We start from the raw sequence: 111,918 nt of genomic DNA, 5'->3' as shown, positions 1-111,918 counted from the left end.
TCCAAACGAAACAATATTGTTTCCGGTTGGAAGAAAGCTATTGAATTAGGAATTCGGCACCTTGATGCTAGTCGAGGAAATTTCAGGCCTAATGCACGAAAAAAACTTGAAGAATTGGTCGACTCCCATGTCTTCGATCCAAGCGTCCTTCGAAACAAACTTGCTCATGGACAGTGGGTTATCGCACTTAACCGTAACAATGATGCAGTGAATTCAGAGTTGACTGCTATGATTGGGGCAATTGACATCGTAAGAATTATGGGATGGCTGGAAGTACATCGACTATTAGCTGAATTGGTAGAGACTTTACTTGAGTCTCCAAAGAAAGCTTTTATACGTGATTGGTATCAGTATGTCGTCAAACTCGGTGATAAGATGGAGAGTGCCGAGTTACGAACACTCGCAAATCATATTGCCATTTTAAGAGCGAAGGACGCGAGGACAGGAGCAGTGACGAAACGACGAAACCCCATTTTATCAGCATAAAGTTGATTGAAGGTTTCTTTTCTAGAATGGTTCGATCATCAGAGTTAGTTCGGTAGACCAAGAAAATAGGATAACGATCCTTCGTATTGTATTTCGCAAAGACAGAAAGACTTCAGTATGGACCGTTCAAGAAAATCGTCGCTAACGAGAAGTTTCATCCGTAATATGTCAAATTATGGGAGTTACTAGTTTATACTCGCGCGATGATGGTCGAGATCACAAATTCATTTTCTGGTATCGACGGCCATTTTATGGAGCAATACCCACCCAAGAGCTTCGAGGTACGTGTATTCGAAATGTTCTTTTCGACGACGTTTGTCGAGCATGGGCATGAACTTCTCCAGAAATACGCTAGGCCGCACTTTCTGTTCGGGAAAAATGGCATCCAAGTTTGAGCTGAAGCCATCATTACTAACTTGTTTAACTCTGTGGTCGATGCGCCTTAGAGCCTAAGGTTCGCTCCACGACCCAGCGCCGGGGGAGAACCTCAAAGCCTTTCGCTCCGTCCCTGCGACGGGTCACCTCGATGACGAAGTCCAGGTAAGCAGCCTTGTCCATCAACTGCAGCCGGTCATAGGCACCGTCCACGAATAGATGCTTGACTCACGGCCAGCGCTTGCGGATCGCATCCAGGATCATCTGCGCTCCGGCGCTGTTGGAGATGTCCGCCGGCGTCAGGTTGACCATCAGCAGGCGTCCGTCCGTATCCACGGCGATATGCCGCTTGCGCCCGACAATCTTCTTTCCAGCGTCGTAACCTCTTGTTTTCGCGTGCGGCGCCTTGATGCTCTGGCTGTCGATCTCCCCGGGCGATGGGCTGGCTTCGCGGTCCGACCGCTCCCAGTCAAGCATCAGTTCCACATCATGAATGGTCTGGAACAGGAACCGCCAGGCCAATTCCCTGAACCAACCATAGACGGTACGCCAATCAATGCCCGAAATGGATCGGCAGCATCCGCCAGCCGCAGCCGGATCGAACCAGATAACGCACCGCGTTGATCACCTCGCGAAATTCGATCTCGCGCGGACGCCCCGGTTCGGGCATCAACGGCGCGATGCGCTCCCATTCCTCCTCCGTCATGTCAGACGGATAACGCTTCGTCTTGCGGGTAATCCTGGCCATGCGGCCTCTCTGCTCTGGCGTCCACATCCAGAGCTTGAATCACACTTCAGCCACTTTCCAAACAGGCTTTTATGAAGCATTTTCCAATTCAAGATCAACGGATGTAGCAATCGGCTACCGTCAATAAGTGTGATAGATAGCATTCAGGAGGATATGTTGAAAAGCTATACGCGAGATATTCAAGTGTCATTGAAGCAAGGGGAGATTGATTTAATTGGAGAATATTTGAAAAGTATATCTTGCGATGGGCTTCTATCCACAGAAAATGATAATAAAAAACACTTATTGTGTGTAAACATTGATGATTATATATATACAATTAATAAATGCAGATTTAGATTGCTAATTTATTTCAACAACAATACAATAGAAAAAGTAAAAATAGACTCCCTAATTGATGATGTAAATGAAATCAATCTAGATAAATATATTGATGACTTATTAAATAACTCTCTGGTATATGAAGCAAAACTTAAATTAAAAACTTATTTTGTAAGGAATTATATAAAATACTATAATTCAAAATCTATTAATGCTTCATTATTTTTTAATTATTTTGACAATGTTATTATGACAGCGGTTGTTTCTCCACCTTCTCCTGTCCCTTTATCTGAAAATATCTTACAATTTGATATAAAAGTAAATGCTATAAATATAGATCAAGCAAGATCTATATCGTATAATTTATCTAAAAATATTTGCGCGTTACTTTCTGTGTTTTTGGATATAAACTTTGAAATGATTAATGAAGAATCACGATTTTCCCTCATAAATTTATCGAATTTGGTTGACCGAGGTGAACTTGGTGGCATTGTTAATATTAGATCTGACTTGGGTTATTATGATGAAGAATTGGATATTTGTGTATTAGATAATTTAAATGGTATGCAGAGCGGAGAGGCTTTTGTGTCTGGAGAACGAAATCAAGGGAATGTTTCCTTGACAATTGATCGAAGTTTTTTGCCTGATCCAGAATTGCCAGATGATATTCCAGATGAACTAAGAGAATATTTTTCTACGAATCCAGATACCCTGCATTTTACTATTGGTGAACGAGACTTTTTAGAGAAATTATTTTTTGATAGATGCGTTCCAATGCCGGATGAACGCAATATAAATTATAGTGATAAGCTTAGTAGAGATGTTCATATTAAAAATACAGAAATAAATATACCAAAAGATATCAAGGAATATTTTTCTATGTTGTCGGTAAAAAACGATTTAAATGAATGTTTTCTATCTTGCGCTCGTATATATAATTTAGCTCTTACTAATTTCCGATATGAAGCCACGGCATTTGCCTCATATCTTGTTTGTTGTGTTGAAATAATTTCTCAATACAATTGCTCTATAGGTAAAAAAATGTCTTTTTCAAAAGCCATGGAAGAATATTCTGGAAAAACAAAAGATTATGATAAAAAGATTTGTGATTTTTTTTACGGAAGTGTAAGGTCTGCACATTTTCATTCAGGTAAATTTCGCTTTAGTGAATACAATGTTAGCCTTATGACTGCTACTGATTTCGCTACTCAGAGAAATTTAAAACTTATATTCCAGTTCTATCGTATGGTCCGCCATGTCATCATCGAATTTTTCGAGCAAGAATTCATTTCTAGGAAAACTTGAAATTTAAAACGGGTATTTTGGAAGAATTTTAGATGTTAATATTTATCATTAATGTCTCTTTTTTATAAAACCAATCCGGTCAGCCGACACTCTGCTTACGCCCAATTGCAGTCGTGATTTCCGGTAGGTGACGGGGACGCCGTGTTCCGAGATGAGGGGCTGGGTATTTCTGGGGCTGGATGGGATCCCGCGTGGGAAGTGGTGATCAGAGGAAGAGGGCGGCTTCGCCTTTGGTGCCAAATAATCGGCATTAGAGGAGAGTTTTCCATGACCACGACCACCATCCTGCCCCCTGCGTCCCGTGGTGCTGCGTCCGGCGGCTTTAAGATCGATCCTTCGCGTGGCGGCAGCAGCGCCCGCGTCTCGTCCGAATGGTTCTCGCGTCCTGATGACGAACGCTATCTGTCGCTGTCCGACTTGCATGTGGCGACCTTGGCGCGTGCAGACCGGGCCACGGCTCGCACCGTGGAAAGCCGCGCCATCCGCGTCGAGGCCAGCCGCGACAATGCCGAACGCCTGACCCTGACCGTGCCGGGCCAGAATGAGCCGATCGCACCCACACACTGGTCGTTCGGCCAGATGTGCAGCCTTATCGGCGCGCCATCATCCTATCTGCGCAACCTTCCAGCGCCACTGGCAGCGATCAACCTTCAGCATGGCCTGCTGTCGCATCGGGCTGAACTGGTGAAAACACTGGAAACCGAAGACGGGCGCGTCGAACTGCGCGCCGTAACCGGTCCCGATTACGGTCGCATCTGGGACCATGAACTGGTGGGCGCTGTGCGCAAAATTGCCGGCGATGGCGCAGGCGATACCAACTGGAAGGTGCCCGGCGTGATCGACTGGGCGACCATGACCCATAATCCGTACGTGGACATCACCAAGGAAACCACCACCTTGTATGCGTCCGACCGCGATGTGTTTCTGTTTCTTGTCGACGACACCCATCCGATCGAAGCCGGACGCCTGCCCAATGGCGACCCCGATCTCTATTTCCGGGGCTTCTATGCCTGGAATTCCGAAGTCGGCAGTAAAAGTCTCGGTATTGCGTCATTCTACCTGCGCGGAGTGTGCCAGAACCGCATGTTGTGGGGCGTGGAGAATTTCGAACAGATCACGATCCGGCATAGCAAGTTCGCGGCCTCGCGTTTCGTGCATCAGGCCACGCCAGCCCTGCGGAATTTCGCCACGGCCAGCCCAGCCTCGTTCGTCTCGGGCATTCAGGCTTCACGCAAGGCGTTGGTGGCAAAAAACGATGAGGACCGGGAAAGTTTCCTGCGTCGTCGTGGGTTCTCCAAACCGGAAACCAGCAGGATCATCGAAACGGTCTTGCACGAGGAAGGGCGCAAACCCGAGAGCGTGTTCGATTTCGTGCAGGGTATTACCGCACTGGCACGCACCAAGGCCAATCAGGATACGCGGCTGGATCTGGAAGAGAAGGCCCGCAGGCTGATGGAGCGTGCGTCCTGAAAGTAGCTTCCCCGTTATTCCGTCAATACGTTTTGACGAGCCCGGCCACAGCGCCGGGCTTTTTCGTTGCGGGAGTTCTTCCGATGGCTGATTTCTTCACGCATTTTTCCTGTGTTCTCGACGTGGGTACGCTGGACAATGCCGCAGAGGCGCTCAATCTCTACAACGTGTTCATGGATGAGCTGGCGGCGGAAGAACCGCCCTCTGACGGGTTCCGGCTTTCCGTAGAACCGGAATATGGTGGCACCAAGCTCTGGATGCGCGATGACGTGACCGGTGACCCGCATCAGGTCGTGGAATTCGTGCTACGCTGCGCACGGGCATTCCGATTGCGGGGGCGATGGGGATTTCAATGGTCCAATACGGCCTCACGCCCCCGGATCGGCGCGTTCAGCGGCGGCGCGCATCTGCTTGACCTTGGCAGGCGCAGGACGATTTCATGGATAACCACCGATCGTTGGCTGGCGATTGCCCTGGATGGAGGCAATCCCGATACAGGAGGGCAGGGCGATGACCGGACATGATGCGGGCGATCTCGCCCGTCGTCTGGCGGAGAACGCAGAGGCGGTGTGCCGTCGATATCTGTCCGCCGGTCGCCGTCACGGCAATTACTGGCTGGTCGGCGACGTGCGCAACACGCCGGGGCGGTCGCTCTATGTCCGCCTGCATGGGGGACCGGATGGACGTGGCCGTGCGGGAAAATGGACGGATGGCGCGACAGGACAGCACGGCGATCTGCTCGACATCATCCGTAAAAGCCTCGGGCTGCTGGATTTTCGCGATGTCGCCGATGAGGCCCGGCGTTATCTCTGCCTGCCGCAATCCGAGCCACGATCGGCCCCTGATCACGACCATTCCCATGCGTTCAGCCACGATACTGCGGGGCAGGCATCTGGCACCGCTGACGCTGCCAGACGGCTCTGGGCCATATCCCGTCCGATTGCCGGGACACTGGCGGAAATCTGGCTGCGCCATCGTGACCTCACCCGCCTGACAGACCTGTCCTCGCTGCGTTTCCATCCTGACTGCTATTATCGCGCCGATGCTGATAGCCCGACCGAGACCTGGCCTGCCATGATCGCCGCCGTGACCGAGCTTGAAGGCCGCGTGACCGGGGTGCATCGCACCTGGCTGGCGCGCGATGGATGCGGCAGGGCGCCTGTCGAAATGCCGCGCCGGGCGATGGGCGACCTTCTCGGCCATGCAGTGCGCTTTGGCACGGTGTCCGACGTTCTGGCAGCAGGCGAGGGGATCGAGACGGTGCTCTCGCTCCGCGAAGTCATGCCCGATCTGCCACTGGCCGCCTGCCTGTCTGGCCGCGATCCGCGCCACCAGCATGGAAGACGGTCGCACCGGGCGAGCGCGATATCCTCCTGTTGTTGCACGTTCCCCACCTGTGTCGGACCGGTCATGCCGGCATCGTCTCTCCATGGGGCTGGCGGGTCCGCATACCATGGCCTCGGTCGGATGGCTGATCTAGCCGAAGACCGGCTGCGCCTCGATCGGCTGGCCGCAACGGCGTTCCAGAACTTTCTTCCCCTGACGGCTGCGCCGTCATTCCTCGCGAGACAAGAAAGTTCCGGCCCTGCCGTCCTCCGCTGCGCTGCGGCCCTGAAGGGTGCTCTGCCGCTCGCCTCCGGCTGGTCGATCGCCATCGAGGCCACGGTGGTCGCGGCCCGAGAAAAGCATGGAGATACGACAATGGCTAACATCGGTTCCTTCAAGAAGGTGGGCGAAGGCTTCGAAGGCGAAATCGTCACCCTGGCCCTGCAGGCCCGCAACGTTCGTCTGGTGGCGGAAACCAGCCGGGCCAACGACAACGCCCCCAATTACCGCGTCTACCTCGGACGGGTTGAGCTCGGCGCCGCATGGACCCGCCGCTCCAGCGAAGGCCGCACCTATCTGAGCCTGAAGCTGGACGATCCCTCCTTCGCCGCCCCGATCTTCGCCAACCTGTTCACCGACGAGGAAGGGGAAGGCTACTCCCTCATCTGGACCCGGCCCCGCAGCCGGAACGGGGAGTAAGCGCCCCGCCACCAACCCCGCCCGGTCTCCCCGGGCGGGGCCTTCCGGGCTTCTTTTCCCACGGGCTCTTTCCGGGCACGGGCGGCAGCGCTGGTCGCCCGACGTGGAAATACGAGGCTTTCCCTCAGCCTTCCCATTGTACCATGCGCGAGGGCGAACCGCGTCAAGGACGCGTGGTCCCCCCAATTTTGACCGACGCACCCTTCGGGCACGCCGAACAAAATCGGCTCCCCCAACTGTTATAGGCAATGCGCCAGTGTCCGCAGTCCCCGCAGGCCGCAACATGACCACCAAGGGCTGGGGTGCGACAGTGTTCGATCGCCGACATGACCTTGAGCTGCTGCAAGGGGAGACGGCCGATATGGGCTGCCCGCCAGGCAGGACCGGCAACCCGGAAGATGTCCCCCAGTGCGAGGGAGGCGGACATGACCGTACCCACCAAAGCTCGGGGGATCAGCCGTCGGGCCTTGCCTGCGCCGTCGTCAGCATGCCCAGCCTGTCGAGCGGACTGATGACGGCCCGCACGGTCCGTGTCGCAACCTTTGTATAAAGGGCCGTGGTCTCCAGACAGGAATGACCCAGCAGGACCTGAATCACGCGGATATCGACGCCATCCTCCAGCAGGTGCGTCGCAAAACTGTGCCGCAATGTATGGGGACCGACCCGTTTGCTGATCGACGCGGCATGGGCCGCGGTGACGACCACACGATGTAGTTGCCGGGTGCAGATGGGCCTCATCGCGTTCTGGCCGGGAAACAGCCAGCCCTGCGGATGCATCACGCCCTGCTGGCGGCCGAGTTTCCACCATTCCCGCAGCAGGGGCAGGAGGTCTGCCGGAAGCATGGCGTTGCGGTAACGACCCCCTTTGCCCCCCTCGACCCGCAGCAGCATGCGCGCGCTGTCGATATCGCTCACCTTGAGAGCGGCGACCTCGGCGACGCGCAGGCCCGCCCCATAGGCGACCGAGAGCGCCACCTGGTGCTTGAGGCAGGTGGTCGCATTGAGCAGGCGGGCAACCTCATCGCGGCTCAGCACGACGGGCAGGTTGCGGGGATGTCTGGTACGAACCAGCTTGCGCGCAAGATCAGGTCGGTCGAGCGTGTAGGTGAAGAAAAATCGCAGCGCCGACACGATACTGTTCATCGTCGGTATCGGCAGGCCGGCCTCGTGCTGCTCGATCTGGAACTGGCGGACCTCCTCGGCTGTTGCCGTATGGGGTGACCGGCCCAGATGGGTCGCAAAACGACCGACGTCACGGATATAATTGCGCTGCGTCTCGCGTGAGAACCCTCGCATTGTCATGTCGTCGATCAGGCGCTGGCGAAGAGGGCTGATCGCACCTACAGAAATAAGCTCCGTCATCATCTGGCTCCTTGTGTTGGACACAAGCCAGAGTGCGGCGGACCATCAGGCCAGCTTCAAATAAAACACCTCTCTCACGCCGTGGTGACAGGCCTCCACATCACACCAACCCCGCGCAGCGGGTTCGTTCATCCCCCCATTGCTGTCATTTTCCGTCGATGATCTGGTATTGCTGCCGGAATAAAAAGGCAGCAGGAGTTCCTCTGCCAAGCGCTCGGCCTGTGTGTGCGTTGAATAATGGACGTATTCGCCGCATATCATGCGGATATAGCCTTGCGGTCTGCGACGATTAAGCGCCATATTCTCCGCAAGGAGTGCCGGGAATATGACGCGATACATTCATCAGCATGGAGACTGGCCGGATTTCCGGTGGGACAAGGATCCCATCTCCCATGAACTGGCTGCGCTGCGTCATCGGCAGGGGCGGCTCCTGGGGCGCATGGAGAGTCTTGGTTTTGATTTCAGGTCGGAAGCAGTACTCCAGACCCTGACCGAGGACGTCATCAAGTCGAGCGAGATTGAGGGTGAAAACCTCGATCGCGAGCAGGTGCGCTCTTCCATTGCCCGGCGATTGGGGATGGATATTGGCGCGCTGGCGCCAGTGGATCGGGATGTCGAAGGCGTCGTGGAGATGATGTTGGACGCAACCCGGCATTACGCTGAGCCTTTGACCGAAGAAAGGCTGTTCGCCTGGCATGCGGCTTTGTTTCCGACTGGCAGGAACGGCATGGCACGCATTCTGGTGGGAGAGTGGCGTGATGATAGAACCGGCCCGATGCAGGTTGTGTCTGGCCCTGTCGGACGGGAGAAGGTCCATTATGAGGCGCCGACAGCCAGCAGGGTGCCCGCGGAGATGCAGGCCTTTCTCGACTGGTGCAATGCCGGGCAGGCACTGGACCCGGTGCTGAAGGCTGCCATTGCACATCTGTGGTTTGTCACCATTCATCCGTTTGAGGACGGAAACGGGCGCATGGCCCGGGCCATCGGCGACCTCATGCTGGCGCGTTCGGAACAGACAGACCAGCGCTTCTACAGCCTGTCAGCCCAGATCCGCCACGACCGGAAGGATTACTACGCAATCCTTGAGGCCACCCAGAAGGGCGATATGGACATCACGCTCTGGCTGCACTGGTTTCTGGGGGCTCTGGATCGCGCCTTTGACCGTGCTGAACTGGTCCTGGGAAAAGTCATCGAGAAGGCCCGCTTCTGGGATAGTCTGGCCAGTCAATCGATCAATGATCGGCAACGCCTCATGCTGAACCGTCTACTCGACGGGTTCGAGGGCAAGCTGACCTCATCTAAATGGGCGAAGCTGGCGAAGACGTCGCCGGACACAGCCCTGCGAGATATCAATGATCTCGTATCACGTGATATTCTGGTTCGGGAGGCTGCGGGAGGAAGAAGCACCAGCTATGCGCTGGTTTTTCCCGAGACGTAAAATGCGGATCGATGCTGAAGGACAGGCCGTTGATTGGGTATCATCGGCATTCAGGCCTGTGTCCTTGCATCGGTGAGCGCGGATGAAATGCGCTGGGCGACCTGATCCGTCGAGCGTTTGACATTTTCCCGCTTCAGATGGGCGTAGCGGGAGGTGGTCTTGATGTCGCTATGACCCAGCATCCGGCCGATCATTGTCAGGTCTGCTCCCATCTCCAGGGCATCGGATGCAAAGGAATGACGGAGATCGTGAAGCCTGACACCATCCAGTCCTGCTGCTTTACGGATACGACGCCACGGCTTTTGCAGGTCCGTGAGATATTCGCCCGCCTTGCGTCCGGTGATGACATAGGGATTGTCGGGCAGGCGAGGGGTGGCCTTCAGGACATCAACAGCCGCCGTGCCCAACTGGACAGTCTTCGCTCCGGTTTTGCTTTCCGGGAGCCGCAATTCCGCTTCATCCAGCCAGACATGCGCCCACTGGAGCGTCTGGATTTCCCGTAACCGGCAGCCCGTGAGCGCAAGCAGACGAATGGCCCGGGCCGCTTCGGGCATATCTTCGGCGGCCTCGTCGAGGCTGCTTCCCAAGCGCGCATACTCCTCTCTGGTGAGGAAACGCTCACGTCTTTCCTCCCGGTAGCGTTTGACGCCCTGGCATGGATTCACGCCGTCCTGGCGGATGCCCCACAGGTCGGCAAGGCTGAACATCTTTGACAGAACGCCCAGCGTCCGGTTGGCCTGATAGGGAATATGGCGGAAACTGCCATGGAATTCGACAACTTCCGCCCGCGAAAGGTCGGCCACCCGCCAGCTTCCGAATTTCGGGACGATGAACAGTTCCACCGAGCGCCTGTATTCCCCCCGTGTTCTGGGTTTCAGGTGGACATCGACATATTCGTCGAGGAAGCGCCTGGAAAAGCTTATGACGGTCATGGCCTTGCGGTCATCGGACCGTTTGTCCGCCGGGTTTTCCCCGGTATGGACCCGCGCGAGGATCCTGATGGCTTCGTCACGGGCGAGATCCGCTGTCCAGGGGCTGCCATGCTGGCCGATCGTATAGCGCCGCAGTCTCCCACCAGACCGGTAATGAATGACGTAGACCTTGCGGCCCGATGGCCAGACCCGGACGGCAAAGGCCGGGATGCTGTCATCCCACAGGAAGTAATCTTTTGCTTCGGGCGTCGCCGCCGTGACGGTTTTCTTGTTGAGCCGGGCCATTCTCGCCTCCGCCGCAGGAAACACATAGGAAACAGATGAGAGCGCAACCGAGCGTAGTCGGTGAACGAATGACGTATCCGGACGGGACTATTTTTCAAGGAAAAACAAAGGGTTTTCGTGGTCCGGCGCTATTCTGTCGGCGTGGGCGTTGGTCAGCGTAGGCTAAAAAATCTTTCTCATAACCTGAAGGCCGCAGGTTCAAATCCTGCCCCCGCAACCAACGACGCTTGCGAATGACCATTCGCCACATTTCGCCGTGATCGTAGTGTGCGGTTCCCCGCAACCAACGATACTTGCGATACGAACGCATCGAGAACGCCACTGTCCGGATGGACCGTGGCGTTTTTCTTGTGCGCCGCGAACTGCAGGATCGCCGCTAGGTCGCCGCGCAGGATGATCGTCAGTTCGCCGTCGGTCGGCTGGAGCGTGATCTGCGAGACCAGTGTGCGCAGGCGCTCGGCAGCCTCGGTCTTCGTCTCTTCGGCCTGAAGGCTCTCATAAAGAGACGTGATCCGCTGCTGGTAGATCTCCGCCATGTTCGGATGGAGAAGGGGAGGCGGCTCCTCGGTATTGGCGACTTTCTGTTCCAGTTCCTCCTTGCGGGCTTCGAGCGTCGTCATTTTTTTCATGACCCGCTTGGATGCCTCAATGTCATCTGAGGCAAGGATAAGATTCAGAAGCTTATCCAGTTCTCTGTCGATGCGGGGAATTTCATTCCGCATTGCTGCGAGATCGGCACCCAGTTCCATGCGCAGTCGGTTCACCTCGCGGGTGAACTCGTTGCAGAACTCCTTGAACAGGTCCGGTTCCATCAGATGCGTGCGCAGCCCGCTCAGCACTGATGCTTCGAGGGCGTCGCGACGGATGTTGAGCCGATTGTCGCAGGTGCCCTTGTTGCGTGCTGTCGAGCAGCCGAGCAGATCTTTTGAGATCATGCTGTAACCACCACCACACCAGCCGCAGCGGATCAGCCCGGCAAAGAGATGGCGGGGACGCCGTTGCGCGCTGAGGGCCTCGTTTCCCCGTGCCGGCTGGCTGAACGTCGTTTCGGCCTGGCGGGCCTTTACGGCATCCCACAGATCCTGTTCGACGATCCGTAATTCCGGCACCTCCTGGATCACCCATTCGGATTCAGGATTGAGGCGTGAGACGCGCTTGCCGCTATCCGGATCCTTCAGATAACGCAGCCGGTTCCAGACCAGGCGCCCGACATACATCTCGTTGTTGAGGATACCGGTGCCGCGTTCCCGATTGCCGTGAATGGTGGACGGTCCCCAATCACGTCCCTGCGGACCCGGAACGCCGTCCCGGTTCAATTCCATGGCGATCGTGCGGGACGACTTTCCCCGTGTGTAATCGGTGAAGATCCGTCTGACTGTGCGGGCCTCCTCCTCGTTGATGGTCCGGTCGCCCCGGATGCGCTCGCCTTTCGCATCGAACTGGCGCACGACATCATAGCCATAGGAATTGCCGCCGCCGGACTTGCCGTCCTCAATACGCCCGCGCAGCCCCCGCCGAACCTTCTCGGCCAGATCCTTGAGGAACAGGGCATTCATGGTGCCCTTGAGGCCGATATGCAGGTGGGTAACGTCGCCCTCGGAGAGGGTGATGATCCGCACGCCAGCGAACGTCATCCGTTTGAACAGGCCGGCGATATCTTCCTGGTCGCGCGACAGCCGGTCCATGGCTTCGGCCACGATGATCGTGAAGCGGCCGCGCGTAGCGTCCTGGATCAGTTCCTGAATACCTGGGCGGAGCAGGGAAGCACCGGAGATGGCACGGTCGGTGTAGCTGTCGATGATCGTCCAGCCCTGTTTCTCCGCATGAAGCCGGCAGAGGCGCAACTGATCCTCGATCGACGCATCGCGCTGGTTGTCGGATGAGTAGCGGGCGTAGAGCGCGACTTTCACAATCCCATCTCCTTAATCCTGGAGATCGCGTCGCCTCGCGGCCTCCACTTCAGCGTTGACGAAATCCCGTGCGGTCTGACGGGCCAGAAGCCGGACCAGACTGACCAGCCGAGGATCGGCTCCATTGCGTAATGGTGTCACGTTGGCCTCCGGGGCGTCGAGAACGAGCCGCACCTTGCCCGCTATCGTATCGCGTTGGCGTGCCATCTTCCCGTCCTTTCTGCATGGACCTGTGAGTGGTTCTGACAGCACTGTGGAGGTCGGACGGGATAGGCGTGAACAGAAAAATACGTGGAAACAGGGAGATGCGCCGTGCAGAGAGGGCTTGGGGATACGCGCGAACATTCGCGGCTATCATGGTCGGCACTATCACAAATCAGTGATTGAACGACTATAATGGTCGTATTTTATCGTGACGCGTGTCGACTCGCAGATCGACTGGAGCAGATGTAGCTTCCGTAAAGTCGTGTCCGTGCCATTCCGTGGATGCGGTTTGACCTCTCGTGGGGCCGGGAGAGAGGAAGAGGGACGTGGGGTTTTTCGTGACGGATTCAGGGGTGGGAGAGAGGCTTCCGCCCGTCCGTTACGGAGTGTCCTGCCATGGCGAGCGCCATCCAGAAAATCGCCCTCAATGCGTCCCGTGATATTCCTTTCAACAAGCTGGTGCTGTCGCAGTCCAATGTGCGGCGTGTGAAGTCCGGTCTGTCGATCGAGGAACTGGCCCGCGACATCGAACGCCGCGGCCTGCTGCAGAGCCTGAACGTCCGTCCCGTCCTGAATGGTGAGGGGGCGGAAACCGGTGCCTACGAGGTGCCTGCTGGAGGGCGCCGGTTCCGCGCCCTCGAACTGTTGGTGAAGCAGAAGAAACTGGCGAAAACCGCCCCGGTGCCTTGTGTCGTGCGTGAGGCAGGATCGGCCATTCTCGCCGAGGATGATTCCCTGGCCGAAAACGTCCAGCGCGTGGCCCTGCATCCGCTGGACCAGTTTCGGGCTTTCCGTGACATGCTGGAGAAGGGCATGTCCGAGGAAGAAATCGCGGCCGCGTTCTTCGTCGTGCCCACCGTGGTCAAACAGCGTCTGCGCCTGATGACCGTGTCCGACAAACTGCGCGAGATCTACGAGCAGGATGGCATGAAGCTCGACCAGCTCATGGCCTTTTCGATCAGCGATGACCACACCCGTCAGGAACAGGTCTGGGAGATTATTGCCCAGAGCCACAATCGCGAACCCTATCTGATCCGCCGCATGCTGACGGAGAAAACCGTGCGGGCGTCAGATCGCCGGGTGCGCTTTGTCGGGCTGGACGTCTATCTTGCCGCCGGCGGTCCCGTCATGCGTGACCTGTTCGAGGCAGACGACGGCGGCTGGCTGCAGGATCCGACCCTGCTCGATCAGTTGGTGATGGAAAAGCTGCAGGAGGCGGCCGAACAGGTCCGTGCCGAAGGCTGGAAATGGGTCGAGACGGCGCTATCCTTCCCCTGGGGGCACACACGGCACTTAGCGGAGATCGACGGTGTGCCAGTGGTGCTCTTGGAAGAAGAAGCCGCCCGCCTGACCGCGCTGCACAGCGAGCAGGAAACGATCGAGGCGGAATACGCGCAGGCCGATGAATTCCCCGAAGACGTTGATATCCGCCTGGGCGAGATCGAGCAGGCCATTGAGGCGCTGGAAGAACGCCCTGTGTCCTTCGATCCGGTGGACATGCAGCGAGCCGGCGTCTTTGTCAGTCTCGATACCGACGGCACGTTGCTGGTCGAACGGGGCTTCGTTCTGCCCGAGGATATGCCGGTGGAGCCCGAGGATGGTCACGATGAGTCCGAGGGATATGATGACACGGTCGTTCATCACGGCACGGGTGACGATGTCGAAGGAATTGGGATGGAAGATACCTTCGATACCGAGCCCGAAGAAGAAGACGGACTCAAGCCGCTTTCCGACCGCCTGCTGACCGAACTGACGGCCTGGCGCACGCTGGCCCTGCGCGATGCGTTTGCCGGCAATCCGCATATCGCGCTGACGGAACTGCTCCACACGCTGATGCGCGACCTGTACTGGCAGGTCTCGGGCGCGGACTGCCTGGAAGCCTATGTTCGGGAAATCTCCCTGCCGGTGCATTCCCCCGACATGCCGGGCAGCCTGCCGGCTCATGCGCTGCGCCAGCGCAACGAAGGTTGGAAGCACGATCTGCCGGAGGATGAGGACGCGTTGTGGCGCTGGATCGACGGACTGGATGACACCAGACGATCTTCCAGGCGATTTTTGGCGCGATCTTTACTGTTATCATCGCTCTTGAGTTCAAACACTCCCTGCTGGTCGTTCTTGCCCAGCATGAGAACGTCATCCGGGTGCGGACCATCGTCCTGATCGCCCTCCTGGCGATTGCCCGCAAATTCATCCTGCTGGATCTGCATGATGTGACTGCCATGGAACTGTTCGCTCTCTCGGCGGCTGTTCTGGCGCTGGGCATCGTCTACTGGCTGGTCCGCGAGCAGGATGCGCGTGTCGCGCGCGATGCCAGGGAACAGGCGCATCTCGAAGATAATCCTGCGGCCCGCTGTGAGCCTGAAGGGTCTTCATCCTGAAGAATCGAGGTAAAGGCGGTCTATAACGCCGCCTTTACTCAATCCCCACTACGTCCCGTGCGATGAGGACGTCTTCTCCGGCGTCTCTGGCCCTGACGGTGCCAGATGATCTGTGTCGATGGGCCGGAACGGCGGAATGGGTTGTCCGGGATAATAGACCGGCCCCTTGTAGTTCTGATCCAACTGGCTTGCGTTCAAGCTGTCGACCAGCATATCACCCGTGCCGTCTTCGTAATGAGTGCGAGCCCCAGTTTTGGGGATTGTGGACGTTCCCTCAGTCGCCCTCGCATCGAACGATGTTGCAGTCGTCCGGACAATATCACCAGCATGTGCGCCCGACTGGCTCAGTAGAGACAAGCCCAGAGCAGCGCACGACAGAGATATTTTCATCCTCTTCATGCTCATGACCTTTCGAGATTCTCCCCCGGCCGGATGAATGGCCGGGGGAGAGTTTTCGTCACGCCATCAGGCTGCCTCTTTCCGCGCCTCAATCTGGGGCACGGCTTCCTCCGCACGTGCTGTAGAGGACGTAATCGCGATACGACGCGGCTTCATCGCTTCGGGTATCTCACGTTTCAGAGTAATGGACAGAAGTCCGTTCTCGAAGTGCGCATCGGTGACTTTCATATGCTCGGCCAGATCGAAGCGGCGTTCGAATTCTCTGCCCGCAATACCCCGATGGAGATATTCGGCGGCGCTTTGCGGCTCCGGCGCCTTTCGTCCTGTCACGACAAGAGTATTGCGCTCCTGTGTGATCGTAAGGTCGGCCTCGGCAAGTCCGGCAACCGCCATGTCGATCCGGTAATCATCCTCACCGGTCTTGACGATATCGTAAGGCGGCCAGTTATCGACCGCTGGAATCCGGCTGGCGAGATCAAGGGCGTTGAGCATTCTGTCAAAGCCCACGCTCGAACGGAACAGGGGAGCAAAATCAACGGTGGCTCTCATAGCCATATCCTCCTTTGAGCAACATGGACACAAGATCAAAACTGATAGTTCTGTCTGCCGACCCCTTTGGCGGCCGGCAGATTCAATCTGGGCACTCCGTGCATGGTGTCAAGAGGTATCAAAAATGCAGAAAGGCAGGTTTGGGCGTCCTCAATCGTTCGCGTGTTCAGAGTGGACCAGAACAATGCCTGATAGCATCGGATGGAAGTTGCTAGCCGCGGCATTCGCCGCGACCATGCTGAGTGCCGCTCCGGCGGAGGTCTGGCCGTGGATTTATGCTGGACCACCAATTGTCGTTCCACCACCAGTCGTGGTCGCGCCGCTAGCTGTCAGTTGGGGTGGGCGGTCTCCTTCAGAAGGTTTATCAACCGCCGGTATGGCACATCAATGCCGCAAGGAGGCCTTCCACCCCATCTGACATGTCTTGTTCTATGATACGTTCTCAGAAGGGGCTGCTTTTATGCAGCCGAGCGGAGAATGCACTCGGGTGGGAGGAAACTCCATCAGCTCATGGTGATTGCGGACTGTCCGCTTAGGAGCTTGGCGAATGGGGGCTTGTATGTCCGGGATGAGGCGTAAGCCGACATTACGACGACGGAGACTGAGCTGAGATGAGCTCCACGTCACAAATCCAGATTGGCAACTCGCACCAGTCTGGTTCATTGTTTACCCGATGCGGCCATTCCATTCACCCAACGACGGCGACCTCCCCCTGTCGCATGCCCTCATACTGAAGGCCGCGCTGCTGACGATCGGCTATATCGAGGAACACGGCCCGATCGGCCTCACGCCCAGCAAGGCGCTGAAACGCTATTTTGTCGCATGAGCCGCCGAGGCATTTGACTGGCCCGGCTATACGGTTGAAGAGCTCTATGCCGTCAATAAAGTCCTCAATGAACATGATTTCCCGCCGCTGGTGATCCTGCATGAGGTTCTGCTCAGTGCGAAGCTCGCAAGGCATTTCAAGGGAACCCTGCGGCTGACCGACCTGGCGAGAAAGCTCAAATCGGAGCCAGCCCGGCTCTGGATGCTGTTGACGACTCATCTTCTCTTTGTCATCGACCACAGTCCATACACCCGAAGCGAAGAGCCACTGCTCGGCAACTGGGACATCTTTCTCAACGTCATTAATATCGAAGCTCAGGTTGCCGTCACCGAAGAGCGGCTGTGTTCGGTTCTCTACGGGGGCGAGGAAGATGATATCCGTCGCCGGGATTTCAAGCTGACCGCCAGTCTTTACGTCCATGTCCTGCGACCGCTGTGCTGGGCAGGACTGCTCAACGAGCACCGAACAGGCTCCGGCTTCAGCAGACCGGATTTCTATACCAAAACGCCTTTATGGCCAGTAGCCCTCAGCCTTGAAACGGACCGTCACCTGCAACCGGTGACCCATCACTAACGACTGCCGGCTTCCACTCCGGCGCGATATCGCTCCAATACAAAAGGCGGCTCCCGGAGACCGGAAGCCGCCCATGATATTCATCGACAGATCTCACTCGGCTGCGACCGCATCATGACTATCGGTCATACGCGCCGCCCCTTCTTCCCTTTCAGTTCGCTCCGGCACGTTCGCCGTCCGCAGAGCCTCGGGCAGCCAGCCGGCGCCCTCAAGCAGCCTTTCGGCCGCCTGCGCCATGTCGTTCTTTTTCAGATGTGCAATACGCTCGGCTGCCTCACTTCCCCGCGCCTCGCGCACGGCTTCGAGAATACGGGCCTTGGTGACGCGGCCCAGATAGTTCTCCACCGTCGGCTGCCAGCCCGCTTCGACCAGATCAAGCGTAAGCGCAGTGGCGAGGCGGTCGGCTCGCGCCAGCCGTTCCCTGACGCTGCGTGCCAGAGACGGGCCATGGGACGATTCATGCAACGCGTTGATCCCGAAAGACAGGCAATGCGCCAGCAGGGCCAGACGGCTGGTTGATCGGATCGATTCCGACATCGACGACCAGATGCCATACCGCGCCGATCAGATGAATCGTCGCGATGGCGGTGACCAGCATGATGAGCGCAATCAGGGTCAGAATGATCGCCTGTTCAAAACGCTCGTAGAATGTCAGGCCCCTGAACAGCTTGATGAAGCGGGACCAGTCCCTGCTCTGCCAGGAACGTTTCATGGAGAGGTCTTCCATAGCCGTTTTCCCATCTATGAATTGAGTTATAGTTCCTACGTCGTGGCCCTTCCGGCGCACATCCGGTTCAAAGCCGCTGCCAGCGTGGCAGGCGACAGGACAATGTTCTGGCATGGTCTCGCACGGCCTTTGGCAAGATCGATGTCAGCTGGTTTTCGAGGTCTCCCAACGACCAGCCCAAGGCCTTGGCCATGTGCGTGCGGTCGGCGACAGGCAGGAGTTTTCGGACCACGGCGACGGTCGTCGCTTCCGGGTCTGACGCGGTTCTCCAGCGAGAAACCCGATCGTTAATCCGGTGGTCGGCCGCCCGACGCATGAGGCCGTCATATCCCTGGTTTTTTTCCTGGTCGCCGAGATAGTCGGCCAGCAGGACCGCCAGCTCTGTACCGATCCGAACGGTCGGAAGCGACATAATTCTGTTCGGCCTGTCCGTGTGAAGAGTCATGATGCAGTCCTCAGGCTGGCGCGCGTGTCGCCCGAGGTCAGAGCCGTCGCATCCAGAGGGCTGACGCTCAAGCCCGAAACAGTGGCGGTGACGTCGACATGCACGGACCCGAACAGATGCAGGAGAGCGGCCTGAGGCGTATAGGCGCCCTTGACGGCTGCGGAGGTCCGACCGTCTATAAGGATCGGGTCGACAAGGACCGGGCACCCTGACTGGCGGCCTAATATCTCGATGGCGCGGGCCAGTGGCATGGATGGAATATTCACCGGCTGCTTTTCTGTCTCGCACGACAGCACATCATGCGGCGCATGAGCCGATGCCTGCGAGGCCATTCCGACCAGCAGCATGAGGACGAGACCGACAGCGAGGTGTGGTCTCTCCCTCTGCCGAAGGCGCCGAGGTTGCTTGGCCGTCTGTTCCGCTCGCTCGGTCTCTCCGGCGGAATGCGACCAAACTGGCCTCCTCGTCCCAAGTGAACGGGGCACCGGGGGATGGTTATTCCAATAGTGCTGAAGTGCCTTCAGGTTGAGAAAATGGATAAAACTCGACATCTCCCTGTTCTCTCTGCTTTCGACCTCACCTTCAGAGACGCGGGGCCTCCGATGGAAGGCCCCGCTCCACCCTCTCATTCGTGCGGTCGTTCCAGAAAAGATGGCGCTTCCGCTCGGAGAAGGCGTTTCTGATCTACCCGGCGCGGTCAGTGCCTTACGCCGCGACCGGAACTGGCGGTACGGCTCTTGCCCGCATGGGGAGACGGAACGCGAGATCAGAAGCCAGGGGATCACACCCGGCAGGGGCGACCGCGCCCGCCTGGACCTGGCGTTCCAGCGTGGAGCGAAGTCTGATCCCCGGTATACCGGTATGGGCCACCAGAGACGTCAGCGTCACGCCACGTCCGTCATGACCGAGGCGGCGGAGCACGGAGAGGACACGCGGAGCGAGCGGATCGTCTCCGAAAAGGGGGCGCGTTACCATGATACGCCTCCCTCCAGTCGGTTGCGCCATCTCCGGGCGGCTGTACGCAAGGAGCGGCGATAGCGGGAATAAAGTCCTTTCAGTGTCGACATCCACATCCTCCGATTAAAGCAACATGGACTTCAGTTGTCTGGCTCACAGAGCCTATGCCGGACCCGATGGCTTCCAGCGAAAGCAAGATTGGAAGAGATGCTTGCCTCGTCAAGGGGACACGAAATGCAGATCCTTTTTCATGGATAATTTTATTATTTATATTTGTATTTATTTTTTGTGGCGGTGTTGCGGACGGAAATTACAGGGGTTTTGTTGATATTCGTTAAACATCATGGCGATGATCACAGAAAATCAATATATTTTCCTTCTATGATGGTGGCCCGGGGTTTTCCGGCCACCACCTGTTTTAGAGAGCGCTTCCAGCGCGTCCGTTTGTCGGGACTTCCATCCGCGTCTCGACGGCGGGCGTCAGAGCCGTGGAAACAGTCTTTTGACCTCCGGGATTGTCAACTGCCGTCGGCGCGGGGAGCGTCGCACAGGACTTGCTTCCGGTGCGTGACACATGAACGATTGGCGCCGCCTGACCGTTTGATGTGATCGTGATCGTCTGCGTACAGGCGGTGGGTCCACCGGTGCTGACCGCCTCGAAACGCTGCCAGGACATGCTCTGTTTCGGGAGGTCATGACCAACAGCTGGAACGGCGCGCAGGACGCCGTCCAGCCGCGAGCCCAATGTCCGATCGACCGCCTCCATGAGAGCCATATTGCGTGCCATCATGCGATCAACGGCCTCGAACATGATGTCGATATCAGGCATTGCCGCTGTCGTTGCGATGCCCTGGACCGGGACCAGGATACCGACCTGGTGTCCCCGTGCATCAACGACGCGCAACGTATCCTGAGCCTGCGCAGGCAGGGCAGCCGCGCCGCAGGCCAGTGTAGCAACAAAGACGCCAGCCTGAAACATACGAGAAAAATGCATTTTGGAATCCTCCGTGTCTGTTAAGCAGTGTCGGACGACGGCAGGAATATGGGCTGGGTAAATAGCGCCAGCAAGAGGTGGAGGAAGACTACATTGATCGTCTGATCCGGATATGAGCGTGTATAGGCGTCCACACCAGAGGGATCCGGATCGGTCCACACCGTCTCGTCGCATTCGCAGTCCGGGCTACCGACCCTTCGGCTTACGGCCGCCACAGACGATGTCATCACCGCGCGCTCCACACCACTCCGGATCGCCGCACGCAGCACCCGTCGCCCTCTTCTCGATGGCCAGCCTATAAGGACGGGCAACGTCGAGCACATGCGCTGCAGGCCAGAAATTGCTCCCATCTCCCACATAGGCGCAGGTCCCATTTGCACGAAAAATCTCGATCAGCGGTGTGATGAGCCCCTGCTTTGCCCTCTCGTGAACCTGGGGAAGCCGCACCACCGAAGCGCGGATAGAGACGATATGCGCGATCGTGCAGTGGCAATGTCAGTAACGTTTTGGTCTGCCACGTCCTTGGCTGATTGAGTTTTCGCATGTGCAGCATGGACGGATCTCAGGTATTACGGCGACCAATTCTCCAATGTGGATGGTCGTTGTCAGGGAGTCCAGCCAGATCAGGATCGATCATCTCACGATCCGCAACCCGGCCTCGTGCAGCAGACTGTCTCGATGACCGATCCCGTTGCTCCAGTAACATCAACGACCCCGCATATTCATGATGTGACCATAACAGATCTGACTGCGATAAATGCCAAGACAGCCGGCGTTGGGTTAGGTTTGCCCGAGGCAGCGATTGAGGGGATGTACTTGAGACATGTTCGGTTATCGGCCCAGAAAGGCCTTCAGCTTAGTCATGTTAGCGGACGTTCCTTTGGAGGCACGCTCACAGTCCAGACGCCTCCACTTCTTCAGTGTGGATCTGCTGTGCACATGGAGGGATCAGGCCTGTGCTGTCCGGATGAGAGACGCGTTCATGAATGGGTTTTTACTCGACATAATTGACCGTCTGTCGACTCAGAAAAAACAAAGCAGACAGGCGGCAGTCGCCTCATGTCGGACATAAAAGTGGGTTGGCTCGCCTTTCGCATAACGGACATAGTCCGCGCAGTCCCCCGCTATCACTTGGAGCCGAGAGTGGGGTGATCGTTATGGGAAATAACCAGCAAGAATACAGGCGCTTAGGTTGGCCGTAGCAAGACACGCCCGAAGCCACTGGGCAGGGAGTATAAATCATTTGGATCGGGCAACGATGCTTTCGGTTTTCGGCCTTGACACGATGATGTTCGGTGCGGGCGGCAATCCAGATTTTCTGGACAGCGTCAAGATTCATGAAGGCAATTCCGAACCCAACCAGAAGGTCGAGCCAGACCGAATGGTGGCCGAGCGTGATACGGAAGCAGTTTTCATTCTGGGTTCTATTGGCATATCGGACATAATCTTCAAGTAGTTCTGTGCAGCAGTGGCCCATACCTGTCACTTGAACAAGGTTTCCGGAACTCCCGTTTCGTTTTCAGAAAAACTACCAAATTTGACAGCAAGAATAGGCAAAACAAACAGGTTAAGTATCATTGATGTCATGAGCCCTCCAAGAATGACAGCTGCCATAGGTCCTTCGATTTCCCGCCCAGGCGCATTCATATCAACAGCCAGAGGCGCCAGTCCAAGCGCCGTAACGAGCGATGTCATGAGTACGGGGACGACGCGGTCTCTGGCCCCCCGGAGCGCTGTTGTTACTCCCCATGTGAGATGTTCCCGCTCGACCAAAGTCTCAAAATGCGAAATCATCATCACCGAATTCCGAAGCGTAATCCCGAATAGAGTAACGAAGCCGACTGTTGCCCCAAGAGTTAGCGTTGTGCCGGAAACAATGATTGCCAGAATGCCGCCGACAAATGCGAAGGGAAGATTGACGAGTATCAGAGCGAGATTGCGCCATCCTTGTGTGATTATTGAGAGCAGAATCATGACCGCTATGGCAGCGAGCCCGGAATTTATAAACAGTTCCTTGCGTGATTGTGATTCAGCTTCCGCTGCGGATGTAAATTGAACGTAGGTTCCAAGAGGCAGTTTGATATTTTTTGCTATAGCCGTGCGTGCGTCCTGAACGAAAGATTGAGCTGATCGTCCTGTAACATTTGCGGTGACAGTCTGTGTTCTCTGTGCTCCCAGATGTGACACCTGATAGCGACCGTTCGTCTCATATATGTCTGCGACAGCGCGGAGTGGTACGTAGTTTCCGTGAACAGTATGCAGTGGCAGGAAGCCGACAGACGCAACATCATTACGACTTGCGTCATCAAGACGAACCATAACATTAAAAGCCGCAGAACGCTCGTATATCTGCCCCACGGTTTCACCCTGCCAGGCTGTATGGATGGATCGGAGTACATCCGCCGACCGAAGCCCCCAGCGCTCCAGATCAGCAGGGCGTAGCCGAATAGCAAGTTCCGGAACACCAGGGGGTGCTTCTATCCGGACATCTGTTGCGCCATGTATCTGATGCAACATGCGGACAATATTATTTGCCTGGATATCCAATACATCCAGATCATCGCCAATAATATTGATTGCCACAGCCGAAGACGAACCAGAAAGGGTTTCGTTTACGCGCATCGTCAAAAAACTACTGACAGAAAAACTGGCCCCAACGAACCCGTCAAGCGCTTTGCGAACGCGGGCATCAATCTGTCGGGAAGCCTTCCCATCCACCTGATTCAAATCAACCTCAAACTCGCTGGTATGTGGTCCAGACGTGTCCTCATCCAGCGAGGCGCGTCCGACTCTCTGAGCAACCGAACGGATTTCGGGAAGCTGACGAAGTTTTTCTGTAACCTGTCTACCTAATTTCAGAGACTGTTCCAGGGAAGTCCCCGGAGCAGCCGTCATATGAATGATAAGGTGACCTTCCTTGAAATCAGGAATGAAATCGCTTTCAAGGAATGGAAGGGCCGCAAACCCTATCAAGGTGGTCAGGATCATCCCGCCTATAACAAATCGGGGATGGCGCATTAATCTGGCCAGAAGACGTTCATAAGCTCTGGCGGTCCATCCTGCCAGGGGGGGCTCTCTCCGGGTTTCTCCAGGCGTCGCCAAGAGCCATGCGCAGAGTGCAGGTACAACGGTTACAGCAGCGGCAAGAGAAGCCATGACCGCAAGAACATAAGCTGTTGCCAGTGGAGCAAACAGTCGTCCCGAAAGTCCGGGAAGGGCGATGACAGGCAAGAAAACGATAATGACAGCAAAGGTCGCGTAAACCACTGCACTGCGGACTTCAACGCATGCATCGAGTACGACGCGCGCTGTAGATGCGGGCTGGACCAGAAGCCGGTTTTCACGCAATCGGCGTGTAACATTTTCGACCCCGATCACGGCGTCATCCACGACCTCGCCGATGGCGATAGCAAGCCCCCCCAGGGTCATGGCATTCAAAGTAACCCCGAGTGTCTCCAGCAACGACAGGGCTATCAGAATAGCCAAAGGTATGGTGGCGCAACAGATTGCAGCGGTTCGCAGGTCAAAAAGGAAAAGAAAGATTACGACAACCACCAGAAAACCGCCCAGAAGCAATGCTTGTGTGGCATTCCCCAATGCGGTCGTAATGAAATTGGCGGGTCGGAACAGGTCAGCATGCAATGTAATCCCCTGTCCCTGCAATTGCGGGCGGAAATCGGTAAGTGCCGCCTCGATTTCCCGGGTCACAGCCATCGTATTGGCACCGTACTGTTCCCATATATTAACCACAATGCCTGTCTTTCCCTCGATACTGGCCGCGCCGAAGGCGGGAATAGGGGCTTCAGTTACAGTGGCAATACTGCCCAGTGTGACAGCACCATTATCAGAGCGGACAATCACAGTGCGGGCCAGACTTTCTGGCGTCAGGGCCTGACCGTCAGACTGAAGAACGACTCTTTGGTTCGGGGTATCAATAAAGCCGGCCCCCTGTATGCCAGTTGCTTCCTGGGCAGCCGCAAGGACGTCATCAAGTCCGATATGATGCAAGATGAGTTGGTCTGGATGTACCTGTATCTGGAGTGACCGACGCTCCCCGCCAAACACACTGACTCCAGCCACACCAGGCAACGCCAGCAGACGCGGCCTTAATGACCAGTCAGTAAGCGTGCGCAACTGCATGAGGGACTGTTGTTCCGACGTCAGACCAATCACCAGTACCAGACCGGCGGATGAGGTCAGTGGCGTCATAGTCGGAGCATGAACACCGGCTGGCAATTGCTGTGCAACAACATTCATTTGTTCCCCGACCAGTTGCCGGGCGCGATAAATATCGGTCGATGTCGCAAACAGGACGTTGACGACTGACAGTCCCTGAATCGAAGTCGATTGCACGCGCTGAATACCCGGGAGGCCGCTCAGGGCAATTTCCATTGGGCGACTAACCAATGTTTCGACCTGTTCCGGCGTAAAACCAGCGGCTTCGGTCTGGATCGTGACCCGTGGCGGAATGAATTCCGGAAACACATCATAGCTGGCATGTCTCAAGCCATACAGGCCATAGAAGAACAACAGACATGCGGTTGCGATAACCACGCCCCGGAAGCGGATCGAAAACCCGATAATAGCTGCCTGAAGGCTGAAAGAACGTCCCGTCATCAGTCGTCATCGCCTCCTGATTCAAGCTGAGCTCGGAATTCTTCAGACAGAAGTAATTGCGTACCCCCTACGACGATTTGCGTTTCGTGTGTGATTTGTCCTGGAGTATCTTGGATCAGGTAGCCACCTTCTCGGTCCGGCACGTCGGTCGTAAGGGGTAGGCGTGTAAATTTTCCGTGTCCGTTATCACGGTATATCCACGACTTACCTTGCAGCCAGATAATAGCTGATGCAGGTATCCGGATACCGGGACGTTCCTCTTCGGTAGGCAGGAGAACGGAAACATTCATGCCCGCGACAAGCTGACTTTCAGCCGACGCAAAATAGAAAAAGCTACGCCCCTGAATAGCAGGATCGGTCATGGTTACAGGAGACAAATAGTGGAGCATTGTCCCGTGTCCACCCGTGTTTCCATAATCGGTCACATCCGCCTGACTTGGTGGGGTTGGTAGATCCGTATCTGGTGGAAGGGTCACCTTGACCAAGACCACTTGTTGTTGAAGTAACTGTGTAATGAAAATTGTATTTTTTTCGGTAGCGTCAGATATGACCGAACCAAATTGCTGTCTGATAATATTAAGTGCGTTATTCACCCGGACCTGTTCTGCTTTTACCATAGCTGAGTTGGACTGAAATCTGGCTGTTGTCTCCTGGAATTGTTCCTGAGAGATATTCTGCCGGTCGCGATACAGTCCTTTGTCACGATCGAGTTTCGCACGGGCAAGCGTCTGCTGTGCCTGCATGCTCTCCAGCCGCGCTTTCATGTCAGCATAATCACTAACAAGAGTGATAAGTTGTGTTGCGTTCAGAACGTAACCATAGGCGGGAACCAACTTTCTCCAAGGCACGATGCTGGGTCGTGCAGAAGCGATGCCACTCTTCGTAACTGCTTCCGGGGAGACCGTCACGGTCGCCTCTGCGCCAAGAACCGAAACTGGTGGATCATCATCATCTGCAATAGCAATGTCCGCCACGTTTAGAACTAGGAAGACAGAAAGACCTACAAGAGGCAGCCAGAAGGCCCTCGCTTTCATGGTGAGTTCCTTTGGTTATTTTCAAGCAGGCCGGAAACCTGCGCGGCACTGGTGTGATCAAAAATGGGCTGCTGCATGCCATCTTCGATCTGACCTATGGCTTGCCGTTGCTGAATTTCTGCTTCAAGAAGAGCGGTCTCTGCTTGAATCTGCTCTATATGAGTCATAACCATCGTTGGTCGGTCGATTGCGCCTGACTGAAGGCGGTGCTGCATCTGGTTCAGCCTTACCCGTACGGTTTTGGCAAGTTCATCCGCCTGTAGCAGAATTGATGTCGTGCCGCGGTAATTGGCCGTAGCCTGCGAGATGGACTTAAACACCGTGTTCTCTGCACGCCGGAGACGAGCCGCCGCCTCATGCTCCTGCCCAACAGCTTCAGCTATGGGGCCTTCGTTCTGATTGAAAATCGGAATTTGCAGAGAGGGATTTACCTCAAAGCGATTTGAAAAATCCCAGTTATAGGAGGGACTGATGGTGACATCGGGATAGCGTCGGGAAACTTCGACCCGTAGAGCCTGTCGGGCGGCGTCATAAGACGCAAGAAGTTCCCGCAGATCCGCGCGTTGCATTACGGCTTGGTATCTCATGTCCTGTGAATCGCGGTATTCCATGAGGTCGGGACAGACATCAAATGCTTTTGTATCAAGAGCAATGGAATCAAGTGCTTCGGCAGGAACCCCGATTGCTCCTGCCAGAGCTGCCTTACGGACGGCATACTCGCGCCGCAGATCACTGACAGACAACTCGGCATGGATCATTTCCGTCCGTACCTGCGATATTTCGAGAGCGGATGCTCGCCCCTGATCAAAACGTGCCTGTTCCAGGGTAAAGAGTTCGCGTTTAGCTGCCGCAGTCTCTTCCACAAGCTTGAGGCGCCCGGATACAGCCCAGACGCCGAGAAGAGCAGACCGCGTGTCGCTGCGTAGTTTCCATGCAGTATTGATGACTTCCCATTGCGCGACGGCAGCCCGATATCTGGCTTCTTTGATACGGTGATAACGCCTGCCGAAAAATTCGATCAGTATTGACGCGCCGTAGCCGACGTAATGAGCCGATGGGCCACCCAGCACCGTGAAACTGGGATTGGGCAGTTGACCGGCTGTCTTGATTCCAGCGCGAGCCGTTTCCAGTTCAGCTTTAGCTACAAGGATATCGGGATGAAAATACAAGGTAGCAAGCGTCAGGCGAGTGATGCCCCATGCGTTTTCCTGACTCGATACGTTTGGTCCGAGAACTTTTGTAATGAATTCTTGCAATCCGGCATCCGTAAATTGACGGCTGGAAAATTTCTGGACATCTGATTCCGGCGAAATATTTGAGTGATCACTATTTGTACAGCCACAGAGCAGGGGAAAAATCAGGAGAATGAATGCCGCATTATAGCGTGTGCGTCTCCTTACCTGCTTAATATATTCTAGAGTATTATATGATTTATACATTGATATGTCGTGATATATCTGATTTGTTATCTGTTAGTTCTACTCTCGATTGTCGCATAATCTGCACACCTCCACTAATACCAAGCATCGCAAGGATGGCAGCTACCGCAATATCCGGCCACGCAGAACGAGTGCCAAACACGCCCAGAGCTGCCAGCACAACGGCAACATTTCCGATCGCATCATTACGAGAGCAGATCCATACAGAACGGCGGTTGGCATCACCTTTCCGGTGTGTCCATAATATGAGGGCACAGGCCAGATTGACCGCGAGGGCAAGCAGACCAATGCCGCCCATTGCGTCTGGGTGAGGCGGATGGTTGCTGTTCATTACTATCCACCCAGCATTGGCCATTACCCATAGCCCAGCCATGAACAGGGTCAGGCCTTTCAGAAAGGCCGCGCCAGCTCGCCATCGCAATGCCATTCCGGCAACACTGAGGCTTATTGCGTAGTTGGCGCTGTCGCCAAGGAAATCAATCGCGTCCGCCTGTACGGATGCAGATCCAACCGACACGCCAGCCCCAGCTTCAACGGCAAACATGCTGGCATTGAGAAAAAGCGCGATCAGGAGCGCTCTCCGCCATGATTTATTGATTGGTAGCGGCGTATCTGTGCATCCACCACAGCATCCTCCTGCCATCCAGTGCCTCCCTGACGAATCATCTGTTTTAATGTATGCTCCCTGTAGCAACTACAGGGTCAAGAGGCAGGGAATGCGATCGATTGGTGCCTTGGGGAAGGCGACGAATACCAAAGTCGAGACGATCCGCTATTACGAACGGATCGGTCTTCTGGCTCCGCCACAGCGGACCGATGGCAATTATCGCACTTATGATGATGAGGCACTCGCGAGACTGTCTTTTATTCGTCGATCTCGGGATCTGGGTTTTTCATTAGACCAGGTAAGAGCTCTATTATCCCTAACGGATCAGGGAACCCAGGATTGTAAGACAGTTGATAGAATTGCTCGTGACCATATGGCAGAAATTGAGCGCAAAATTGCGGATCTCATCGCATTGCGCCATGAACTTTCTACGATGATAGAATCATGCGGGGGAGGTAATATTTCAGAATGCCGAATTATTGAAGCACTTTCTCCGTTTGATAATTAGTTCTCCTGACTTTTTTCGCAGCCAGTCGATTCTGCATTTGACGGAAGATTACCCGAAATAGTTATACGGCCTCATCCTCACGTGTCAGAATCTGAAAAATCCTCATGGAAAATTCAAGGACTATACGTGCTCCCATGGTGGCAGTTTATGATCAGGCCAGTTCTGAAGCAGACATTCGGCTTCCCCCCCTAGTCCGCCTGTCTGCTCAGTGATGTAGGAGCAGACAGGCGGCAGTCGCCTACATGTCGGTCGTAAAGAGAGTCGCTCAAGGTTTTGGTAAGCGGACATCCTGTGTCGGCGACGCAAGCCAGCCCGCCAGTTGCCGGACCATGGATCTCGCGACACGGCCCGCCCCCAGGAGGGTTGCGGATGCGGGGCCGCACCAGGAACCATACCCCAGCAGCCACAGGCGTGGCTCCCTGATGGCCTGCTGCCCGTTCACGTGAATCAGCCCGTCCGGCTCGATCACGTCGAGTGGTGCAAATGCAGAGAGCGCGGGACGGAAGCCTGTACACCAGATGATCGCGTCAATGGCTTCTTCCCGCCCGTCGGGCCAGACGACGCCCGTTGCCGTCATGCGCACGAACGGCCGTACCGCGTGGAGTACGCCGCGCGCCTTGGCGGCCCGCACGGGTGGCACCATGACGATATCGCCAAAGCCTCCTGTCGGCATGGCGCCGGCGTTGCCCAAAACACGTGCGGTCGCCCGTTCGAACAGAACCCGTCCGTCCACATCGTCGGGCAGGAATACCGGATCCTCCAGCGTCACCCACGTTGCGTTCGCGAGCAGTGACACTTCCGGCAGGATCTGCGCCCCGGAATTGCCGCCACCGACCACGAGCACGCGCCGACCGGCAAAAGGTGCGGCGCTCTGATAGTGCGCGGAATGGATCTGCGTCCCGCCAAAGAATTCATGCCCCGCGACATCAGGAACGAACGGGACCGACCATGTGCCGGTCGCACCGATGACGGCACGGCTCAGAAAATCGCCCGCGTTTGTGCGGATATTCAGGAATTTCCCACCGGCCCGTTCCACGCGCCCGACCGTTACAGGACGGCGGATCGGCGGCGCATAGCGCGCCTCGTAGCGGTGCAGATAGTCCAACACCTCGTCACGGGTCGGATAGCCGCCATCCGGCGTGTCTGGCATCGGCCAGCCGAGCAGCGAACTGTAGGACGCGGGTGAAAACAGATGCAGGGAGTCCCAGCCATGCACCCATGCACCACCCGCCTGCGTCCCGTTATCAAGAATGACGTAACGCAGTCCGGTCCGTCGTAGAAAATACGACGCGGCGAGGGCCGCCTGACCGCCTCCCACGATCACAACATCGAACTGTTCCGCCATTGCCCGGCTCACAGACTTTCCGGGAGACGGAATTCCGCCTTGCGTTCGCTGTAGCGATCAACGAGGTAGTCGGCCCGGTCGCGCAGCAGCCATGTGAACTTCATCAGCTCCTCCATGACATCTACCATCCGGTCATAGAGGGGAGACGGTTTCATCCGGTCGTCGTCACCGAACTGGGTATAGGCCATAGGCACACTGGACTGGTTGGGGATGGTGAACATCCGCATCCACCGGCCCAGCACCCGAAGGGCATTGACGGAATTGAAGCTCTGCGATCCACCCGAAACCTGCATGACGGCCAGCGTGCGGCCCTGCGTCGGGCGGATCGAGCCTTCGAACAACGGCAGCCAGTCGATCTGGTTCTTGAACACGGCAGTGATGTTGCCGTGCCGTTCGGGGCTGCACCAGACCTGACCTTCCGACCAGATCGAGAGTTTCCGCAGTTCCTGCACTTTCGGATGGGTCGCGGGCACGGAATCCGCTACCGGCAGGTCGGTCGGGTCGAACACCCGTGTCTCGGCGCCGAGGACTTTCAGAATGCGCTCTGCCTCCAGCACCAGCAGGCGGCTGAACGAGCGGGGACGCAAAGAGCCATAGAGCAGAAGGATACGCGGCGGATGGTCCACACGCGGTTGCGGTTCCAGCCGCGCGAGATCGACCGGTTCAAGATACTCCGGATGCAAGGCTGGCAGCTCAGGTTCGGTCATATATATCGGTCCTGTCGTGTATTACGGGTGACTGATCCGGGGCAGCCATAGGGCCAGCGCCGCGAGTGTTGCCAGCAGGACGGGCGGGGTGATCACCAGTCCGACCTTCATATACTGCCTCCATGTGACCCGATGATTTTTGGATGCCAGCACATGCAGCCAGAGCAGTGTCGCGAGACTGCCGATCGGCGTGAATTTCGGCCCGAGGTCGCAGCCGATGATGTTGGCATAGACCATCAGGTCGCGTGTCAGCGGCGTGATGTCGTGAGCCTGCTGGATCGCCAGTGCCCCGACCAGCACACTCGGCATATTGTTCATGATGGACGACAGAACAGCCGCCAGAAAGCCGGCGCCGATGGTGGCGATGAACGGCCCCTGATGGCCAAGCCAGACCAGTGCGGCCGCAAGGTGGTCGGTCAGCCCGGCATTGCGCAGGCCATACACCACCAGATACATGCCCAGCGAGAAGATCACGATCTGCCATGGTGCGCCTATCAGCACCTTGCGAACAGGGATCACCCGGCCATATCCGGCGACGAGCAACAGGGTTCCGGCGGCCAGACAGGCTACAACACAGACCGGGATATGAAACGGCGCTGTCAGGAAATAGGCCGCCAGAACGAGGACCAGCAGCGGAAATGCCGCCCGAAATACATGGTGGTCACGAATTGCCGCAGCGGGTGCTGGCAGTTCGGCGACGGGATAGGTCGCAGGCACCTGCCGCCGGTACCACAGCCAAAGCACAGCCAGCGTCGCGCCCAGCGCCACCAGATCGACAGGGACCATGATCGCGGCATAGCGATCAAACGCAATGCCAAAGAAATTGGCGCTGACGATGTTCACCAGGTTGGAAATGACAAGCGGCAGGCTGGTGGTATCCGCGACGAACCCAGTGGCGATAATAAAGGCCAGCGCCGCGCCATGGCTCAGGCGCAGTTGCGTCAGGATAGCGATGACAATGGGCGTCAGCAGCAGCGCCGCGCCGTCATTGGCGAAAACCGCTGCAATGGCCGCTCCCAGCACCACGATCAGCGGGAATAGCGTCCGGCCTCGCCCTTTGCCCCAGCGTACGACGTGCAGGGCGGCCCAATGGAAGAACCCTGCCTCATCCAGCAACAGCGAGATGACGATCAGCGCGATAAAGGTGAAGGTCGCGTCCCAGACGATGTGCCAGACGACAGGAATATCGTGCCAGTGGATGACATCGGTCGCCAGTGCCACGGCGGCACCGGCCATCGCACTCCAGCCGATGCCGAGACCCCGTGGCTGCCAGATGACGAAGACCAGCGTTGCAATGAAAATGGCGAGGGCCAGCATCAGACGATCCGCTTTCCGGCCTCATCCACGATCTTCTCGCCGTCCTCCCTGGCGAATGCGCCGCGCTGTGGGGAGGGAAGAATATCCAGCACCGTTTCGGACGGACGGCAGAGCGCAACACCGAGTGGCGTTGCGACGATGGGCCGGTTGATCAGGATCGGGTGTGCGATCATGGCGTCGATCAGCGTATCATCGCTCAGGGCCGGATTATCGAGGCCGAGCTCGTGAAAGGGCGTGCCCTTTTCCCGCAGGACCGCGCGCACCGGAACCCCCATACGGGCGATCAGATCGAACAGTTCCGCGCGGCTCGGTGGGGTTTTCAGATATTCGATGATCCTGGGCTCCTCGCCGCTATTGCGGATCAGTGCCAGCACGTTGCGCGACGTGCCGCAGGCCGGATTGTGGTAGATGGTGACGGTCATGGGCAGGAGGCCGGGCTCGGGCTGCAGGAAGACAGGTTCGCGATCAGGGGCGCGCAGAGTTCGGGGCTGCCCGCACAGCAGTCCCTGACGAGGAAAAGCATCAGGTCGCGCAGGCGCGGAAGACACGCACGATAGACGATCAGCCGGCTGTGGCGCTGCGAGGTCAGCAGGCCGGCACGGGTCAGGGTGGCAAGATGGGCCGAGATCGTGTTCTGCGGGACATCGAGATGCCGCGCGACGTCTCCGGCGGGTAGTCCGTCCGGTTCGTGGCGCACCAGCAGGCGGAAGATCTCCAGCCGCGTGGACTGGGACAGCGCGTTGAGGGCCGAGAGTGCGGATTCTGTATCCATAAATCGACGATCACAGATATATGGGATGAAGTCAAGACTACCCAGGACATGCCTCGTTCAGAGCTTGGAACGCGGCTTCACACGCCGAACAGGCGGCCGATCCCGCCCGTGACGATCATTGCCACAATACCCCAGAACGTCACACGCAGTGCTGGGCGCAGAGGCGCTGCGCCGCCGGCAATCGCGCCAACGACCCCCAGAACAGCGAGAACCACGACGGACGTCAGGGACACGCCCCAGGACACCCACGCCACGGGCGTCAGAACCGCCGCCAGCACAGGCAGTAGTGCTCCGGATGAAAAGGCGGTTGCTGAGGCGAATGCCGCCTGTATGGGTCGTGCCGCCGTGGCTTCGGACAGACCCAGTTCATCCCTTGCATGGGCACCGAGCGCATCATGCTTCATGAGGGCAACGGCGACCTTGCGCGAGAGGTCTTTATCCAGCCCTCTCTTCTGATAAATCCCGGCCAGTTCGGTGACTTCGCCCTCCCAGTCCGTGACCAGTTCCTGTTTCTCGCGGGCGATGTCGGCGTGTTCGGAATCGGCCTGGGAACTGACCGAGACATACTCGCCCGCCGCCATGGACAGGGCGCCCGCGACAAGCGCGGACAGTCCCGCGACGAGAATGCTGCCGCGTGTCGCATGAGAACTGGCAACGCCGACGATGAGGCTGCCGGTCGACAGCGTTCCGTCATTGGCGCCGAGAACAGCCGCACGCAGCCATCCCAGTTTCTCGACGGCATGACGTTCGGCCAAAGGATGGAGACGCGACATAAGATGACCTGCTGCTTCTGGTGAATACAAATAAAGGTTAAGATGCATCATTTGCCGCGACAACAGATATTTCATTCTGATATTGCGAGTTATTTTCAATATTGTTTATGTTTTAGGAAAATCTGTTCTGTTCAGAATCCTGTCAGGTAAGCATGATACGGAAGTGGATTCAGGGTTCTTTTTTGCCGAGACGTATATGCCTTATTCAACGCCGGACATCACAGATAGCCTGCTGCGTTACGACAGGCCGACGATCATCCTTCACTGGATGACGGCCTTTCTGGTGCTGCTTCAGTTTGCTCTTGGCGAAACCTGGAACTGGCCAACAAAACCCGTCCATCATCTGATGGTGGTCGCGCATCTGACAGCCGGCATCCTGCTGACCGCAATTATGGTGTTCCGCATTGTCTGGCGTCTGACGAAAGGCCGGCATCTGTCGGACCTTCTCGTGCCTGTGGACCGGGTATTCGCCCTTGGAGCAGAGTACACGCTCTATGTGCTGCTTCTGGCGGAAATCTTGCTGGGCTATCTCTGGCGATGGGGTGCCGGGCAGACGATGAGTTTTTTCGGCCTCCTGATTCCATCCCCGTTCGCGCGGTTCCCGGCGGAAACCGTGACGTGGTTTCAGACGCTACATTACTGGAACGCCTGGTTGATTATGGGTCTTGCGACAGGCCATGGCGCGGCGGCGCTTTTTCATCAGTTCGTCCTGAAGGACAAAGTTCTCGGGCGCATGTTGCCGCAGTGTTTCTTGCTCCGTCAGTGAGGCGGTCAGTATCCTGTCTGATTGTATGACTGGGCACACCGTGATGCTGGGTCGCCAACAAGCCAGAAGTGATGATTTTTTTGTTGTCATCAGCAGCTCCACATGAATGCCGGTTCATGGGAATTGTCTCCTGTCGAACGGGAAAATAAGAAAGTATCGACCCAATGACGATCGTGCCGCGTGGCGTGGGACCAGAAAGACCGGGGTCGGCTCTTGAGGTGCTCCTCATCTTTCTCAGGCTGGGCGTCACCTGCTTCGGCGGGCCGATCGCGCATATCGGGTATTTCCGGGACGAATTCGTCGTCCGACGCCGGTGGCTCAATGAGCGCGCCTATGCCGATCTCGTCGGGCTGTGTCAGTTCCTGCCCGGTCCCGCGAGCAGCCAGGTGGGATTTTCCATTGGCCTGATGCGGGCCGGTTATGCAGGCGGTTTTGCGGCGTGGGCGGGGTTCACCCTGCCTTCGGCACTTATACTGGTCCTCTTCGCCTATGGCGCGAACGCGCTTGCCGGCCCGACTGGTGCAGGCCTTCTGCATGGACTGAAACTCGTCGCCGTCGCCATCGTCGCACAGGCCGTATGGGGCATGGCGCGCACGCTGTGTCCGGACCGGACGCGAGCTTCGATCGCGGTCACGGCCGCGCTCATCGTTCTGTTCGCCATCTCACCGCTTGCCCAGATCGCGGCCATCGTTCTCGGGGGCCTCGCCGGCTTGTGGCTTTGCCGCTCTGTGCAGACGTCAGATGGCGAGCATATTACAGTGCCCGTATCGCATCGTGCAGGGATCGTCGCACTGGCTCTCTTTCTGGCGTTGCTCTTCGGTCTGCCCGTTCTCGCCCGCCATGGCGCACCAGAGGGCGTTTCCCTGTTCGACGCCTTCTACCGGTCAGGCGCGCTCGTGTTCGGTGGCGGTCATGTCGTGCTGCCCTTGCTGCACGAGGCTTTCGTGACATCGGGCTGGGTCAGCGACGACACCTTTCTCGCCGGTTATGGCGCGGCACAGGCGGTTCCGGGGCCGCTTTTCACGTTCGCGGCCTATCTCGGCGCGGTCGTCGGGCAATCTCCCCACGGTGTTGCCGGTGCCGCTTTCGGTCTTTTCGGCATCTTTCTGCCGGGCATCCTGGTCCTGATCGGAGCTTTGCCCTTCTGGGACACCTTCCGCAGCCAGCGGGCCGTTCAGGCGACGATGCGCGGCGTCAACGCAGCGGTCGTGGGCCTGCTGGGGGCGGCGCTCTATACACCGGTCTGGACGAGCGCGGTCAGGTCGGCGGCGGATTTCGGGATCGTGCTGGTCGGTTTCGTCCTGCTGACCGTCTGGCGGGCGCCACCCCTGGTGGTAGTCGGTATCAGCGCGCTGGGAGGGGTCGTCATTGGGCAGGCAGCATAATGAAATGTTCAGTCAGCGACGTGCATCGACGCGTGATCGCCATACCGTTTTTCAACGCACACTTCAATAATGGCGCGTCGTTATAAGGGCCATGTTTCGGCCGTTTCCTGTGTAAGTCAGCCAGAAAACGGACAGGCAGTTTACCCCCCGTTGCCGTCGTGATTTCGGCGAGGCTGCGGCCTCGCCGTGTTGCGGAACGAGGGGCAGGGTGTCTCCGTGGTCGGATGGGGTCCCGCGCGGGAAGTAGTCATAGGAGGAAGAGGGTGGTTTCGCCTCTGGTGCCGAATAACCGGTATCAGAGGAGAGTTTTCCATGACCACAACCACCATCCTGCCCCCTGCGTTCCGTGGTGCGGCGTCCGGCGGCTTCCGGATCGATCCTTCGCGCGGGGAGCGTAGTGCCCGCGTCTCGTCCGAATGGTTCTCGCGCCCCGATGACGAGCGGTATCTGTCCCTATCTGATTTGCACGCGGCCACTCTTGGCCGTGCCGAGCGCGCCACGGCCCGCACGGTAGAAAGCCGCGCCATCCGAGTGGAGGCGAGCCGCGACAATGCCGAGCGCCTGACCCTGACCGTGCCGGGGCAGAATGACCCGATTGCTCCCACACACTGGTCCTTTGGCCAGATGTGCAGCCTGGTTGGTGCCCCCTCGTCGTACCTGCGCAATCTTCCGGCTCCGCTGGCGGCAATCAACCTGCAGCACGGGTTGCTGTCGCACCGGGCCGAACTGGTCAAGACGCTGGAAACCGAGGACGGGCGTGTGGAACTGCGCGCCGTCACGGGGCCGGATTACGGCCGCATCTGGGACCATGAGCTGGTTGGGGCGGTGCGCAAGATCGCCGGCGATGGCACAGGTGATACCAACTGGAAGGTGCCGGGTGTGATCGACTGGGCGACCATGACCCATAATCCGTACGTGGACATCACGAAGGAAACCACGACACTCTACGCGTCAGACAGGGACGTTTTTTTATTCCTCGTGGATGATACGCATCCGATCGAGGCGGGACGTCTGCCCAACGGTGATCCCGATCTCTATTTCCGGGGTTTCTACGCCTGGAATTCCGAAGTCGGCAGCAAGAGCCTCGGCATCGCCTCCTTTTACCTGCGCGGAGTGTGTCAAAACCGCATGCTCTGGGGCGTGGAAAATTTCGAACAGATCACGATCCGGCATAGCAAGTTTGCAGCATCCCGTTTCGTGCATCAGGCGACACCAGCGCTACGGAATTTCGCCACGGCCAGCCCGGCCTCGTTCGTCTCCGGCATTCAGGCTTCGCGCAAGGCGCTGGTGGCCAGAACCGATGAGGACCGCGAAAGTTTCCTGCGTCGTCGCGGGTTCTCGAAGCCAGAGACGGCGAAGATCATCGAAACCGTGCTGCATGAGGAAGGGCGCAAGCCCGAGAGCGTGTTCGATTTCGTGCAGGGGATTACCGCACTGGCCCGCACCAGGGCCAATCAGGATACGCGGCTGGATCTGGAAGAGAAGGCCCGCAGGCTGATGGAACGGGCTTCCTGAAAGCCGACTGCACGCTTTTCCGCCAATACGTTTTTACGAGCCCGGCCACCGCGCCGGGCTTTTTCGTTTCGGGAGTTTTCCGATGGCTGATTTCTTCACGCATTTTTCCTGCGTTCTCGATGTGGGCACAGTGGACAATGCCGCAAAGGCGCTCGACCTCTACAATGAATTCATCGACGAACTGGCGGCGGAAGACCCGCCCTCTGACGGTTTTGTCCTGTCGATCGTGCCTGAATATGGTGGCACGAAACTCTGGATGCACGATGAGACAACCGGCGATCCGCATCAGGTGGTGGATTTCGTGCTACGCTGTGCGCGGGCATTCCGGCTGCGGGGGCGATGGGGGTTCCAGTGGGCCAATAGCTGTTCACGTCCCCGGATCGGCGCCTTCAGCGGAGGCGCGCATCTGCTTGACCTTGGCAGGCGCAAGACGATTTCATGGATGACCACCGATCGCTGGCTGGCGATCGCCCTGGACGGAGGCAATCCCGACACAGGAGGGCAGGGCGATGACCTTGCATGACGCGGGCGATCTGGCCCGCCGTCTGGCGGAGAACGCAGAGGCGGTGTGCCGTCGGTATCTGTCCGCTGGTCGTCGTCACGGCAATTACTGGCTGGTCGGTGACGTACGCAACACGCCCGGCCGGTCGCTGTTTGTCCGGCTGCACAACACCGCCAACGGCAGGGCGGGAAAATGGACGGACGCGCAGTCCGCTGAACATGGCGACCTGCTGGACGTGATCCGCGAAAGCCTCGGCCTGGTGGATTTCCGCGACGTGGCCGACGAGGCGCGCGCCTTTCTCAGCCTGCCGCGTCCCGATCCGGTACCGTCGTCACAGGACCGTCCGGCCCGTGAGCGTGGCTCTGCCAGTTCTTCTGAAGCCGCACATCGGCTCTGGGCCATGTCCGGGCCGATCGTGGGTACATCCGTAGAAGCGTATCTCCGTAGACGCGATATTACGCTTTTGCACGGAGCCGGCGCCCTGCGCTTCCATCCGCGCTGCTTTTACCGCCCGGACGAGGACAGTCCGACCGAGACCTGGCCCGCCATGATCGCCGCCGTCACCGATCTCGACGGCACTCTGACCGGTGTGCATCGCACCTGGCTGGCGGCGGAAGGGCGCGGCAAGGCGCCGGTCGATCATCCGCGTCGCGCCCTGGGCGGGCTGCTCGGCCATGCCGTGCGCTTTGGGGTGGCATCCGATGTGCTCGCCGCCGGGGAAGGCATCGAGACGGTGCTGTCGCTGCGGCAGGTTCTGCCCGATCTGCCATTGGCCGCATGCCTGTCCTCGGCGCATCTCGCCGCCCTGATCTTTCCGCCGCTGCTGCGCCGGCTCTACGTGCTGCGCGACGATGATCCGGCCGGGGATCAGGCGCTGGCGACGCTGCACGCCCGCGCGGATGACGCCGGGATCGAGGTGATCGGGCTGTCGCCACGGCTGGGCGATTTCAACGATGATCTCCGGGCGCTCGGACGCGGCGCACTGCGGGCGATCCTGCATCCGCAACTTGCGCCACCGGACGTGGCACGGTTTCTGGAGACTGCCGGCACATGAGCGGGCCGGAAAGAGGGGCGGGCGGTTTCCGTCTTCTATCGGCGGTCCTGTCGTGCCTCCCGTTCGGCAGGTTCGCGCCCCGGCCTTTCAAGTGGGGAGCGGGCGTCAGCCGGGCCGGGCCTTCAATGGCGTGAGCCAGCTATTTTCCGTCGCGCCCCTTTGGGGGCGCTTTACATCGCGAAGCAAAATAGCCGGCCCCCTGCCATCCTTCGCTGTGCTGCGGCCGCGCGCGAGCGCGCGGTTCCGGCCCGTCCCTGGTCTGCCGCTATCCGCCCCCGGAAAGGCCGCGAAGGGCGCGGCCGGAGACCTGGGAGGACCGCATCATGACCCGCACCGATGATTTTGAACCGCCGCACGCCGCTTCATCCACCGCCCATGTGCTGGCTGAACTTCAGATGTATGGCTACCGTCCCTTCGAGGACGAGCCTGATCCAAGGCCGCTGCCCGAAGCTCCGCGCATCGGGGGTGCTGTGGCCGACATCTTCGACGCCGTCGCCGCGACGCTGACTGACACACGGCTGGAACCGGACCTCGAAGCGCTGCTCTGGTCCACCGTGAACATCTTCCACCGCATGGTCGGCCAGGTCGAGCGTGAGCTTGACCGCAACGAGCAGGCGCAGAAACGCAGCCAGCAGGATCAGGATGGCAGCGAGATCCGCTCGGTGGAACTGGAGCGACTGATCGCCGAAGGGCTGACACTGATCGAACGCCGCAACGCCTACGAGATCTTCCGCGACGAGGCGCAGGAGCAGTTCGAGCGGCTGACCCTGAGCGCGTGGCGGCCGAAGACCGGCTCGCTGGTATCGCGGCGGACCATGACGGCCTCTATGATCGACAGCCGTGACTTTCTCAACGCCCGACGCCGCGCCGAGAGCGAATTGCTGGTCCCGCCCGGCCCCAAGGTCGTCGTGACCGGGGGGCTGGACTTCGACGACCATATCCTGATCTGGGACCGGCTGGACAAGGTCCGTGCCAAGCATCCCGACATGGTGCTGCTGCATGGTGGTTCGCCCAGGGGCGCGGAGTTCGTCGCGTCTCGCTGGGCTGATCACCGCGAGATCGTGCAGATCGCTTTCAAGCCGGACTGGACGAAGCATGCCAAGGCCGCGCCCTTCCGCCGCAACGACGCCATGCTCGATACCTTGCCGATTGGCGTCATCGTCTTTCCCGGAACCGGTATCCAGGAGAATTTGGCCGACAAGGCGAAGCGCCTCGGTATCCCGGTCCTGCGGTTCGGAGGCGGCGCGTGAGCGCCGTCTTCAGTCCGGATTACCCGTGACGGCGATCCGCGCGGAACGGGCATAGAAGGCCAGCTCGGTATCGCCGGGCGCCAGAAGGTCGAGCAGGCCCTTCATGTCCTGCATGTCCGAATAGGACTGAAACGGCCCTGGTTGCTGTTCAATGGCCAGCACTGCAATGGCGAGCGCCTTTTTGACCAGATGCAGTTCGCGTCCCGTGATGTCCGCCATGACGTTGTCTCCCTGAGCAGCCCCACGATGCACGTCCGCTTGGCGGACGTCAGTACGATTCTCGTTCCGTCGATACATCGTTTTCTCTATGATGCGGATTGCGCCGTGGTGGTGGTGGCAGGCGTGACCGTCAGATCATGTCATCTTTACGGGAGCCGCCACCATGGTGATCTTCGCACCGTTCCTGATCGTCGCCGGCATCGGATTTTTCTGCTGGCTCATGTTCACGCTCGCGGTCTTCGCCTTGCCGTTTGCTGGCGGGTTGTATGCCGGGCTCTGGGCGTTTCATACCGGTGCCGGAGTGATTGGCGCCCTGATCGTCGGCGTCGTGGCGGGGATAGCGACTTTCGTCGCCGGTCAGATCGCACTCGCCTGCGCGCCGTGGATCTGGCTGAGAGGGCTGATCGTCCTGCTCTATACCGTGCCCGCCATCATTGCCGGTTATAGCGCCACGCACGGTCTCGCCGAGATGATGATGCCGTCCGTCGTCTGGCAGCTCTTCTTTTCGGTCATCGGCGCCATTGCGGTCGGCATCACCGCGTTCGTCCGCTTTACCGGCATGGCCCCGCCCGAACCGGCCAACGGGAGCGTCGCGCGGGTCTGACCGCCTGCGCGGCAGCCGGCGGGCAGGCATGGATCAGGTACCTGCCTGTCTTTCCACGTCATCGAGAGGCGGGGAGCGATGGGCAGCGAAGCGCGGATGCGACGCGCTGTTCCAGATACGGTCCGCCTGTTGAAGCAAACGAACTGGCGCTCTGATTTCCCGCAGGCCGATCGCAACGGGGAAGCCGGGCATGTCCGGTGAGGCGCAGTCCCGGAACGGGCCGGTTCGGTGGGCTGGTATGGAGGGAGGATGACGCCGTCATTCTGGTTGCCGCCGGATCTCGTGCGCTGTGCCGGTCGCCATAGTCTCCGTGATGTGTGCTCTGTCGGGCCGCGCACGCATGCTGCCTCTCAAGATGGCTGATCTAGCCGAAGGCCGGCTACGCCTCGATCGGCTATGGCGCAACAACGGGCCATAATTTTCTTCCCCTGCCGGCTGCGCCGTCATTCCTCGCGCACCAAGAAAATTCTGTCCCGCCGTCCTCCGCTGCGCTTCGGCCCCAAGGGATGCGCCGCCGCTCGCCTCCGTCTGTCCGATCGCCATCGAGGCCGCAATGGTGCGGGCTCGATAACAGAGATCACGGAGAGTATCATGGCCACCATCGGCACCTTCAAGAAAGTCGGCAACGGGTATAACGGCGAGATCGTCACCCTCTCGCTCCAGACCCCCAACGTCCGTATCGCTCCCGAGACCACGCGCGCGAACGACAACGCCCCCAGCCACCGCGTCTTCGTAGGCAGGGTGGAGATCGGGGCGGCCTGGTCCCGGCGCTCCAACGAGGGGCGCGACTATCTGAGCCTCAAGCTCGACGATCCGAGCTTCAACGCCCCGATCTTCGCCAATCTCTTCGATGACGAGGACGGCGAGGGTTACAGCCTGATCTGGTCCCGCCCCAATGGTCGCCGCAACGGCGACTGAAGTGCCCGCGATCCCCGCCCGGCCGGTCCGGGCGGGGCCTTCGCATGACCGGTTGGAAACCAGCGGGCGTGCGCAGCAGTCGCGCTCCTCTCGATCTGCCGGGGTGCGGGCAAGAAAGGGGAACAGGGCTTCCCTCAGTCTTCCCATTATACCATGCCCGGCGTGAACCGCCTCAAGGACGCGCGGTCCCCCCAATTTTGCCCGGCGCACCCTACGGGCACACCGGACAAAATCGGCTCCCCCGGGCGCCGCTGGCGCGGTCGCCTGCGGCGATCCCTGACCCGGCTCCCGCGTGCATGAGGCGGAGTCCTGTCTTCGAGAAACGAAAGGAGCAGGACGATGACCACGCTACACGACCATATCCAGATGCTGCGCGCCGAACTGACCAGCTTTTACCTGAGCCACGGGGAGCGCCGACGGATCGAACGAGAACTGAAGCTGGCATGCGCGCAATTCGCGGCGGACCGATACGACGAGACCCCCCCCGCATAGAGCGGGGGGCTTTTCGTATGGTCGCCCGTGCCATCGGATATCCAGGCGCCGATTCCACTTTGCCATCCTCCTGAAAGAACGTTGTTGAATCTCTCTAACACGACTATTATAGTCGTATTACTGGTGTGCATGCCCCGCGTGTCGGATGTGATCATGGATGATCACTGGCCGACAGGTAAGGGCGGCACGGGCACTCCTGAACTGGACACAGGAGATGCTCGCTGAAAAAGCCCTCGTAGCACTGACCGCGCTCAAGCGCCTTGAATCCGAACGCGGTCTCGGCGTTCATGAGGGCACGACCGACCAGGTTCGCCGCGCGCTGGAAGCGGCGGGCATCCTGTTCATCGAGTCCGGACAAGGGCGTGGCGTCATGTTTCTTAACGAGACTTCCGGCATCGAAACGCGGCAGGCTAGGGTGCGTCGCGTTCGTTCTCCGACCTGATCGACTCCATCATGCAGAAGCCCCCGCTCGACCCGTCTGTCGCCGACAGCGCTCCGGAAGCGTCCTGTCTCACCGGCTACGACGAACAGCATCTGATTACCTATCTCCGCCTGCTGGATGCCGAGGCCGACGGCGCCGACTGGCGCGAGGTCGCCCGCATCGTGCTCCACCGCGACCCGGTGGTTGACCCCGAGGGCGTCCACCGCTGCTGGCACAGTCATCTGGCGCGGGCGCACTGGATGACCGAGCATGGCTACCAGCATCTGCTGCGCGGCGGCGCGCCCCACTGACACCCTGAATCGTTGCGTGACCTGCAAGACCTGTTGCAGGTGCGGGGCGTAGCGGGCAACGGGACGGTCTGGCATACTCTCGCGAGCAAGTACTTGCCCTGTTCCCACCCGTTACGCATCGGAGACGACGCCATGAGCCGCGCCAACTGGCGGTCGGCGGGCGCGTACGAGGGCCTGCGGTCGCTCGACGCTCCTGCCTTTGCCTTGCAGTTTGTCAGTCGCAATCGGGACTTTATCCGTGATCGTGCCGCCCTTCAGCGCGCCGCGCTCCGGGCCGCGCTGTCCACGTCAGACGCCGAAGCCTTCGCCCGGCGCTGGGGGTTGCGATTTCGAGAGTGTCCGCACGGCCCTCAATCCGCGTACCGCCCGCTGGACTGTTGCGGTATCGCCGGCCGTGATTGCGGTTGTCCGCCTGCCGACAGCACTGGCTGACGCGGCGTATCATCCGGTCTCCCTCGCTCGGGCAGAACTGCCGCCTGATATGGCGGGAGAAGTGCTGGTCGAGCAGGGGGAGATGATCCTGCGGCTGTACGTCTTGCCGCCTGACGGGGCTCGGTGGACTGGAATTTCGGGCGGAAGCGCGGGCTCGGGATTTGAAACCTTGCCGGTCAGCTCGTCAGTCCCACGCCATAGATCTCCATCAGTTCATAGAACCAGTCCGCATCGAGATTGTCGCTCTGGGAGGCGATCGCAATCGCGCTCTCCGTCCGGTTGAAAAGAGCGAAACAGATCTGATCGTTGTCATGACGGGCGCGGTAGCTGATGCCGTCCGCATCGGACCATGCGTCGTGAACGGCTTTCGACCACGCGTGCGGCAGATCGTACGGCAGGCCGGATGATGTGACCTCCGCCGTGGCGCCGAGTACAGCCAGTCCGGGACCGTGCAGCTCCACCAGCCGCAGTTCTCGATTGGCGCTCAGGATGGCGCAGGCCTTGGCGGCGATGAGATCCATCGGCAGCAGCGTGCGTCCTGGCGCGCGCAGGAACGTCTCCGCGAACGCGCCGGCCTGCTGTTCCGCCGTGTAGAGAACGCCATGAGAGCCGTTCGGCGCGTTGAGACGCCCGGAGCGCGAACGGTCGAAATAGACGGGGTCATGAGCGCGGGAGTGAAAACGATGCAGGGGATGGCCCGCGGGCAGAATGCGCCAGCGGGGTTGCCGGGAAGCGAGGTCTCCCGGCGGCCAGGGCTGGTCCGGCACGCGGTCAGCCGCCCTGGACGCCGATGGACTGCGCGGCTTTCACCACCGCCTCTGTCTTGCCGGCGCCCAGCGCTTCGATCGGTGTCTGCCCGTCGAGTTGTGCGAGCGGCGTGACCAGGAAATTCAGACGGAACCATGCGCTTTCGCTTGGCAGGGCGGCGAGCACCGGCTTCAAACCCGACATGACCCCATCGCCGGTGAACTGCGCGACCGGATAGCGCCGCTCGCCGCTCGGTCCCGGAACCGCCAGGATCGCCTGTTCACGGACCTTCTTCTCGATGGCCTGGCGCGTGACTCTGAGCAGTTCCCTGACCTGATCGAGCGTGTAGGCACCGCCCGCGCGCCGAAGATCGTCGTCCCTGATCTGTTTCCCGCGTAACAGGGCAAGTCCCCGCGGGCCGACCGCATAGGCATCTGTAGCGGTCTCGCGGGAGGGGGAGCGACCGGCTTGCGGACGAACCTCGTATTCCAGCACCTGTGGCTTCGCGCTGACACGTCCGGGGGCTGTCTTGCGTGCCGCCAGTTCCAGCCCGGCAGGCACCATCACGATGCTGCCCACGCCGAGAAGTCGGGTTCTCGTATGGCTTCCCGCAACGCGGGCGCGCGTTTCCGAAACGGGTGTCGTGGGCATCCTGTCGCCTCCTGGCAGAGTCTTCTTCGTGATGGCAATATAGGAAACCATGACAACCAAAGCAACCAATAGAACGCTGCCACGCTCCTGGCTTCGGGCTGGCGTCAGATCGGCGCCGTGCCCGCCGGTTCAGTATTCGGAGCCCCTGCGTCGTCCGCCTTCAGCGAGTCTTCCGGTAGCTGCTCTGGCAGCAAGGCGCGACGCTGCCCGAGCCAGAGTCCGTCGCTGATGTGATCCCGGCGCGGAGAACGCGTATTCGGGTGGATCAGGATGCTCAGGCCCCGGTGATTGAGTATCAGCCAGGGAACGAGCGTCGCGAACAGCCCGGTCTCGAAGGCGATCTGATACATCGGCAACGTGTGTGGGCCGACCGGAACCTCGTGCCAGCGACCCAGCCGGACCACGAAGCGCTCGGCGACCTCGGCGCGAAGCCTTTCCGCCGCCGCGCGTTCCATTGCGCCGTCGAAATAGACATGGGCATGATAGCTGGCGATGGAGTCGATCAGGCGGATGGTGTCGGTCATCGTTCAATCCCTGCGGACTGGCCGTCCGTCCGTTTATTATCCGCTGCTGTCCTGCGGCCCCAGGCGTTGTCATTAGACCTTGAATATCGGAGAATCGAGCTGTCTGGTCGGTTCCTGTCATGAACCAGACCAGGATCCTCTGGGGCTCGGTGTTTGCTGTCGGCACCGTGATCCTCGCCTTCACGTGGGCGGCGACGCAATGGACCGCCTGGCGGCTCGGCTTCCAGACGCAGCTTGGCGCTCCGTGGTTCATGCTGCTCAGTTGGCCAGTCTATTATCCGCCGGAATTCTTCTGGTGGTGGTTCGCCTACGACGCCTATGCTCCGGACATCTTTACCATCGGCGGGTATATCGCGGCGGCGGGCGGCGTGGCCGCCGTCATCGTCGCGATCACGATGTCCGTCTGGCGCGCCCGCGAGAAGAAGCGCGCCACCACTTATGGCTCAGCGCATTGGGCCGACCCGCGCGAGATCCGTCGCGCCGGATTACTCGCCCCCGATGGCGTGGTGCTGGGCCGCTCGGCCGATGCCTATCTTCGCCATGATGGGCCGGAACATGTCCTGTGCTTCGCGCCCACCCGCTCGGGCAAGGGGGTGGGACTGGTGGTGCCGACGCTGCTGACCTGGCCAGGTGCGGCGATCGTCCATGACATCAAGGGCGAGAACTGGACACTGACCGCCGGCTGGCGCGCCCGCTTTGGTCGGGTGCTGCTGTTCGATCCGACCAACCTCGCCAGCGCCGCCTACAATCCACTGCTGGAGGTCCGGCGCGGTGAACGGGAAGTCCGCGACGTGCAGAACATCGCCGATGTGCTGGTCGATCCCGAGGGCGCCCTTGAGAAGCGCAACCATTGGGAAAAGACCAGCCACGCCTTGCTGGTCGGCACCATCCTGCATGTCCTCTACGCCGAGGAAGACAAGACCCTGGCCGGGGTCGCCAATTTCCTCTCCGACCCCAAGCGGGCGATCGAGACCACGCTGCGCGCCATGATGACCACGCCACATCTTGGCGCGAAGGGTGTGCATCCGGTGGTCGCCAGTTCCGCGCGGGAACTGCTGAACAAGAGCGACAATGAACGCTCGGGCGTGCTGTCCACCGCCATGTCGTTTCTCGGTCTATATCGTGATCCGGTGGTGTCGCATGTGACCCGGCGCTGCGACTGGCGGATCCGGGACCTTGTCGCCGGCAGCCATCCGGCGACGCTGTATCTGGTGGTACCCCCATCGGATATCAGCCGCACCAAGCCGCTGGTCCGGCTGGTGCTCAATCAGATCGGCCGTCGTCTGACCGAGGAACTGGAGGCGAAGCGCCGCCATCGCCTGCTGCTGATGCTCGATGAGTTCCCGGCGCTGGGGCGGCTGGACTTCTTCGAGAGCGCGCTGGCCTTTATGGCGGGCTATGGGATCAAGAGCTTCCTGATCGGACAGAGCCTGAACCAGATCGAAAAAGCCTATGGGCAGAACAACTCGATCCTCGACAACTGCCATGTCCGGGTCAGTTTCGCGACCAACGATGAACGGACCGCCAAACGGGTCTCCGACGCGCTCGGCACCGCGACCGAGATTCGTGACGCGAAGAACTATGCCGGCCACCGGCTTTCGCCGTGGCTCGGGCATCTGATGGTGACGCGCCACGAAACCGCGCGGCCGCTGCTGACGTCCGGCGAGATCATGCAGCTTCCCCCTGACGAAGAACTGGTAATGGTCTCGGGCTGCCCGCCGATCCGGGCGCGCAAGGCGCGGTATTTCGAAGACGCCGAACTGGCCGCGCGCGTCCTCCCGCCACCCCGGTTCGAGCCGCCTCTGGCTCCGGATGGAACGCCACCCATCGCCGATTACGCCGCCCGTAAGAAGGTGCCGCAGGCGCTGATTGTGGAGACGGCGCTGGCATCGTTTCTGTCGCCGGATGGGCCGGAGCGGCTGGAGGCGGCGCTCGCTCGGCGGCTGGACCGGATGACGCGGCAGCTGGAGCGGATGGAACGACGGGTGACGATCTCCAATGAATCGCTCGCCGTGTTCGTGCGGTTCTGGCTCACCAGCACTCCCCCACTGCCCGATGCGGCTTTGGCTGCGGCGCAGAGCAAGGGGCGGGAGCGGTATGACGGCTTTGTCGAGGCTGTCGGACGCAGGTTGGCGCGTGGGACGACGCTGGATGATGAGGTCAGGCTGGACGTGGGATCTGAGGCGGAACGGCACGATACCTGAGTCGGTTAAGGGGGGAATGCAGAAGGTCCGGTTTGCATACCTGGCTCATTGGAAGCGGACATTGGCTACTTTTAGCTTGAAACAGAAGTGGCCGAAGGTGTATCTACAATGTAGACACACAAAGGAGAGATCCAATGCATGGGACCGTTCGCAAATGGGGGAACAGCGCTGCCATCCGTCTACCAGCCAATATCCTTGAAGCGGTTCACCTACAGATCAATCAGGCTGTTGATGTCCGGGAAGAAGATGGGCGTATCATCATTCAACCGGTTCACCCTGCTGTCCTTTCGCTGGACACCCTGACTGCCGCCATCACGGATGATAACCGTCACGGTGAAGTGAGTTTTGGGCCTGAAATTGGCGGAGAGATCTGGTAAATGTCAGCATGGGTGCCAGATTGCGGAGACATCGTCTGGCTGGAGTTTGATCCTCAGGCAGGGCGTGAACAATCTGGGCATCGCCCGGCTGTGGTGCTTTCGCCAGTTAGTTACAACAAAAAATCTGGTATGATTGTTTGTTGCCCGACAACGACAAAAATCAAAGGGTATCCCTTTGAAGTGCCTTTGACAGGAGAGCCGACAAGCGTGGTTCTCTCTGATCAGGTTCGCAGTCTTGATTGGCGCGCCAGACGAGCAAAGCATAAAGGTCGGGTCTCCGAAAGAGAACTGGAAGCGGTGCGCGAACGAACAAGACTACTCGTCGGGTGACTGGGGGAAACAGACAGTCGGCTATCGGGATAGAGTTACCGAAAACAGCCTTTCGCAGTGTTCACATTCATGGCAGGGAGTAGAACTATTCAGGTGATTTCGCCTACTTCACGACAAGTATCACGTCGGCGGCTAAATATTTTCTATAGTTCAAATGCAAGTTCCTTCCATTGGAAGGAACTTGCGGGAAAAATAGGGTATCAGCGAGCAAGCGGATAATCCGTATAGCCTTCTGCACCCTGCGAGTACCAGGTGCGGATATCGTCCTTGTTCTGGGGCAGATTGTCTTCCAGACGACGCACGAGGTCCGGATTGGCGAGGAAAGGCCGACCAAACGAAATGGCGTCCGCAACACCGGTAGCGACTGTCTCGATCGCTTCTTCCCGTGTGTAGTCCTGATTCAGAACCAGCGGCTTCCTGAAGACTTCGCGGATCGGACCATGCAGCTTGGGCTGGTCGGTCTTGCCGAACGTGCCGTTCGGTCCGGGCTCGCGCAGTTCAAGGAAAGCGATATCGAGGTCATTCAGCAGCTTTGCGGCCGGCACAAAAACCTGCCCTGGATGACTGTCGATGCAGCCCTGCGTATCGCCATTGGGGGACAGCCTTACTGACGTTTTGTGCGCGCCAATCGTTGCGATCACGCGTTCGGTGACTTCACGCAGGAAGCGGATGCGGTTTTCCGGCGAACCGCCATATTCGTCGGAACGATGATTGGTGCCGTCCCGCAGAAATTCGTCGATCAGATAACCGTTGGCGGCATGAATCTGCACACCGTCAAAGCCTGCCTGAAGGGCATTGCGAGCAGCATTTTCGTAGTCGTTCAGGATGCGGGCAATGTCCTCCTTGGTGAGAGGGCGGGCGACTTCGGGAGCCTGCTTGCCATCGTACGTATGGAGGGCTTCAGGCGCTTTTGTCGCCGAGCAGGACACAGGTTGCTGGCCCGTCACGCTGGAATGAACCATCCGACCCATATGCCAGAGCTGGGCCACAATCTTTCCGCCCTTGGCGTGAACTGCGGCGGTGATGGGCTTCCAGGCTTCCACCTGTTCCTGCGACCACAGGCCCGGCGCATACGGCCAGCCAAGACCTTCGCGGCTGATCCCGGTCGCTTCTGAGATGATCAGACCGGCTCCGGCCCGTTGCGCGTAATATTCGGCCATGATGGGGGTGGGCACATGATCACGGGTGCTCCGACCGCGTGTCAGCGGCGCCATGAGAATTCTGTTTTTGGCGTAAATGCTTCCCAGTTCAATCGGCTCAAACAGGCTGGTCATGACAGATCCTTCTTAAAAGATGCAGTTCCTATGAATTTGGGAAGCCTCACGAGGAATACAACAGAAGGCTTACAACCTCGTCTGACTTGAGGTGAGCACTGCCTGTCTGCTGAATTGGTGAAGCCGACAGGCAGATTTGGGGGGGAAGCTGAATGTCGGCTGTCAGGCATGAAAATCTGACCTGACCGAGAGGCAGATTCGCATCATAAACGCGTTACGTCCTGCGTCTGATCCTGACCTGTCAGACAGGGTGTTCAATTATCGTCCTGCCCGGAACGCTCCGTTTTCCAGATATCCCGGTATAGAAAGACAAGGAAAGGGACGGGCCAGAGGAACGGAAAACTACCGTGCAGGGCCAGCCCCGTAGCGGCGGCCATCACGCCTGCCAGAAAAGCCCCCCACGAAAGTAGCGGCAGAAAAATGCTTCCTGCGATAGGGCGAATGTTCCTGTCCGGCGCAATCCATGACGCCATCCATTCCGCAATTCCCGATGCGGCTTTTAACAGGTTTGTCGTCACGACGATCGTGGGCATGGGCGTGCCGGAGAATTTCGCGATCGTTTCGCCCTGCACGGCCAGAAGTGCCGGAAGCACGAGAAATTCTCCCCAGTAACGCAGGGACGATCCCTGAACCGCCTGCGCCAGAACCATGAAGATCGTCATGACCATGACCCCGCAAGCTGGCGACCATAACAGCCGCATCAGGCTGGCCAGAATAGCGGCAAGAAAAAATACGCCCAGCACACCCATCAGAAGCAGGCCGTGCTGCCAGTTCCCACTGATAAACGAGGCGCCCATATGCGTGGTATTGCCGGTCATCGCGCCGGCAAAGACACCGCTCAGATCGACGAAACTCAGGGCATCCACATAGCCTGCGACAAGCCCGAGAATGAGAACCCGCCGGGCGGAAATCGAGACGGGAAGAAGGGAAGACGGCATTACTGCGGCCGGGAGACGATTGACGGATAGAGCCTGCGGGCGACCCGCTCCATGGTCAGCCCCTGCACGATGATGGTGAACACCACGACACCGTAACAGACAGGCAGCAGCAGATCACGCAGGTCTCCGTGCGGCAGGCCAAGCGCCAGAGAAACCGAGATGCCGCCACGCAGGCCGCCCCATGTCAGGATGCCGAGGACACGGCCCCGCTCCCACTGCCGGAGATGAACCGGCAGGGTGGAGAACAGCACACTCAATGCCCGCACGGCAATGGACAGCGGGATCACGGCAAGCGTCGCCAGAACCGTGAACAGATGCGGCGTGATCTCCAGTATTTCAAAGCCGATGAGCATGAACAGCAGGACGTTCAGCACTTCGTCAATCAGCGTCCATGCAATGTCGAGTTCCTTGCGCGATACTTCATCGAAAATGGAATGGCTGTAGCTGGTTCCGAAGCAGAGACCGGCCACGACGACGGCAATCGCACCGGACATCCCCAACTGATTGGCGATGCTGAAGGTTCCGGTCGCCAGAGCCAGCGAGGTCAGCAGATCAATATGCGGGTCACGCTGTCCCTTGAGCACACGAAGAGCAATCCACCCGGTTATCGCTCCAAGAAGACCACCACCGAGCGCTTCGCGGCAGAAGCTCATGGCAATCTCAGAAGCGCCCACCCCTTGACTGTCTCCAGTCGCCAGCCCGATCGTCACACCGAAAATGACGACGCCCACGCCGTCATTGAACAGGCTCTCGCCCGCAAAGACGGCCTGTAGCGGTCCTGGCAGTCCCAGACGTTTCAGCATTCCCACGACCGAAACCGGGTCTGTCGGAGCGAGGATAGCGCCGAGCACGATGCACCATGTAAAGGGAACGGCATGGCCCAGCAGCGGGAAAACACACCACGCCGCGACCGCCAGAAACGCCACGGCCAGAACGGTTCCCAGAATGGAGAGAGCGGTCACAGACATCAGCTTTGCTCGCAGATGCCCGACATCCACCTGCATGGCTCCCGCAAAAAGCAGCAGCGACAGGGCACCGTTCAGAAGTGCCGCAGGCAGATTGATCGCGCCGAGTACAGACCGTGGGAGAGCCTGAAGGTCATAGGCCGGGATCAGAGGGTTCAGGATCATGACCAGAAGCGAGGTCAGCAATGAGAAGACCAGAACGCCGATCGTGACAGGAACACGCAACGTATGGTGGTTGAGAATGCTGAAGCCTGCCGAGAGCGTCAGGAGTAGAGCAAGAAGGCTGATGGTATCCATGACCTCACCGCTGACTGCTCAGGCTCCTTACGTCAAGAAAAACCGAAAATAGTCCGCTATTCGAGAAGCTTAACCGGGCATTGAATGACAAAAATGAGGCGGGAGCTGACTTTCTACCAAGAAAGTAAATTCACTCTGTTCGCTTCGAAGCCAGTTCATAAATCTCATTATCGGCTCTCCGGCCAACGGCAATTACATAGATGACGATCCGTTCGTCGATGACCTGATAAACAAGGCGGTAACCATCTTTCAGAAGCTTGATCTTATAAAACCCTGATAGGTCGCGATGCAGTTCGTTTCCTGGAGAGTGAGGGTTCCAGATCAGCTTTTCCAGCTTCTTTTCAAATTTCTTACGCACGCTGCCGTCAAGAGCATCCCACTCTCTGAGCGCTCTGTCGTCGAATTCAAGACAATACTCTTTCATTCGCGATGACGGTTCTTAAGCTCTGCAAAAGTCATACGATGCTTTTGGGCAGGGTTTTTTAGGCGTTCGCGCACAATCTCGATAAGCTCCGCATCCTCGTCTGTGACAAGCCTCCGCTTGACGGGAGAGCGACCCGTTTCAGCAATATACGCGAGCGTATCGCGCAGTGCGTCAGAAAGTGAAATGCCTTGAGCCGACAACTTCTTAACTGCGGCTGCCTTCAGCGTTTCATCTACCCGGAATGTAACAGCAGACATACAAAGCCTCCTTGCGTGTATGCACATATGTATCACAGTTGTTGGTACAAATGAAGCGAAAGATGGTCGATGCTGATGTCTGCATTCGAGAAACCTGATCGGTTGCGGAAACGGCAGAAAAGAGGCGTAAGCAGCAGGTCCGCTTCTATATCACTGAGCGGACTGACCGTTCAGGGGGAATACGGAAGGTCCGGTATCGAAAGGAAAACAGAGAAACCGGACATTGTAAAAAAACAAGTAGGTTCTATATGTGGATTTCGAAGGCAATACTTAAGTGTCTGAATCAGGTGAAGCGGCGAATTCGATAAAATCTTGCAGGTATCGAATCTCTTCATCAGTTTCGCGGCAACCAAGAAATATCTGTTTTGCAATGCCTTTCTTGCCAAGCTTCACAGGATAAAGATCAAAGCGGGAAGCGTACTCTTCCACAAGCCAGCGAGGAAGTGCTGCAACGCCCCGTCCATGTGCCACCATCACCAGCATGATATCAGTGGTTTCAATTTGTTTCTGATGCCGCGGACCAATACCAGCAGGCTGCAGAAACTGTGTATAGATATCCAACCGCTCGGATGGAACGGGATAGGTGATCAATGTTTCGCCCGCAAGTTGCTCCGGCAAGACAAACTTCTCATTCCGCAGAGGATGTCCAGGGCCAACGGCCAGAACAAGTTCATAATCGAATACCGGCGTGAATTTCAGGCCAGGTTTGTAAAGCGGATCAGGCGTGACCACGATATCGATTTCATTGCTGAACAACGCACCAATACCGCCAAACTGGAACTTCTGCCGCACATCCACATCAACTTTGGGCCACCTCTCCAAATAAGGGGAGACCACCTTCAGAAGCCACTGATAGCAGGGATGACACTCCATGCCGATGCGGAGTGTGCCACGCCCGCCATTTGCGAACTGCTCAAGGCGGCTTTCCGCGAGCTCAAATTGAGGAAGCAGACGGTTCGCCAGAGAAAGCAGCCATTCGCCTGCCTGGTTGAGCACAAGGGAACGTCCCTCACGGCGCCATATCTTGACGCCAAGCTGCTGTTCAATCTTGCGGATGGCATGGCTGAGCGCCGGCTGGGTCAGGTTCAGACGCATTCCTGCGGCCGTCAATGAGCCTTCTCGCGCGACTTCCCGAATAATTGTCAGATGACTGCGCTCCAGAACACTCATGACTTACCTCTCGAATGCACGAAATTCATATAATTATAAAAACATATCATTTCAGTTCACTTACATAAACTTTTATCGTGATGGTTTACAGGATTCTTTCGGATAGCTTTCTATGATCCCGACCGATAATCGTGGCCTCTTGTGCTCTGAATCTGAATACAAATTCGATCGCCAGCATGAGACATGCAGGGAACGAGCCGGAGATTGTGTTTCCCTGCAACTGACATGACAGACAGATTGAACGGATTGGTCTCGGAGGAACGGATCGGCAACCTGCTGTCGTGCAGCTGCGACATGCCGCCACCTGCGCTTTCCTTTGAATTCGTCCCGCCAAGAACAGAACCTATGGAGCAGCGGTTATGGCAATGCATCCGGCGCCTTGCACCGCTCTCGCCGTGCTTCGCGTCCGTGACCTATGGTGCGGGCGGAAGCACTCAGGCCAGCACTTATGCGACGGTGTTGCGCCTCAGACGTGAGACTGACCTCGTACCGGCTGCCCATCTGACATGTGTCGGTGCGACACGGGAAGAAGTCGACGCTATCGCCCGCAGCTATTGGGAAGCAGGGATCAGGCACATCGTGGCACTGCGCGGCGATCCACCAGCGGGAACAGCGGACTACACTCCGCATCCGGGTGGTTATGCCTATGCCCGCGATCTCGTCGCGGGGTTACGTCGTATCGCCGATTTTGACATCTCCGTCGCTGCCTACCCGGAAACGCATCCGGCAGCCCTTAGCCCTGAAGCCGATCTCGACAATCTCAAAAGTAAGCTTGATGCGGGGGCCACACGCGCCATCACGCAATATTTCTTTGACGCTTCGACCTGCCTGCGCTTCCTTGACCGGTGTCAGTCCGCTGGTATCAACGCGCCCATCATTCCGGGCATCATGCCGGTCTCGAATTACGAGCAGGTGGCACGCTTCTCGGCGCTTTGTGGGGTCGCGGTGCCAGCCTGGCTCAGGCGTCTGTTTGAAGACACCGACGAAAACCCGGAACTCCGGCGCATCGTCGCCAGTATTGTGGCGGTGGAGCAGATCCGAACCTTGCAGGCCAACGGTATCAACGAATTTCATATCTCCACGTTGAATCGTGCGGACCCGACTTATGCAATCGCCCATATCCTCGGACTGCAGGAGATCGGCCGTTCCATATTGGATCATGTGGCAGACTATCCGGAACAGGAAGAGACAAGTGATGAACGAGAAGCCGAGACAAATTCTGACACCGCCGGGCGGACAGAGGAAGGTGCTTCTCCATTCATGCTGCGCACCATGTTCGGGTGAGGTGATGGAGGCGATGACGGCATCGGGCATCGACTACACGATCTTCTTCTACAACCCGAACATCCACCCCGAGCGGGAGTATCTCCTCCGCAAGGACGAAAACATCCGGTTTGCCGAAAAACATGATGTTCCTTTTATCGACGCTGATTACGACAAGGATAACTGGTTCGCCCGGGCGAAAGGCATGGAATGGGAGCCGGAACGTGGCGTACGATGCACCATGTGCTTCGACATGCGCTTCGAGCGGACCGCACTCTACGCCCATGAGCATGATTTCCCGGTCATGACGAGTTCGCTCGGTATTTCACGATGGAAGAACATGGCGCAGATCAACGAGTGCGGGCAACGCGCCGTATCTCCCTATGACGGGCTGTCCTACTGGGATTTCAACTGGCGCAAAGGGGGAGGCTCCGCCCGGATGATCGAGATCAGCAAGCAGGAGCGCTTCTACCAGCAGGAATATTGCGGTTGCGCCTATTCGCTGCGGGATACCAACGCCCATCGTCGCAGCCAGGGCCGCCCGGCGATCGAACTTGGCAAGCTGTATTATGGAACGAACGATGACGCCTCATAACACGCCGCAGGACGACGAGGCGTTTTCCGACACTACGACGATTGTGCCGAGGCTGAACCACCAGGCTCGTCATCGGGCCGGTCCATCTCTGGCCTGCGACGATCCTGATGACGAAAGCCCGTTCGGATGCCCGTGTTGCGTGGTGCCCTGGTTTCGTTGAGCCGGATGAAATGCGGCTCAGGCTTTGACGCGCACCATGCCACAGACCCTTGCCGCAGACATCATGCGCTATCTTCAAATGCCTGATCGCCCGGTGCTGTCCAAAGGAGAACAGATATCCCGTTTTGTCGATTTCCTCTCGGAAACTCACAAAATCGTCGGCTGTCGACGGGGAGAGTGCCGCAAGCGTTTGCGCCGGTTCAGCCATGTGCTCGGCGCTTCCCGCCCCATGGCCGATACGGCAAGAGATGTCGAACGGCTGATCATAACGATGCAAGACATCGGCACACGCCCCCTCACCCCTGCCAGGCTTCAGGACGCTTTTCGCTGACGTTTTACAGTGCGGACGATGTTGCAAGACTGTTGATCTCCCCCGAAACCCTGACGTCATGGAGAAGCTGAATCGTATCCTGCTTGCCCAAGGGAGAGCGTATCGACATGGTCGTCTCTACTTCTCTCCCTCTTTTGGAATCCACCTACGGCAGTCTGTCAGGTCGAGAGTTCTTTACGAACGATTTCCGCACCTGCCCCCAGAGCATTGAGCTTGCCTCGTGCCACGTCACGCGGCAAAGGCGCCATGCCGCAGTTCGTGCAGGGATAAAGCTTGTCGGCATCGACAAACTGAAGCGCTTTTCGCAAGATATCAGCGACTTTTTCGGGTGTCTCAATGGTTTTTGTGGCAACGTCAATGGCGCCGACCATCACTTTTTTCCCGCGAATGAGTTCGATCAGATCCATCGGAACACGGGAATTCTGACATTCCAGAGAGACAAGATCGATATTGGATTTTTGAATCTTGGGAAAGATTTCCTCATACTGACGCCACTCTTCCCCCAGCGCGTTTTTCCAGTCGATATTGGCTTTGATACCATAGCCATAGCAGATATGGACGGCGGTTTCGCATTTAAGGCCTTCAATGGCCTTTTCCAATGTGGCGATGCCCCAGTCATTCACCTCATCGAAGAACACATTGAAGGCAGGCTCATCAAACTGGATGATATCGACGCCAGCCGCTTCCAGCTCTCTCGCTTCCTGATTGAGGATCCTGGCAAATTCCCACGCCAGCTTTTCGCGGCTTTTGTAGTGGCCGTCATAGAGCGTGTCGATCATGGTCATCGGGCCGGGGAGAGCCCATTTGATCGGTTTCTTCGTCAGTGCGCGTAAAAACTTCGCATCCTCGACAAAGACAGGCTTCTCGCGTGCCACAGCACCGACAACTGATGGCACACTGGCATCGTAACGGTTGCGAATTTTAACCGTCTGACGGTTCTCAAAGTCGACGCCGCTGAGATGCTCGATAAATGTTGTGACGAAATGCTGACGCGTCTGTTCGCCATCGCTGACGATATCAATACCGGCCCGGTCCTGATCGTCCAACGTCAGGCGCAACGCATCCTGTTTACCTTCGATCAGTTCCTCGCCGTGCAATTTCCAGGGAGACCAGAGGGTCTCCGGTTTGGCGAGCCAGGACGGCTTGGGCAGGCTGCCGGCTGTGGAGGTCGGGAGTAGCGTTTTCATAAGAATTGATCCTGCATTTCTGATTGATCAGGCGGCGTAGCTGGCAGACCACTGCTCAAGAACATCGTAGTAAGGTTCGCTGAAATTCTCTTCCGTATACTTCCCCTGTGCCGTTGCCAGCTGAGTGCGTTCCTCCCGGTCATAGATAATGAGGGTATTTGAATAATCCTGGTGCTTCAGACTGGGCTTGTAACAATCGGCTGCCGAGGCATTGGCGTTGTAGATTTCAGGGCGGTAAACCTTCTGAAAGGACTCCATCGTGCTGATGGTGCTGATAAGTTCAAGCGTGGAGTAATCAGACAGCAGATCACCGAAAAAATAGAACGCCAGCGGAGCTGCACTGTTGGAGGGCATGAAATAGCGAACCTTCATCCCCATTTTTGCAAAATATTCGTCCGTGAGTGAGAATTCACGCTGCTGGTATTCAACACCCAGAATAGGGTGCTGATTTTCTGTCCGATGATAGGTCCGGTTGGTAGAAACACTGAGGCATATCAAAGGACGTTTTTTGAAGTTCTTTTTATATGCGGCGGAATTTATAACACTTTTAAAGAGATTGCCATGCAGATCTCCGTAATTGTGAGGAACGCTGAATTCTGTCTTGTCTTTATTATATTTCGGCAGCAGCACGCTGAAATCATAATCTCTCACATATGAGGAAAAGCTGTTCCCTGCGAGACCTTCTATACGCCTATTTTCCTTTTTATCGACAATCGTTGTGTACAATACTTCAATCAGAGGAAAACTGTCATTTTTTCCAGCAAAAGCGAGATCCATCTCTACAGAGACAATTTCCAGTTCAATGGAATAACGGTCTCTCGTGGGGTTATCCCAATGCGCCAGTTCATTGAAACGATTGTCAATCATTCTGATGACATTACGTAGATTTTCCTGACGGCTTTCCCCTCTCGCCAGATTGGCAAAATTGGTCGTGAGACGCGTCCGGTCAGATGGATGATAGGTCTCATCGAAGCGAAGTCGATGAATACTGAATGTTGAATCCTGAATCATTGTGGTTCTACTTCTCTTTTCCCGAAAAAACCAGAACCAGACCAAACGGTAGACAGGAAGTCTCTCGTTTTGGTTTCTGACGTTCACAGGCTGCAATCGTTATCGTGATCGCTTTATGCCCGAATAAAACCGTGAACAAAAATGATTTTAATTCATAAAAATATAGATATCATTCATAGTTTATTATCGGAATAAGCCTGCTGTTCAGGCGCCTACAATTAGGACTTTTTCCGCCCAAAGTGGCGATAGAGATATGCAATAGTCATGTCGGCTTTTGGGCAACTCTCCCAACTGCCTGGCATGTCCGGGATGAGGGCGGAAGCGGCCTTTTGCCTTCGGTGCATGTCCTTCGCACGGCCAATTTTCATCAGGCAGTTGCCTGGTTCCTCTTGGCTTTAATACCGACACCCCTTGATCTAGTCATCGCAAGATGCAGGATAGCTTTCGGAGACGGCTGGCCCAAACCGTCTCTCTCGGGGGAATAAATGCTGCTTGCGGACAACGAGACCACTTTCGATCTGCTGAACAACGATGCGATCGCCAAGACTATTGTCGGCCTCATTACCGAAGATCCCGAGCGCGCCGTCACCGTTGGTGTCCACGGTGACTGGGGAGCGGGCAAATCAAGCGTGCTGGAGATGATCGAAGCGTCGTTCGCCGATCATGATGAGACGCTGTGCATTAAGTTCAACGCATGGCGGTTCCAGGGATTAGAGGATGCGAAGATCGCGCTGATTGAAGGCGTGGTCACGCAGCTGATCGAGAAGAGGTCGCTGACGACGAAGGCAGCCGATGCCGTCAAGGATGTCGTCAAGCGCATTGACTGGCTCAAGGTAGCGCGGATGGGCGGTGGGCTCGCGTTCACCGCGATGTCGGGTTTGCCCAGTCCCGATCATGTCGGCGCGGTCGTCGGCATGGTGAAAGGCTTCTTCGCGGACCCGGCCAAGTATGCCGACAAGGAGCAGATAAACAAGGTCATAGAAGGTGCCGAAGGGTTATTGAAGGAGAAGGAAAGTCGGCGGGTCCCGCAGGAAGTCGAGGAATTCCGTAAGGCATTCGATGAACTGCTAAATCGCGCTGGACTGAAGCAGTTGGTCGTCCTGATCGACGATCTCGACCGCTGCCTGCCCGAGCCGGCGATCGAGACGCTTGAAGCGATGCGCTTGTTCGTGATGATGGACCGCACCGCCTTCGTCATCGCGGCGGACGAGGCGATGATCGAATATTCGGTGCGTAAGCACTTCCCCGACTTACCGGATACCACCGGTCCGCGTGATTATGCGCGCAATTATCTCGAGAAGCTCATCCAGATCCCGTTTCGCATCCCGGCGCTCGGCGGGGTTGAGACGCATATCTATGTGACCTTGCTCCTCGTGGGCGCACGGCTCGGTGACGAAGACGCGCAATTCAAGGCGTTGGTGGCGGTGGCGCGCGAGGCGCTGAAGCGCCCATGGGATCCGACGGGGTTCGATGGTGCCGCGGTCCAAGCTGCGCTCGGTGCGCGCGCGAAGGATGTTGCGGACGATCTCGTGCTGACCGAACAGATCGTGCCGCTGCTGGCTAGTGGGACGTCCGGCAATCCGCGGCAGATCAAGCGATTCCTCAACAGCTTGCTGCTCCGCGAGCGGACGGCGGACGCGCGAGGCTTCGGGGCTGCGGTCAAATTGCCGGTGCTGGCCAAGCTCATGCTAGCGGAACGGTTCATCCCCACGTTGTTCGACGAGATCGGCCTCGCGTCGGCGAACGATCCCGATGGTCGTTGCAAAGACCTCGCTGTCCTCGAGGAAGGTTCCAAACCCGAAACGGCTCGGGCCCCTGCACCACTTGTGGCAGGCGGGGAAGGGAAGAAAGTCGTGCCCCCCAAGGCTGTCGCCGCCCCCGAGCCTGCGACGGTCGAAAATCCGGTCCTGACACAATGGCAGGCGTCGGACGTCATCAAGGCGTGGGCGAAGCTTCAGCCGCCCTTGAGCAATGTTGATTTGCGTCCGTATCTGTTCGTCACCAAGGACCGGAAGGACTATCTCGCAGCAGCCTCCGCCCTCGGCCCGCTGGCGGCGGTCGTCGAACGGCTGATGGGCCGTCGCATGGCCGTCTCGGGAATGGATGCGGAACTGCGGGCGCTCGCAAAGCCCGAAGCCTCGCTCGTCTTCGATTATGTGCGTCGGCGAATCCTAGGTGCGGGTGATTTCTCGCGGCCACCCGCCGGCATCGACGGCGCGACGATCCTCGTGCGTACGCAACCGCACCTTCAGTCGGCTCTCTTGGACATGCTCGGAACGCTGCCCGCCTCAAGCGGTCCCTGGATCGTCGCGGGTTGGTCGGAGGTGATCACCGAAGACGCCGAAAGACGGCGCTTCCAGACTCTGCTGGAGCGATGGAGCAAGGCTACCGACAATCCGGCGCTGGCCGCGAGCGCGACCGCCGCTCTGCGGACGAGGGCGAAGGGCTGATGGGCACGTCCTCGACCTTCGACGGCCCCAATAACGATCGCCCGCTGGTGCCCACCTTCGTCGACGACAGCGACCGGGACGGTGGGGCCGGTGATGACGCAGGCGATGGGCAGGATGGTGCCGATGGCAACAGCGGTGATGGCGAACCTGCGCCCGCCGCGCCGCCACTCCCGCCACCGGGTGCAGCAGGTCGCTTCACGGCCCCGCGCGCCAATTTCACGACGTTTGCGCGTTCTGGCGGCACCGATCGGCGCAGTCTGGGCCGGGCGGTATCAGGTTATGTGCGCTCGTCCATGGGGAGCCCGCGCCGCGCAGCGCAGCGGATGGGCACCGCTCGCGCGTCCGGCGGCAACGTGGTCCGGATGCTGCAATCGGTGCAGGCCAACGGGATCGCAGAGACCTTGCGGGAGCTTAATCTCACCGCGCTCGCCGGACGTCCTATCGAGGAAGTGTTCGCGGGGCTGGCGGACTATGTCTGTCCGGAAGATGGGTCGATAGATCAAGGCATCGCGCGCAACGCTTTCATAGAGACGATCGCCGACCTAGCCGAAGCCGGCATCACTGACATCGATGGTTTGACCTCCGAGCAGATGACAACGGTCTTTGAGCTTTATGTGGCGCACACGATCGAAGCCCGCATCTGCAATGACATCGGGACCAAGGCGGTGGCCTTGCCCGCGAACCCGGCGGCAGCCCAGAAGGTCGAGGATATGCTGCACGATTTCATCCAGCGCGGCGTAACCGACGCAGTGGCGCGTTCCGGTAGTAACATCCAGACGCTTTCACCCGACCAGATCAACGGTTTCGTGACATCGGTCTACGAGGATGCCTTCCAGATCCTCCAAGCGATGGGCGATGCGGAGGCGGCACGATGAAGCGTCATCTCCTCGTCGGCAAATTGGGACCCACGGACGACCCTACTGTCTTGACGCGGATCGACGAAGTCCGATCCGACGTCCAGCTCCTGAACGCAGGCGGGATGGCCTATGGGGTACAGACGGCGCTCAATGAGCTGCGCAAGTTCGATCTGGTCCCCAATGAGATCGGCATCGACCTGCTGGCGCTTGGCGCCCTCGTCTACGCGGCGGATACGCGGATCGCTCGCGCGACCGAAGCCCAGGACGGCTGGACCCGCGAGATACGCATCTCGTTGCCAGTCAGTGACGTCGCCGCGTGGGAAAGGGCACGACCGGTGATCGACCGCGCATTAGGCTTCCTGAGCGGCGACCGATGGGAGATTGAGTTCCGCACCCGGCCAGTGGGCAAGGGAAGGCTCGGTGGCGACGCGCCGCTGCTCAATACGGATCTCGGGGGTGTGAACCTCTTCTCGGGCGGCCTCGATAGCTTGATCGGCGCCATCGATAGCCTCGCGGCCGATGAGCGGCCCCTGCTGGTGAGCCATGCTGGCGAAGGTGCGGGGAGCAAAGCGCAGTATCTTTGCCACGCGGCGCTCAAGGCGAAATTCCCGCAGCGTCGTTTCGAATGGGTGAGGCTGCCGATGGTCTTCGCGCATGACTTGGCAGAAGGCGTCGGATCGGAGACGTCGACTAGGGCGCGATCGTTTCTGTTCTTCGCCTTCGGTGTTGCGGCCGGAACGGCGCTGCGTCGGCCATTCGACCTCAAAGTGCCCGAAAATGGCCTTATCGCGCTTAACGTACCGCTCGATCCGCTACGTCTCGGGGCACTTAGTACCCGAACGACACACCCATTCTATATGGCGCGCTGGCGCGAGATCATCGCCGCGCTCGGCATCGATGGGTCACTGTCAAACCCTTATTGGGCGATGACCAAGGGCGAGATGGTCGACGCTTGCGCGGACAAGCCGTTCCTCATGACGATCGCCGACAAATCGATCTCCTGTTCGTCCCCCGCGAAACTGCGGTGGGCGGGCTATGCTCAAGGACATTGCGGATACTGCGTTCCGTGCCTCATCCGGCGGGCATCGATGCCGGACGGCGATCCGACGAGGTACTTCCTCGAGGACCTGCGCCAGCGCCCGCTGAACAGCGCGGAAGCAGAAGGCGTACAGGTCCGCTCGTTTCAGTTGGCGATCGCGCGGCTCCGCGACCGACCCGACCTGGCGAAGATCCTCATCCATAAACCCGGCCCCCTCTACGACCATGATCTGGATGACCAAGGCCGCATGGCAGGGGTCTACGCGCGTGGTCTGGAGGAAGTCGGGCGATTGCTGGATGGCGTTCGCACGCGTCCGAGGTAGAGGGCGGGGATGAGCAATCTCGTAGATTTCCATTGTCACCTCGACCTGTATCCAGATTTCGAGCGCGCGGTCGAGCGTTGCGAACGCGCAGGCGTCTTCACCCTCACGGTGACGACGACGCCTAAGGCGTGGCGGCGGAACGCGGAAGTGACGGGAGCGACGAAATATGTGCGCGCGGGCCTCGGCCTCCATCCTCAGCTTGTGGGCGAAAGGGCAGCCGAGATAGGCTTATGGGAGAGGTTGCTGCCCGAGACGCGCTATGTCGGCGAAGTCGGCCTCGATGCGGGACCTCGGTACTATAGCTCGTTCGACGTGCAAAAGAAGGTCTTCGCCCACGTACTGGAAGCTTGTGCCGAAGCCGGTAACAAGATCCTGTCGGTCCATAGCGTACGGTCGGCGAAGATCGTCCTCGATATGGTCGAGGCTCACATGCCGTCCGATCGCGGGAAGGTGGTGCTACACTGGTTCACGGGCTCGGCAGCGGAAGCACGCCGTGCGGCCGATCTCGGGTGCTATTTCTCGATCAACGAACAGATGCTCGCCAAGGAAGGTAAAACGGCATTTCTGCGATCCCTGCCGCGTGAATGTCTCCTGACCGAAACGGACGGTCCGTTTACTAAGGTAGGGGATCGTGCGGCTGAGCCTACAGATGCGGGGCGGGCACTCGCTCCACTGGCCGCTTTGCTAGGATTGGACGAAACCGAGACTAAGGCCCTGATCTACGCCAATCTCAGGAAGCTTCTCTTCTGACGATCTGCTCGCTTCGCCCTCTGGCGGTGGTGAAGACACGGTTAACGGCACCATATCCCGGCTTGCGCTGGAACCTGTCTGTTGCAAATCCATCCGTCTCGGCTAGCCTAGATGTTTAGTCCCGGGGTTTGATGGTGTGATATTTTCACGCGAGTGGAAGGAAGCATTATGGGACAGATACGTCATGGGAGCGCCACGACCACGCACGCCGTGCGAGCAGCAATACAGCGATCGCAGGCTTCGCTCGCGGCGCTGAGCGAGGCGTTCGGGATCAACCCGAAAACGGTGGCGAAATGGCGGAAGCGTCAGACTGTCGAGGATCAGAAGACAGGTCCCAAAGCGCCGCGCTCAACGGTTCTGTCCGAGACTGACGAAGCGATGATCGTGGCCTTCCGTCGGCATAGCTTACTGCCGTTGGATGATTGCCTTTACGCATTGCAGGCCACCATTCCACATCTGACACGCTCGGCCCTGCATCGCTGTCTTCAGCGTCACGGGATTTCACGCCTGCCTGATGTCGAAGGAGACAAGCCAAAACGGCAGCACTTCAAGCGCTATCCGATCGGGTTCTTTCACCTCGATATTGCCGAAGTCCAGACTGCCGAAGGAAAGCTTTACCTTTTCGTCGGTATAGATCGCACAAGCAAGTTTGCGGTAACGCAGCTTGTGGACAAAGCCAACAGACGGACAGCCTGGGAATTTCTCGAATATCTTCTGCGCATCGTCCCTTATCAGGTTCATACTATCCTGACGGACAACGGCATCCAGTTCGCCGAACAGCCCCGCAACCGGGGCTCGGCATGGTCACGTTCCATGCGTTTCGACATGATCTGCGAGGCTAACGGGATCGAGCATCGCCTGACAAAACCCAATCACCCCTGGACCAATGGTCAGGTCGAGCGAATGAACCGGACGATCAAGGAAGCAACGGTCAAACGCTTCCATTACGACAGCCATGAGCAGTTGAGGACGCACCTCAATGACTTCATCGCCGCGTATAATTTCGGGCGAAGGCTCAAGACACTCAAAGGCCTCACACCCTATGAATACATCTGCAAAATATGGACTTCAGAACCAGATCGATTCATCATCAACCCAATCCATCAAATCCCGGGACTAAACACGTAGGGTGCAGATCGCTAACCTGAAACTGAACGTTCGTCCCGCTGATCCAACGTCAACAGACCATCGGCAGATTATGGCATAAACAGCCGTTAGGTAACGGCACCATGGATGGCGACTCAGTCCCAAAAGGGGGCTTTAGAGGGCTATGGCGTAGACGTAGTTCTCATCTGGTTCCGGCCCGCCTAGTGAGATTCGAGCCTCGACTGGGTAGAATGCATGCGCAAATCCGCTATCCGCCTTTGCCGGCAGAGCGTCGGATGGATTCATGTCGGCTTTCGGGAAACTCTCCCAACCGCCTGTATGACCGGGATGTAGGCGGAAGCCGCCGCTGCGCATCTCGCACTTCGCAAGTGCGGCCGATCTCTCGCGCCGTCAGTCGAAGGACGCATCACACCGGGAAAGTGTGGCTTCGTCTCCGGTTCGCATTTAGCGTGTCTTTCCATCCGTTGCGCTGTCTGCACCGCGCCGGAACGGCGCCAGCCTGTCGGAAAGATAAAGTCGGTTCATCCGCCGCAACTCATCGGGCGCGCCCGACGTCGTGGGCGCGTCGTTCGCGAGCATGCCGCGCAAGACTTTCATGGTGTTCAGAACGACCGCCGCGATGTCTTTCGCCAGCGCCTCATCCAGTCCCGGCGCACACACGCGCAGCGCCGCCGCAATTCCGGCCACGGCATGACCTCGCGCGCGGTCGCGGATCTCCATCTTGTCAGTCCGCGCCTCCATCAGGGCGGACAGCGATTTCACACGCGGATGAAGCGTGACAAGCAGTTCGATCAGGATATCCGCCAACGCTTCCGGCGAAAGCGTGGCCGCACGTTTGGCAAGTGCTGCGTATTCGTCTTCCAGAATGGCGATATGCCGCTGCACCAGAGCGTCCGCCACAGCCTCCTTGTTCGGAAAGAAGCGATAGAGCGAGCCGATCTTCGCCCCGGCGCGCGCGGCGATCTCCGCCATGGTCGTCGCCTCGTAACCGCGTTCCGCCATAAGGTCGGACGCAGCCGCGAGCAGTTCCTCGACGCGCTGGCGTCCGGCCGAGCGTAGCGGCTGAAGAGATGTCCGTTTTGCTCTTGACGTATTTGAGTCCATCCTCAAATAATGCTCCTGTTTGAGTATCTGCTCAACTTCTAGCGGTTCCGTGTGGTCTGGACAACGCTTCGGGACGGTCGCGCGAACGTCAACAGGGAAGCTCACGCCATGATTTCACTTCCGCCCACCCGGACGGCCCTCGTCCTGATCGATCTCCAGAAGGGAATCACGGGACTGCCTTTGGCCCCGATACCGGGGGCCACGATCGTCGAACGATCGAAAGAACTCGCGGCGCGTTTCCGGGCCGCCGGTGCTCCCGTCATTCTGGTGAATGTCGCGTTCGCGCCCGATTTCGCGGACGCGGTGCATGCGGTCGTCGATCGCTCCTTTTCGCCGCCCGGAGGCTTTGCTCCCGACTGGACCGAACTGGTTGACGGGCTCGCCGGACCGAATGATCTGCGTATCACGAAACGGCAATGGGGTGCCTTCTACGGCACGGATCTCGACCTTCAGTTGCGGCGGCGCGGCATCACCACCATCGTCCTGGGCGGAATCGCGACCAATCTGGGCGTGGAGTCCACCGCCAGGGGGGCTCATGAGCATGGATACAACGTCGTGCTCGCCGAGGATGTTATGTCCACATTCACCGAAGAGATGCAGCGCTTTGCCTGCGAGGAGATTTTTCCTCGTCTTGGCCGCGTGACGACCAGCGAGGCGATTGCCTTGGATGCGTGAGCGAATGGCGGACATCTGCGCGTCTCGCGGTTCCCGGCGAGATCATTCATGAACGCCGGAACGTCGTTGCCAGCCCAAGGCTCGGATCAACTGCCTCCCGGAACCTGGAAAATCGTGAGCGTCGCGGCGATCGGGTCTTTCATGGCGCAACTGGACGCCACGATCGTCAACGTGTCGCTCCCCGATCTCGTTAGGACCCTGCACGCGCCGTTTTCAAGCGTTCAATGGGTGGTCAGCGGTTATCTGCTGGCGCTCGCCCTGACGTTGCCGCTGAACGGATGGCTCGTAAGCCGCCTCGGGGGGCGAGCGGTCTATTTATGGTGCTTCGGTGCTTTCACGCTGACATCAGGCTTCTGCGCGCTGGCATGGTCGGCACCGTCCCTGATCGCGTTCCGCCTGCTGCAAGGCATGGCTGGCGGCCTGCTTGCTCCCATGGCGCAGATGACGGTCGCCCGTGTGGCGGGCCGACAGATGCCGAGGGTTGCGAGTGCGATGACGGCACCCGTTCTGCTCGCGCCGCTTCTCGGACCCGTTGTCGCGGGAGCCATCCTCTCCGTCGCGTCGTGGCGCTGGATCTTTCTTCTCAATGTGCCGGTCGGGCTGGCGGCCTTTGTCCTCGCCGTCCTGTTTCTCCCGGACGACAGAGAGGGCGCGCGTGCCCGTCCGCTCGATCTGACAGGGCTCGGGCTGCTCGGGCCTGCCCTGGTGTTGTTTCTCTACGGCATGGATCACATCGCCCGACCTTACGGGCAGGCGACCCTGAGCGCATCCCTTGTGCTGTTCGTCCTGTATATCCGATCCGCGCGACGCAAGGGCGACGATGCGCTGATCGACCTGCGCCTGTTGCGTGCGCCCGCCTTTTCGGTGTCGGCGATCATCATGTTTCTGACGAACGGGGTGTCGTTCGCTGGTCAGATGCTTCTACCCGTATGGCTGATCCACGCCTGCGGTGTCTCGCCCGAGCGGACGGGCCTGCTCATGGCGCCGCTGGGCCTGGGAATGATGTGCGTCTATCCGCTCATTGGTCGTCTGAGTGACCGGTTTGACGCGCGCGATCTGACCGGTTGCGGCGCGCTGCTTTCGCTGGTTGGAACACTGATTCTGGCTGTGCTCGCCTATAACGGTCTGAATGCCGCCCTGCTCAGCGTCGCCCTGCTTCTGCGCGGTGGTGGCGGAGGAGCCGTGGGCATTCCGGCGATGAGCGCGGGGTATGCGTCGATCGCTCGGGACGATATTCCCATGGCAACGACTGCGCTGAACATCATGCAAAGGATCGGGGGGCCGACGTTGACCACGGTGTGCGCCACATTCCTTGGATGGCGGCTCGCGACAACCGGTCCGTCTCATATCCCATCAGAGGCTTTTGCCGAAGCATTTGGAGTGCTCGCGTTATTTCATGGCGTTCTGCTACTCACGACGCGCTTCATCAACCACTCAGAAAACAACCGCGAAACTCGACAACCTTCGACGTGACTGTACTTTGAGCGGTCACCAAAAAAAACAAATCAGGCAAGCTCTGCTGAATTTTTCTGCTTTGAGGGCGAAAGACGACATCGTTGACCAGCAGAATTATCACGTAAGCGCAGGGGCTAGTGGAAGTTTCTTGATTTCACCGTGATCCGTTCAGATCTGGCTTCCTGTTGTGCCCTGCCGACCTCATGCAGGGACCGGTTCCCGACATCGGCCAGCAATCCAGACAGGTTGGTGATCTCCTTCGCCACCAGATGCACGACCTCACCTTCCTTTTGCAGCATGCCCATTACCGCCAGCATCTGCCCGCCCAGTACCACGCGCCGGTTCGCATCGAACATGTCTGGCCAGATGATGACGTTCATATTGGCCGTTTCGTCCTCCAGCGTCATGAACACCACGCCTTCGGCGGAGCCCGGTCGCTGCCGGACCAGCACCAGCCCTGCCACGGTGAGACGCTTCCCATCCTTCGCTGCCAGTGCCTGCCGACAGGACATGATGTCCCTTTCCTGAAGATCCTCACGCAGAAAAGTCAACGGATGATCCCGAAGGGTCAGGCCAAGTCGGTTGTAATCCCGCACCACCTCGGCCCCATCGCGCATGGGCTGGAGCAATACATCCGGTTCTTCAGCTTCCCGCGTGATCTGGGCTGCCGCGAACAGCGGCAACGGTTCATCGCGCAGGACCCTGATCGCCCAGAGCGCCTCGCGCCTGGCCAGCCCAAGCGAGGGCCGGAACGCATCGGCCTCGGCCAGATGGGTCAGGGCTGCCGCCTTCACACCCGCCCGACGCCACAGATCATCAATGGATGTAAAGGGACGGGAGTCTCGTGCGGCAACAATCCGGGCCGCATCATCATTGGCCAGTCCCTTCACCAGGCTCATGCCCAGTCGCACGGCGAACATCCCGTTGGGGCTTTCCGGTCCTTCCAGCGTGCTGTCCCAGCGCGAGGCATTGACGCAAACGGGCCGGATTTCCACGCCATGTTCCCGCGCATCGCGGACAAGTTGCGCCGGGGCATAGAACCCCATAGGCTGGGAATTCAGAAGCGAGGCCAGAAACACGTCCGGATGGGTGCATTTCATCCACGATGACGAATAGGCCAGAATGGCGAAACTGGCCGCATGGCTCTCAGGAAATCCGTAAGACCCGAAGCCCTCCAGTTGCAGGTAGATCCGTTCAGCGAATTCCTCATCATACCCGTTGGCGCGCATGCCATTGATCAGGCGTGTCTGAAACTGAGAGACGGTACCAGTGTTCTTGAACGTCGCCATGGCCCGCCGCAACTGATCGGCCTCGGCGGCTGTAAACCCGGCGCAGATCATGGCGACCTGCATCGCCTGTTCCTGAAACAGCGGGATGCCAAGCGTCTTTTTCAGAACCTTTTCCAGTTCCGGGGTGGGATAGTCTTCCGGCTCGATCCCTTCGCGCCTTCGGAGATAGGGGTGGACCATGTCTCCCTGTATGGGACCAGGTCGAACAATCGCGACCTCGATGACGAGATCGTAAAACACACGCGGTTTGAGCCGTGGCAGCATGGACATCTGTGCCCGGCTCTCGATCTGGAACACGCCGATAGTGTCCGCCTTGCGGATCATGGCGTAGGTGCGGGGATCTTCGGCAGGGAGGGTCTGGAGGGTGAAATGCTGGCCCTTGTGCTCCGCCAGCAGATCCAGCCCCTTTTTCATGCAGGTCAGCATGCCAAGCGCCAGGATATCGACCTTCATGAATTTCAGGACGTCGATATCATCCTTGTCCCACTCGATAATCTGGCGGGCCTCCATCGAAGCGGGTTCGATCGGCACCAGTTCATCCAGCCGGTCATGCGTCAGCACAAAGCCGCCGGGATGTTGCGACAGATGGCGGGGCGTCCCGATCAGGCACCGCGCGAGATCCAGAGTCAGGCGGATGCGCCGATCGGACAGATCAATACCGCTGTCAGTCAGGGCGTCATCGTCCAGCGTGCGGCCCCAACCATGAATCTGGCCCGAGAGTGTGCGGATCAGGTCTTCCGGTAGCCCCATGACCTTCCCGACATCGCGCAAGGCTCCCTTGGCGCGATAGCGGATGACCACGGCCGTCAGTGCTGCCCGATCACGTCCGTAATGCTCATAGACCCACTGGATGACCTGTTCACGTCGCGCATGCTCGAAATCGACATCGATGTCCGGCGGCTCGCCCCGCTCTTCGGAGACGAAGCGCTCGAACAGCAGGGAGTTGCGCGCGGGATCAATGGCCGTGATGCCGAGCACGTAACAGACGGCAGAATTGGCCGCCGATCCACGTCCCTGACAGAGAATGTCCTGGCTGCGGGCATAGCGGACGATGCTGTTCACCGTCAGGAAATACGGTGCGTAGGCCATGCGCCCGATCAGGCCGAGTTCATGGTTCAGGCTTTTGCGAACCTCGTCCGGGATACCTTCAGGATAGGTGCGGGCTGCGGCCTCCCATGTCAGCGCTTCCAATGCCTGCTGGGGCGTCTGGCCGGGAACGGACACTTCATCGGGATACTGGTAGGCCAGATCATCCAGAGAGAAGTGACAGCGCTCGACGATCTGCACGGTGCGAGCCACCGCTTCCGGATAACGGCTGAACAGCCGGGCCATTTCCTGCGGGGGTTTGAGATAGCGGTCCGCATGACGTTCGCGGACGAACCCGGCCTCGTCGATGGTCGTGTTATGCCGGATGCAGGTGACGACGTCCTGCAGGATGCGCCGGTCATGGGTATGGAACAGCACGTCATTGGTTACAACGGTTGGCACATGCGCCTGCTGCGCCAGGTTGGCCAGTTCGTAGAGCCGCATCTGGTCATTGGGACGGCGCAGCAGGGTCAGCGCCATATAGGCCCGGTCGGCAAAGGCGTCTTTCAGTTTGCGCAGATGCAAAGCGCAGGCATCGTCTGCCGTGTCAGGGACCATGACGATGATCAGGCCCTCGCCCCAGGCGACCAGATCCTCCCAGAGCAGATGGCATTTCCCTTTGCCGGCTCGTGCCTTGCCTATGGTGAGCAGCCGGCACAGGCGACCGTAGGCCGCGCGGTCGGTCGGATAGACCAGCACTGCTGGGAAATCGGCCAGGTCGATGCGACAGCCGACAACCAGCCGGACACCGGTAGCCTTCGCGGCTCCGTATGCCTGCACCATTCCGGCCAGAGAGTTGCGGTCACAGATGCTCAGTGCCTCGATGCCAAGGGCCTTTGCCTGCTCGAATAACTCAATGGGCGACGAGGCTCCACGCAGGAACGAGAAATAGGTTGTGACCTGCAGTTCGGCATAGCACGGTACCGGGGTGTTCATCCGAAAATCCCGTGCAGAAACCAGCCCTGCGAGCCGGTCTCGCCGTGCTCACCATCACCCGCCCGGTAAAGCCAGAACCGCTCGCCGCTCGTATCCTCCACCCGGAAATAGTCCCGGGCGATGGTCAGTTCCGCGTCGTTCTTCCACCATTCGCCAAACACGCGCTCCGGCCCGTCAGCGCATTTCACCTTCCGTCGTACACCCCGCCAGATGAAGAACAGCGGCGGCTGGTCCGGGAGTTCCGCCATGGCCTGCACCGGTTCCGGTCGTGCCAGCAGCCGGGTAGGGCGAGGCCAGTGCTCGGGCCACTCCTTCGTCTCCTCGGGGGCAAGCGCGGGCACGCGGCAGAAGGAGCGTTCGGGCAAATCGCTTTCTACTGGCGCGAAGCGATACAGCGCCTGCATGCCGACACGGTTGATCGCCTCGCCGCGATCTGTCACCGTTCCGTAGCTGTGGCTGAGGCCCATGCAGCCGAAACCGATTGCGGAAACCTCAAGGCCACTCTTGCCAAGTACACGCTTTTCCATCGCTTATTCTCGCTTCCGGGATGTCGCCTACAAATTCCTCCCCCACTCTAACCGCTGCCCTTTATGGCGACTATGGCGTAAGATCGGCATGAACCTGTGAGCATGACGCATCAATGTTGCGAGAGAACACGAACGACCTTCTGGCCTTCATGGCGGTCGCCCGCGAACGGAGCTTCACGCGCGCGGCCGCGAAACTGGGCGTTTCGCGATCGGCTCTGAGCCACACGATCCGTAACCTCGAAGAGCGTCTGGGCCTGCGGCTGCTGGCGCGCACAACCCGCAGCGTCGGCCTAACCGAAGCCGGTGCGCGTCTGCTGGACACCATCGCGCCACGCTTCGACGAGATCGAGGCGGAACTGGTTGCCATGAGCAGCCTCAGAACCAGACCGGCCGGCACCATCCGCATCACGGCGACCGAGCACCCTACCTACACCGTCCTCTGGCCTCGGGTGTCGGAACTGCTGCGGCAATACCCGGACATAAAGATCGAGATCGTCGTGGATTACGGCTTGCGGGATATCGTCGCCGAGCGCTTCGACGCCGGCGTGCGCGTGGGCGAGAGCATCGCCAGGGACATGATCGTCGTGCCGATCAGCCCCGCTCTGCGCTCCGCCGTCGTGTGCAGCCCGGCCTATGTCGCGCGGCACGGCGTGCCCGCGACGCCGCAGGACTTGACGACACACGCCTGCATCAACATGCGCCTGCCCACCCACGACACGATTTTCGAGTGGGAGTTCGAGAAGCAGGGCCGGTCCCTGAACATGCGTGTCGATGGCCCGGCGGTGGTCAACACGCTCGCACTGCGCCTCAACGCCGCACTCGACGGCGTGGGCCTTGCCTACATGCCGGAGGATTACGCCATGCCCCATATCGAGGCGGGCCGACTCGTCCGCATTCTGGAGGACTGGTGCGATCCTTACCCCGGCTATCACCTGTTTTACCCGAGCCGCCGGCAGATGACACCGGCTTTCGCCCTGCTGGTCGAGGCGCTGCGGTATCGGGCGTAAGTCGCCAGCATCCGGCAACCACGCCCTACGTAATCCTGCAGTCCCAACTCTGATCGCTGATGTCAGGCAGACAGCATAGGTCGTGAGCGATCACGGTCGGTGCCCACGTGGCGGCCACGGACGTGGCCGGGGAACCGAAGACCTGGAAAGCATAGGGATGACACTCCCGCCGCGACAATACTGTCGCGAAGTGAAGACCGATTATCGGGAGAACGAAAGAAAGCGAGCATCTTGATCTTCTTCTTCCAGAACATATCTTCGGCTAGAAAAAGGTATCTGTTCAGAGAAACTCGCCAATGCTCCTCAACAATTCTTCCGGCGCTTCTTCCTGGGGGCTGTGACCACAGTCAATAGCGTGTCCCCGCACATCCGTGGCTTTTTCGCGCCACGTTTCCACGACGTCATAAAGTGCGCCGATGGTCCCTCGTGCGCCCCACAGCGCAAGGAGTGGCGCTTCGACCCGACGGTCGGCATCTTCCGCGTCGTGAACGAGATCGATGCCTGCCGCTGCACGATAGTCCTCACACGCGGCATGCCGCATCCGGGCATTGGCATAGCAGCGACGGTATTCCGCCATCACCCGAGGATCGACGGCGCCTGCAATTTTGACCTGTCCCGCTATATGCGTTTCCAGAAAGAAATCCGGATCGGCACTGATCAGCCTTTCCGGCAACGGATAGGGCTGGATCAGAAAGAACCACCAGAAATAGCGCCGCGCAAACTCCATGTCGGTCCGGGCGTACATTGTCGCTGTCGGCGCAATGTCGATCAGCACCAGCTTTTCCACCGCCTGCGGCGCATCGAGCGCCAGGCGATGAGCCACGCGTCCACCGCGGTCATGCCCGACAAGCCGGAAGCGCTCAAAACCAAGCGCTTTCATGACGCCAATCTGATCCGCAGCCATGGCGCGCTTGGAATAATTGATGTGTTCAGGGCCGCCGTCGGGCTTTGCGCTGTCACCATAGCCTCGGAGATCAGTCGCCACGACGGTAAAACGCTCCGCCAGTACCGGCGCGACCTTATGCCAGGTCAGATGCATCTGCGGATGGCCGTGAAGAAGGAGAAGCGGAGGTCCTTCCCCGCCTATGGCGGTACGGATACGAACTCCGTTCACATCGGTATCCTGCCACGTAAAGCCGGGCAGCAATTCCGGAAATGCCCTGACGACCATGACCCCACCTGATTTTTTTTCGACGACCGCACCAACAAGTGTGACACTACAGGACTATCTCTTCGTCTTCGGGTCAAAACCTGTTTATTTACTATCTTTCGCCACTCTCGATATTCCCGCTCCTGTCACGCGGTATTCCCGTCTCCAAATTTCCGGGATGGATTATTGCAGGCGCGCTTCTGCTCAACCGGCGCCATCCGCGGCGTCTCGCCCACCGACGCCAACAGCCGCCTGCATCACCAGCCCGGACGCGCAATACCGTCCCAGAGCCGCCACAAGATGCCCAAACACCGCATCAATCCGGCGGCTGTGACGCAGATCTTCATGCGCGACAACCCAGGCCTCGAGTTCGGCGACAACCAAGCCCGGCAGCACGCGCACCAGATCCCGTTCGCCAATTGGCAATTGCGTGACACCGATCCCCAATCCCGCGCGTACCATGGCAAGCTGGGCCGGATGACTGTCGGTGCGGAGCGCGAAATACAGCTTCTCTCCCAGCGTCTTTTGCAATTCCCGTGTAAAATCTTGATCCATCCGGGATCGGTCCGAGCCGATCAGCGTGTGCCGGGCCAGATCCGTCGCACCTTCCGGCACCCCATGCCGCTCCAGATAAGAGGCGGTCGCGAAAAACCCGAGCGGGATACATCCTGCCCGTTTCGCCACCAGCGCCCCATGGCGCGGACGACGCATCCGGATCGCGATATCCGCTTCCTGCCCCGGCAGATCTGCGTTCTCGTTGCTCAGGACCAGTTCGACGGCGAGGCCCGGATGGCGCTCCCGCAGCGGGGCCAACAGACGCGGCATGACCTCGATGCCGACGAATTCGGCGACGCTGATACGCACCGTACCCGCGATCTCACCCCCGGACGCGGACGCAGCGCGATAGAAAGCCTCTGACGCGAAGGCCATACGCCGGACATGGACCGCCAGTTCCCGGGCGTCATCCGTCGGAACCAGCCCATTCACCGTGCGCGAGAAGAGTGGCTGACCGATCGCGCGCTCCAGCGCCTCGATCCGGTGACGCACGGTCGGCTGGGTCAGGCCGAGGCTGCGCGCCGCCGCCGACAGGCTTCCCGTATCGAGAACCGCGAGGAAGGCCCGTTGTCCGTCCCAGTCCGGAGAAAGAATGCTCATCGTTTTTCAATGAGCAGCATGCCGATCTTTGTCAATTTCCTTCGCGACCGCCTCCGTTCACTCTTCCGGTGGAAACGCAGGGAGATCGCAGCGTGACGAAAGCAATCCTCGTTCTGGGGGCAACCGGCGGCATTGGCGGCGCGGTCACACGGGTCATGCTGCGTCGCGGCTGGCAGGTGCGGGCAATGGTGCGTGACCCGGCCCGGGCTCAAGGGGGCTGGGGTGACGATGTGATGCCCCACTGGGTGCAGGGCGATGCCATGCTCCGGGACGATGTGGTGAGGGCCGCGACCGGGGTCGACGTAATCCTGCACGGCGTCAATCCGGCAGGCTACCGCAATTGGGAAACAACAGTGCTGCCGATGATCGACAACACGATCGCCGCCGCCAGGGCTACCAGCGGAGCGCGCATTGTGCTTCCGGGAACGATCTACAATTATGACGCCGCCACAGCGCCGGTGATCGGCGAAACGACACCGCAAAATCCGCCAGGCCGCAAAGGCAAGATCCGCAAGGCCCTCGAATGTCGCCTCACCGACGCCGCCCCGGAGGTTCCGAGCCTGATCGTGCGGGCGGGCGACTATTTCGGCCCTGACGCACAGCAGAGCTGGTTCGCTCAGGCGTTGGCGAAGGCGCCGCTGAAGCAGATCACCTATCCCGGCCGCACTGGTATCGGTCACGCTTGGGCTTACCTGCCTGATCTGGCCGAAGCAATTGCGCAACTGCTCGAACTACGACCCGGTGCCATGGCAACCGTCGAACGCATGCAGTTCAGCGGGTTCTGGGACGCAGACGGCACACACATGATCGCTGCGCTCCGCCGCATGACGGGCACGCCGGATCTCTCAGTCCGGCACTTCCCATGGTGGTTGATGCGCCTTCTTTCTCCATTCGGTGGTTTTCCGCACGAAGTGATCGAGGTTAAGCCCTACTGGCATTATCCGGTCCGGCTCGACAACAGTCGCCTCGTCCAGTTGCTGGGATCAGAACCTCATACCGACATCAATCAGGCTGTCAGAAACGCCGCGAACTGTCCCGGAGTCTCAACGTCCTAATATTTGGCATATGCATTTTGGCTCGCGGGAGCAGAGCTGTCTGCAACTTTAGTTAACCTGCATCATGACTGCCCCCCCTGCTTGAGTCGGTGGCCAGATCGAAATCCATGCGATCGCGCTGTCCATGCGATCAGGAAACCGACGGCGACGAGCACCATCACGGCCCATGGGAACGACGCCGCGCCCCATGTATCGAACAACACACCACCCAGAAGGCCACCTCCGGCTATGGCACTGTTCCACGCCACGACATTCATCGACAGCGCGACGTCCGCGCCAGCGCCGGCCGCATCGGCCAGCGCGGTCTGGAGCAAGGTTGCGGCCCCGCCGAATGTCAGCCCCCATATCGTGACACCAATCACGATCACAGTCGGCGACGCTGATTCAATGGCGAAAGCCACTGACACGACTGCGAATAGGGCCAGACTGAGCAGAACGGACAAGCGTAAAGCATGATCGACCGTGCGGCTGGTCAGCAAGATGCCCGCCAGCGCGGCAATCCCGAACAGCAGCAGAATGCGATCCGCCTGCCCTACTAGTCCGGCGGGTGCGATGAACGGCACAATGTAGGTGTAGAGCACGTTGTGCGCGAGCATCCACGCCATCACGACCCCCAGAACGGGCTTCACACCCGGCATGCCCAGAACATGCCGGAATGGCAGACGCTCGTGATGTGCAGCGCCCGGAAAATCAGGAACCTTTGCCAAAACCCACGCAATCAAAAGCACTGTCAGACCCGACATGATCCAGAACGTCAGGCGCCAGCCGACAACAGCCCCCAGCCATGTGCCTGAGGGAACCCCCAGAGAAAGCGCGATTGGTGTGCCTACCATAGCAATCGCAAGAGCTTGCCCCTGCTGAGCGCGCGTTACCATCCTGCGCGCGTAGCCGGCCAGCAACGCCCAGGCGAGACCCGCCGCCGCACCCGCTCCGTAGCGGGCCATGAGAGTCGCGCCATAATGCGTCGAAAACGCGGTGATGGAATTGAACACCACGAAGCCGATGATCGCCAGCAGGAGAACCCTCCTGCGCCGCCATCGCTGCGTGGCGAGCGTCAGCGGGATCGCCGCACTCAGAGAACCGACGGCATAGGCCGTCACCATCTGCCCAGCGAATGCCGGGGAAACATGCAGACCAGCACCGATCTCGGGCAAAAGACCCGCCGGCAAAGTTTCTGTCATAATGCAGATGAAGCCGGTCATGGCCAGCGCGAGCAGACCGGAAACAGGCAAGCACTCGTCGGTTTTTTTCGCGGACGGTACGATGGTCGGTGTCATGAGCCACTCAATATATGGAACGAATGATACACATATATGCGGACCGTAAAATCTTGGCAATAATTTCTGGATCGATTAATATGAAAGTCTTTTCAAAGGAGCACTAGCATGGCGCGGACTGGCCGTCCCCGTGAGTTTGACCGCGACAAGGCGATCGACGCCGCCACGGCGCTTTTCTGGGCGCAGGGTTATGAACCGACGTCCCTGACCCAGCTCAAGGCCAGCATGGGCCATATCTCGCCCGCGAGTTTCTATGCCGCGTTCGGTTCCAAGGAAGCCCTGTTCCGGGAAGTCGTGCAGCATTATCTGGCAACGTATGGTCAGGTCATGGCCCCCTTATGGGATGAAAGCCTGCCGCCACGTGAGGCCATCGAACGGACGTTACGCGGCTCAGCGCGCATGCAGGCGGCCCGTACGCATCCGACCGGCTGTCTGGTCGTGTCCGGCGCCAGCAACTGCTCACCCGAGAACGAACCTGTCCAAGCCCTTCTCGCCGCAGAACGACAGCGTACGCGGGCAGGTATTAAGGCCTGCGTGGAGCGCGCCATAGCCAGAAATGAATTGAAGGCCTCCCCGTCAACAGATGTCCTGCCCGATATTCTCGCTACTTTTTTTCATGGCATGACATGCGAAGCGCGGGATGGAATGACTGTTGACACTCTGGATGCTGCCATCACATCCCTCCTTACGTTGTGGGATATCAACACTGTCAAACCTCTCAAAAATCGACAAAAAAACACCGAAAACACGGGGGTCAGACTGTAGCCTTCCACAAAAACCCCCAACTTTCATATCGTCCGGTCCACAATTCCTTGACGTCGCTTCATGTCCATATTATGGATCGGGTGATACGGAAGTTGGGTTTCCGAATAGGACGCCATCTTTCCGCGAGGAGTCCGTTTATGAACACACCCAAAATCGCCCTTATCACGGGTGCCAATCGCGGCATCGGCTACAGTATCGCGAAGCATCTGACGGATGCTGGCATTAATGTCGTCGGCACTTATCATGCCAATGAAGATGAGGCGAAAGCTGCCGAAATCGCCCTCAGCCATGAAAAAGTGAAGTTGCGTATGCTGCAACTGGACATCGCGAACCATACGTCGTTCACGGATTTTGCTCAGCGGGTGAAAGCCCTTCTCGCAAACGAGTTCGGGCTGCAGGGACTAAATTATGTTGTCCAGAACGCCGGCAACATCATTCACACACGCTTCGATGCCGCTACCTCCGAACAACTCGATAATCAGTACAACATCCACTTCAAGGGCCCTTACCTGCTGACAGTGGCGCTCCTGCCACTGCTTCGCGATGGCGGCCGCATTCTCAACATCACCTCTGCCGCGACCCGCTTTTATCTGACGGATCATGGCCCCTATTCGGCCATGAAGGCCGCAACCGAGGTCATTTCGCTCTACATGGCGAAAGAGCTGGGGGAGCGCGGGATTACCGTCAATGCCGTCGCCCCTGGGGCGGTCGCATCGGATTTCGGCGGGGGGCTGGTCCGTGACGATGCCACGGTAAATAAAAGCCTTGCAGACATCACTCCGCTGGGACGTGTCGGGCAACCCGATGATATCGGAGCCGCTGTCCGTGCCCTTCTGTCTGATGATATGCGCTGGGTGAATGGTCAGCGTATCGAAGTGACGGGAGGGCAGTCGCTATGATGGCCGGACAGACACGAACAGGAGCCGCATTATGATCCATGTGATGGCCAGCAGCGTTCTTCCTGCCTCCGTTTCGTCCGTCTGGGGGCTAATCCGTGATTTCGGCGCCCTAGGCAAGTGGTTGCCGGGGGTGAAAACCTGCGTGATCGAGGGCGATGAGCCCGGTGACCGTGTCGGCGCGGTCCGCCGCCTTGAAATGGGCGATGTCGGCGTGATCCGTGAACAGCTTCTCGCATTATCCGACGTAGATCATACTGTGATGTTCTCGATTATCGAGTCCGCCCTGCCGATCAGTAACTATCGGTCAACGATCAGCCTTCTTCCCATAACGGATGGTGACCGAACGTTCATTCAGTGGCGGGGACAGTTCGAAGCGCCCCTCGAACATGCCGCCAGTATGGAGGCCAGAATGCCGACAGGTATCTATCAGCCAGCATTCGACAGGCTGGCAGAAATCTTGGCGTAGCAGGAAATGCCGTCATGAACAATTTTGAGGGAAAATCCGTCCTCGTGCTTGGCGGCAGCCGCGGGATTGGGGCCGCCATCGTGCGCCGTTTCGCTTCGAAGGGAGCGAAGGTTCTTTTCACATATTGGTCTTCCCCGGACGATGCCGAAGTTTTGGCGGCTGAGACCGGAAGCAAGGCCCTCCGCGCCGACAGTGGCGACCGGGACACTCTCATCGCGCTGATCGCTTCGCTCAGTCCTCTCGACGTGCTGGTCGTCAACTCTGGAATTCTTGGCGCGGGCGATCCGCTGGAGATCCCCCCGGATGACATCGACCGGCTGTTTCGTATCAACATCCATGCGCCTTACCATGCCGCCATTGCTGCTGCCCGGACCATGCCCGCCGGGGGCCGCATCATCTTGATCGGGTCCGCCAATGCAGACCGTATGCCGATGACTGGCCTTGCAGCCTACAGCGCCAGCAAGGCCGCACTGAAAGGCATGGTCAAAGGACTGGCTCGTGATTTCGGAGCGCGCGGCATCACCGTCAATGTCGTCCAGCCCGGCCCCACTGATACAGACATGAACCCTGCCGATGGACCGCTGAAAGACGTGATGCACGACTTCATGGCGATCAAACGCCATGCCACGGGCGCGGAGATTGCGGGGCTGGTCGCGTATCTTGCCGGACCAGAGGCCGGCATCATCACGGGCGCCGCATACAACATCGATGGTGGCTTCGCGGCCTGACGAAATGACTGATCCCTTAACCACTCGCTGGAAATAAGGACCGAGGACCATGACCGATACAGCTTCCAACGCTGCCAGCTCCGGCACCTTCACGATCGGCGGCGATCTCGCCGTTCATCGGCTCGGTTTCGGTGCCATGCGCATCACGGGCAAAGGCATATGGGGACCGCCCACCGATCACGACGAGGCCATCCGCACGCTGAAGCGCCTTCCCGAACTCGGCGTCAACTTCATCGACACGTCGGACGCCTACGGGCCGGATGTTTCAGAATGGCTGATTAAAGAGGCGCTTCACCCATATCCCAAAGGTCTCGTGATCGCCACGAAGGGCGGGCTTACCCGGTCGGGGCCAGATATCTGGAAGCCGGTCGGACGACCGGAATATCTTCTCCAGCAGGTGCATAAAAGTCTGCGGAATCTCGGCGTCGAGCAGATCGATCTGTGGCAGTTGCACCGGATCGATCCCAAAGTCCCGGCGGATGAGCAGTTCGAGGCGGTCCGGTCCTTCATCGATCAGGGACTGATCCGCCACGCGGGACTGAGCGAGGTCTCCGTAGAAGAGATCAAAGCGGCATCGAAGTTCTTTGACGTGGCGACCGTCCAGAACCGCTATAATCTCGTGGATCGCAGCAGCGAAGACGTGCTCGACTACTGCACGCCGCAAAACATCGGATTCATCCCGTGGTTCCCGCTCGCGGCCGGCGACCTCGCCAAGCCGGGATCGATTTTAGACACCATGGCAGGCAAATACGGCGCTCACCCGAGCCAGATCGCTCTGGCCTGGGTCCTAAAGCGCAGTCCAGTGATGCTGCCAATCCCCGGGACCTCGAAGGTCGCGCATCTTGAGCAGAATATCGCCACTGCAGACATCACCCTGTCTGAGGAAGATTTCGCGGTGTTGGACGCGGAGGGACGCAAGGCGCTTCAAGCGGCATCTTGACCTCAATGTCGCACATCACCCGACGTATCAATTCATAAGAGAAGCCTTAAATCCATGGCCGGACGATATCTACACAATCCACGTGGAACACATGTCGGACAAGCACGGATGGAACAAATAGGAACCGAGGCAGAAAGGGACCATAACGACCATGCGCACTGCGGAACTCCGCTATTTTCTGGCTTCTGTTGAAGCTGGAAGTTTCGGGAAGGCCGCATCATCCCTTCAACTGCGAGTATCGACGGTCAGCCGAGCAATTGCTCGACTTGAGGATCAACTGGGTGTTGCGCTCTTTGAACGAACCTCCTCTGGCATTAAACTTACGACTGCGGGACGCATAGCATTACGCTGTGTCCGTCGCGTCCTGCGCGAGACAAATGCACTCACGGAAACACTCGACCGAAGTTCCTTCGGAGAAATCGGAGAGGTGCATCTCGGTTTTCATCTTCCACCTCTAAACGCCGTCCTGACAAGTTTGCTCGTCGAATGGCGGACAACCTATCCCGGCATAAGTGTCACACCACACGAACCGGGTGAAAGAACACTCCATTCCGCACTGATCGAACGTCATATCGACGTTGCCTTGCTTCCTGAATTAGCCCTTTCTCAACACCACCCGCATACTCCAATTTACTTCGAGCCCTTGATGGCGGCCGTGCCAAATACTCACCGCCTCGCCGAAAAAACAACAATTCAATGGACTGACCTCAAAAACGAAAATCTGCTTCTATGGTCGTGGGGAAAAGATAGGATCGGTCGTGATTTCTTTGCTACGCGGCTACCCGGCATTAATGTGCGCATTTTTGAAACGGGCAACATGACCCTGCTCGCTTTCGTGCGGGCAGGATACGGCGTCACTGTCGCAGCGCAAACTTATTCGACTCTCAACCTCCCCGGCCTGAAATTCATCCCAATCGACGAGGAAGATGCCGGGTTCAAGATCAATCTGGTCTGGCGTGCCGAAAGCGAAGATCCCGTAGTAGGAAAATTTGTCGCCTTCATGCGTGACCGGGCAAAGCCCTATTGGCGAGTTACCTCTCCCCGCGCAGCTTCCGAAAGCCCCTATCCGCCCCCATGAAACGAGCGAGCATTGGTGAGATCAGCTTCGCTACTGCGATCTCGGCCTGACCGCTCTCACGCGCCAGCAACCGCCCGTATTCAACCAGATCGCGATGTACGGTGGCCGGTAGCTCAATGGTCAGCCGCACCGGTTTGTCATTCTCAATCGGCCCAAGCCTGAGCTTTGTCATCGGGGAGCCTCCTGTCTGTAGGGGGAAAGAACCAGATCGCGATGCACCATGACCCGGACGGGAAAACCGCGCCGGATCGTATTGGTGGGCTGGATATTGAGCGAGCGTCCGACCATCTGCTCACCGATCTGGTTAAATCCTTGCGATCCGCCGGTGCGCAGCGCCTGGGCGATGCCATTGCTACCGCCAATATCGGCTTCTGAACCCACGCTCAGCATCGTCGAAACCAGAGCGGCCTTGAACACCTCCCCCCAGTGATTGTCGGTCTGGTCCTGCAACCCGGCGTAGCCCGCCGCATCGGCGGCAGGTTCGTTTTCTAATACGATCGAATCCCCGACCCCGCGTATCAGCCGGGTCCAGACCAGCAGCACGCGGGTCTGGCCGTAGGCGATCTGGGAGTCATAGCGGCCGATCAGTTTCGCGCCCTGCGGGATCAGCAGGATATGGCCGGTCGGACTGTCATAGACATTCTCCGTCACCTGCGCCGTGACCTCACCGGGCAGGTCGGAGCGGATGCCAGTAATCAGCGCGCCGGAAATGATCGATCCCGCCTGGATTACATACGGACTGGGAGCGAGCGTCAGACGCACGGCGCTGACGGTACGCTGGTCGACCGGGCCATCGAGAAACGCCTGGTTGCGATCGGTGGCAGCACCGGCGGCCAGAAGCGGGGTGGCACCGGCCGTCACCGGGGCGGCGCTGTTTCGCCCGACCTGCGTCTGGGTAAAGAGATGACTGACCCGGGCTGCTTCCTGCTCCTGGGCCATGCGCTGCTTCTCGGGATCGGCCGGTGCGGCGGGTGTCGCCATGCCGGGGGCACCCACGCCTGCCTTGAGGAACGGCCTGCCGAGATCGCCGGGCAGCGGAGGCCCGAGGCGCGGCGGGTGGGTATAGTCTCCCGGCAGGGTCGCCAGCCCGTCCGGCGTGGTGCGATTGCCGGTATTATAGAGTTCGGCCTTGCCCGTTCGAGGTGCCGGCTTCAGCGCCACATAGAGCGCACCCCCGACGCCGATGATCGCCATCAGCGTCAGCCCCATGATCACCTTGCGCGACAGTCGCGTGACCGGCGGTCGCGTCACGCGCATCCGCATCTCGCCGGGCGGCCTGACCGGAGGTACCGGTTTGCTCGCCTCCTCTGCTCCGGTGCTCCCGCTCACGACCGGCGCGCTCCATCGGTACGGACGATGCGCACTACCTGCTGGTGCTTCGCCCCAAGCCGCAATTCGGCTGCCGCGAACAGGCTCATCCGTGCGGCGCATGATCGCGGCGTCACGTTCTTCGACACGGCGGAGGTCTATGGTCCCTTCACAAACGAGGACGTCGTCGGCGAGGCGTTGCAGCCGATCCGCGATCAGGTCGTGATCGCCACAAAATTCGGCTTCCGCAACGGCGTGATCGCGGACGGGCCAGACAGCCGCCCCGAGACCATCCGCCGCGCGGTGGAAGGGTCGCTGAAGCGCCTTCGCACCGACACCATCGACCTGCTTTATCAGCATCGCGTCGATCCCGATGTGCCCGTGGAGGACGTGGCGGGGACGGTGAAGGACCTGATCGCGGCTGGCAAGGTGCGGCATTTCGGCATGTCCGAAGCGGGGGGCGAGTCGATCCGCAAGGCGCATGCGGTGCAGCCTCTGGCGGCACTGCAAAGCGAGTATTCGCTGTTCTGGCGCGAACCCGAGACGGAAATCATTCCGCTGCTGGAGGAACTGGGCATCGGCTTCGTGCCCTTCAGCCCGCTCGGCAAGGGCTTCCTGACTGGCACGATCAACGAAAAGACCACCTTCCCGACAGGCGATTTCCGCAACGCGACGTCGCGCTTCGATACGGAGAACCGGAGGGCCAATCAGGCGATCGTCGATCTGGTCAGAGAGATCGCGTGGAACAAGGGCACGACACCGGCGCAGATCGCGCTCGCCTGGCTGCTGGCGCGCAGGCCCTGGATTGTGCCGATCCCCGGCGCACGGAAGCTGGCTCATCTCGAAGACGATCTAGGCGCAGTGAATGTCCGGCTCTCCGGGCAAGATCTTCGGACGATCGAGAAGCGTCTCTCCTCCATTACCCTCCGGGGCGAGCGTTACCCCGCCGCAATGGAGGCCCTCGTCGAGCGTTGAAGGGCCGTTCCTGCGTCGAGCGGGGATGGACGGCCTCGCCGGAGGTTACTTCTGTGCTTACACTTTGGCATAATCTCTGTCTCACGCGGCAAGACGGGGTATCTCGCGATCCACCAATCGCAAGTATCGTTGGCTGCCTTCCCCCGCAACCATAAACACCTTAAAAACCCCGCTAAGTCGCTGACTTGGCGGGGTTTTTTGTTGCGCCACACACCACACGCCTATCAAATACATAATCATTTCAATGATTTGGCACCGGTAGGTTCAAATCGGGGTGTTTGATACCCGCAACCAACTGCTCCGTACGCAGGCGTACATGCCAGATGGCGCTCGGTCTCAGATGTCGTATCCCTGCCATCAGGTGGTCTTGCGAATTTCGGAAGAGAGGCGATTCACGATCCTCAAAGCGTCAGCTTTCAGATCACATTCCCAGACTGTGATAACAGTCCAGCCTGCTCCCTCAAGTGCGACCCTATTGCACCTATCTCTCTCCACATTTCCATCAAACTTCTTCTGCCAGAACTCGGTTCTGGTTGAGGGCATGGTCGTGTTCCGACATCCGGCATGGCGATGCCAGAAGCAGCCGTGGACAAAGATGGCAGTGTGATACCGCGGCAGTACGATATCGGGCTTACCGGGCAGGTCTTTGACGTGGAGCCGGAACCGGAAACCTGCGCGGTGGAGCAGTGACCGGAGGCGTATTTCCGGACCGGTATTGCGTCCCCTGATCCGTGACATGTTCCAGCTTCGGCGCTCCGCCGAAATCGAATCCACCATTATTCGTCATCCGGTAAGGCATTAAGGACTTGCGCAACAATATCCGCGATCTGCTTAGCAAGCTGGGGCGGAACCGCGTTACCAACTTGATGATACTGCTCCGTGCGTGGGCCTACGAAGAAATAGTTATCAGGGAAGGTCTGGAGCCGCGCCGCTTCACGCACCGTCAGGCTGCGGCATTGAGCCGGGTCATAGTGGATGAAGTAATGGCCGTCTTTGGAGATGTGCGATGTGATCGTTGTAGAGACGTGGCTAGCGAGTTGCACCCGGAACCTGTCCGAGAACATCTTGCCCGTTCGGCCTTCTTCGACATTCTTGTGATTAGGCAGAAGGCTTATCGGGAAATCGGCCAGCTTCGGGCTTCGTCCAGTCTCTTTTGCAAAGGTGGCGGCATAGATATAGCGGCGAAGATCAGACGCCATGTGGCTTCTTGCCTCATGGGCAGTCAGCACCGCCAGCCTCTCATCATAGAGGCTGCGTAGCACATTATGTACAGGCTTGTGGATGACGTATCGGGCTGACGATATTGCGCGAGGTGAGTTGAGCTCAATCAGATTGTGGAAATCCAACGCCTTGGCGATGTTATCCGCATAGGCAGCACTTTTGAGCTGACTACGGATATCCATAGACGAAACAGCGCGAAGTTCTCTTAGCCACGCTGCGGGACTGTCTTTCGCCTTTGAGAGGCCGCTACGAACGGGAGGCAGCGATCCAATGGTCTCCTGAACGGTCGGAGCGGTCATTTTTTTCAGTAGCCCCGGACGGATTTTTAGGTCGTTGCGGATGCCGACAATGAACATGCGATGCCGTGCCTGCGGAATGCCAAATTCCTCGGCGCGGACAACGAACAGGCGGGGGTCCACATCCTGCTCAGCCATCTCCTGCTCCGTAAGCGAATATAGTTTATAGAAGAGGTCGCTGGGTGCACTGGGAATAGCAGTTCTTGGATGTGAAAGATCGCGCACGATGCGGGTGATAGCCGACTGGCCGGCAATTGTAGCAGAAAGAAGCCCTTTCACATTCTCCATCACGAACACTGGCGGACAATGATCGACAATTATCCGGAGATATTCGAGGTATAGAGTATGCCGCTCGTCTTCAGCGAAATCTTTGCGGCCCATCATTCGCGAGCGCCCAACCAGCGAATATGCTTGGCATGGCGGTCCTCCCACGAGCGCCCATCGACGGCTGCCTCCAACACGATCTCGAATAATTTTTTTTACTTCGGCATGAGATTCCGGGCCGAGAGAAATCCGCAATGCTGCCGAAGCCGCGTGGGCATATTCTTCGGGATGGAGGTAATACATCTCCTCTTGGGTCATGCCTCCTTTGAGAAACGTATAATAATCGTCCGGCGCTTCTCCCTGAGGAAACTGGCGGATGAAGTGACGAAGAAGAAGTGTCTGATGCGAAAATATGTCTCTTTCGATGGACACTGCGCTCTTGAAGCGGGGTTTGCCTTTCTCATCTGAACTGAGGGCGAAGCCTTCGCCAAGGCCTCCCGGACCGGCGAACACATCCACTACGGGGAAGGCCATATTGCGCCACGTCTGATTGCGCTGAACTGCGGTGCGTACAGGAAATTCTTTGATGATCGGATCAATTTCGAGCATGTCTATGGTCAGATCTTGCTTTGCTCAAGTGACGCGGCAGATGCAAACGACAGCCGTTGAAACTCTTCGACGCTAACAACAACGACAACGGGCCTTCCATGCTTTTCCACTTGGACCGGCGCCGCTCTGGCCCGGTCAAGCAGAAGCCCGAAACTGTTCTTAGCGTCTTTAGCAGACATGATCTGCATGTCATCTGCTCCATTATAAATGAGCCATTTTAGCTATTTTGAGTATCTCTACAGCTTAGATCAATCCAGTTCCACTGTTTTGAAGATGATGCTACGGTTATTTCAAATGAGCACAGCGACTGCGCCCATCCATATTAATGCGAACCTGGCGTTGTTCCAGTTGCGCCAACTTTTGCCGACACGATGCTGTCGATGGAAGATACAGTCGATTTCCCGGAGACGGTGTTCGTCGACACCGGTTATGCCAGCGGACAAGCAGTCCAGAAACTGCAGGAAAAGGGCATTGAGCCGCTGATCGCCATGAAGGAGAGGCTGGAAACCACAAAAGCCGGAGATCTTTACAGACTACGAAAACGGATCGTGTCGCCAGTATTTGGAATTATCAAAAGCATCATGGGTTTCAGAAGATACAGCCTGCGTGACCTTGCAAAAGTCACGACTAAATGGCTCCTCTTTGCACTCGCATTAACTGCAAAAGAATGGCACGGCTTCAGGCAACATAAGCCGGGTAGCCTCGGTCTTATGACCCTAAAAATGGCCAACCCGACAGGCTGCTAGGTCCCGTTTCAGCCTAGATTAGTAACATCATATCATAATCCGGTCCTGAAAGCTGTGGTAAAGGGCATGAAACAGCGTGGCAAACCACTATTACGACAATCACTTGGTTGATCGCTTTGTCCTAGAGCGGTTCCACTGAACCCTGAATCGAGGGGTGACACTGAAGGCGTCTTGTGATTCACCGTTTTTTCTGATGGAGACGGTGATGGCACGAGCATTGAGTTATGATCTTCGGAAGCGGGTTCTGGAAGCTGGAGTTGGGGGAGCGTCAGCCCGCTCGATTGCGGCGCGGTTCGGTGTTGGGATTTCGACGGCGATCCGCTGGCTGCGTCGGGAACGCGAAAGCGGCGAGCAGACGCCCCGTCGTCAGGGCAAGCCGCGCGGGTCACGGTTGGACGCGCACGAAGCGTTTATCGCGGGCATGATCGAAGCGCAGAAAGACATCACGCTCAACGAAATGATGGCAGGTCTGAAAAGCGAACGTAGCGTCGGGATCGGTCGCAGTATGCTCAGTCGCTGGCTGCGGCAACACGGATGGACATTCAAAAAAGACCGCTCATGCACTGGAGCAGGAGCGTGAGGACGTCCTGAAACGACGACAGGAGTGGTTTGATCTCCAGCCTGACCTTGATCCGAAGCGTCTGGTGTTCATTGACGAAACCAGACTCTCCACGAAGATGGCCCGTCTGCGCGGGCGTGCCTTGCGCGGGGAACGCTGCCGCGCCGGTGTGCCGCATGGTCACTGGAAAACCACGACTTTCACCGGGGGGCTGCGCCTGACAGGCGCTGACCGCGCCCTTCGTGCATGATGGTCCCATGAGTCGAACGGGTTCTCATCCCGACACTGAAGCCGGGCGATATCGTCGTGATGGACAAACTTCCGGCGCATAAGCTGCCGGCAACACAGAAGGCCATTGAGCAGGCAGGGGCGAAACTGATGTTCCTCCCGCCCTACAGCCCGGACTTCAATCCTATCGAGATGGCCTTCTCAAAACTCAAGGCCTTGCTGCGCGCCAGAGCCGAACGGACTGTCGGTGCTTTGTGGGATACCGTCGGCGCGCTGCTTCCGGCTTTCACTCCCAGCCAATGCGCCAGTTTCTTTACAGCCTCTGGATATGAACCAGATTAAAGTGGAACCGCTCTAGTGACTCTCTGTATGGACCGTCCGTGGATACGGATGATGTTGCAAGCTTTGGAGATTCGACGGGCCACGGGATTGTCTGCGATTTATTTGTTGAATTATGATCCAACTCCGCCTTGCATCCTGAGTCTTGTCAACGGTGCCTGTTCGCTTGTCATGAGCGCAATTGCCATGTGCTCTTGTTGATTTTTCTAACCGAGGCGGACAATACCGGGGCGGCCAACGTAAGTTGTAGTATGAGTGATGAGTTGCATTAAAAGTTGTTCGCGTAACCGATAACTCACTGTCCAATTTTCCATTGCCACTGCAGGCCGCGTGATTTCGAACCGGCTGTTGACATGTAAGACGAATGGCTCAGACTGATCAGGTAGCGTAATGACGGGTGATCGCCACTCTGCTGCAGGCGGTGGGAGATTATTTCCTTGCTTATCCTTCAGAAGTCGCTCAACATGGATAGGAACCTCGACCGCAAAAAGCAATGGTAGGGGCCCCGGACGCTGCTGCGCATGGTCACAAATTGCACCTATGCGGACCAGCCTAGGTCGACATAGACCATGATGCTTGCGGTTGATTTTGAATTCTTGTCGCAGCAGATGGTCAATATTAACGCCCAACATATCTGTCAGATTATCATTATCCCATAACTCTAAGGGTACCTCACTTACCGCACCCCAGTCGGCCGGCGTAATTTGCTCCCCGCTTAGCATAGAGACATGAAGCATCCGGTTGATTCCTCCTGCCTCAAGGGGAGTAGCCTGCGGGAGTGTCTTATCTCCATATCTGGTAACAGCTTTACTCCAGAGTTCTGCCGTAGCGGTGACAGTCTCTTGATTAACGATACGGTCGCTTAGAATTGGAGCAAGTACAGAAGTAACCGCAGTTCGTGGGTCTTGGCTGACATGCTTTTTACCGACGGCTTCCACGGCAAGTCGACTGAGCACTTCATCTAACGCATCACCAAATTGCGTCGTACTGCGCCTTTCTGCTGGAACGAGGGATGTGAGTGAGGACAGCGTTTCGCCTGCAGCAGCAAGAACGTCTTTCTCCCACTCCATCAATGCGGCGATCTGGGGATTCTCGTTGAGCACAGACTCAACAGCCTGTTTGAGATCATCAGCTAACTCTATGGTACCATTACCGACATTGATAAATTTTTCTTTTGCCAGCGCCATAACTGCCAATGGGCGGCACCATGGCTTCTCTCTGTCTAGAGACTGCTCTAGGTAAGTGGTAAGAGCAACAGCCATATGCGCGTGCTCAGTCCAAAGAATCAGGATGAATGGCCCCCCGATCTCGCTGATGTTGTCCTCAAGGATCGAAGCAATATTGGCAAAGTGTTGTTTATCATCCGTAGTTTTCACCCCGGAGATGAGGTGAAGATCAAGGAATAGGGCTCTAACTCCTCGAAAAACCGTCTTTTCAAGGGGTTCCGATGGATCGAAGCAAATACCCATGCATGGTGCCCCTATCCGCTGGAAGGTTTCCAGAATCGCCTCGAGGTGCTTAGGCTTGTCGTCAACTGCTAAAAATCGTGGTGCGGCGAACATTACTTGCCCTTCGATTTTGGAAAGACTAGGGCTATTACGGCACCATCGAACTCTTCTGGCACACCCGCATCCTCTCGGTCAGGGAAGGCAAGCCGTCCACCATTCAGCTCCATCACCATGTTGGCATAGTAAAGGCCGACACCCATGCCGTCCGGCCGTCGACTAAAGAACGGCCTTGTGAGGCGATCGGGATCGTCTTGCAATCCAGGCCCTGTATCGGCGACGACGATCGCCGGCCCTTCGGCTATGTCATTACTAATGCCCATCCATATGGCTCGAGGCGACGTCTTCGGCTGTGATGGATTGTCATCCTCGGGCCAGCGGAAACGCATCCAATAAAATGCATTATCGAGCAGGTTGTTAAGCGCACCGAGTGCAAGGCTGAAAGCGAAGCTCGGTTCTATGTCGGCGGCATCTTCCTCAAGCATGGGGGCAGAGAGCCGCACATCATGCGTCCGAAAGCGAATTTTGTTGATGTCCCGAACGCGGCGCACAAGGTTTTTGAGGCTATGCGGTTTTCTATCACCTTTCCTTAGTAATTCGCTAAAACCATCTAGAATGCGTACTAATTCTTTGGCTTGCGTCTGGATGGCATCCGGTTTACCGCCACTTTCTATAGCATCGTACAGAACCCGGACACCCTGCTCAATCTCGTGAAAGACTACAGCCAAATTCATGCCTGAAAGACCTGCGCGAAGCATCGTCTCTCGCATTTCCTCGTAGTCGCGCTCGACCCTATTGATAAGAGGATCCATCTCTGCAGATAACTTGTGGCGGCTTGCTGCAGCGCGAAGTTCTGCTAAAGGCTTCTGAATACGCTCTGTTTCAGGATCCTTGCCGACTTTAGTCAGGATACGGATATTATCTTTGTCAATTTTACGTTCGGTTTCGAGGACGGCAAGGGCGCCAAGTACGATCTGCCGGAAACGGTGATATGCGTCATTTTCGACAAAGCCTTCTCGGTTTGTCTTTTCCTTCAAGCCGTCGCTGCGCTCGAGCTTTAGATCGAGAGCTCCAACGACGATATTACGGCTGATATTGCGGGTTGGCGTGTTGACACGGCGAAGGTCCAAGCCAAGCCAATCGTCACCAGTTTCGCCGTAATTATAAACGCGAATGCCATCACGATAGACACGAATGCCGCCGTTTTCATCTAGAAAGCTGGTTACTAATTGGCTGTCACCCAGCTTATTAAGGATAGCTCGGTCACGATCGTAAACGTAAAAAGTACCAGTTACAGGACCAATGCCGGTTGCTAGCGCGGTATCCGCAGTTATCTGCCGCGAGCCGCGTCGACCACCCGGCGTATCGTCGTCGCGTTCCGGTACGATCTGTAGCGGCTGGTTGGACTTCTCGACATGACGAGGTGCGACTTTGATGCCGGTCACACCTCGGAATGCGTAATCGTAGTTGAGACGTCCTTCATCGAAGGAAAAGCTGAAGCGCCAAGGGGCTCTTGCGAGAAGTGCCTCGACATCGGGGACGCCTGCAACCCAATCTTCGTGCTCAGGTACACTAAGAGTCGCCTCGAACCTATCCGACCTGCTTGCGAACGGCGAGGAAATGGACGTGATCTGCCGTTGCAGACGTCGGACATCGCCGCGTGTCCACTTGCGATCACGCAACTCCGTTATCGTGATACGGGTACCAGTCGAAGTCCCAATGAACACTTCAGGATCACGCGTGATCACTTCAACCGTAGCATCCGAGAGAAACGGTTTGGCAATCAGCGCACTCCAGTCGATTATTACCACAACTTCCTTCTGACCGGCCGCGCGCGTGATTAGTTCGATAGAGTCGCCTAGCTTATGAACAGCGAAGCGTCCTACCCCTTTCTCGCCAAGTGGAAGGCGATTTAGCTGGGTACGTCGCATTTCTTTGCGCTGGATTTCCCTGTGATCATGCGCAGGCACTAGCCAGATGTTCTTGACAGTCTCAGGAGACATGCCAACGCCGTTGTCGATGACTGTGATCGATGGTGAAGTGCTGTCAATCTTGTTGATTGTAACCTGCACGTCTTCGGCATCAGCATCGTAGGCGTTTTTGACTAGTTCAAATACAGCTAGCCGAGACGTGCCGATCAACTGGTCACCCAGCAGTTGTAGCAGCCGTGCACGTGGTCGGAAGCTGAGCTGTTCGTGAGGATTTTCAGTTATGGTCATATTCGGCATTCAAATGGCGTTGATCAACTTACTGCATGCGACTTTTTGTATATTCTAATTCTATCTAAGGCCGGATGGAACCCCTCTCCTCTACTCTAATCCGGCTTATATCCAGCTGTTACGAAGAAACTGGGGCGTGCTCTGGGGATGAAAGTGGAGAGCACGACAACAAAGAGGTATTCCACAACGCGCCGACAGTCCATTCGACTTTTGGCCGTAGCCTAGCTGTGAGGTTGTGAAACGTCATTGGCGTGGATCATGGTGCGATCGACATCATCCATGATATCGGTCTTTTTATCGGAAGTGTAGCTGCGATTACGAAGACGTGGTTGCAACTGGATGCGTTCATTTACCTTTGCGGCAGGCGAGAGGCCGCCCAGAACCCGCTGCCGGTGCTGGTTGTAAGCATGATTGAACCCGCGCAGCAGGATCTCGAGATCTGTGTGGTGCGCGACGTTGATTGGAAGGACCTCAGTTGCGACGCGACCATTGAATCGCTCGGCCATGCCGTTCGTCTGGGGCGAGTAGGTCCGGGTCTGCCGCTGATCCACCCTCTGGCCCCGGCATGCTTTCTCGAACGCATCCGCAGTGAAACATGAGCCTCGGTCGGTTAGGATATGAGTGATCCGGAAGGGAAAAGCCTCTTTGACGGTAGTGAGAAAGTTTACGGCATTGGCCGCTGTCTCGGCGTCGTAGACGGCCAGATGCACGAAACGCGAACAGCGATCGATCGCGACGTAGAGGAAGCGCTTGCGGGCCTCCCCATCCGCGGTCTGCAGCTTCGGCAGATGCTTCACGTCGATATGGACGTAGCCAAGGTCATAATTCCTGAACGTGCCATCACCCCGGGCCGGGTGAAGCTGTTCTTATGGCGGCCGGCGGTTGAGACCTGCGTCCTTCAGGAAAGGCCAGACACTGTCTCGGTTGAGGTGCGGCAGGAAGTGGTACATCGCAAAGGTCAGGTCATCGAGCCCGAATTCGGTCGTTCGCCGCAGGTGACAGATGATCGCGCGCTCTTCCTCCGTCGCCTTCTAGGCTAACGATCGGGGCTTGTTGCTCCGGTCCGTGCATCCCTCCACGTCGCGCTTGCGCCATTTGCGTACCGTCTCGTCGTTGATGCAGAAGCGGCGCACCAGCACGTCGGTTGCGTCCGTGGACCGCGCGATTTCGGCCCGGACAGAAGGGGGCGTCCGGGCCTGCTGGACCTGTCACAACTTGGCACGTCGCGCCTCCGGTCATTCTGCGGGATCTCAAGGTGCTGAAAAACGGGCATAAGCGGGCACTTTTGGACGATGCTCATGCTCAAGGCTGCCCTGTATGCCCGCTATTCTTCCGACCTGCAGAACCCCGGTTCCATCGACGCCCAGTTGAGGCTCTGTCGGGAACTGGCGGAGCGGCAAGGCTGGGAGATCGTGGGGCTATATCATGACGAGGCGGTTTCGGGCGCCAGCCTGCAGGGACGCGACGGACTTCAGCGCCTGATGGAGGATGGCAGGGCCAGACAATTCGACATTGTCTGCGCCGAAGCGCTTGACCGGATTTCCCGGGATCAGGAGGACATGGCGCGGATCCATAAACGGCTGCGCTTCGTCGGGGTTGCCCTGCACACGGTGTCCGACGGACGGGTTGACGAACTGCAGGTGGGCTTCCGGGGTACGATGAACGCGCTGTTCCTCAGGGATCTCGCCGAGAAAACCCACCGTGGTCTGCGGGGACGGGTGGAGCAGGGCCGCTCCGGAGGCGGGCTCGCCTATGGGTATGATGTCGCCACCGATCAGGGGGAAGGGGCGCGACAGATCAATGAACGTGAGGCCGCGGTGATCCGTCGAATCTTCAGGAACTTCGCTGATGGCCAGACGCCAGGACGTATCGCGGTCGCACTGAACGCCGAGGATATTTGCGGGCCTCGAAACCGGCTCTGGTCCGGCACGACCATCCGGGGACATCGCAGCCGTGGCACCGGGATCATCAACAATGAACTCTATCGTGGAGTGCTGGTCTGGAACAGGCAGCGTTACCTCAAGGACCCGCAGACAGGCCGCCGCCTGGCGCGACCCAACCCACCTGAAAGCTGGATCCGGACCGAGGTGCCGGAACTGCGGATCGTGAGTGATGCGCTCTGGCAGGCCGTGCAGTTACGGCAGGATGAAATCGAAAACCGCAGCCGGGCGATTGCCGAAGGCGTGCGGATTGCTGCGAAGGCGAGGGAGCAGGGGCTTCTGCCGGCATCTTCCGGGCTGTGTCGACTGCTGGCCTGCGGACTGTGTGGCGGAGAGATCATTCATGTCGGACGGCAACGCTATGGCTGCGCTGCGCATGCCCGGAAAAAGGCGTGTGACAATCGCCGGACGGTGGAGAGACGGGTCATGGATGCGGAAATCCGTTCGGTGTTGGAGGAAGCCGCCGTTACGATCATGCTTCATGCGGAACCGCTGGAGCAGGAGACACAGGCGCAGGGTGATCTGCAGGAGAGGCGGATGGAGCAGGAGCGCCAGGAGCTTGTGGTGGTCGATGGGCGTATCCAGTCAGTGATGACGGCAATCGAGGATGGGCTCTATACGCCTGCGCTGAAGACGCGCATGCAGCAACTCGAAGATCGGGCGGCCCAGTTGCGTGCCAGCCTGCAGATTGCCGGCGCCCACCAACGTGCGGTTCTGACGGCTCCACGCCGCTTCACGACACAGGCCCGCAAGCTGATCGGCGCGCTGAGGGAAAGGGATGATACGGAAACCGTGCTGAAGCTGCGGAGGATGATCGGGCCGGTTGCCATGACACCGGCAGCCGGACAGTCGGGGTTACGCTTCACGTTGCGGGCCCGCAGGGTGTGCGAGGGGTGAAGTGAAGAGGTTCACCCGGCTGGCGGTCAGGCGAAGGTTCCTTCCGCAATGCTGTGGGCAAGCTGGACGACCAGTGCGTCCCTGCCATCACGAAGCGCTTCCAGGGCTGTCTGACCGGCAAGTTCGGGATGAGATTGCATCAGGAAGCGGTAAATGGTCCATCCGCTATCGCCCAGCGCATCGAAAAGCGCGGGCAGGACAGGGAAGGGCTGTCTCGTTGCGTCGATCTGCCAGACTGGATAGCGGATTTCCCGTGGTGAGGATCCTGGCAGAACGAGGACAGCATGGGCCTGTTTCAGATCACGCAGGTCTGAGACAGTGAGGCCGAGGCGGTGGGCAAAAGCCTCAACCGTCAGCATGTCCGGATCTGACAGAATGGTGGCTGCCAGGTGGCGACCCCGTTCTTTTGCCCGGGCGAAAGCGTCACTTTGTGTTCGTGGCCTGTCTGTCATGAATGCTGTCTTTTTATCTTTCCGGGAGAGAGGAGAGCGATCCCATCATGGGGCAGGCGGAAGGGCCACTGTATCACCTGTCCGGATTGTAGGCATGTGGTGCGGAGGGGCCCGAAAGTACGGGACATCTTTGTTGAAATGGGATATACATTATGCATATCCATTGGGAGGGATGGCCGATGCTGACCCGTACGACACTCTTTCTATCCAACCGCTCGCAGGCAGTGCGTCTGCCGAAGATGGTCGCCTTCGGGGAGCAGGTGCGTGACGTCGTCATTATGTCCGAAGGTTCACGACGGATCATCGCCCCCGCTGACGCAGCGTGGGATGATTTCTTTGCGGCTCCCAGGGTGGATCTGGGAGAGCGGAACCAGCCGGCCATGCAGGAACGTGAGGCGCTCTGAATGCTGCGTTACCTGCTGGATACGAACCTCTGTATCCGGGTATTGCGAGATCGGCCGCAGGGGCTGCGTCCGAGGTTCAACAACTGTGCGGAGGAACTCTGCATCTCGGACGTGGTTCTGTATGAACTGCTTTATGGCGCGGAACGCTCGTCTGATCCCGTGCGCACAAGACGTGAGGTCGAGCACTTTGCTGCAAGGCTGGCGATCCTGCCATTCGACAGTGAAGCGGCCGCCCATACGGCAGACATTCGGGCCGAACTTGAACGGAATGGCCGTATCATAGGTCCATATGATCTCATGATTGCCGGGCATGCCCGGAGCAGAGGGCTGATTGTGGTGACCGGCAATCTGCGAGAATTTCAGCGGGTAGAGGGTCTTCGAACCGAGGACTGGCTGACTGACACGGTCTGATCGAAAGAGGTCACAGCGAGATAGAATATTGATAAAAACGATTGTTTATCAATCGACTATGTCATGCAGCGAGCCTCTCTACGAACCCGCTGACAAGCAGCAGTTTTCTTTGGTTGCAGGCCCCCGCAACCACCGATACCGACACTCCCGAAGCCCTGGCTCCGGGAGTGTTTCTTTTTTCAGTCTTTCCAATGGCTTGCCGCTCGATCCAGGTCAGGATCGTCCCCAATTCCCCATACAGCATCGCGTCGATCTCGCCCCGGCTCGGGCCGGGCGTCAGCACGACCTTCTCGATCAGCGCCCGAAGTGCCTCAGCGGCTTCCAGCCGTTCCTCGGGGCGGTTGAGGGCGTCGGTCAGGCGGCCGACCTTGCGGGCATAGACTGCCGAAGCACTTGACAGCATGTCCGGGACAGCATCGGGAACGTCGGACAGCAAGGATGCCAGTTCAGCCTTGCGGGCTTCGAGCGTATCCATCTCCGCTTTCATGCTGGGATGGAACATACCTTCCTTGATGGCCTCAATGATGCCCCGGATCTGTTTCTCGACTTTCACCTGTTCCACCTGCCAGACATCGGTATTGGAGCGACGCTCGCGATTGAGACGATTGGTCTCCTCAGCATAGGCCCGCATCGCTTCGGCCGCGATCTCCGGCGCCATCATCCGGTCCTTCAGACCGGAGAGCACCCGGCGTTCCAGGTCGGGGCGGGGGATCGTCCGGCTGTTGGTGCAGGAGCCATTGGTGACATGGCCTGAGCAGGCAAAACGGTCAGAACCCCGCAGGGCGTAGGGGCCACCGCACAGGCCGCAGAACAGCAGACCCGACAGCAGGGATTTCGGCCGACGTGTGCCGTTGAGCCGGTTGCGCTTGTGACCCGTTCGCGGGTTCCGGTTCGTCCTTGGTCGCAGCCCAGCATCTCGGGCGTGACTGGCTGGGCATGGAACTGGACCCGGATCACGCGGCAACGGCGGCCCGGCGCCTGGCCTGGCACGCGGCGAAGAAAATAGCGACATAGAGAGTGAACGCCGCAGGGCCGACAATTCGGTTATGCGGTGCCCCCTTCATTGGCCTGTCTGTCCGCACAAATTTGCGCCGATCCGACTTCGCGGATCGGCGGCAGGAAGATAGAAAATAAGCGCCACTTGCCGGACGAGTGCCCGGTTCGCGAACTATTCTGGCAGACGCGGACGAATGCCAGAATATCGTGCGATCGCGTTACGAGATCGACATATCTCTAAATGCAGTCTGCACAAAATCTTCCCGTTGCGCATCCTGATGCTCCTGCTGCCAGAAGTAGGCGCAAGAGGAAGGGTAATGCGATGCCGATATCAGATTGGCAGTCGCCGGCCGCTTACGAACACGCACAAGACATTGCTGCCGCCGGCATGGCCTGGGAATATCTTCGACGTGACGACGAATACCGTCGCGCGTTCCAGCGAACGAAAACGCTTGCGGCTCCGAAGCCAGGGGGCAGCAAAGCCTTTTCCGAACGATGGGGTTTGCGATTTCCCAGTCGATCCGGCGCAGCCTGCCGACCGTACGCCTGTTTTCTGGATATCGGAACTCTCGCCTGACGTCATCGAATTGCGCGAGGCTCTTGCTGACGCAGATAATCCGGTCGCCATGCCCATCAACCTTGCGGAATTGCCGGACCTAGTCGTGCGGCAGGATGATGGTGAAGCGTGGCATGGCTTCTGGCGGTCTGGTGTGTCGTCACATCAATTTTGGCTCCCGACACGTCCGGTGGATGGGCCTGCCACGTATGTCGTGATCCTGCCACTTGATAAGCTGTTGGAGCTTCGCGCGGAGGCTGTGCTGCGTTTATGGCGCGCGCTGGTCGGCCGGTCTGAGGGCAGGTGGGCGCATGATTTCCCGCAACAAACACGGGATCGGCATATCTTGATGCTCCGGGCGTTTGATGGGCGGGCGGCTGGCGCGAGTTATCGCAAGCTTGCCGAAGCCCTGCTCGGGTTTTGCGGAAGAAAAGCCGATTGGGAAAGCGATCCTCGCAAGAATCAGGTCCGTCGCCTTGTTGCCGATGGGAGGTATTATGTTCGTGGCGGCTACCGTGACCTGTTGCGTTATCCGATCAGGCTGATTGACCGTTGAGTTTTGAACAGGAATTGGGTCATTCATGCTGTCATATTCGCCTCTTGAAAGATTCAGCGAAATTCTTGAAAAACAGGCATACAACTCTTGACTATACAATGCATGCGGAAAAGTCTTTGATAGACAGTTGCATAGTGTTTCATATGCCTGGTTAGGTCGTATTCAAATTAATAAATGCAAGCATGGTGAAATAATGAACCTCCCTCTCAAAAAGCTACGGATCGGAAAAGTTGACGGGAAACATGAATACCTTACTCCAGAGTCGGAGCGTGACCAAGGAACATTTGATACATTTCTTGTTCCGGATTCTGTAGAGCCGGATAGACTTCACAATGGAGACATATTTTTTGTTGAGGGCTTCAGAGGGACAGGGAAAACATCTTTACTTAGATGGCATGCACATTCGACGAGAAGTAAAGACGCAGTTACAGATTTCATTTTATTTAAAACTGATCTTACTGAAGACCAAAGAATGCATTTATCGAAAGAAGTAGGAGTATCGTGGACCGATATAGATGCACAAAGCATGGAAATATCGCAGGATTTCAAATCGGCATGGGGGTGGTTTATAGTACATAAAATAGGCGAAAATCTCAAAGCAAACCCAGACTTGGTAGGTATTGGCAGTGATGGCGTAAAGTCGAAAATCACCCGATTATTAGGGTTAAATGATGACAATATCTTCCAAAAGGCGATTGGATTTATGCCTCGCTTGGAGGGCGCTCATGTAAAAATTAAGGCAGATATCGAATTTTTTGAAGCTGAATTAGGCGCTGAGTTTAAAAAGCATAATAGCCAAGGGAAAGTCAGTCTCGAGGCGTTGGCTAAAAGAGTTTCTGCACTTATTTCTTCTTTGGAGATTGTACGCCCGCTTTATATATATTTTGATGAGTTAGAGGCATTTTATCATACTCCAGAGCAGCACAAGCGTGATCAGCGGTTAGTTCGCGATTTGTTATTTACTATCGCTTCGGTCAATGAGAAATTTAGAAGAGCTAAAATAAATATACATATTATTGGTGCTGTTAGATCGGAAGTAATCGACTCAATGGGATCTCTCGGCCAAGAGGTGGACCGACTTGTACACGATAAAGGGTTCCTTATATCTTGGCATCATACGAATAGATCAACAACGCATCCTCTTATAGATATCATTTCTAGAAAAATTAATTTTTCAGAAAAACTTGAAAATATAGATTCAGACCAAGATCCTATTGCTAACTACTTTCCGAGTTCTGTAGACGGCGTACCTCTGGAAGCATTTTTGCTTGATAAATCTTTTTATAAGCCGCGAGATATTGTCTGGAGGCTCTCGCTGGCGCAAAAAATATTCCCTAACAACGACTTTTTTTCGCAGAGTATTCTGCATGATACAGAAATAGAATATTCATCAAAACTATGGGATGAGGTAAGGTACGAATTAAGTGCTATATATTCGGACAACGAGATAGAGTGTATTGAAAAAATATTGAGCGGCGGTGCCGCATATTTTAATATTGGTGATATAAAAACTAGGTTTGATGAGTATGCGGCGAAATCGAAAATAGCATCAAAATTGATTGAGCGTCGGTCTGTTGAAGAAATACTTTCAGATCTATACAGAATAGGTGCTATTGGAAACGCCTTCCGAACAGCAACAACTGGAACCCATATGCGGTATAGGTGGATATATCGTGGAGAGCAAACATTGCTGAGCGATAAACAAATGGTAATCCATTTTGCATTGCACAAGCGCTTATCTATAATTGCTCCACGTCGACGTGGAACACGATCTGGCTCTCGGAAAAACTAGTGTAACCGGGTATCTGCTGTTTTATTTTCTTTATGAAGTGGCAGATATTCTGTTCATCGCACGTAGCGTTCCTTCCAATAAGCGTTCCTTATCGGGGTGCCGGAATCACTCCCACCTAATTCCGGCACTCTCCAGGCCGCCGATCCTCCGCCACGGTTCGCCATGGCCCGCTGTCGTGACCGACAGCTGCCGAACCCAACCGGAGGCCCGATCATGCTTGATCCCAAGACGGGGTTGCCGCCCCGTTTCCTGCGCACGCCCGATGCAGCGCGATTCCTCGGCATTTCCATCCGCACGCTGGAAAAGCATCGCACCTATGGCACCGGCCCGACCTATCGGAAGATTGGTGGCCGTATCGTCTACACCCTCAACGACCTTCAGGGCTGGACCGAGAACGGTGTCCGCAAGTCCACGACGGACGAGACACCCTGCCGTGTCTTTCCGGCCCGCCCACTAACCGCAGCCGAGAAGGCGACCCTCTGAATGGCCGGCGTCATGCGGCAGCGCGGCCAGCAGGGGCGGGAGAGTGAGCGGCTGCGTCTTGATCCCTTCGTGATCGCGGGCGGCGATGCCAGTCTGGATACCGGACCGCAGGATCATGCTGGCGCCGGAGATCGCCGCATCATGGTAGGTGTCCACGACCTTCCATTTTTCACGCTTCGCGTGGGCGCGGCAGATGCGGAACTGGTCGTCGATCGACGCGGCGCGCTGGTTGTCGGAGGAATAGCGGGCATAGAGCGCGACGCGGATCATGGCAGAACTCCGGGCAGTGTCTTTCGGGTTGGAGAAGGCGAAAAAGCTTACCTCGGGGTGGCCCTCCGGGCGGTAGCCAATTCGGATCGTCTGACGATCACGATTTCCGGGCGAGTTTCAATATTCGTCTGCCACGATGTCCATGACGCCTCAGGCGTTCGTGTTCCTCACGGGCCATCTGCCGACCGATCAGCCGGGCCAGACGTAGGACGCTCACGTCCGTTAGGTGTGGATCGACATCGCCGTCAGGTAGAATGATTTCGATCAGAGAAGGTCTGTATCGCGTAGTCATGGTGGTTCTCCAGGGAGGCCTGGAGCCATTGGGCGATGTCATACAGTCGTGGAAAAGGTGAAAATCGCTTGATGCGGCAATCGGCGGTGTTTGCGTAAGTAATGGGATGGATGAGTAAACATCAACGGGCAGGCGGGGGAGGGGTGTATGTCGTGGTGGGTTTTTAATGGATTCGCTTCTCCGGGCCGCCTGTCTGCTTATGCATTGAGCAGGCAGGCGGCAATCGCCTCCATCTCCGACATTCTGGATTTTTCAATGCTTTCCGTATAGCGGAAATATGAAGCGCGATTTCTCACGGCTAAATTGGGTCGGAAGCGGAGCGTCCGATGTGGATCAATCAGCCTAGAAAAGCGGTCATTTGCTCCCATTCCTTACGCGCTTAGGGCTTAGGGCTTCGCCTCGAAGAACAAAACGTTCACTGTTGCCAAGCCACAATCTACATTGAATAGTAACATACTACTAATGTTGTGACACAAGCATTGATTTTTGAGAAAGGGATCAAATTTGAAAGTCAATCTAATTAACAAGCAGGTTTGTGAATCATTTCTCAAGATCGCGGCTGGCATTGGAACTGCACTGTCCACCTTTCTGCTTTTTGTAGATATACCCAAGGACTGGAAGATTCGCTCATTCATAGTTTTTTCCGTAGTCTTGGTAAGCATTTATCTGGTGATCTGGTGGCGAGCGAATAATCTAAAACAAGTAACTATCAAGATAGACGGCACCACGGTCACAGTGAAGTCTGGGGATATCTTTAAGGAACTGGGACTGAAAGCTATCGCTTTCAACGAATATTTTGACACTGTTGTAGACAATAATCTGATCAGCGAACGGTCCCTCAATGGGATGTTCCTAAAGTCAAAGTTAAATGGAACTATAGAAAAACTGGACGCAGAAATTGAAAAATTTCCGTTCGAGGAAGGGGAGGTTCTACAGCGAGAGGTACCACGGGCTGTTGGGAAGTCGGTGAAATTTAAGCTTGGCACCATTTTTGTGAAAGATGATTTTCTCTTGACTGCAATGTCCAAATTTGATGACAGCAATCGTGCAAACCTCACCATGCCGGAATACTTGGAGTTCTTGATAAATTTCTGGGATCAGGTAAATAAAATTTATGCACAGCGTTCCGTCGTAACGCCGATATTCGGGTCCGGAATTACGCGTATCCTTGGACACAGAAACATAACTGATGAAGATCTCCTGAAGATAATGTTGTGGACATTCCGTATAAGTGAGATGCGTTTTAAGTATCCCGCAACTCTTACAATAGTAGTTCATGAAGATAAAATTGATCAAGTAAATCTTCTTGATCTAAAGGCTTTGCGAAATGGCGTATGATCCTGCTCGTCTGTCTGATAGACAAATATGAACTTTGACCACGAACTATGTAAATGGGACTACCATGGTAAATCGAACTGGAACCTACATTGCTTTTGACGGGCTTGGGCAGCAGGACCCAACAAAATCAGATTTTAGATATTACGTCACAATTCAGGGCTGGAATGCCTCAAAGCACACATAATTTAGATTTACTAATAGTCACGATAAGGCAAGCGCTGTTCGGGACACAAGTAAGCTTGTCACCTTGCAAGCTAGCATTAAGAAAAGGCTCCTGTCTTCAAAGAACATGTTGATTGTTCTATCAGATGATACGCGAAAAACCGGTAGTGTACTTTCTTGGGAAATAGAGAAAGCTGTTGATGATTGCAAACTTCCTTTAATCATTGCGTACGCGGGATGTTCGTCAATATTGACCCCTAAAGATTTATCGAACCGTTGGCCCACATCATTGGCGGTAAGGCTGAACAATTGAACAGCAAAAGCAATACACGTGCCTTTCAAGCAAGATGCCATTTTCAACGCAATTCAGCGCTTTACCGTTAATGGGGAGATATTGAACGGATCATTTGATTACTATGATGAAGCGACACATAGGCAATGGGGTTACATTTGATCACCAAGAGATAAAGCCAGCATTATTCAGCGTCCGCGATGTGCCGTCACTAATCCCAGCCTCATAAGATACTAAAGGGCCCCACATGGCAGCGTTAGAGTTTACTGAAATCCCATCGGCACAGAGTGGCCCCGACAGGGATCGCTTCGAGCTTTTTGCGCGCGAGTTTCTCATTGCTGAAGGCTTCAGGATCGTTGAGCAGCCCGACAGAGGCGCCGATGGTGGCCGAGACATCATTGTCGAAGAGGATCGGTTAGGACCAGGTGGCGCGAACGTGGTGCGCTGGCTGGTGAGTTGCAAGCACAAGGCGCACTCAGGCACTTCCGTTACCCCCGCCGACGAGCCGAATGTCCGCGACCGCCTCGGTACTCATCGCTGCCATGGCTTTGTCGCGTTCTATTCGACACTTCCGAGCAGCGGCCTTGGCCAGACGCTGAGCGCCCTTTGGCCGACGCTCGAATATCTGCAGCTTGACAGCGACGTGATCGAGCGGAAACTGCTGGAAAGCCCGCTAGGACGAGTGCTCGCCGCGCGCTACATGCCACGTTCTTTCAACCGATGGATTCAGGCTTCGCACGCGGCGGCGCTCCCCTTACCCGTGCCATTTCTTCCAGCACCATGGACGCCATTGCGGCGCGCACCCGTCCTTTCCGACCAACCGGGGCGAAGCGCGTTTCCTCAGTCTGGATCTGGCTGTTCTGAGGATACATGTACGTATTGTCGAAATAGGCAAAACTGGCCCCAGCCGCCCGGCACGCTTGCAAGGCGTTCTTCAGCATGACCGGAAACTGCTCTTCCCAGAGCGTGCTGTCAGGGGGAAGGCCGGCTGTGAAATAGACAATCCGGCTGCCTTTCACCGCCTGTGCCGTCTGCCCTGCATCAAGCAGGTTCGCCGCCATGAGCGTGTCATCGTCATTGACCTTGCGGGGATTGCGGCTCACGAGCCGCAGGTCGCCTGTATGATGTTGATGCAATGTCCGCGCCAGTTCCGTAGCGATCTGGCCATTTGCTCCCAGAATTGTCTGCATGTGGGGCTGCCTCCGTGGTGCCGAACAGGTCTGCCCTTACAACGCTAACGTTGAAGCCATGTTGAATGTCAAACGACAGATTGACCTTCAACCGGCCTTGAACGTTACAGAATGGCCGTCCGAGCACCCTGCCGCATGAAAGGGACAAGCCATGAGCCGCCGTATCCTGCACGTCGTCACCAATATCTCGCATTTTGACAATCCCGCGCATCCGACCGGATTATGGCTGTCGGAACTCACGCATGCTTGGGACGTGTTTGCCGCCAGAGGTTATGAGCAGCGCATTGTCAGCCCCAGGGGTGGCAAGGTTCCACTTGACCCGCGTGCGTTGAAATGGCCGATGCGCGATGCCTCCTCCAGAGTCTGGATGGCCGATCCGGCGAAGATGGCCCTGATGTCCGCAACGGCCTGTCCCGCAGACATCAATCCGCAGGATTACGATGCGATCTACTTTACCGGCGGTCATGGCGTGATGTGGGACTTTCCGGCCAGTGAAGACCTTCAGGCCATCACACGCGCAGTGTGGGAAAAGGGCGGCATTGTTTCCGCTGTCTGTCATGGATATTGCGGACTTCTGAACACCCGGCTTGCAGACGGTTCTTTTCTGGTGTCCGGGCGAAAGATCACCGGATTTTCGTGGGTCGAGGAAAGGCTGGCGGGCGTCTCCCGGGAAATACCCTACAACGCGGAAGCTGAAGTGAAGGCACGGGGGGCGCTTTACGAAAAAGCCCTTCTGCCGTTCATGTCCCATGTCGTGGCGGATGGAAAGCTGGTGACGGGCCAGAACCCCTTTTCCGCCAGAGCGACCGCAGGAAAAGTCGCGTCGCTTCTGGGAAGGCTTTAAGGCGAAACAGCTTTTTTGCTGCGCCCTCTGCTCACGGACAGACGACGATCCGTCCTGTCCAGAAGGCGCACATCGTTAGGCGTGACGTCCAGATTGTCGGAAGGTCCCGCAAGCACATTCGTCAGGACACGATGGGCATTGGCTGCACAGTCCATGTCGTCGGGGCGTGCCTGAATGTCCTCCACCAGACGAAGGAGATGTGCCTTGCTCTGGGTCAGACGTGCCTGCAGCGCCTCGATATCCGCAATCTTGCGTGTCAGTGCGTCCATGAGCGCATCATGGTCCCAGTGTTGTAGATCAGAGGGTAGCAGGGTGCGGATTTCATCCAGCGTAAATCCGGCCCGTTGCGCCGTTGTGATGAGGCCCAGAAGCAGCACGGCCTGTGGCGGATAGGTGCGGTATCCGTTGGAACGACGATCAACCGTTTTCAGCAGTCCGATGCGCTCATAGAATCGGATTTTTGACGTCGTAAGACCGGTTTTCTGGGCCAGTTCTCCAATCTTCATCATCAGTCTTCTGTTACAAATTCATCTTGACGTTGAACTTATGTTCAACGTTAGCGTCTGAGCATTATCAGTTTTGAATGCTCAGGAGAAGCATCATGTCATCTGTCACGACATCCGACGGTGTAGAGATTTTTTATAAAGACTGGGGACCGAAGGATACACAGCCTATCGTTTTCCATCATGGCTGGCCACTCAGCGCCGATGACTGGGACACGCAGATGCTGTTCTTCCTGAGCAAGGGCTTTCGCGTCATTGCGCATGACCGCCGTGGTCACGGACGATCTGCGCAGGTGAGCGACGGTCATGACATGGACCATTACGCGGCCGACGCATCGGCTATAGTCGAACATCTAGACCTGAAAAACGCCATTCATGTCGGGCATTCGACAGGAGGAGGGCAGGTTGCCCGCTATGTCGCGAAATATGGTCAGCCGCAGGGACGTGTTGCCAAAGTCGTGCTCGTCAGTTCCGTGCCGCCTTTGATGGTCCAGACGGATCGCAGCCCGGAAGGCGCACCGATCGAAGTGCTGGACGGACTGCGTGCCGGACTGGCAGCCAACCGCGCGCAATTCTTTCTGGATGTAGCGAGCGGCCCATTCTACGGTTTCAACCGACCTGAAGTTGACGTTTCAGAAGGGGTGATCCGCAACTGGTGGCGTCAGGGCATGATGGGCAGTGCAAAAGCCCATTATGAAGGGATCAGGGCCTTCTCCGAAACGGACCAGACAGAAGATTTGAAGGCAATTATGGTGCCAACCCTCGTCCTGCAGGGGGATGATGATCAGGTGGTTCCTTACAAAAATGCAGCAATTCTTCAGGACAGGCTACTTCAGAACAGCACGCTGAAAATCTATCCTGGTTATCCGCACGGCATGCACACAACCCATGCTGATATCATCAATGCTGATATTCTGGCATTTATTACTGGCTGAAGAGCGAAGTATACCGATGTGGCGTTTTAATGTGGGCAGGGGGCTGTTTCGTCTCTTCGCCTGCCCACGTGAAATTAATCTCGCAATATCGCCGGGCTGAAATCAGCCAGTAAGGTCAGCTTTACGATAATATCTCGGATAGACACAATGTCTGATATGAGGCGTAAGCGGACATGGCTTTGAATGAATAAACTCTCCGTTTGACGACGGTAGAGGGCTTATTAACTTCGGCACGGGGGGCAGGCATGAGTAGAAAAAATCTTGTCAAAACAATCTATTAATTGCTCTTTATTCTCAAATTGTGATTTCTGCAATTTGAGAGCCAATCCTGCCCCCGCAACCAAGCATAAGCGTCTGAAAAGACAGAAGAAAAGCCACCCAGAAGGGTGGCTTTTTTGTGCCCAATTCCCCGCCCAGGAAACACATAGGAAACAAATGAAAAAGTAATCAGGCGGGTTTTTGTCGGAATTCACGTTTGCGTGATTGAGCGGGGTTGCGACCTTCTGGCCCGTCTGGGGGGGCCTGTGGCTACACCATGCGACAGAGAAGAATGTCTTGAACGGATACCTTGCCTAATCGGACTGCTCAGGAATGGGCACCCGCCATTGTGAGTCTAGATCGCTAAGTTAGATTTAGTTATTGGATTTTTCATCCGTATATCTGCAATTAATTTGAGTGCGATATTTAACTCGGTGATTGACGGTGCTCCCAAGCATAGTCGAACTCCACAATTTAGTTTGCGTCGGTTGGCATCGGTTGATTGGGGAGAGGTCAACAGGACACCAAGGGATTCGGCTGTTTTCTTAAGATCGCGTGCCTCGGAATCTGACATCGGAAGCCATACATGATAGCCTGTATGGTCAGATTTAAGCATAAGGCTACCGAGCAACGTCTGAGCCAGAGAGACGCGTCTGTCTGCTTCTTCTTGAATCGCTTGAGTTACAATTTCAGTCGTGCCGTCGATAAACCACTGTTCCATAATCGCGCAGCAGAGAGGCGATACTATGATGGCAGTGGCCTGCAGCGTCTTTTCTATCCGCGTATACATATGCTCGGGCACAACAAGGCCGCCAATGCGGAGCGTGGGATTCAGAGTTTTGGACAGGCTGTTCGCATAAAATGTCAGCTCGGGCGCAAGCATGGCGAGCGGTGGCAATTCAGGATTAGCGGTAAGCGTATAGACATCGTCCTCGATAATCATGACATTATGACGACGGCAGATTGACACAATGGCTTCGCGCCGTTCGCGGCTCATTGTGGCTGTTGTTGGATTTTGCATGGTCGGCGTCACGTAAAGAGCAATTGGACCGGGACGTCGCGCGATGAGTGCTTTCTCAAGTGCTAGGGGGCAAAGACCTTCGTCGTCCATCTGGAGACCAACTAGATGAATCCCCTGATGTCGAGTTAGCGAGATGACGCCAGGATAAGTCTGCGCTTCAGTAAATAACGTTCCTCCAGAACCACATGTGACGGACAATGCAAGAGAAATGGCGTGGTGAGCACCGTTAGTCAGTACCAGCTTGTCTGGGTCAGTTTCCATACCCAGGCGGGTGAACCATCGGGCAACCAGTCGACGGTGTTCGTCATGGCCAGCTAGAGGCGGATAGTCATTAAAAAAGTCTGAATCAACATGTTTCGAAAGTGAAGTTAGCGTTCGTGCCAATAAACGCTCAGTCAGAACTGATGGTGGGACATTTCGAGACAAATCAATAAGCGGTCTACGGCGCGTTTGTGCGAGAGCGACAAAAGTGCCTCTTCCCTTTACGCTCCGAACCAGTCCTCGTCGCTCCAGGACATTATATGCCTTCGTAACTGTGCCCACACTGATGCCCAGTCTGTCAGCCAGATCACGGTGTGCTGGCAGTCGGTCTCCTGTGTCGATCTGTCCTTCAAGAATATCCTCGGCGAGTGCAGCAACCAGGCGGGATGAGGGGGAGGCCGTGCCGTCAGCGAGACGTGGTATCCATGGAGAAACTATGCGCACCGATATTCTTCCTAAAAGTGTATTGTGACACTATATTTATTTAAAAAAAGTGTATCATATTTTAAGTTGGATGTCTGTTGATGCCAAGGATCATCTCATGCCATTCGATTTTGTTCAGGTTGACGCATTCTCCGACCGGCCGCTCTACGGCAACCCTGCGGCTGTCGTGTTCGACGCAGACGATATTCCCACGGAGACGATGCAGAAAATCGCGCGTGAGATGAATCTTTCGGAAACCGTGTTCATTCTCAAGCCGTCGACGCCAGAGGCTGACTATCGCGCCCGCATCTTCACCCCGATGAACGAACTGCCTTTCGCGGGGCACCCAACGATCGCGGCTGCGCATTCTGTGCTTGCACGCTATCCGGATAAGGCCAATGCTTCCCTTCTGAAACAGGAATGTGGCGTTGGCGTTGTGCCGGTTGACGTCCTCCGGTCTCCTGCGGGTCTCCGGTTGCGCATGACCCAGGGTGCTCCGACCTACCGCGACGCGGCTCTTTCGCGTGAAACCGTGGCAAAAATGCTGGGCTGCGCCGAAGCGGATCTGGCGGACACGCCATTTGCGGTTGTGTCGACCGGTGTGCCGTGGCTGGTTGTTGAGCTCTCGCGTTTCACTACCATTTCTGCTCTCGATCCTGATCAGGGATTGATTGAACGGGAATGCAAGGCAGTGCGTGCGGCGGGCGTGACAGTGTTTGTTGAACGTAACGACGGTGGTCCCGTTCGTATCCGGGTGCGAACCTTCGCACCCGGTGAGGGCGTCGCCGAAGATCCAGTCTGCGGTTCTGGCAATGGTTCAGTGGCTGCGTTCATAGCCCGCCACAAACATGCCAATCAAAAGAGCAGTCACTACGTGGCCGAGCAGGGCATCGAAATCGGTCGTGATGGAGAAGTGTACGCATCATGGGACCGCGAAGGGGAAACCCTGCGCATTCGTATCGGTGGCTCAGCCACGGTCGCAGCAAGTGGGCAATTGCACCTGTAGGGCAGGGGCTTCTCCGACTGGACAGTGAGGACGTTCTGTTCAGAACACCGGCCTTCTCGGTTCATGCGAGACAAGTGGAGAAAATATGAGCCTGAATTCGGTGAAAGTATTTCTCAGACAACATGCCGCTGATATTGAAATCGTGGAGTTTGACGTCTGTACAGCGACGGTGGCTTCAGCCGCTGATACTCTGGAAGTGCCTCAGGGACAGATTGCTAAAAGCCTGTCGTTGCGGCTGGGCGACGAGGTCATCATCCTCGTCGTACGGGGTGATGCCCGTCTGGATAACAGAAAATACAAACAGCATTTTGGTGTCAAAGCCCGGATGCTGGACGCGTCCGACGTTGAATCTGAAACGGGGCATCCGATCGGAGGCGTCTGTCCGTTCGGTCTGATACGCCCCTTGCGGGTCTTCTGCGACGTTTCGCTACGGGACTTTCCTGTCGTGTTCCCGGCGGGTGGTGCGCCGAACAGCGCGGTCAGCATTGAGCCGGACCGGATGGCTGCGTTGACAGGGGCGCAATGGGTCGATGTCGTTCAGTGACACCGAAGAGGACGCAATGAAGCACGATCTGCCGGAAGACGAGGACGCGCTGTGGCACTGGATCGACGGGCTGGACAACACCAGTCGCATGGCCCTGCTGGCCCATTGCCTGTCCTTCGGCATCAACGCCTTGCATGAATCGTCTTATGGTCCGTCTCTGGCACGCAGCGTCCGGGAGCGGCTGGTCCGCACCAACCGGCTTGCCACTGCGCTCAGGCTCGACCTGGTTGAGGCGGGCTGGCAGCCCACGGTCGAGAACTATCTCGGTCGGGTGACCAAGGCCCGCATCCTGCAGGCGGTGCGGGAAGCACGCGGCGATGAAGCGGCCGCGCGTATTGCGCATCTGAAAAAGCCCGAGATGGCGCGCGAGGCCGAGCGGCTGCTGGAAGGATCTGGCTGGCTGCCCGAGGCGTTGCGCACAGTGGGTGGCGCAGGGCAGACGCCTGTTGAAGCAGTGACGGCAGGCGAGGGCGTAGAGGCCATCGCCGCTGAGTAAACTTCATGGGATCAGGAACTTTGAGACGGCGGCTTCCGGTGCCCGGAAGCCGCTTTTTTCATGTCCGGCGCCCCGGAAAGAGGAAGAGGGCGGCTTCGCCTTTGGTGCCGAATAACCGGCATCAGAGGAGAGTTTTCCATGACCACAACCACCATCCTGCCCCCTGCCTCCCGTGGCGCCGCGTCCGGCGGCTTCCGCATCGATCCGTCGCGCGGCGAACGCAGCGCCCGCGTCTCGTCCGAATGGTTCTCGCGCCCCGACGACGAGCGTTACCTGTCGTTGTCTGACCTGCATGCCGCGACGCTGGACGCCCTCGCTGGAGAAGCAGCAGGGCAGGCACGTCTCCGGTGTCGCGCGTGACGATGGCGGGATCGACTGGAGCTTCTCCCGGAACAGGGGGGTGGGTTTGTGAACCAGCACTCCTGTCAGTCCGGCTGGGGTTCCCACGGGTTGAGCAGGGGAACGCCGCATGGCAGGAAATCCGCGACGTTTCGGGTCACGACCGTCTTGCCATGAACCAGCGCGGTCGCGGCGATGAGCGCATCGCGTTCCGAACGGGGATCGGGGACATGGAGCCGGGCGCAGCGCAGGGCCACGGACGTATCGACGGGAAAAATACGCCCTTCGAACGCTGGACGGACATGCTGTTCCAGCCAGGTTCGCAGGATCGTGCCGGTGGCTCCGTCGCGACGCTCCACGCGCAGGATGCCGGTTTCCAGTTCCATGACGGTGATGGCGGAGAGATACAGATCGTCCGCCTCCATGCTGTCGGCCCAGAGCGCCACATTCGGGTCGGCTTTTCCGGCGCG

General features: G+C 57.7%; 104 protein-coding genes and 20 pseudogenes (2 of these 124 only partly in view). 67 read left to right on the top strand and 57 right to left on the bottom strand.

Annotated elements, in window-relative coordinates; all coding sequences use genetic code 11:
• Positions 1 to 486, top strand: the 3' portion of a protein-coding gene (locus IFJ82_RS14460) for a hypothetical protein (RefSeq protein WP_192265006.1). It extends 246 nt beyond the left edge of the window; the window shows 486 of its 732 coding nt (coding positions 247-732); its start codon lies off the left edge, out of view; the stop codon is at positions 484 to 486.
• 447 nt (positions 487 to 933) lie between these two features.
• Here IFJ82_RS14460 and IFJ82_RS14455 read toward each other — a convergent pair.
• Positions 934 to 1,636 (bottom strand): annotated as a pseudogene (locus IFJ82_RS14455) (IS5 family transposase); the annotation flags it as partial.
• A gap of 126 nt (positions 1,637 to 1,762) precedes the next feature.
• Here IFJ82_RS14455 and IFJ82_RS14450 point away from each other — a divergent pair.
• From IFJ82_RS14450 to IFJ82_RS14425, 5 genes and pseudogenes are all read left to right on the top strand, one after another.
• Entirely contained in the window at positions 1,763 to 3,235 is a 1,473-nt protein-coding gene (locus IFJ82_RS14450) for a hypothetical protein (protein ID WP_192265004.1), read from the top strand.
• A 267-nt stretch (positions 3,236 to 3,502) separates the two neighbouring features.
• A complete protein-coding gene (locus IFJ82_RS14445) occupies positions 3,503 to 4,705 on the top strand; it encodes a DUF932 domain-containing protein (protein ID WP_192265003.1) in 1,203 nt (400 codons plus the stop codon).
• 83 nt (positions 4,706 to 4,788) lie between these two features.
• The gene (locus tag IFJ82_RS14440) at positions 4,789 to 5,229 is read left to right on the top strand and encodes a hypothetical protein (RefSeq protein ID WP_192265001.1); all 441 of its coding nucleotides are present in this window, start codon (positions 4,789 to 4,791) and stop codon (positions 5,227 to 5,229) included.
• A pseudogene (locus IFJ82_RS14435) lies at positions 5,216 to 6,019 on the top strand (DUF7146 domain-containing protein); the annotation flags it as partial. The gene IFJ82_RS14440 and the pseudogene IFJ82_RS14435, both read left to right, overlap by 14 nt.
• Before the next feature lie 387 nt (positions 6,020 to 6,406).
• Positions 6,407 to 6,730: a DUF736 domain-containing protein gene (locus IFJ82_RS14425; RefSeq protein ID WP_046899456.1), complete on the top strand. Its 324-nt coding sequence runs from the start codon at positions 6,407 to 6,409 to the stop codon at positions 6,728 to 6,730.
• Between the two features lie 193 nt (positions 6,731 to 6,923).
• Here IFJ82_RS14425 and IFJ82_RS14420 read toward each other — a convergent pair.
• The 3 genes and pseudogenes from IFJ82_RS14420 to IFJ82_RS14410 all read right to left on the bottom strand — a co-directional run.
• Positions 6,924 to 7,157: pseudogene (locus IFJ82_RS14420) on the bottom strand (transposase zinc-binding domain-containing protein); the annotation flags it as partial.
• Between the two features lie 26 nt (positions 7,158 to 7,183).
• Complete coding sequence (locus IFJ82_RS14415; RefSeq protein WP_192264999.1) at positions 7,184 to 8,095, bottom strand: tyrosine-type recombinase/integrase; 912 nt, start codon at positions 8,093 to 8,095, stop codon at positions 7,184 to 7,186.
• A gap of 42 nt (positions 8,096 to 8,137) precedes the next feature.
• Positions 8,138 to 8,392 (bottom strand): hypothetical protein, encoded by a 255-nt coding sequence (locus IFJ82_RS14410; protein ID WP_192264997.1) that lies wholly within the window; start codon positions 8,390 to 8,392, stop codon positions 8,138 to 8,140.
• A gap of 25 nt (positions 8,393 to 8,417) precedes the next feature.
• Between IFJ82_RS14410 and IFJ82_RS14405 the strand changes: the two genes are divergently transcribed.
• Positions 8,418 to 9,530 carry a Fic family protein gene (locus IFJ82_RS14405; RefSeq protein ID WP_192264995.1) on the top strand — a complete coding sequence of 371 codons (1,113 nt, stop codon included), beginning with the start codon at positions 8,418 to 8,420 and terminating at the stop codon, positions 9,528 to 9,530.
• A gap of 50 nt (positions 9,531 to 9,580) precedes the next feature.
• On the opposite strand, the gene IFJ82_RS14400 is transcribed toward IFJ82_RS14405, so the two are convergent.
• From IFJ82_RS14400 to IFJ82_RS14390, 3 genes are all read right to left on the bottom strand, one after another.
• Positions 9,581 to 10,747 (bottom strand): site-specific integrase, encoded by a 1,167-nt coding sequence (locus IFJ82_RS14400; protein ID WP_192264993.1) that lies wholly within the window; start codon positions 10,745 to 10,747, stop codon positions 9,581 to 9,583.
• Positions 10,748 to 10,923: 176 nt separating this feature from the next.
• Positions 10,924 to 12,657 (bottom strand): recombinase family protein, encoded by a 1,734-nt coding sequence (locus tag IFJ82_RS14395; protein ID WP_048859142.1) that lies wholly within the window; start codon positions 12,655 to 12,657, stop codon positions 10,924 to 10,926.
• A gap of 12 nt (positions 12,658 to 12,669) precedes the next feature.
• Positions 12,670 to 12,864: a hypothetical protein gene (locus IFJ82_RS14390; RefSeq protein WP_192264991.1), complete on the bottom strand. Its 195-nt coding sequence runs from the start codon at positions 12,862 to 12,864 to the stop codon at positions 12,670 to 12,672.
• Positions 12,865 to 13,257: 393 nt separating this feature from the next.
• Here IFJ82_RS14390 and IFJ82_RS14385 point away from each other — a divergent pair.
• Positions 13,258 to 14,901 (top strand): annotated as a pseudogene (locus tag IFJ82_RS14385) (ParB/RepB/Spo0J family partition protein); the annotation flags it as partial.
• Positions 14,892 to 15,239: pseudogene (locus IFJ82_RS14380) on the top strand (phosphate-starvation-inducible PsiE family protein); the annotation flags it as partial. The pseudogenes IFJ82_RS14385 and IFJ82_RS14380, both read left to right, overlap by 10 nt.
• 465 nt (positions 15,240 to 15,704) lie before the next feature.
• Here the strand turns inward: IFJ82_RS14380 and IFJ82_RS14375 are convergent.
• Positions 15,705 to 16,187, bottom strand: coding sequence for an Hsp20 family protein (locus tag IFJ82_RS14375; protein WP_003618820.1), 483 nt, complete (start codon positions 16,185 to 16,187; stop codon positions 15,705 to 15,707).
• A gap of 673 nt (positions 16,188 to 16,860) precedes the next feature.
• Between IFJ82_RS14375 and IFJ82_RS14370 the strand changes: the two are divergent.
• Positions 16,861 to 17,586: pseudogene (locus tag IFJ82_RS14370) on the top strand (hypothetical protein).
• A gap of 93 nt (positions 17,587 to 17,679) precedes the next feature.
• Here the strand turns inward: IFJ82_RS14370 and IFJ82_RS14365 are convergent.
• The 4 genes and pseudogenes from IFJ82_RS14365 to IFJ82_RS15800 all read right to left on the bottom strand — a co-directional run.
• Positions 17,680 to 18,105, bottom strand: a pseudogene (locus tag IFJ82_RS14365) (chromosome partitioning protein ParB); the annotation flags it as partial.
• On the bottom strand, positions 18,044 to 18,313 hold the full coding sequence (locus IFJ82_RS14360; RefSeq protein ID WP_225578692.1) for a hypothetical protein: 270 nt from the start codon (positions 18,311 to 18,313) through the stop codon (positions 18,044 to 18,046). The pseudogene IFJ82_RS14365 and the gene IFJ82_RS14360, both read right to left, overlap by 62 nt.
• A 67-nt stretch (positions 18,314 to 18,380) precedes the next feature.
• Positions 18,381 to 18,725 (bottom strand): hypothetical protein, encoded by a 345-nt coding sequence (locus IFJ82_RS14355; protein ID WP_225578691.1) that lies wholly within the window; start codon positions 18,723 to 18,725, stop codon positions 18,381 to 18,383.
• 29 nt (positions 18,726 to 18,754) lie between these two features.
• Positions 18,755 to 19,105 (bottom strand): hypothetical protein, encoded by a 351-nt coding sequence (locus tag IFJ82_RS15800; protein ID WP_225578690.1) that lies wholly within the window; start codon positions 19,103 to 19,105, stop codon positions 18,755 to 18,757.
• A 304-nt stretch (positions 19,106 to 19,409) separates the two neighbouring features.
• Here IFJ82_RS15800 and IFJ82_RS14345 point away from each other — a divergent pair, with 304 nt between their 5' ends.
• Positions 19,410 to 19,796, top strand: a complete 387-nt coding sequence (locus tag IFJ82_RS14345; protein ID WP_040510580.1) for a hypothetical protein — start codon at positions 19,410 to 19,412, stop codon at positions 19,794 to 19,796.
• Between the two features lie 337 nt (positions 19,797 to 20,133).
• On the opposite strand, the gene IFJ82_RS14340 is transcribed toward IFJ82_RS14345, so the two are convergent.
• Entirely contained in the window at positions 20,134 to 20,709 is a 576-nt protein-coding gene (locus IFJ82_RS14340) for a hypothetical protein (RefSeq protein WP_048858932.1), read from the bottom strand.
• Between the two features lie 1,243 nt (positions 20,710 to 21,952).
• Between IFJ82_RS14340 and IFJ82_RS14335 the strand changes: the two genes are divergently transcribed.
• Complete coding sequence (locus tag IFJ82_RS14335; RefSeq protein ID WP_003618805.1) at positions 21,953 to 22,165, top strand: hypothetical protein; 213 nt, start codon at positions 21,953 to 21,955, stop codon at positions 22,163 to 22,165.
• A 26-nt stretch (positions 22,166 to 22,191) separates the two neighbouring features.
• Here the strand turns inward: IFJ82_RS14335 and IFJ82_RS14330 are convergent, their stop codons facing one another.
• Genes IFJ82_RS14330 through IFJ82_RS14315 form a run of 4 tightly spaced genes read right to left on the bottom strand, consistent with a single transcriptional unit; the run spans position 22,192 to position 28,442 of the window.
• Positions 22,192 to 25,326: an efflux RND transporter permease subunit gene (locus IFJ82_RS14330; RefSeq protein WP_003618803.1), complete on the bottom strand. Its 3,135-nt coding sequence runs from the start codon at positions 25,324 to 25,326 to the stop codon at positions 22,192 to 22,194.
• A complete protein-coding gene (locus tag IFJ82_RS14325) occupies positions 25,326 to 26,360 on the bottom strand; it encodes an efflux RND transporter periplasmic adaptor subunit (protein WP_003618801.1) in 1,035 nt (344 codons plus the stop codon). Before IFJ82_RS14325 ends, IFJ82_RS14330 begins: the two co-directional genes overlap by 1 nt.
• Entirely contained in the window at positions 26,357 to 27,799 is a 1,443-nt protein-coding gene (locus tag IFJ82_RS14320; protein ID WP_012813328.1) for a TolC family protein, read from the bottom strand. The genes IFJ82_RS14325 and IFJ82_RS14320 overlap by 4 nt, the downstream gene beginning before the upstream one ends.
• Positions 27,792 to 28,442: a cation transporter gene (locus IFJ82_RS14315; protein ID WP_010516881.1), complete on the bottom strand. Its 651-nt coding sequence runs from the start codon at positions 28,440 to 28,442 to the stop codon at positions 27,792 to 27,794. Before IFJ82_RS14315 ends, IFJ82_RS14320 begins: the two co-directional genes overlap by 8 nt.
• 73 nt (positions 28,443 to 28,515) lie before the next feature.
• Between IFJ82_RS14315 and IFJ82_RS14310 the strand changes: the two genes are divergently transcribed.
• Positions 28,516 to 28,914, top strand: a complete 399-nt coding sequence (locus IFJ82_RS14310) for a MerR family transcriptional regulator (RefSeq protein ID WP_003618791.1) — start codon at positions 28,516 to 28,518, stop codon at positions 28,912 to 28,914.
• A 265-nt stretch (positions 28,915 to 29,179) separates the two neighbouring features.
• Here IFJ82_RS14310 and IFJ82_RS14305 read toward each other — a convergent pair whose 3' ends face one another.
• From IFJ82_RS14305 to IFJ82_RS14280, 6 genes are all read right to left on the bottom strand, one after another.
• The gene (locus IFJ82_RS14305; protein WP_003618723.1) at positions 29,180 to 30,259 is read right to left on the bottom strand and encodes an ArsO family NAD(P)H-dependent flavin-containing monooxygenase; all 1,080 of its coding nucleotides are present in this window, start codon (positions 30,257 to 30,259) and stop codon (positions 29,180 to 29,182) included.
• An 8-nt stretch (positions 30,260 to 30,267) separates the two neighbouring features.
• Positions 30,268 to 30,966: an arsenical resistance protein ArsH gene (gene arsH / locus IFJ82_RS14300; protein WP_003618725.1), complete on the bottom strand. Its 699-nt coding sequence runs from the start codon at positions 30,964 to 30,966 to the stop codon at positions 30,268 to 30,270.
• 21 nt (positions 30,967 to 30,987) lie between these two features.
• On the bottom strand, positions 30,988 to 32,283 hold the full coding sequence (locus IFJ82_RS14295) for an arsenic transporter (RefSeq protein ID WP_275403443.1): 1,296 nt from the start codon (positions 32,281 to 32,283) through the stop codon (positions 30,988 to 30,990).
• Complete coding sequence (arsC, locus tag IFJ82_RS14290; protein WP_048859140.1) at positions 32,283 to 32,705, bottom strand: arsenate reductase (glutaredoxin); 423 nt, start codon at positions 32,703 to 32,705, stop codon at positions 32,283 to 32,285. The genes IFJ82_RS14295 and arsC overlap by 1 nt, the downstream gene beginning before the upstream one ends.
• Positions 32,702 to 33,055, bottom strand: a complete 354-nt coding sequence (locus tag IFJ82_RS14285) for an ArsR/SmtB family transcription factor (protein ID WP_003618728.1) — start codon at positions 33,053 to 33,055, stop codon at positions 32,702 to 32,704. Before IFJ82_RS14285 ends, arsC begins: the two co-directional genes overlap by 4 nt.
• 77 nt (positions 33,056 to 33,132) lie before the next feature.
• A complete protein-coding gene (locus IFJ82_RS14280; RefSeq protein WP_035379753.1) occupies positions 33,133 to 33,828 on the bottom strand; it encodes a VIT1/CCC1 transporter family protein in 696 nt (231 codons plus the stop codon).
• Positions 33,829 to 33,991: 163 nt separating this feature from the next.
• Between IFJ82_RS14280 and IFJ82_RS14275 the strand changes: the two genes are divergently transcribed.
• The 6 genes from IFJ82_RS14275 (at position 33,992) to IFJ82_RS14250 (ending at position 40,300) form a co-directional block, all read left to right on the top strand.
• On the top strand, positions 33,992 to 34,594 hold the full coding sequence (locus IFJ82_RS14275) for a cytochrome b (protein ID WP_003618731.1): 603 nt from the start codon (positions 33,992 to 33,994) through the stop codon (positions 34,592 to 34,594).
• A gap of 164 nt (positions 34,595 to 34,758) precedes the next feature.
• The gene (gene chrA / locus IFJ82_RS14270; protein WP_003618732.1) at positions 34,759 to 35,979 is read left to right on the top strand and encodes a chromate efflux transporter; all 1,221 of its coding nucleotides are present in this window, start codon (positions 34,759 to 34,761) and stop codon (positions 35,977 to 35,979) included.
• Between the two features lie 312 nt (positions 35,980 to 36,291).
• A complete protein-coding gene (locus tag IFJ82_RS14265; protein ID WP_146892212.1) occupies positions 36,292 to 37,494 on the top strand; it encodes a DUF932 domain-containing protein in 1,203 nt (400 codons plus the stop codon).
• Positions 37,495 to 37,576: 82 nt separating this feature from the next.
• Complete coding sequence (locus IFJ82_RS14260) at positions 37,577 to 38,017, top strand: hypothetical protein (RefSeq protein WP_003618738.1); 441 nt, start codon at positions 37,577 to 37,579, stop codon at positions 38,015 to 38,017.
• Entirely contained in the window at positions 38,004 to 39,050 is a 1,047-nt protein-coding gene (locus IFJ82_RS14255; protein ID WP_003618742.1) for a DUF7146 domain-containing protein, read from the top strand. Before IFJ82_RS14260 ends, IFJ82_RS14255 begins: the two co-directional genes overlap by 14 nt.
• 323 nt (positions 39,051 to 39,373) lie before the next feature.
• Entirely contained in the window at positions 39,374 to 40,300 is a 927-nt protein-coding gene (locus IFJ82_RS14250; protein WP_048858928.1) for a DUF2493 domain-containing protein, read from the top strand.
• 9 nt (positions 40,301 to 40,309) lie between these two features.
• On the opposite strand, the gene IFJ82_RS14245 is transcribed toward IFJ82_RS14250, so the two are convergent.
• Positions 40,310 to 40,519, bottom strand: a complete 210-nt coding sequence (locus IFJ82_RS14245) for a hypothetical protein (RefSeq protein WP_003618751.1) — start codon at positions 40,517 to 40,519, stop codon at positions 40,310 to 40,312.
• 163 nt (positions 40,520 to 40,682) lie between these two features.
• Between IFJ82_RS14245 and IFJ82_RS14240 the strand changes: the two genes are divergently transcribed.
• The 6 genes from IFJ82_RS14240 (at position 40,683) to IFJ82_RS14215 (ending at position 43,697) form a co-directional block, all read left to right on the top strand.
• Positions 40,683 to 41,123, top strand: coding sequence for a hypothetical protein (locus IFJ82_RS14240; RefSeq protein ID WP_003618753.1), 441 nt, complete (start codon positions 40,683 to 40,685; stop codon positions 41,121 to 41,123).
• Positions 41,124 to 41,714: 591 nt separating this feature from the next.
• Positions 41,715 to 42,041 (top strand): DUF736 domain-containing protein, encoded by a 327-nt coding sequence (locus IFJ82_RS14235; RefSeq protein WP_034931914.1) that lies wholly within the window; start codon positions 41,715 to 41,717, stop codon positions 42,039 to 42,041.
• Between the two features lie 339 nt (positions 42,042 to 42,380).
• On the top strand, positions 42,381 to 42,533 hold the full coding sequence (locus IFJ82_RS14230; protein ID WP_170213666.1) for a hypothetical protein: 153 nt from the start codon (positions 42,381 to 42,383) through the stop codon (positions 42,531 to 42,533).
• A 214-nt stretch (positions 42,534 to 42,747) separates the two neighbouring features.
• Positions 42,748 to 42,975 (top strand): hypothetical protein, encoded by a 228-nt coding sequence (locus IFJ82_RS14225; protein WP_018307953.1) that lies wholly within the window; start codon positions 42,748 to 42,750, stop codon positions 42,973 to 42,975.
• Positions 42,976 to 42,986: 11 nt separating this feature from the next.
• Positions 42,987 to 43,265: a DNA -binding domain-containing protein gene (locus IFJ82_RS14220; protein WP_010669065.1), complete on the top strand. Its 279-nt coding sequence runs from the start codon at positions 42,987 to 42,989 to the stop codon at positions 43,263 to 43,265.
• Between the two features lie 132 nt (positions 43,266 to 43,397).
• The gene (locus IFJ82_RS14215; RefSeq protein ID WP_225578689.1) at positions 43,398 to 43,697 is read left to right on the top strand and encodes a transcriptional regulator domain-containing protein; all 300 of its coding nucleotides are present in this window, start codon (positions 43,398 to 43,400) and stop codon (positions 43,695 to 43,697) included.
• 176 nt (positions 43,698 to 43,873) lie between these two features.
• Here the strand turns inward: IFJ82_RS14215 and IFJ82_RS14210 are convergent, their stop codons facing one another.
• The 3 genes from IFJ82_RS14210 to IFJ82_RS14200 form a co-directional block, all read right to left on the bottom strand.
• Entirely contained in the window at positions 43,874 to 44,464 is a 591-nt protein-coding gene (locus IFJ82_RS14210) for an RES family NAD+ phosphorylase (protein WP_003618777.1), read from the bottom strand.
• Between the two features lie 4 nt (positions 44,465 to 44,468).
• Positions 44,469 to 45,095, bottom strand: coding sequence for a hypothetical protein (locus IFJ82_RS14205; RefSeq protein ID WP_003618778.1), 627 nt, complete (start codon positions 45,093 to 45,095; stop codon positions 44,469 to 44,471).
• A 104-nt stretch (positions 45,096 to 45,199) separates the two neighbouring features.
• Positions 45,200 to 45,619 (bottom strand): DOPA 4,5-dioxygenase family protein, encoded by a 420-nt coding sequence (locus IFJ82_RS14200; protein ID WP_003618779.1) that lies wholly within the window; start codon positions 45,617 to 45,619, stop codon positions 45,200 to 45,202.
• 119 nt (positions 45,620 to 45,738) lie between these two features.
• On the opposite strand from IFJ82_RS14200, the pseudogene IFJ82_RS14195 reads away from it, so the two are divergent.
• The 4 genes and pseudogenes from IFJ82_RS14195 to mazF form a co-directional block, all read left to right on the top strand.
• Positions 45,739 to 47,445 (top strand): annotated as a pseudogene (locus IFJ82_RS14195) (conjugal transfer protein TraG); the annotation flags it as partial.
• The gene (locus IFJ82_RS16060; protein WP_456306892.1) at positions 47,422 to 47,823 is read left to right on the top strand and encodes a CopG family transcriptional regulator; all 402 of its coding nucleotides are present in this window, start codon (positions 47,422 to 47,424) and stop codon (positions 47,821 to 47,823) included. The pseudogene IFJ82_RS14195 and the gene IFJ82_RS16060, both read left to right, overlap by 24 nt.
• A gap of 134 nt (positions 47,824 to 47,957) precedes the next feature.
• Complete coding sequence (locus IFJ82_RS14190; RefSeq protein ID WP_003618721.1) at positions 47,958 to 48,200, top strand: AbrB/MazE/SpoVT family DNA-binding domain-containing protein; 243 nt, start codon at positions 47,958 to 47,960, stop codon at positions 48,198 to 48,200.
• The gene (mazF, locus tag IFJ82_RS14185; RefSeq protein WP_003618720.1) at positions 48,201 to 48,530 is read left to right on the top strand and encodes an endoribonuclease MazF; all 330 of its coding nucleotides are present in this window, start codon (positions 48,201 to 48,203) and stop codon (positions 48,528 to 48,530) included. It abuts the gene before it with no gap.
• 200 nt (positions 48,531 to 48,730) lie between these two features.
• Here mazF and IFJ82_RS14180 read toward each other — a convergent pair whose 3' ends face one another.
• The 6 genes from IFJ82_RS14180 to IFJ82_RS14155 form a co-directional block, all read right to left on the bottom strand.
• Positions 48,731 to 49,804, bottom strand: a complete 1,074-nt coding sequence (locus IFJ82_RS14180) for an alkene reductase (RefSeq protein WP_003618718.1) — start codon at positions 49,802 to 49,804, stop codon at positions 48,731 to 48,733.
• Between the two features lie 254 nt (positions 49,805 to 50,058).
• Positions 50,059 to 50,742: a YoaK family protein gene (locus IFJ82_RS14175; RefSeq protein WP_003618716.1), complete on the bottom strand. Its 684-nt coding sequence runs from the start codon at positions 50,740 to 50,742 to the stop codon at positions 50,059 to 50,061.
• Positions 50,742 to 52,004 carry a cation:proton antiporter gene (locus IFJ82_RS14170; protein WP_003618713.1) on the bottom strand — a complete coding sequence of 421 codons (1,263 nt, stop codon included), beginning with the start codon at positions 52,002 to 52,004 and terminating at the stop codon, positions 50,742 to 50,744. Before IFJ82_RS14170 ends, IFJ82_RS14175 begins: the two co-directional genes overlap by 1 nt.
• A 130-nt stretch (positions 52,005 to 52,134) precedes the next feature.
• Complete coding sequence (locus tag IFJ82_RS14165; RefSeq protein ID WP_003618711.1) at positions 52,135 to 52,428, bottom strand: type II toxin-antitoxin system RelE family toxin; 294 nt, start codon at positions 52,426 to 52,428, stop codon at positions 52,135 to 52,137.
• Positions 52,425 to 52,685 (bottom strand): type II toxin-antitoxin system RelB/DinJ family antitoxin, encoded by a 261-nt coding sequence (locus IFJ82_RS14160; RefSeq protein WP_003618686.1) that lies wholly within the window; start codon positions 52,683 to 52,685, stop codon positions 52,425 to 52,427. The genes IFJ82_RS14165 and IFJ82_RS14160 overlap by 4 nt, the downstream gene beginning before the upstream one ends.
• A gap of 270 nt (positions 52,686 to 52,955) precedes the next feature.
• Positions 52,956 to 53,855, bottom strand: a complete 900-nt coding sequence (locus tag IFJ82_RS14155; protein ID WP_040510582.1) for a LysR family transcriptional regulator — start codon at positions 53,853 to 53,855, stop codon at positions 52,956 to 52,958.
• Positions 53,856 to 54,080: 225 nt separating this feature from the next.
• Here IFJ82_RS14155 and metF point away from each other — a divergent pair, with 225 nt between their 5' ends.
• From metF to IFJ82_RS14140, 3 genes are all read left to right on the top strand, one after another.
• A complete protein-coding gene (metF, locus tag IFJ82_RS14150; RefSeq protein ID WP_040510584.1) occupies positions 54,081 to 55,139 on the top strand; it encodes a methylenetetrahydrofolate reductase [NAD(P)H] in 1,059 nt (352 codons plus the stop codon).
• A gap of 4 nt (positions 55,140 to 55,143) precedes the next feature.
• Positions 55,144 to 55,713: an epoxyqueuosine reductase QueH gene (locus IFJ82_RS14145; protein ID WP_231106186.1), complete on the top strand. Its 570-nt coding sequence runs from the start codon at positions 55,144 to 55,146 to the stop codon at positions 55,711 to 55,713.
• Positions 55,714 to 55,909: 196 nt separating this feature from the next.
• Entirely contained in the window at positions 55,910 to 56,203 is a 294-nt protein-coding gene (locus tag IFJ82_RS14140; protein WP_003618825.1) for a hypothetical protein, read from the top strand.
• A 158-nt stretch (positions 56,204 to 56,361) separates the two neighbouring features.
• On the opposite strand, the gene IFJ82_RS14135 is transcribed toward IFJ82_RS14140, so the two are convergent.
• Positions 56,362 to 57,390 (bottom strand): methionine synthase, encoded by a 1,029-nt coding sequence (locus IFJ82_RS14135; RefSeq protein ID WP_003618826.1) that lies wholly within the window; start codon positions 57,388 to 57,390, stop codon positions 56,362 to 56,364.
• Between the two features lie 27 nt (positions 57,391 to 57,417).
• Entirely contained in the window at positions 57,418 to 58,401 is a 984-nt protein-coding gene (locus IFJ82_RS14130; protein WP_003618828.1) for a DUF1852 domain-containing protein, read from the bottom strand.
• 485 nt (positions 58,402 to 58,886) lie between these two features.
• Here IFJ82_RS14130 and qatA point away from each other — a divergent pair, with 485 nt between their 5' ends.
• From qatA to IFJ82_RS14105, 5 genes are all read left to right on the top strand, one after another.
• Positions 58,887 to 60,851 (top strand): Qat anti-phage system ATPase QatA, encoded by a 1,965-nt coding sequence (qatA, locus tag IFJ82_RS14125; RefSeq protein ID WP_003618831.1) that lies wholly within the window; start codon positions 58,887 to 58,889, stop codon positions 60,849 to 60,851.
• Positions 60,851 to 61,726 carry a Qat anti-phage system associated protein QatB gene (gene qatB / locus IFJ82_RS14120; protein ID WP_003618833.1) on the top strand — a complete coding sequence of 292 codons (876 nt, stop codon included), beginning with the start codon at positions 60,851 to 60,853 and terminating at the stop codon, positions 61,724 to 61,726. Before qatA ends, qatB begins: the two co-directional genes overlap by 1 nt.
• Positions 61,723 to 63,069 carry a Qat anti-phage system QueC-like protein QatC gene (gene qatC / locus IFJ82_RS14115; RefSeq protein ID WP_003618835.1) on the top strand — a complete coding sequence of 449 codons (1,347 nt, stop codon included), beginning with the start codon at positions 61,723 to 61,725 and terminating at the stop codon, positions 63,067 to 63,069. The genes qatB and qatC overlap by 4 nt, the downstream gene beginning before the upstream one ends.
• 9 nt (positions 63,070 to 63,078) lie before the next feature.
• Positions 63,079 to 63,819: a Qat anti-phage system TatD family nuclease QatD gene (qatD, locus tag IFJ82_RS14110; protein WP_003618836.1), complete on the top strand. Its 741-nt coding sequence runs from the start codon at positions 63,079 to 63,081 to the stop codon at positions 63,817 to 63,819.
• 168 nt (positions 63,820 to 63,987) lie between these two features.
• Positions 63,988 to 64,947 carry an IS481 family transposase gene (locus tag IFJ82_RS14105; protein ID WP_003618838.1) on the top strand — a complete coding sequence of 320 codons (960 nt, stop codon included), beginning with the start codon at positions 63,988 to 63,990 and terminating at the stop codon, positions 64,945 to 64,947.
• A gap of 423 nt (positions 64,948 to 65,370) precedes the next feature.
• On the opposite strand, the gene IFJ82_RS14100 is transcribed toward IFJ82_RS14105, so the two are convergent.
• On the bottom strand, positions 65,371 to 66,030 hold the full coding sequence (locus IFJ82_RS14100) for a TetR/AcrR family transcriptional regulator (RefSeq protein ID WP_040510588.1): 660 nt from the start codon (positions 66,028 to 66,030) through the stop codon (positions 65,371 to 65,373).
• Between the two features lie 108 nt (positions 66,031 to 66,138).
• Here IFJ82_RS14100 and IFJ82_RS14095 point away from each other — a divergent pair, with 108 nt between their 5' ends.
• Complete coding sequence (locus IFJ82_RS14095; protein ID WP_003618841.1) at positions 66,139 to 66,705, top strand: hydrolase; 567 nt, start codon at positions 66,139 to 66,141, stop codon at positions 66,703 to 66,705.
• A gap of 48 nt (positions 66,706 to 66,753) precedes the next feature.
• Positions 66,754 to 68,178: a DHA2 family efflux MFS transporter permease subunit gene (locus IFJ82_RS14090; protein WP_040510590.1), complete on the top strand. Its 1,425-nt coding sequence runs from the start codon at positions 66,754 to 66,756 to the stop codon at positions 68,176 to 68,178.
• A 116-nt stretch (positions 68,179 to 68,294) separates the two neighbouring features.
• Here the strand turns inward: IFJ82_RS14090 and IFJ82_RS14085 are convergent, their stop codons facing one another.
• Positions 68,295 to 71,471 carry an error-prone DNA polymerase gene (locus IFJ82_RS14085; protein WP_003618845.1) on the bottom strand — a complete coding sequence of 1,059 codons (3,177 nt, stop codon included), beginning with the start codon at positions 71,469 to 71,471 and terminating at the stop codon, positions 68,295 to 68,297.
• A pseudogene (locus IFJ82_RS14080) lies at positions 71,468 to 71,887 on the bottom strand (DUF6504 family protein); the annotation flags it as partial. The gene IFJ82_RS14085 and the pseudogene IFJ82_RS14080, both read right to left, overlap by 4 nt.
• A gap of 224 nt (positions 71,888 to 72,111) precedes the next feature.
• On the opposite strand from IFJ82_RS14080, the gene IFJ82_RS14075 reads away from it, so the two are divergent.
• On the top strand, positions 72,112 to 73,005 hold the full coding sequence (locus tag IFJ82_RS14075) for a LysR family transcriptional regulator (protein ID WP_003618907.1): 894 nt from the start codon (positions 72,112 to 72,114) through the stop codon (positions 73,003 to 73,005).
• A 280-nt stretch (positions 73,006 to 73,285) separates the two neighbouring features.
• Here IFJ82_RS14075 and IFJ82_RS14070 read toward each other — a convergent pair whose 3' ends face one another.
• Entirely contained in the window at positions 73,286 to 74,176 is an 891-nt protein-coding gene (locus IFJ82_RS14070) for an alpha/beta fold hydrolase (RefSeq protein WP_003618905.1), read from the bottom strand.
• 183 nt (positions 74,177 to 74,359) lie between these two features.
• Entirely contained in the window at positions 74,360 to 75,310 is a 951-nt protein-coding gene (locus IFJ82_RS14065) for a LysR family transcriptional regulator (RefSeq protein ID WP_003618904.1), read from the bottom strand.
• Between the two features lie 92 nt (positions 75,311 to 75,402).
• On the opposite strand from IFJ82_RS14065, the gene IFJ82_RS14060 reads away from it, so the two are divergent.
• Positions 75,403 to 76,365: an NAD(P)H-binding protein gene (locus IFJ82_RS14060; protein WP_003618902.1), complete on the top strand. Its 963-nt coding sequence runs from the start codon at positions 75,403 to 75,405 to the stop codon at positions 76,363 to 76,365.
• A gap of 62 nt (positions 76,366 to 76,427) precedes the next feature.
• Here IFJ82_RS14060 and IFJ82_RS14055 read toward each other — a convergent pair whose 3' ends face one another.
• Positions 76,428 to 77,642 carry an MFS transporter gene (locus IFJ82_RS14055; RefSeq protein ID WP_003618900.1) on the bottom strand — a complete coding sequence of 405 codons (1,215 nt, stop codon included), beginning with the start codon at positions 77,640 to 77,642 and terminating at the stop codon, positions 76,428 to 76,430.
• Positions 77,643 to 77,750: 108 nt separating this feature from the next.
• Here IFJ82_RS14055 and IFJ82_RS14050 point away from each other — a divergent pair, with 108 nt between their 5' ends.
• From IFJ82_RS14050 to IFJ82_RS14025, 6 genes are all read left to right on the top strand, one after another.
• Positions 77,751 to 78,407, top strand: a complete 657-nt coding sequence (locus tag IFJ82_RS14050) for a TetR/AcrR family transcriptional regulator (protein WP_003618898.1) — start codon at positions 77,751 to 77,753, stop codon at positions 78,405 to 78,407.
• Between the two features lie 137 nt (positions 78,408 to 78,544).
• Positions 78,545 to 79,306, top strand: coding sequence for an SDR family NAD(P)-dependent oxidoreductase (locus IFJ82_RS14045; RefSeq protein WP_003618896.1), 762 nt, complete (start codon positions 78,545 to 78,547; stop codon positions 79,304 to 79,306).
• Positions 79,307 to 79,337: 31 nt separating this feature from the next.
• Positions 79,338 to 79,772: an SRPBCC family protein gene (locus IFJ82_RS14040; protein WP_003618893.1), complete on the top strand. Its 435-nt coding sequence runs from the start codon at positions 79,338 to 79,340 to the stop codon at positions 79,770 to 79,772.
• A 14-nt stretch (positions 79,773 to 79,786) separates the two neighbouring features.
• Complete coding sequence (bdcA, locus tag IFJ82_RS14035; protein WP_003618890.1) at positions 79,787 to 80,500, top strand: SDR family oxidoreductase; 714 nt, start codon at positions 79,787 to 79,789, stop codon at positions 80,498 to 80,500.
• A gap of 49 nt (positions 80,501 to 80,549) precedes the next feature.
• Complete coding sequence (locus IFJ82_RS14030) at positions 80,550 to 81,440, top strand: aldo/keto reductase (protein WP_003618888.1); 891 nt, start codon at positions 80,550 to 80,552, stop codon at positions 81,438 to 81,440.
• A gap of 151 nt (positions 81,441 to 81,591) precedes the next feature.
• Positions 81,592 to 82,518: a LysR family transcriptional regulator gene (locus tag IFJ82_RS14025; RefSeq protein ID WP_003618886.1), complete on the top strand. Its 927-nt coding sequence runs from the start codon at positions 81,592 to 81,594 to the stop codon at positions 82,516 to 82,518.
• Here IFJ82_RS14025 and IFJ82_RS14020 read toward each other — a convergent pair.
• Both IFJ82_RS14020 and IFJ82_RS14015 read right to left on the bottom strand, forming a co-directional pair.
• Complete coding sequence (locus IFJ82_RS14020) at positions 82,472 to 82,690, bottom strand: DUF2274 domain-containing protein (protein WP_003618883.1); 219 nt, start codon at positions 82,688 to 82,690, stop codon at positions 82,472 to 82,474. The genes IFJ82_RS14025 and IFJ82_RS14020 overlap by 47 nt on opposite strands.
• Positions 82,687 to 83,781 (bottom strand): TrbI/VirB10 family protein, encoded by a 1,095-nt coding sequence (locus IFJ82_RS14015; RefSeq protein ID WP_003618881.1) that lies wholly within the window; start codon positions 83,779 to 83,781, stop codon positions 82,687 to 82,689. The genes IFJ82_RS14020 and IFJ82_RS14015 overlap by 4 nt, the downstream gene beginning before the upstream one ends.
• A 153-nt stretch (positions 83,782 to 83,934) precedes the next feature.
• Between IFJ82_RS14015 and IFJ82_RS14010 the strand changes: the two genes are divergently transcribed.
• Positions 83,935 to 84,801: an aldo/keto reductase gene (locus IFJ82_RS14010; RefSeq protein WP_338042253.1), complete on the top strand. Its 867-nt coding sequence runs from the start codon at positions 83,935 to 83,937 to the stop codon at positions 84,799 to 84,801.
• Positions 84,802 to 85,158: 357 nt separating this feature from the next.
• Here IFJ82_RS14010 and IFJ82_RS14005 read toward each other — a convergent pair whose 3' ends face one another.
• The 3 genes from IFJ82_RS14005 to IFJ82_RS13995 are packed head-to-tail and all read right to left on the bottom strand — an operon-like array spanning position 85,159 to position 87,379.
• Complete coding sequence (locus IFJ82_RS14005; protein ID WP_239026137.1) at positions 85,159 to 85,539, bottom strand: very short patch repair endonuclease; 381 nt, start codon at positions 85,537 to 85,539, stop codon at positions 85,159 to 85,161.
• A gap of 38 nt (positions 85,540 to 85,577) precedes the next feature.
• Entirely contained in the window at positions 85,578 to 87,191 is a 1,614-nt protein-coding gene (locus tag IFJ82_RS14000) for a DNA cytosine methyltransferase (protein ID WP_192264986.1), read from the bottom strand.
• Positions 87,192 to 87,199: 8 nt separating this feature from the next.
• Entirely contained in the window at positions 87,200 to 87,379 is a 180-nt protein-coding gene (locus tag IFJ82_RS13995; protein ID WP_192264984.1) for a type II toxin-antitoxin system prevent-host-death family antitoxin, read from the bottom strand.
• Between the two features lie 162 nt (positions 87,380 to 87,541).
• Between IFJ82_RS13995 and IFJ82_RS15950 the strand changes: the two are divergent.
• Positions 87,542 to 87,882, top strand: a pseudogene (locus tag IFJ82_RS15950) (transposase); the annotation flags it as partial.
• A 260-nt stretch (positions 87,883 to 88,142) separates the two neighbouring features.
• Positions 88,143 to 89,066, top strand: a pseudogene (locus tag IFJ82_RS13985) (IS630 family transposase).
• 203 nt (positions 89,067 to 89,269) lie between these two features.
• On the opposite strand, the gene IFJ82_RS13980 reads toward IFJ82_RS13985, so the two are convergent.
• The 3 genes and pseudogenes from IFJ82_RS13980 to IFJ82_RS13970 form a co-directional block, all read right to left on the bottom strand.
• Positions 89,270 to 90,625 carry a hypothetical protein gene (locus tag IFJ82_RS13980; RefSeq protein ID WP_192264982.1) on the bottom strand — a complete coding sequence of 452 codons (1,356 nt, stop codon included), beginning with the start codon at positions 90,623 to 90,625 and terminating at the stop codon, positions 89,270 to 89,272.
• Complete coding sequence (locus tag IFJ82_RS13975) at positions 90,625 to 92,787, bottom strand: ATP-binding protein (RefSeq protein WP_225578688.1); 2,163 nt, start codon at positions 92,785 to 92,787, stop codon at positions 90,625 to 90,627. Before IFJ82_RS13975 ends, IFJ82_RS13980 begins: the two co-directional genes overlap by 1 nt.
• Before the next feature lie 221 nt (positions 92,788 to 93,008).
• Positions 93,009 to 93,953, bottom strand: a pseudogene (locus IFJ82_RS13970) (DDE-type integrase/transposase/recombinase).
• 132 nt (positions 93,954 to 94,085) lie between these two features.
• On the opposite strand from IFJ82_RS13970, the gene IFJ82_RS13965 reads away from it, so the two are divergent.
• A complete protein-coding gene (locus tag IFJ82_RS13965; RefSeq protein ID WP_192264978.1) occupies positions 94,086 to 95,624 on the top strand; it encodes a recombinase family protein in 1,539 nt (512 codons plus the stop codon).
• Positions 95,625 to 95,650: 26 nt separating this feature from the next.
• Here the strand turns inward: IFJ82_RS13965 and IFJ82_RS13960 are convergent, their stop codons facing one another.
• Positions 95,651 to 96,076, bottom strand: a complete 426-nt coding sequence (locus IFJ82_RS13960; RefSeq protein WP_192264976.1) for a hypothetical protein — start codon at positions 96,074 to 96,076, stop codon at positions 95,651 to 95,653.
• 152 nt (positions 96,077 to 96,228) lie between these two features.
• On the opposite strand from IFJ82_RS13960, the gene vapB reads away from it, so the two are divergent.
• Positions 96,229 to 96,480, top strand: coding sequence for a type II toxin-antitoxin system VapB family antitoxin (gene vapB / locus IFJ82_RS13955; RefSeq protein WP_456306888.1), 252 nt, complete (start codon positions 96,229 to 96,231; stop codon positions 96,478 to 96,480).
• A complete protein-coding gene (gene vapC, locus IFJ82_RS13950) occupies positions 96,481 to 96,891 on the top strand; it encodes a type II toxin-antitoxin system tRNA(fMet)-specific endonuclease VapC (RefSeq protein ID WP_192264975.1) in 411 nt (136 codons plus the stop codon).
• A gap of 61 nt (positions 96,892 to 96,952) precedes the next feature.
• Here the strand turns inward: vapC and IFJ82_RS13945 are convergent, their stop codons facing one another.
• Complete coding sequence (locus tag IFJ82_RS13945; protein WP_239026136.1) at positions 96,953 to 97,576, bottom strand: DNA resolvase; 624 nt, start codon at positions 97,574 to 97,576, stop codon at positions 96,953 to 96,955.
• A 45-nt stretch (positions 97,577 to 97,621) separates the two neighbouring features.
• Positions 97,622 to 97,672: pseudogene (locus IFJ82_RS15835) on the bottom strand (hypothetical protein); the annotation flags it as partial.
• An 89-nt stretch (positions 97,673 to 97,761) separates the two neighbouring features.
• Between IFJ82_RS15835 and IFJ82_RS15785 the strand changes: the two are divergent.
• The 5 genes and pseudogenes from IFJ82_RS15785 to IFJ82_RS13930 all read left to right on the top strand — a co-directional run.
• Positions 97,762 to 97,905, top strand: a pseudogene (locus IFJ82_RS15785) (DNA methyltransferase); the annotation flags it as partial.
• Between the two features lie 223 nt (positions 97,906 to 98,128).
• Positions 98,129 to 98,464, top strand: a complete 336-nt coding sequence (locus tag IFJ82_RS16040) for a transcriptional regulator domain-containing protein (RefSeq protein ID WP_408901691.1) — start codon at positions 98,129 to 98,131, stop codon at positions 98,462 to 98,464.
• A 49-nt stretch (positions 98,465 to 98,513) separates the two neighbouring features.
• Complete coding sequence (locus tag IFJ82_RS13940) at positions 98,514 to 98,999, top strand: DUF2285 domain-containing protein (protein WP_192266578.1); 486 nt, start codon at positions 98,514 to 98,516, stop codon at positions 98,997 to 98,999.
• A gap of 127 nt (positions 99,000 to 99,126) precedes the next feature.
• Complete coding sequence (locus IFJ82_RS13935; RefSeq protein WP_192264972.1) at positions 99,127 to 100,791, top strand: P-loop ATPase, Sll1717 family; 1,665 nt, start codon at positions 99,127 to 99,129, stop codon at positions 100,789 to 100,791.
• Positions 100,792 to 101,004: 213 nt separating this feature from the next.
• Positions 101,005 to 101,274, top strand: coding sequence for a helix-turn-helix transcriptional regulator (locus tag IFJ82_RS13930; protein ID WP_192264970.1), 270 nt, complete (start codon positions 101,005 to 101,007; stop codon positions 101,272 to 101,274).
• 90 nt (positions 101,275 to 101,364) lie between these two features.
• Here the strand turns inward: IFJ82_RS13930 and IFJ82_RS13925 are convergent.
• Positions 101,365 to 101,544: pseudogene (locus IFJ82_RS13925) on the bottom strand (recombinase family protein); the annotation flags it as partial.
• Between the two features lie 796 nt (positions 101,545 to 102,340).
• On the opposite strand from IFJ82_RS13925, the gene IFJ82_RS13920 reads away from it, so the two are divergent.
• From IFJ82_RS13920 to IFJ82_RS16030, 3 genes and pseudogenes are all read left to right on the top strand, one after another.
• Positions 102,341 to 103,174 carry a macro domain-containing protein gene (locus IFJ82_RS13920; RefSeq protein WP_192264968.1) on the top strand — a complete coding sequence of 278 codons (834 nt, stop codon included), beginning with the start codon at positions 102,341 to 102,343 and terminating at the stop codon, positions 103,172 to 103,174.
• A gap of 244 nt (positions 103,175 to 103,418) precedes the next feature.
• Positions 103,419 to 103,649: pseudogene (locus IFJ82_RS16035) on the top strand (hypothetical protein); the annotation flags it as partial.
• Between the two features lie 226 nt (positions 103,650 to 103,875).
• A pseudogene (locus IFJ82_RS16030) lies at positions 103,876 to 104,043 on the top strand (restriction endonuclease); the annotation flags it as partial.
• Between the two features lie 343 nt (positions 104,044 to 104,386).
• Here IFJ82_RS16030 and IFJ82_RS13915 read toward each other — a convergent pair.
• Positions 104,387 to 104,818, bottom strand: a pseudogene (locus IFJ82_RS13915) (NAD(P)H-binding protein); the annotation flags it as partial.
• A gap of 151 nt (positions 104,819 to 104,969) precedes the next feature.
• Between IFJ82_RS13915 and IFJ82_RS13910 the strand changes: the two are divergent.
• The gene (locus IFJ82_RS13910) at positions 104,970 to 105,662 is read left to right on the top strand and encodes a type 1 glutamine amidotransferase domain-containing protein (protein WP_075595884.1); all 693 of its coding nucleotides are present in this window, start codon (positions 104,970 to 104,972) and stop codon (positions 105,660 to 105,662) included.
• Here IFJ82_RS13910 and IFJ82_RS13905 read toward each other — a convergent pair.
• Positions 105,659 to 106,171, bottom strand: a complete 513-nt coding sequence (locus IFJ82_RS13905; protein ID WP_225578683.1) for a MerR family transcriptional regulator — start codon at positions 106,169 to 106,171, stop codon at positions 105,659 to 105,661. The genes IFJ82_RS13910 and IFJ82_RS13905 overlap by 4 nt on opposite strands.
• 92 nt (positions 106,172 to 106,263) lie before the next feature.
• On the opposite strand from IFJ82_RS13905, the gene IFJ82_RS13900 reads away from it, so the two are divergent.
• A complete protein-coding gene (locus tag IFJ82_RS13900) occupies positions 106,264 to 107,100 on the top strand; it encodes an alpha/beta fold hydrolase (protein WP_192264966.1) in 837 nt (278 codons plus the stop codon).
• A gap of 613 nt (positions 107,101 to 107,713) precedes the next feature.
• On the opposite strand, the gene IFJ82_RS13895 is transcribed toward IFJ82_RS13900, so the two are convergent.
• Entirely contained in the window at positions 107,714 to 109,084 is a 1,371-nt protein-coding gene (locus IFJ82_RS13895; protein WP_075595886.1) for an aminotransferase-like domain-containing protein, read from the bottom strand.
• A gap of 70 nt (positions 109,085 to 109,154) precedes the next feature.
• Between IFJ82_RS13895 and IFJ82_RS13890 the strand changes: the two genes are divergently transcribed.
• The 4 genes and pseudogenes from IFJ82_RS13890 to IFJ82_RS13875 form a co-directional block, all read left to right on the top strand.
• Positions 109,155 to 110,069 (top strand): PhzF family phenazine biosynthesis protein, encoded by a 915-nt coding sequence (locus tag IFJ82_RS13890; RefSeq protein ID WP_225578682.1) that lies wholly within the window; start codon positions 109,155 to 109,157, stop codon positions 110,067 to 110,069.
• Between the two features lie 85 nt (positions 110,070 to 110,154).
• Positions 110,155 to 110,613, top strand: a complete 459-nt coding sequence (locus IFJ82_RS13885; RefSeq protein ID WP_075595887.1) for a YbaK/EbsC family protein — start codon at positions 110,155 to 110,157, stop codon at positions 110,611 to 110,613.
• A 10-nt stretch (positions 110,614 to 110,623) separates the two neighbouring features.
• Positions 110,624 to 111,109 (top strand): annotated as a pseudogene (locus IFJ82_RS13880) (chromosome partitioning protein ParB); the annotation flags it as partial.
• A 138-nt stretch (positions 111,110 to 111,247) separates the two neighbouring features.
• A pseudogene (locus IFJ82_RS13875) lies at positions 111,248 to 111,415 on the top strand (DUF932 domain-containing protein); the annotation flags it as partial.
• A 119-nt stretch (positions 111,416 to 111,534) separates the two neighbouring features.
• On the opposite strand, the gene IFJ82_RS13870 reads toward IFJ82_RS13875, so the two are convergent.
• Positions 111,535 to 111,918 carry the 3' portion of a type II toxin-antitoxin system VapC family toxin gene (locus IFJ82_RS13870; protein ID WP_075595889.1) on the bottom strand. Its footprint extends 45 nt past the window's final position, so only the last 384 of its 429 coding nucleotides appear in the window; its start codon lies off the right edge, out of view; the stop codon is at positions 111,535 to 111,537.

It is taken from the genome of Novacetimonas hansenii (assembly GCF_014843995.1).
GTDB lineage: Bacteria > Pseudomonadota > Alphaproteobacteria > Acetobacterales > Acetobacteraceae > Novacetimonas > Novacetimonas hansenii.
This window is presented reverse-complemented; position numbering and strand designations above follow the sequence as displayed.

Excerpts from the sequence above, each read along its gene's own strand:
- IFJ82_RS14450 (WP_192265004.1), top strand. The coding sequence starts at position 1,763 with ATGTTGAAAAGCTATACGCGAGATATTCAAGTGTCATTGAAGCAAGGG.
- IFJ82_RS14445 (WP_192265003.1), top strand. The coding sequence starts at position 3,503 with ATGACCACGACCACCATCCTGCCCCCTGCGTCCCGTGGTGCTGCGTCC.
- IFJ82_RS14440 (WP_192265001.1), top strand. The coding sequence starts at position 4,789 with ATGGCTGATTTCTTCACGCATTTTTCCTGTGTTCTCGACGTGGGTACG.
- IFJ82_RS14425 (WP_046899456.1), top strand. The coding sequence starts at position 6,407 with ATGGCTAACATCGGTTCCTTCAAGAAGGTGGGCGAAGGCTTCGAAGGC.
- IFJ82_RS14415 (WP_192264999.1), bottom strand. The coding sequence starts at position 8,095 with ATGATGACGGAGCTTATTTCTGTAGGTGCGATCAGCCCTCTTCGCCAG.
- IFJ82_RS14410 (WP_192264997.1), bottom strand. The coding sequence starts at position 8,392 with ATGGCGCTTAATCGTCGCAGACCGCAAGGCTATATCCGCATGATATGC.
- IFJ82_RS14405 (WP_192264995.1), top strand. The coding sequence starts at position 8,418 with ATGACGCGATACATTCATCAGCATGGAGACTGGCCGGATTTCCGGTGG.
- IFJ82_RS14400 (WP_192264993.1), bottom strand. The coding sequence starts at position 10,747 with ATGGCCCGGCTCAACAAGAAAACCGTCACGGCGGCGACGCCCGAAGCA.
- IFJ82_RS14390 (WP_192264991.1), bottom strand. The coding sequence starts at position 12,864 with ATGGCACGCCAACGCGATACGATAGCGGGCAAGGTGCGGCTCGTTCTC.
- IFJ82_RS14375 (WP_003618820.1), bottom strand. The coding sequence starts at position 16,187 with ATGAGAGCCACCGTTGATTTTGCTCCCCTGTTCCGTTCGAGCGTGGGC.
- IFJ82_RS14360 (WP_225578692.1), bottom strand. The coding sequence starts at position 18,313 with ATGGAAGACCTCTCCATGAAACGTTCCTGGCAGAGCAGGGACTGGTCC.
- IFJ82_RS14355 (WP_225578691.1), bottom strand. The coding sequence starts at position 18,725 with ATGTCGCTTCCGACCGTTCGGATCGGTACAGAGCTGGCGGTCCTGCTG.
- IFJ82_RS15800 (WP_225578690.1), bottom strand. The coding sequence starts at position 19,105 with ATGCTGCTGGTCGGAATGGCCTCGCAGGCATCGGCTCATGCGCCGCAT.
- IFJ82_RS14345 (WP_040510580.1), top strand. The coding sequence starts at position 19,410 with ATGGCGCTTCCGCTCGGAGAAGGCGTTTCTGATCTACCCGGCGCGGTC.
- IFJ82_RS14340 (WP_048858932.1), bottom strand. The coding sequence starts at position 20,709 with ATGCATTTTTCTCGTATGTTTCAGGCTGGCGTCTTTGTTGCTACACTG.
- IFJ82_RS14330 (WP_003618803.1), bottom strand. The coding sequence starts at position 25,326 with ATGACGGGACGTTCTTTCAGCCTTCAGGCAGCTATTATCGGGTTTTCG.
- IFJ82_RS14325 (WP_003618801.1), bottom strand. The coding sequence starts at position 26,360 with ATGAAAGCGAGGGCCTTCTGGCTGCCTCTTGTAGGTCTTTCTGTCTTC.
- IFJ82_RS14320 (WP_012813328.1), bottom strand. The coding sequence starts at position 27,799 with ATGTATAAATCATATAATACTCTAGAATATATTAAGCAGGTAAGGAGA.
- IFJ82_RS14315 (WP_010516881.1), bottom strand. The coding sequence starts at position 28,442 with ATGGCAGGAGGATGCTGTGGTGGATGCACAGATACGCCGCTACCAATC.
- IFJ82_RS14310 (WP_003618791.1), top strand. The coding sequence starts at position 28,516 with ATGCGATCGATTGGTGCCTTGGGGAAGGCGACGAATACCAAAGTCGAG.
- IFJ82_RS14305 (WP_003618723.1), bottom strand. The coding sequence starts at position 30,259 with ATGGCGGAACAGTTCGATGTTGTGATCGTGGGAGGCGGTCAGGCGGCC.
- arsH (WP_003618725.1), bottom strand. The coding sequence starts at position 30,966 with ATGACCGAACCTGAGCTGCCAGCCTTGCATCCGGAGTATCTTGAACCG.
- IFJ82_RS14295 (WP_275403443.1), bottom strand. The coding sequence starts at position 32,283 with ATGCTGGCCCTCGCCATTTTCATTGCAACGCTGGTCTTCGTCATCTGG.
- arsC (WP_048859140.1), bottom strand. The coding sequence starts at position 32,705 with ATGACCGTCACCATCTACCACAATCCGGCCTGCGGCACGTCGCGCAAC.
- IFJ82_RS14285 (WP_003618728.1), bottom strand. The coding sequence starts at position 33,055 with ATGGATACAGAATCCGCACTCTCGGCCCTCAACGCGCTGTCCCAGTCC.
- IFJ82_RS14280 (WP_035379753.1), bottom strand. The coding sequence starts at position 33,828 with ATGTCGCGTCTCCATCCTTTGGCCGAACGTCATGCCGTCGAGAAACTG.
- chrA (WP_003618732.1), top strand. The coding sequence starts at position 34,759 with ATGACGATCGTGCCGCGTGGCGTGGGACCAGAAAGACCGGGGTCGGCT.
- IFJ82_RS14265 (WP_146892212.1), top strand. The coding sequence starts at position 36,292 with ATGACCACAACCACCATCCTGCCCCCTGCGTTCCGTGGTGCGGCGTCC.
- IFJ82_RS14260 (WP_003618738.1), top strand. The coding sequence starts at position 37,577 with ATGGCTGATTTCTTCACGCATTTTTCCTGCGTTCTCGATGTGGGCACA.
- IFJ82_RS14255 (WP_003618742.1), top strand. The coding sequence starts at position 38,004 with ATGACCTTGCATGACGCGGGCGATCTGGCCCGCCGTCTGGCGGAGAAC.
- IFJ82_RS14250 (WP_048858928.1), top strand. The coding sequence starts at position 39,374 with ATGACCCGCACCGATGATTTTGAACCGCCGCACGCCGCTTCATCCACC.
- IFJ82_RS14245 (WP_003618751.1), bottom strand. The coding sequence starts at position 40,519 with ATGGCGGACATCACGGGACGCGAACTGCATCTGGTCAAAAAGGCGCTC.
- IFJ82_RS14240 (WP_003618753.1), top strand. The coding sequence starts at position 40,683 with ATGGTGATCTTCGCACCGTTCCTGATCGTCGCCGGCATCGGATTTTTC.
- IFJ82_RS14235 (WP_034931914.1), top strand. The coding sequence starts at position 41,715 with ATGGCCACCATCGGCACCTTCAAGAAAGTCGGCAACGGGTATAACGGC.
- IFJ82_RS14230 (WP_170213666.1), top strand. The coding sequence starts at position 42,381 with ATGACCACGCTACACGACCATATCCAGATGCTGCGCGCCGAACTGACC.
- IFJ82_RS14225 (WP_018307953.1), top strand. The coding sequence starts at position 42,748 with ATGCTCGCTGAAAAAGCCCTCGTAGCACTGACCGCGCTCAAGCGCCTT.
- IFJ82_RS14220 (WP_010669065.1), top strand. The coding sequence starts at position 42,987 with ATGCAGAAGCCCCCGCTCGACCCGTCTGTCGCCGACAGCGCTCCGGAA.
- IFJ82_RS14215 (WP_225578689.1), top strand. The coding sequence starts at position 43,398 with ATGAGCCGCGCCAACTGGCGGTCGGCGGGCGCGTACGAGGGCCTGCGG.
- IFJ82_RS14205 (WP_003618778.1), bottom strand. The coding sequence starts at position 45,095 with ATGCCCACGACACCCGTTTCGGAAACGCGCGCCCGCGTTGCGGGAAGC.
- IFJ82_RS14200 (WP_003618779.1), bottom strand. The coding sequence starts at position 45,619 with ATGACCGACACCATCCGCCTGATCGACTCCATCGCCAGCTATCATGCC.
- IFJ82_RS14190 (WP_003618721.1), top strand. The coding sequence starts at position 47,958 with ATGCATGGGACCGTTCGCAAATGGGGGAACAGCGCTGCCATCCGTCTA.
- mazF (WP_003618720.1), top strand. The coding sequence starts at position 48,201 with ATGTCAGCATGGGTGCCAGATTGCGGAGACATCGTCTGGCTGGAGTTT.
- IFJ82_RS14180 (WP_003618718.1), bottom strand. The coding sequence starts at position 49,804 with ATGACCAGCCTGTTTGAGCCGATTGAACTGGGAAGCATTTACGCCAAA.
- IFJ82_RS14175 (WP_003618716.1), bottom strand. The coding sequence starts at position 50,742 with ATGCCGTCTTCCCTTCTTCCCGTCTCGATTTCCGCCCGGCGGGTTCTC.
- IFJ82_RS14170 (WP_003618713.1), bottom strand. The coding sequence starts at position 52,004 with ATGGATACCATCAGCCTTCTTGCTCTACTCCTGACGCTCTCGGCAGGC.
- IFJ82_RS14165 (WP_003618711.1), bottom strand. The coding sequence starts at position 52,428 with ATGAAAGAGTATTGTCTTGAATTCGACGACAGAGCGCTCAGAGAGTGG.
- IFJ82_RS14160 (WP_003618686.1), bottom strand. The coding sequence starts at position 52,685 with ATGTCTGCTGTTACATTCCGGGTAGATGAAACGCTGAAGGCAGCCGCA.
- IFJ82_RS14155 (WP_040510582.1), bottom strand. The coding sequence starts at position 53,855 with ATGAGTGTTCTGGAGCGCAGTCATCTGACAATTATTCGGGAAGTCGCG.
- metF (WP_040510584.1), top strand. The coding sequence starts at position 54,081 with ATGACAGACAGATTGAACGGATTGGTCTCGGAGGAACGGATCGGCAAC.
- IFJ82_RS14145 (WP_231106186.1), top strand. The coding sequence starts at position 55,144 with ATGGAGGCGATGACGGCATCGGGCATCGACTACACGATCTTCTTCTAC.
- IFJ82_RS14140 (WP_003618825.1), top strand. The coding sequence starts at position 55,910 with ATGCCACAGACCCTTGCCGCAGACATCATGCGCTATCTTCAAATGCCT.
- IFJ82_RS14135 (WP_003618826.1), bottom strand. The coding sequence starts at position 57,390 with ATGAAAACGCTACTCCCGACCTCCACAGCCGGCAGCCTGCCCAAGCCG.
- IFJ82_RS14130 (WP_003618828.1), bottom strand. The coding sequence starts at position 58,401 with ATGATTCAGGATTCAACATTCAGTATTCATCGACTTCGCTTCGATGAG.
- qatA (WP_003618831.1), top strand. The coding sequence starts at position 58,887 with ATGCTGCTTGCGGACAACGAGACCACTTTCGATCTGCTGAACAACGAT.
- qatB (WP_003618833.1), top strand. The coding sequence starts at position 60,851 with ATGGGCACGTCCTCGACCTTCGACGGCCCCAATAACGATCGCCCGCTG.
- qatC (WP_003618835.1), top strand. The coding sequence starts at position 61,723 with ATGAAGCGTCATCTCCTCGTCGGCAAATTGGGACCCACGGACGACCCT.
- qatD (WP_003618836.1), top strand. The coding sequence starts at position 63,079 with ATGAGCAATCTCGTAGATTTCCATTGTCACCTCGACCTGTATCCAGAT.
- IFJ82_RS14105 (WP_003618838.1), top strand. The coding sequence starts at position 63,988 with ATGGGACAGATACGTCATGGGAGCGCCACGACCACGCACGCCGTGCGA.
- IFJ82_RS14100 (WP_040510588.1), bottom strand. The coding sequence starts at position 66,030 with ATGGACTCAAATACGTCAAGAGCAAAACGGACATCTCTTCAGCCGCTA.
- IFJ82_RS14095 (WP_003618841.1), top strand. The coding sequence starts at position 66,139 with ATGATTTCACTTCCGCCCACCCGGACGGCCCTCGTCCTGATCGATCTC.
- IFJ82_RS14090 (WP_040510590.1), top strand. The coding sequence starts at position 66,754 with ATGAACGCCGGAACGTCGTTGCCAGCCCAAGGCTCGGATCAACTGCCT.
- IFJ82_RS14085 (WP_003618845.1), bottom strand. The coding sequence starts at position 71,471 with ATGAACACCCCGGTACCGTGCTATGCCGAACTGCAGGTCACAACCTAT.
- IFJ82_RS14075 (WP_003618907.1), top strand. The coding sequence starts at position 72,112 with ATGTTGCGAGAGAACACGAACGACCTTCTGGCCTTCATGGCGGTCGCC.
- IFJ82_RS14070 (WP_003618905.1), bottom strand. The coding sequence starts at position 74,176 with ATGGTCGTCAGGGCATTTCCGGAATTGCTGCCCGGCTTTACGTGGCAG.
- IFJ82_RS14065 (WP_003618904.1), bottom strand. The coding sequence starts at position 75,310 with ATGAGCATTCTTTCTCCGGACTGGGACGGACAACGGGCCTTCCTCGCG.
- IFJ82_RS14055 (WP_003618900.1), bottom strand. The coding sequence starts at position 77,642 with ATGACACCGACCATCGTACCGTCCGCGAAAAAAACCGACGAGTGCTTG.
- IFJ82_RS14050 (WP_003618898.1), top strand. The coding sequence starts at position 77,751 with ATGGCGCGGACTGGCCGTCCCCGTGAGTTTGACCGCGACAAGGCGATC.
- IFJ82_RS14045 (WP_003618896.1), top strand. The coding sequence starts at position 78,545 with ATGAACACACCCAAAATCGCCCTTATCACGGGTGCCAATCGCGGCATC.
- IFJ82_RS14040 (WP_003618893.1), top strand. The coding sequence starts at position 79,338 with ATGATCCATGTGATGGCCAGCAGCGTTCTTCCTGCCTCCGTTTCGTCC.
- bdcA (WP_003618890.1), top strand. The coding sequence starts at position 79,787 with ATGAACAATTTTGAGGGAAAATCCGTCCTCGTGCTTGGCGGCAGCCGC.
- IFJ82_RS14030 (WP_003618888.1), top strand. The coding sequence starts at position 80,550 with ATGACCGATACAGCTTCCAACGCTGCCAGCTCCGGCACCTTCACGATC.
- IFJ82_RS14025 (WP_003618886.1), top strand. The coding sequence starts at position 81,592 with ATGCGCACTGCGGAACTCCGCTATTTTCTGGCTTCTGTTGAAGCTGGA.
- IFJ82_RS14020 (WP_003618883.1), bottom strand. The coding sequence starts at position 82,690 with ATGACAAAGCTCAGGCTTGGGCCGATTGAGAATGACAAACCGGTGCGG.
- IFJ82_RS14015 (WP_003618881.1), bottom strand. The coding sequence starts at position 83,781 with ATGCGGATGCGCGTGACGCGACCGCCGGTCACGCGACTGTCGCGCAAG.
- IFJ82_RS14005 (WP_239026137.1), bottom strand. The coding sequence starts at position 85,539 with ATGTCACGGATCAGGGGACGCAATACCGGTCCGGAAATACGCCTCCGG.
- IFJ82_RS14000 (WP_192264986.1), bottom strand. The coding sequence starts at position 87,191 with ATGCTCGAAATTGATCCGATCATCAAAGAATTTCCTGTACGCACCGCA.
- IFJ82_RS13995 (WP_192264984.1), bottom strand. The coding sequence starts at position 87,379 with ATGCAGATCATGTCTGCTAAAGACGCTAAGAACAGTTTCGGGCTTCTG.
- IFJ82_RS13980 (WP_192264982.1), bottom strand. The coding sequence starts at position 90,625 with ATGTTCGCCGCACCACGATTTTTAGCAGTTGACGACAAGCCTAAGCAC.
- IFJ82_RS13975 (WP_225578688.1), bottom strand. The coding sequence starts at position 92,787 with ATGACCATAACTGAAAATCCTCACGAACAGCTCAGCTTCCGACCACGT.
- IFJ82_RS13965 (WP_192264978.1), top strand. The coding sequence starts at position 94,086 with ATGCTCAAGGCTGCCCTGTATGCCCGCTATTCTTCCGACCTGCAGAAC.
- IFJ82_RS13960 (WP_192264976.1), bottom strand. The coding sequence starts at position 96,076 with ATGACAGACAGGCCACGAACACAAAGTGACGCTTTCGCCCGGGCAAAA.
- vapB (WP_456306888.1), top strand. The coding sequence starts at position 96,229 with ATGCATATCCATTGGGAGGGATGGCCGATGCTGACCCGTACGACACTC.
- vapC (WP_192264975.1), top strand. The coding sequence starts at position 96,481 with ATGCTGCGTTACCTGCTGGATACGAACCTCTGTATCCGGGTATTGCGA.
- IFJ82_RS16040 (WP_408901691.1), top strand. The coding sequence starts at position 98,129 with ATGCAGTCTGCACAAAATCTTCCCGTTGCGCATCCTGATGCTCCTGCT.
- IFJ82_RS13940 (WP_192266578.1), top strand. The coding sequence starts at position 98,514 with ATGCCCATCAACCTTGCGGAATTGCCGGACCTAGTCGTGCGGCAGGAT.
- IFJ82_RS13930 (WP_192264970.1), top strand. The coding sequence starts at position 101,005 with ATGCTTGATCCCAAGACGGGGTTGCCGCCCCGTTTCCTGCGCACGCCC.
- IFJ82_RS13910 (WP_075595884.1), top strand. The coding sequence starts at position 104,970 with ATGAGCCGCCGTATCCTGCACGTCGTCACCAATATCTCGCATTTTGAC.
- IFJ82_RS13905 (WP_225578683.1), bottom strand. The coding sequence starts at position 106,171 with ATGATGAAGATTGGAGAACTGGCCCAGAAAACCGGTCTTACGACGTCA.
- IFJ82_RS13900 (WP_192264966.1), top strand. The coding sequence starts at position 106,264 with ATGTCATCTGTCACGACATCCGACGGTGTAGAGATTTTTTATAAAGAC.
- IFJ82_RS13890 (WP_225578682.1), top strand. The coding sequence starts at position 109,155 with ATGTCTGTTGATGCCAAGGATCATCTCATGCCATTCGATTTTGTTCAG.
- IFJ82_RS13885 (WP_075595887.1), top strand. The coding sequence starts at position 110,155 with ATGAGCCTGAATTCGGTGAAAGTATTTCTCAGACAACATGCCGCTGAT.